The 110,069-nt window shown below is 69.3% G+C and carries 105 protein-coding genes, 1 tRNA gene and 2 pseudogenes (1 of these 108 running past the window's edge); 65 read left to right on the top strand and 43 right to left on the bottom strand.

The genetic code is table 11. The annotated features are described in order from the left end of the window. The 7 genes from ACILR4_RS00540 to ACILR4_RS00510 form a co-directional block, all read right to left on the bottom strand. Positions 1-945, bottom strand: the 5' portion of a protein-coding gene (locus tag ACILR4_RS00540; protein WP_395698845.1) for a GGDEF domain-containing protein. 87 nt of this gene lie to the left of the window's left edge; 945 of the gene's 1,032 nt are visible here — the first part of the coding sequence; its start codon is at positions 943-945; its stop codon lies beyond the left edge, outside the window. Positions 946-976: 31 nt separating this feature from the next. Next, entirely contained in the window at positions 977-7,546 is a 6,570-nt protein-coding gene (locus ACILR4_RS00535) for an Hpt domain-containing protein (protein WP_395698844.1), read from the bottom strand. 46 nt (positions 7,547-7,592) lie between these two features. After that, positions 7,593-9,935, bottom strand: coding sequence for a methyl-accepting chemotaxis protein (locus ACILR4_RS00530; RefSeq protein ID WP_395698843.1), 2,343 nt, complete (start codon positions 9,933-9,935; stop codon positions 7,593-7,595). A 63-nt stretch (positions 9,936-9,998) separates the two neighbouring features. Further along, complete coding sequence (locus ACILR4_RS00525) at positions 9,999-10,526, bottom strand: chemotaxis protein CheW (protein ID WP_395698842.1); 528 nt, start codon at positions 10,524-10,526, stop codon at positions 9,999-10,001. A 28-nt stretch (positions 10,527-10,554) separates the two neighbouring features. After that, positions 10,555-10,920, bottom strand: a complete 366-nt coding sequence (locus tag ACILR4_RS00520; protein WP_395698841.1) for a PleD family two-component system response regulator — start codon at positions 10,918-10,920, stop codon at positions 10,555-10,557. Between the two features lie 39 nt (positions 10,921-10,959). Then, complete coding sequence (locus ACILR4_RS00515) at positions 10,960-11,382, bottom strand: PleD family two-component system response regulator (protein ID WP_395698947.1); 423 nt, start codon at positions 11,380-11,382, stop codon at positions 10,960-10,962. A gap of 45 nt (positions 11,383-11,427) precedes the next feature. Further along, on the bottom strand, positions 11,428-11,580 hold the full coding sequence (locus tag ACILR4_RS00510) for a rubredoxin (RefSeq protein ID WP_395698946.1): 153 nt from the start codon (positions 11,578-11,580) through the stop codon (positions 11,428-11,430). 181 nt (positions 11,581-11,761) lie between these two features. On the opposite strand from ACILR4_RS00510, the gene ACILR4_RS00505 reads away from it, so the two are divergent. From ACILR4_RS00505 to ACILR4_RS00425, 17 genes are all read left to right on the top strand, one after another. Next, the gene (locus ACILR4_RS00505) at positions 11,762-12,730 is read left to right on the top strand and encodes a hydroxymethylpyrimidine/phosphomethylpyrimidine kinase (RefSeq protein ID WP_395698840.1); all 969 of its coding nucleotides are present in this window, start codon (positions 11,762-11,764) and stop codon (positions 12,728-12,730) included. Between the two features lie 17 nt (positions 12,731-12,747). Beyond that, entirely contained in the window at positions 12,748-14,031 is a 1,284-nt protein-coding gene (gene hemL / locus ACILR4_RS00500; protein ID WP_395698839.1) for a glutamate-1-semialdehyde 2,1-aminomutase, read from the top strand. A gap of 16 nt (positions 14,032-14,047) precedes the next feature. Then, entirely contained in the window at positions 14,048-14,881 is an 834-nt protein-coding gene (locus ACILR4_RS00495; protein WP_395698838.1) for a D-hexose-6-phosphate mutarotase, read from the top strand. A 58-nt stretch (positions 14,882-14,939) separates the two neighbouring features. Then, positions 14,940-16,289, top strand: coding sequence for a UDP-N-acetylmuramate:L-alanyl-gamma-D-glutamyl-meso-diaminopimelate ligase (mpl, locus tag ACILR4_RS00490; protein ID WP_395698837.1), 1,350 nt, complete (start codon positions 14,940-14,942; stop codon positions 16,287-16,289). A gap of 7 nt (positions 16,290-16,296) precedes the next feature. Further along, complete coding sequence (locus ACILR4_RS00485; protein WP_395698836.1) at positions 16,297-16,932, top strand: YqiA/YcfP family alpha/beta fold hydrolase; 636 nt, start codon at positions 16,297-16,299, stop codon at positions 16,930-16,932. Beyond that, entirely contained in the window at positions 16,929-18,989 is a 2,061-nt protein-coding gene (locus ACILR4_RS00480) for a ribonuclease catalytic domain-containing protein (protein WP_395698835.1), read from the top strand. Before ACILR4_RS00485 ends, ACILR4_RS00480 begins: the two co-directional genes overlap by 4 nt. Positions 18,990-18,995: 6 nt before the next feature. Further along, positions 18,996-19,862: an energy transducer TonB gene (locus ACILR4_RS00475; protein ID WP_395698834.1), complete on the top strand. Its 867-nt coding sequence runs from the start codon at positions 18,996-18,998 to the stop codon at positions 19,860-19,862. Further along, entirely contained in the window at positions 19,859-20,755 is an 897-nt protein-coding gene (gene aroE / locus ACILR4_RS00470; RefSeq protein ID WP_395698833.1) for a shikimate dehydrogenase, read from the top strand. The genes ACILR4_RS00475 and aroE overlap by 4 nt, the downstream gene beginning before the upstream one ends. Then, complete coding sequence (mtgA, locus tag ACILR4_RS00465; protein WP_395698832.1) at positions 20,752-21,504, top strand: monofunctional biosynthetic peptidoglycan transglycosylase; 753 nt, start codon at positions 20,752-20,754, stop codon at positions 21,502-21,504. The genes aroE and mtgA overlap by 4 nt, the downstream gene beginning before the upstream one ends. A gap of 32 nt (positions 21,505-21,536) precedes the next feature. Continuing rightward, positions 21,537-22,142 carry a hypothetical protein gene (locus ACILR4_RS00460; RefSeq protein WP_395698831.1) on the top strand — a complete coding sequence of 202 codons (606 nt, stop codon included), beginning with the start codon at positions 21,537-21,539 and terminating at the stop codon, positions 22,140-22,142. Positions 22,143-22,144: 2 nt separating this feature from the next. Then, on the top strand, positions 22,145-22,672 hold the full coding sequence (locus tag ACILR4_RS00455; protein WP_395698830.1) for a TlpA family protein disulfide reductase: 528 nt from the start codon (positions 22,145-22,147) through the stop codon (positions 22,670-22,672). Positions 22,673-22,894: 222 nt separating this feature from the next. Continuing rightward, on the top strand, positions 22,895-23,353 hold the full coding sequence (accB, locus tag ACILR4_RS00450; RefSeq protein WP_395698829.1) for an acetyl-CoA carboxylase biotin carboxyl carrier protein: 459 nt from the start codon (positions 22,895-22,897) through the stop codon (positions 23,351-23,353). 15 nt (positions 23,354-23,368) lie between these two features. Continuing rightward, a complete protein-coding gene (gene accC / locus ACILR4_RS00445; RefSeq protein WP_395698828.1) occupies positions 23,369-24,718 on the top strand; it encodes an acetyl-CoA carboxylase biotin carboxylase subunit in 1,350 nt (449 codons plus the stop codon). 16 nt (positions 24,719-24,734) lie between these two features. Beyond that, positions 24,735-25,655, top strand: coding sequence for a 50S ribosomal protein L11 methyltransferase (gene prmA, locus ACILR4_RS00440; RefSeq protein WP_395698945.1), 921 nt, complete (start codon positions 24,735-24,737; stop codon positions 25,653-25,655). 7 nt (positions 25,656-25,662) lie between these two features. Further along, positions 25,663-26,598 (top strand): zinc-ribbon and DUF3426 domain-containing protein, encoded by a 936-nt coding sequence (locus ACILR4_RS00435; protein ID WP_395698827.1) that lies wholly within the window; start codon positions 25,663-25,665, stop codon positions 26,596-26,598. A 56-nt stretch (positions 26,599-26,654) separates the two neighbouring features. Then, on the top strand, positions 26,655-27,569 hold the full coding sequence (locus ACILR4_RS00430) for a carbohydrate kinase family protein (RefSeq protein ID WP_395698826.1): 915 nt from the start codon (positions 26,655-26,657) through the stop codon (positions 27,567-27,569). Between the two features lie 188 nt (positions 27,570-27,757). Next, a complete protein-coding gene (locus ACILR4_RS00425; protein ID WP_395698825.1) occupies positions 27,758-28,375 on the top strand; it encodes an OmpW family protein in 618 nt (205 codons plus the stop codon). An 18-nt stretch (positions 28,376-28,393) separates the two neighbouring features. On the opposite strand, the gene ACILR4_RS00420 is transcribed toward ACILR4_RS00425, so the two are convergent. Next, positions 28,394-28,990, bottom strand: a complete 597-nt coding sequence (locus ACILR4_RS00420) for a 5-formyltetrahydrofolate cyclo-ligase (RefSeq protein WP_395698824.1) — start codon at positions 28,988-28,990, stop codon at positions 28,394-28,396. A gap of 41 nt (positions 28,991-29,031) precedes the next feature. On the opposite strand from ACILR4_RS00420, the gene ACILR4_RS00415 reads away from it, so the two are divergent. Next, the gene (locus tag ACILR4_RS00415; RefSeq protein WP_395698823.1) at positions 29,032-29,448 is read left to right on the top strand and encodes a TfoX/Sxy family protein; all 417 of its coding nucleotides are present in this window, start codon (positions 29,032-29,034) and stop codon (positions 29,446-29,448) included. 119 nt (positions 29,449-29,567) lie between these two features. Here the strand turns inward: ACILR4_RS00415 and ACILR4_RS00410 are convergent. Next, a pseudogene (locus ACILR4_RS00410) lies at positions 29,568-29,747 on the bottom strand (DUF2917 domain-containing protein); the annotation flags it as partial. A gap of 90 nt (positions 29,748-29,837) precedes the next feature. Between ACILR4_RS00410 and ACILR4_RS00405 the strand changes: the two are divergent. From ACILR4_RS00405 to ACILR4_RS00390, 4 genes are all read left to right on the top strand, one after another. Beyond that, on the top strand, positions 29,838-30,803 hold the full coding sequence (locus ACILR4_RS00405; RefSeq protein WP_395698822.1) for a LysR family transcriptional regulator: 966 nt from the start codon (positions 29,838-29,840) through the stop codon (positions 30,801-30,803). A 111-nt stretch (positions 30,804-30,914) separates the two neighbouring features. Beyond that, complete coding sequence (locus ACILR4_RS00400; protein ID WP_395698821.1) at positions 30,915-31,598, top strand: glutathione S-transferase family protein; 684 nt, start codon at positions 30,915-30,917, stop codon at positions 31,596-31,598. A gap of 96 nt (positions 31,599-31,694) precedes the next feature. After that, on the top strand, positions 31,695-33,722 hold the full coding sequence (locus tag ACILR4_RS00395; protein WP_395698820.1) for a transglycosylase SLT domain-containing protein: 2,028 nt from the start codon (positions 31,695-31,697) through the stop codon (positions 33,720-33,722). Positions 33,723-33,745: 23 nt separating this feature from the next. After that, positions 33,746-34,978, top strand: a complete 1,233-nt coding sequence (locus tag ACILR4_RS00390; protein ID WP_395698819.1) for a multifunctional CCA addition/repair protein — start codon at positions 33,746-33,748, stop codon at positions 34,976-34,978. A gap of 19 nt (positions 34,979-34,997) precedes the next feature. Here ACILR4_RS00390 and ACILR4_RS00385 read toward each other — a convergent pair whose 3' ends face one another. Both ACILR4_RS00385 and ACILR4_RS00380 read right to left on the bottom strand, forming a co-directional pair. Continuing rightward, the gene (locus ACILR4_RS00385; RefSeq protein WP_395698818.1) at positions 34,998-35,192 is read right to left on the bottom strand and encodes a DUF2905 family protein; all 195 of its coding nucleotides are present in this window, start codon (positions 35,190-35,192) and stop codon (positions 34,998-35,000) included. 13 nt (positions 35,193-35,205) lie between these two features. Further along, positions 35,206-36,309, bottom strand: coding sequence for a class I SAM-dependent methyltransferase (locus ACILR4_RS00380; protein ID WP_395698817.1), 1,104 nt, complete (start codon positions 36,307-36,309; stop codon positions 35,206-35,208). Positions 36,310-36,328: 19 nt separating this feature from the next. Here ACILR4_RS00380 and ACILR4_RS00375 point away from each other — a divergent pair, with 19 nt between their 5' ends. The 4 genes from ACILR4_RS00375 to ACILR4_RS00360 are packed head-to-tail and all read left to right on the top strand — an operon-like array spanning position 36,329 to position 39,090. Continuing rightward, complete coding sequence (locus tag ACILR4_RS00375; RefSeq protein WP_395698816.1) at positions 36,329-37,108, top strand: SDR family oxidoreductase; 780 nt, start codon at positions 36,329-36,331, stop codon at positions 37,106-37,108. Continuing rightward, a complete protein-coding gene (locus tag ACILR4_RS00370) occupies positions 37,108-37,506 on the top strand; it encodes a dihydroneopterin aldolase (protein ID WP_395698815.1) in 399 nt (132 codons plus the stop codon). Before ACILR4_RS00375 ends, ACILR4_RS00370 begins: the two co-directional genes overlap by 1 nt. After that, on the top strand, positions 37,503-38,459 hold the full coding sequence (gene ttcA, locus ACILR4_RS00365) for a tRNA 2-thiocytidine(32) synthetase TtcA (RefSeq protein WP_395698814.1): 957 nt from the start codon (positions 37,503-37,505) through the stop codon (positions 38,457-38,459). Before ACILR4_RS00370 ends, ttcA begins: the two co-directional genes overlap by 4 nt. Positions 38,460-38,469: 10 nt before the next feature. Beyond that, a complete protein-coding gene (locus ACILR4_RS00360; protein WP_395698813.1) occupies positions 38,470-39,090 on the top strand; it encodes a DUF4136 domain-containing protein in 621 nt (206 codons plus the stop codon). Here the strand turns inward: ACILR4_RS00360 and ACILR4_RS00355 are convergent. After that, positions 39,065-39,979, bottom strand: a complete 915-nt coding sequence (locus ACILR4_RS00355) for a DUF6279 family lipoprotein (RefSeq protein ID WP_395698812.1) — start codon at positions 39,977-39,979, stop codon at positions 39,065-39,067. The genes ACILR4_RS00360 and ACILR4_RS00355 overlap by 26 nt on opposite strands. On the opposite strand from ACILR4_RS00355, the gene glmU reads away from it, so the two are divergent. Beyond that, complete coding sequence (glmU, locus tag ACILR4_RS00350) at positions 39,978-41,369, top strand: bifunctional UDP-N-acetylglucosamine diphosphorylase/glucosamine-1-phosphate N-acetyltransferase GlmU (RefSeq protein ID WP_395698811.1); 1,392 nt, start codon at positions 39,978-39,980, stop codon at positions 41,367-41,369. The genes ACILR4_RS00355 and glmU overlap by 2 nt on opposite strands. A 6-nt stretch (positions 41,370-41,375) precedes the next feature. Here glmU and ACILR4_RS00345 read toward each other — a convergent pair whose 3' ends face one another. The 4 genes from ACILR4_RS00345 to tsaB are packed head-to-tail and all read right to left on the bottom strand — an operon-like array spanning position 41,376 to position 43,977. Beyond that, the gene (locus ACILR4_RS00345; RefSeq protein WP_395698810.1) at positions 41,376-41,975 is read right to left on the bottom strand and encodes a DNA-3-methyladenine glycosylase I; all 600 of its coding nucleotides are present in this window, start codon (positions 41,973-41,975) and stop codon (positions 41,376-41,378) included. A 4-nt stretch (positions 41,976-41,979) separates the two neighbouring features. Continuing rightward, on the bottom strand, positions 41,980-42,768 hold the full coding sequence (locus tag ACILR4_RS00340) for a uracil-DNA glycosylase (RefSeq protein ID WP_395698809.1): 789 nt from the start codon (positions 42,766-42,768) through the stop codon (positions 41,980-41,982). After that, entirely contained in the window at positions 42,755-43,258 is a 504-nt protein-coding gene (rimI, locus tag ACILR4_RS00335; protein ID WP_395698808.1) for a ribosomal protein S18-alanine N-acetyltransferase, read from the bottom strand. The genes ACILR4_RS00340 and rimI overlap by 14 nt, the downstream gene beginning before the upstream one ends. After that, a complete protein-coding gene (gene tsaB / locus ACILR4_RS00330; protein ID WP_395698807.1) occupies positions 43,255-43,977 on the bottom strand; it encodes a tRNA (adenosine(37)-N6)-threonylcarbamoyltransferase complex dimerization subunit type 1 TsaB in 723 nt (240 codons plus the stop codon). Before tsaB ends, rimI begins: the two co-directional genes overlap by 4 nt. 37 nt (positions 43,978-44,014) lie before the next feature. Between tsaB and dacB the strand changes: the two genes are divergently transcribed. Continuing rightward, positions 44,015-45,451 carry a D-alanyl-D-alanine carboxypeptidase/D-alanyl-D-alanine-endopeptidase gene (gene dacB / locus ACILR4_RS00325; RefSeq protein WP_395698806.1) on the top strand — a complete coding sequence of 479 codons (1,437 nt, stop codon included), beginning with the start codon at positions 44,015-44,017 and terminating at the stop codon, positions 45,449-45,451. Here dacB and ACILR4_RS00320 read toward each other — a convergent pair. The 6 genes from ACILR4_RS00320 to purE all read right to left on the bottom strand — a co-directional run bounded on the left by ACILR4_RS00320 (position 45,439) and on the right by purE (position 51,104). Then, complete coding sequence (locus ACILR4_RS00320) at positions 45,439-46,077, bottom strand: OmpW family protein (protein ID WP_395698805.1); 639 nt, start codon at positions 46,075-46,077, stop codon at positions 45,439-45,441. The genes dacB and ACILR4_RS00320 overlap by 13 nt on opposite strands. 28 nt (positions 46,078-46,105) lie before the next feature. Continuing rightward, positions 46,106-47,293, bottom strand: coding sequence for an SGNH/GDSL hydrolase family protein (locus ACILR4_RS00315; protein WP_395698804.1), 1,188 nt, complete (start codon positions 47,291-47,293; stop codon positions 46,106-46,108). A gap of 173 nt (positions 47,294-47,466) precedes the next feature. Continuing rightward, entirely contained in the window at positions 47,467-48,459 is a 993-nt protein-coding gene (locus ACILR4_RS00310; protein ID WP_395698803.1) for an SGNH/GDSL hydrolase family protein, read from the bottom strand. A 13-nt stretch (positions 48,460-48,472) separates the two neighbouring features. Further along, positions 48,473-49,453 carry an L-threonylcarbamoyladenylate synthase gene (locus ACILR4_RS00305; protein WP_395698802.1) on the bottom strand — a complete coding sequence of 327 codons (981 nt, stop codon included), beginning with the start codon at positions 49,451-49,453 and terminating at the stop codon, positions 48,473-48,475. 23 nt (positions 49,454-49,476) lie between these two features. Further along, entirely contained in the window at positions 49,477-50,643 is a 1,167-nt protein-coding gene (locus ACILR4_RS00300; RefSeq protein WP_395698801.1) for a 5-(carboxyamino)imidazole ribonucleotide synthase, read from the bottom strand. Next, on the bottom strand, positions 50,640-51,104 hold the full coding sequence (purE, locus tag ACILR4_RS00295) for a 5-(carboxyamino)imidazole ribonucleotide mutase (protein ID WP_395698944.1): 465 nt from the start codon (positions 51,102-51,104) through the stop codon (positions 50,640-50,642). Before purE ends, ACILR4_RS00300 begins: the two co-directional genes overlap by 4 nt. A 169-nt stretch (positions 51,105-51,273) precedes the next feature. On the opposite strand from purE, the gene ACILR4_RS00290 reads away from it, so the two are divergent. From ACILR4_RS00290 to ACILR4_RS00270, 5 genes are all read left to right on the top strand, one after another. Then, complete coding sequence (locus tag ACILR4_RS00290) at positions 51,274-52,215, top strand: tetratricopeptide repeat protein (protein WP_395698800.1); 942 nt, start codon at positions 51,274-51,276, stop codon at positions 52,213-52,215. Positions 52,216-52,323: 108 nt separating this feature from the next. Further along, entirely contained in the window at positions 52,324-52,656 is a 333-nt protein-coding gene (yajC, locus tag ACILR4_RS00285; protein ID WP_395698799.1) for a preprotein translocase subunit YajC, read from the top strand. Positions 52,657-52,740: 84 nt separating this feature from the next. Beyond that, positions 52,741-54,636 carry a protein translocase subunit SecD gene (gene secD, locus ACILR4_RS00280; protein WP_395698798.1) on the top strand — a complete coding sequence of 632 codons (1,896 nt, stop codon included), beginning with the start codon at positions 52,741-52,743 and terminating at the stop codon, positions 54,634-54,636. Positions 54,637-54,660: 24 nt separating this feature from the next. Then, complete coding sequence (secF, locus tag ACILR4_RS00275) at positions 54,661-55,707, top strand: protein translocase subunit SecF (protein ID WP_395698797.1); 1,047 nt, start codon at positions 54,661-54,663, stop codon at positions 55,705-55,707. A 41-nt stretch (positions 55,708-55,748) separates the two neighbouring features. After that, complete coding sequence (locus tag ACILR4_RS00270; protein WP_395698796.1) at positions 55,749-58,097, top strand: DUF1631 family protein; 2,349 nt, start codon at positions 55,749-55,751, stop codon at positions 58,095-58,097. Between the two features lie 13 nt (positions 58,098-58,110). Here ACILR4_RS00270 and ACILR4_RS00265 read toward each other — a convergent pair whose 3' ends face one another. From ACILR4_RS00265 to ACILR4_RS00255, 3 genes are all read right to left on the bottom strand, one after another. Next, positions 58,111-58,563, bottom strand: coding sequence for a DUF494 family protein (locus ACILR4_RS00265; RefSeq protein WP_395698795.1), 453 nt, complete (start codon positions 58,561-58,563; stop codon positions 58,111-58,113). Between the two features lie 109 nt (positions 58,564-58,672). Next, positions 58,673-59,800, bottom strand: a complete 1,128-nt coding sequence (gene dprA, locus ACILR4_RS00260; protein WP_395698794.1) for a DNA-processing protein DprA — start codon at positions 59,798-59,800, stop codon at positions 58,673-58,675. Between the two features lie 43 nt (positions 59,801-59,843). Continuing rightward, the gene (locus ACILR4_RS00255; protein WP_395698943.1) at positions 59,844-61,028 is read right to left on the bottom strand and encodes a LysM peptidoglycan-binding domain-containing protein; all 1,185 of its coding nucleotides are present in this window, start codon (positions 61,026-61,028) and stop codon (positions 59,844-59,846) included. Between the two features lie 283 nt (positions 61,029-61,311). Here ACILR4_RS00255 and def point away from each other — a divergent pair, with 283 nt between their 5' ends. The 9 genes from def (at position 61,312) to pyk (ending at position 69,190) form a co-directional block, all read left to right on the top strand. Then, positions 61,312-61,833 (top strand): peptide deformylase, encoded by a 522-nt coding sequence (gene def / locus ACILR4_RS00250; RefSeq protein ID WP_395698793.1) that lies wholly within the window; start codon positions 61,312-61,314, stop codon positions 61,831-61,833. A gap of 23 nt (positions 61,834-61,856) precedes the next feature. Continuing rightward, complete coding sequence (fmt, locus tag ACILR4_RS00245; protein ID WP_395698792.1) at positions 61,857-62,798, top strand: methionyl-tRNA formyltransferase; 942 nt, start codon at positions 61,857-61,859, stop codon at positions 62,796-62,798. Positions 62,799-62,856: 58 nt separating this feature from the next. Then, positions 62,857-63,705 carry a zinc metalloprotease HtpX gene (gene htpX, locus ACILR4_RS00240; RefSeq protein WP_395698791.1) on the top strand — a complete coding sequence of 283 codons (849 nt, stop codon included), beginning with the start codon at positions 62,857-62,859 and terminating at the stop codon, positions 63,703-63,705. An 80-nt stretch (positions 63,706-63,785) separates the two neighbouring features. After that, complete coding sequence (locus ACILR4_RS00235) at positions 63,786-64,223, top strand: hypothetical protein (RefSeq protein WP_395698790.1); 438 nt, start codon at positions 63,786-63,788, stop codon at positions 64,221-64,223. A 125-nt stretch (positions 64,224-64,348) separates the two neighbouring features. Beyond that, positions 64,349-65,110 (top strand): head GIN domain-containing protein, encoded by a 762-nt coding sequence (locus tag ACILR4_RS00230; RefSeq protein WP_395698789.1) that lies wholly within the window; start codon positions 64,349-64,351, stop codon positions 65,108-65,110. A 229-nt stretch (positions 65,111-65,339) separates the two neighbouring features. Further along, on the top strand, positions 65,340-66,032 hold the full coding sequence (locus ACILR4_RS00225) for an AzlC family ABC transporter permease (protein WP_395698942.1): 693 nt from the start codon (positions 65,340-65,342) through the stop codon (positions 66,030-66,032). Then, positions 66,029-66,358, top strand: a complete 330-nt coding sequence (locus ACILR4_RS00220; RefSeq protein ID WP_395698788.1) for an AzlD domain-containing protein — start codon at positions 66,029-66,031, stop codon at positions 66,356-66,358. The genes ACILR4_RS00225 and ACILR4_RS00220 overlap by 4 nt, the downstream gene beginning before the upstream one ends. A 19-nt stretch (positions 66,359-66,377) precedes the next feature. Continuing rightward, positions 66,378-67,574 (top strand): phosphoglycerate kinase, encoded by a 1,197-nt coding sequence (locus ACILR4_RS00215; protein WP_395698787.1) that lies wholly within the window; start codon positions 66,378-66,380, stop codon positions 67,572-67,574. A 185-nt stretch (positions 67,575-67,759) separates the two neighbouring features. Continuing rightward, the gene (gene pyk / locus ACILR4_RS00210; RefSeq protein WP_395698786.1) at positions 67,760-69,190 is read left to right on the top strand and encodes a pyruvate kinase; all 1,431 of its coding nucleotides are present in this window, start codon (positions 67,760-67,762) and stop codon (positions 69,188-69,190) included. An 18-nt stretch (positions 69,191-69,208) separates the two neighbouring features. On the opposite strand, the gene ACILR4_RS00205 is transcribed toward pyk, so the two are convergent. Then, positions 69,209-70,249 carry an STAS-like domain-containing protein gene (locus tag ACILR4_RS00205; RefSeq protein WP_395698785.1) on the bottom strand — a complete coding sequence of 347 codons (1,041 nt, stop codon included), beginning with the start codon at positions 70,247-70,249 and terminating at the stop codon, positions 69,209-69,211. 240 nt (positions 70,250-70,489) lie between these two features. On the opposite strand from ACILR4_RS00205, the gene fba reads away from it, so the two are divergent. The 3 genes from fba (at position 70,490) to ACILR4_RS00190 (ending at position 73,686) form a co-directional block, all read left to right on the top strand. After that, entirely contained in the window at positions 70,490-71,554 is a 1,065-nt protein-coding gene (gene fba / locus ACILR4_RS00200; protein ID WP_395698784.1) for a class II fructose-bisphosphate aldolase, read from the top strand. 100 nt (positions 71,555-71,654) lie between these two features. Next, positions 71,655-72,563 carry a phosphoribosylaminoimidazolesuccinocarboxamide synthase gene (locus tag ACILR4_RS00195; protein WP_395698941.1) on the top strand — a complete coding sequence of 303 codons (909 nt, stop codon included), beginning with the start codon at positions 71,655-71,657 and terminating at the stop codon, positions 72,561-72,563. 13 nt (positions 72,564-72,576) lie between these two features. Continuing rightward, positions 72,577-73,686: a hypothetical protein gene (locus ACILR4_RS00190; protein WP_395698783.1), complete on the top strand. Its 1,110-nt coding sequence runs from the start codon at positions 72,577-72,579 to the stop codon at positions 73,684-73,686. A gap of 49 nt (positions 73,687-73,735) precedes the next feature. Here ACILR4_RS00190 and ACILR4_RS00185 read toward each other — a convergent pair whose 3' ends face one another. The 8 genes from ACILR4_RS00185 to ACILR4_RS00150 form a co-directional block, all read right to left on the bottom strand. Continuing rightward, a complete protein-coding gene (locus tag ACILR4_RS00185; protein ID WP_395698940.1) occupies positions 73,736-74,167 on the bottom strand; it encodes a histone in 432 nt (143 codons plus the stop codon). A 219-nt stretch (positions 74,168-74,386) separates the two neighbouring features. Continuing rightward, positions 74,387-75,601: a ribonucleotide-diphosphate reductase subunit beta gene (locus ACILR4_RS00180; protein ID WP_395698782.1), complete on the bottom strand. Its 1,215-nt coding sequence runs from the start codon at positions 75,599-75,601 to the stop codon at positions 74,387-74,389. Positions 75,602-75,751: 150 nt separating this feature from the next. Then, positions 75,752-78,652: a ribonucleoside-diphosphate reductase subunit alpha gene (locus ACILR4_RS00175; protein ID WP_395698939.1), complete on the bottom strand. Its 2,901-nt coding sequence runs from the start codon at positions 78,650-78,652 to the stop codon at positions 75,752-75,754. Between the two features lie 273 nt (positions 78,653-78,925). Next, on the bottom strand, positions 78,926-79,498 hold the full coding sequence (gene ampD / locus ACILR4_RS00170) for a 1,6-anhydro-N-acetylmuramyl-L-alanine amidase AmpD (RefSeq protein WP_395698781.1): 573 nt from the start codon (positions 79,496-79,498) through the stop codon (positions 78,926-78,928). Beyond that, entirely contained in the window at positions 79,485-81,059 is a 1,575-nt protein-coding gene (locus tag ACILR4_RS00165) for a sigma-54-dependent transcriptional regulator (RefSeq protein WP_395698780.1), read from the bottom strand. The genes ampD and ACILR4_RS00165 overlap by 14 nt, the downstream gene beginning before the upstream one ends. A gap of 21 nt (positions 81,060-81,080) precedes the next feature. After that, positions 81,081-82,982: a sensor histidine kinase gene (locus ACILR4_RS00160; RefSeq protein ID WP_395698779.1), complete on the bottom strand. Its 1,902-nt coding sequence runs from the start codon at positions 82,980-82,982 to the stop codon at positions 81,081-81,083. Further along, complete coding sequence (locus tag ACILR4_RS00155) at positions 82,979-83,209, bottom strand: PP0621 family protein (protein WP_395698778.1); 231 nt, start codon at positions 83,207-83,209, stop codon at positions 82,979-82,981. The genes ACILR4_RS00160 and ACILR4_RS00155 overlap by 4 nt, the downstream gene beginning before the upstream one ends. Positions 83,210-83,223: 14 nt before the next feature. After that, entirely contained in the window at positions 83,224-84,042 is an 819-nt protein-coding gene (locus tag ACILR4_RS00150) for an inner membrane protein YpjD (protein WP_395698777.1), read from the bottom strand. Positions 84,043-84,104: 62 nt separating this feature from the next. Between ACILR4_RS00150 and ffh the strand changes: the two genes are divergently transcribed. Both ffh and ACILR4_RS00140 read left to right on the top strand, forming a co-directional pair. Then, positions 84,105-85,475 (top strand): signal recognition particle protein, encoded by a 1,371-nt coding sequence (ffh, locus tag ACILR4_RS00145; protein WP_395698776.1) that lies wholly within the window; start codon positions 84,105-84,107, stop codon positions 85,473-85,475. A 114-nt stretch (positions 85,476-85,589) separates the two neighbouring features. Further along, positions 85,590-86,279: a DUF2726 domain-containing protein gene (locus tag ACILR4_RS00140; RefSeq protein ID WP_395698775.1), complete on the top strand. Its 690-nt coding sequence runs from the start codon at positions 85,590-85,592 to the stop codon at positions 86,277-86,279. Between the two features lie 27 nt (positions 86,280-86,306). Here ACILR4_RS00140 and ftsY read toward each other — a convergent pair whose 3' ends face one another. Continuing rightward, positions 86,307-87,434 (bottom strand): signal recognition particle-docking protein FtsY, encoded by a 1,128-nt coding sequence (gene ftsY / locus ACILR4_RS00135; protein ID WP_395698774.1) that lies wholly within the window; start codon positions 87,432-87,434, stop codon positions 86,307-86,309. Positions 87,435-87,502: 68 nt separating this feature from the next. Here ftsY and ACILR4_RS00130 point away from each other — a divergent pair. From ACILR4_RS00130 to miaB, 3 genes are all read left to right on the top strand, one after another. Continuing rightward, positions 87,503-87,579, top strand: a tRNA-Met gene (locus ACILR4_RS00130). Between the two features lie 56 nt (positions 87,580-87,635). Then, entirely contained in the window at positions 87,636-88,034 is a 399-nt protein-coding gene (locus ACILR4_RS00125; protein WP_395698773.1) for a hypothetical protein, read from the top strand. A gap of 16 nt (positions 88,035-88,050) precedes the next feature. Then, on the top strand, positions 88,051-89,400 hold the full coding sequence (miaB, locus tag ACILR4_RS00120; protein ID WP_395698772.1) for a tRNA (N6-isopentenyl adenosine(37)-C2)-methylthiotransferase MiaB: 1,350 nt from the start codon (positions 88,051-88,053) through the stop codon (positions 89,398-89,400). 10 nt (positions 89,401-89,410) lie between these two features. Here the strand turns inward: miaB and ACILR4_RS00115 are convergent, their stop codons facing one another. Next, a complete protein-coding gene (locus ACILR4_RS00115) occupies positions 89,411-89,680 on the bottom strand; it encodes a hypothetical protein (RefSeq protein WP_395698771.1) in 270 nt (89 codons plus the stop codon). A 119-nt stretch (positions 89,681-89,799) separates the two neighbouring features. On the opposite strand from ACILR4_RS00115, the gene hemA reads away from it, so the two are divergent. From hemA to ACILR4_RS00085, 6 genes are all read left to right on the top strand, one after another. After that, positions 89,800-91,101, top strand: coding sequence for a glutamyl-tRNA reductase (gene hemA, locus ACILR4_RS00110; RefSeq protein ID WP_395698770.1), 1,302 nt, complete (start codon positions 89,800-89,802; stop codon positions 91,099-91,101). Between the two features lie 81 nt (positions 91,102-91,182). Next, positions 91,183-92,265 (top strand): peptide chain release factor 1, encoded by a 1,083-nt coding sequence (gene prfA, locus ACILR4_RS00105; protein ID WP_395698769.1) that lies wholly within the window; start codon positions 91,183-91,185, stop codon positions 92,263-92,265. A gap of 2 nt (positions 92,266-92,267) precedes the next feature. Continuing rightward, complete coding sequence (prmC, locus tag ACILR4_RS00100; protein ID WP_395698938.1) at positions 92,268-93,092, top strand: peptide chain release factor N(5)-glutamine methyltransferase; 825 nt, start codon at positions 92,268-92,270, stop codon at positions 93,090-93,092. A gap of 108 nt (positions 93,093-93,200) precedes the next feature. After that, positions 93,201-93,707 (top strand): hypothetical protein, encoded by a 507-nt coding sequence (locus ACILR4_RS00095; protein WP_395698768.1) that lies wholly within the window; start codon positions 93,201-93,203, stop codon positions 93,705-93,707. A 98-nt stretch (positions 93,708-93,805) separates the two neighbouring features. After that, positions 93,806-94,117: a Grx4 family monothiol glutaredoxin gene (gene grxD / locus ACILR4_RS00090; RefSeq protein WP_395698767.1), complete on the top strand. Its 312-nt coding sequence runs from the start codon at positions 93,806-93,808 to the stop codon at positions 94,115-94,117. Positions 94,118-94,127: 10 nt separating this feature from the next. Beyond that, the gene (locus ACILR4_RS00085; RefSeq protein WP_395698766.1) at positions 94,128-94,694 is read left to right on the top strand and encodes a UbiX family flavin prenyltransferase; all 567 of its coding nucleotides are present in this window, start codon (positions 94,128-94,130) and stop codon (positions 94,692-94,694) included. On the opposite strand, the gene ACILR4_RS00080 is transcribed toward ACILR4_RS00085, so the two are convergent. Both ACILR4_RS00080 and ACILR4_RS00075 read right to left on the bottom strand, forming a co-directional pair. Beyond that, a complete protein-coding gene (locus ACILR4_RS00080; protein ID WP_395698765.1) occupies positions 94,686-95,303 on the bottom strand; it encodes a lytic transglycosylase domain-containing protein in 618 nt (205 codons plus the stop codon). The genes ACILR4_RS00085 and ACILR4_RS00080 overlap by 9 nt on opposite strands. Next, positions 95,300-97,042, bottom strand: coding sequence for a proline--tRNA ligase (locus ACILR4_RS00075; protein ID WP_395698764.1), 1,743 nt, complete (start codon positions 97,040-97,042; stop codon positions 95,300-95,302). Before ACILR4_RS00075 ends, ACILR4_RS00080 begins: the two co-directional genes overlap by 4 nt. Before the next feature lie 124 nt (positions 97,043-97,166). Here ACILR4_RS00075 and ACILR4_RS00070 point away from each other — a divergent pair, with 124 nt between their 5' ends. Continuing rightward, complete coding sequence (locus ACILR4_RS00070) at positions 97,167-97,823, top strand: RNA pyrophosphohydrolase (protein ID WP_395698763.1); 657 nt, start codon at positions 97,167-97,169, stop codon at positions 97,821-97,823. Positions 97,824-97,830: 7 nt separating this feature from the next. On the opposite strand, the gene ACILR4_RS00065 is transcribed toward ACILR4_RS00070, so the two are convergent. Then, positions 97,831-99,258 carry a wax ester/triacylglycerol synthase family O-acyltransferase gene (locus ACILR4_RS00065; RefSeq protein WP_395698762.1) on the bottom strand — a complete coding sequence of 476 codons (1,428 nt, stop codon included), beginning with the start codon at positions 99,256-99,258 and terminating at the stop codon, positions 97,831-97,833. Positions 99,259-99,355: 97 nt separating this feature from the next. Here ACILR4_RS00065 and ACILR4_RS00060 point away from each other — a divergent pair, with 97 nt between their 5' ends. Further along, positions 99,356-99,610: an acyl-CoA-binding protein gene (locus ACILR4_RS00060; RefSeq protein ID WP_395698761.1), complete on the top strand. Its 255-nt coding sequence runs from the start codon at positions 99,356-99,358 to the stop codon at positions 99,608-99,610. A 9-nt stretch (positions 99,611-99,619) separates the two neighbouring features. On the opposite strand, the gene ACILR4_RS00055 is transcribed toward ACILR4_RS00060, so the two are convergent. The 3 genes from ACILR4_RS00055 to ACILR4_RS00045 are packed head-to-tail and all read right to left on the bottom strand — an operon-like array spanning position 99,620 to position 103,082. Beyond that, positions 99,620-99,949: a polyhydroxyalkanoic acid system family protein gene (locus ACILR4_RS00055; RefSeq protein ID WP_395698760.1), complete on the bottom strand. Its 330-nt coding sequence runs from the start codon at positions 99,947-99,949 to the stop codon at positions 99,620-99,622. Between the two features lie 35 nt (positions 99,950-99,984). Continuing rightward, on the bottom strand, positions 99,985-101,046 hold the full coding sequence (locus tag ACILR4_RS00050; RefSeq protein ID WP_395698759.1) for an aminopeptidase: 1,062 nt from the start codon (positions 101,044-101,046) through the stop codon (positions 99,985-99,987). Beyond that, positions 101,043-103,082, bottom strand: a complete 2,040-nt coding sequence (locus tag ACILR4_RS00045; RefSeq protein WP_395698758.1) for a molybdopterin-dependent oxidoreductase — start codon at positions 103,080-103,082, stop codon at positions 101,043-101,045. The genes ACILR4_RS00050 and ACILR4_RS00045 overlap by 4 nt, the downstream gene beginning before the upstream one ends. 100 nt (positions 103,083-103,182) lie before the next feature. Between ACILR4_RS00045 and ACILR4_RS00040 the strand changes: the two genes are divergently transcribed. The 3 genes from ACILR4_RS00040 to ACILR4_RS00030 are packed head-to-tail and all read left to right on the top strand — an operon-like array spanning position 103,183 to position 106,664. After that, positions 103,183-104,322, top strand: coding sequence for an ABC transporter substrate-binding protein (locus tag ACILR4_RS00040; protein WP_395698757.1), 1,140 nt, complete (start codon positions 103,183-103,185; stop codon positions 104,320-104,322). Positions 104,323-104,382: 60 nt separating this feature from the next. After that, a complete protein-coding gene (locus tag ACILR4_RS00035; protein WP_395698756.1) occupies positions 104,383-105,576 on the top strand; it encodes a M20 aminoacylase family protein in 1,194 nt (397 codons plus the stop codon). Beyond that, on the top strand, positions 105,573-106,664 hold the full coding sequence (locus ACILR4_RS00030; RefSeq protein ID WP_395698755.1) for a M14 family metallopeptidase: 1,092 nt from the start codon (positions 105,573-105,575) through the stop codon (positions 106,662-106,664). Before ACILR4_RS00035 ends, ACILR4_RS00030 begins: the two co-directional genes overlap by 4 nt. Before the next feature lie 12 nt (positions 106,665-106,676). On the opposite strand, the gene ACILR4_RS00025 is transcribed toward ACILR4_RS00030, so the two are convergent. After that, the gene (locus ACILR4_RS00025; RefSeq protein ID WP_395698754.1) at positions 106,677-107,060 is read right to left on the bottom strand and encodes a hypothetical protein; all 384 of its coding nucleotides are present in this window, start codon (positions 107,058-107,060) and stop codon (positions 106,677-106,679) included. A 280-nt stretch (positions 107,061-107,340) separates the two neighbouring features. Here ACILR4_RS00025 and ACILR4_RS00020 point away from each other — a divergent pair, with 280 nt between their 5' ends. From ACILR4_RS00020 to ACILR4_RS00005, 4 genes and pseudogenes are all read left to right on the top strand, one after another. Next, positions 107,341-107,898: an isochorismatase family protein gene (locus ACILR4_RS00020; protein WP_395698753.1), complete on the top strand. Its 558-nt coding sequence runs from the start codon at positions 107,341-107,343 to the stop codon at positions 107,896-107,898. Beyond that, positions 107,895-108,545: a DJ-1/PfpI family protein gene (locus tag ACILR4_RS00015; protein ID WP_395698752.1), complete on the top strand. Its 651-nt coding sequence runs from the start codon at positions 107,895-107,897 to the stop codon at positions 108,543-108,545. The genes ACILR4_RS00020 and ACILR4_RS00015 overlap by 4 nt, the downstream gene beginning before the upstream one ends. Next, the gene (locus ACILR4_RS00010; RefSeq protein WP_395698751.1) at positions 108,512-109,546 is read left to right on the top strand and encodes a GlxA family transcriptional regulator; all 1,035 of its coding nucleotides are present in this window, start codon (positions 108,512-108,514) and stop codon (positions 109,544-109,546) included. The genes ACILR4_RS00015 and ACILR4_RS00010 overlap by 34 nt, the downstream gene beginning before the upstream one ends. Positions 109,547-109,776: 230 nt before the next feature. Further along, positions 109,777-110,069: pseudogene (locus ACILR4_RS00005) on the top strand (dihydropyrimidine dehydrogenase); the annotation flags it as partial.

The raw sequence follows: 110,069 nt of genomic DNA, 5'->3' as shown, positions 1-110,069 counted from the left end.
CCCATGGGTCTTGGCCCAGTACACCGCCTTGTCGGCCCGCTCGAAGGCCGAGCTGGGGGTGTCGCCCGGCTTCAGCTCGGTGAATCCGACCGACACCGTGATGCGCCCGACCTGCGGGAACGAGTAGGCCGCGACACTGGTGCGCAGGCGCTCGAACGCCCGGCCGGCATCGGCATCGCTGTTGCAGCGCATCAGCACGACGAATTCCTCGCCGCCAAAGCGGTAGAGCCGGTCGTGGTAGCGGAAGCAGGAGCGCATCAAGCGACTCAGCAACAGCAGCACCTCGTCACCGATCAGGTGGCCATAGGTGTCGTTCACCGACTTGAAGTGATCGATGTCCAGCACGCCGATGTAGTGGGCCTGTTGCGCAGCGTTCTTCTGCCGCCGCTCGCCGCTGCTGGCCGCGCTGGCCTCGGTGGTCTGGCTGGAGAGCTTGTAGAAGGCCTCGTCGAAGGTCTTGCGGTTCAGCAGGCCGGTCAGCGTGTCGCGCTCGCTGTAGTCCAGCAGGCTCTGGAAGTTGCGGTAGATGCGCAGGATGCTGGCCACCAGCCGCTGCTGCTCGGCATCCAGGGCGCCGCCGCTTTCGACCTCGACCACGCCGGCCACGTCGCGGTCGGTGAAGAGCGGAAAGACGGTGACGTGCGGTGAGCCGGCCACGCTGACCGGCTCGTGCGTCTCGATGGCGCAGACGCGTGCCGGGTAGTCGTGCAGGCCGGGCAAGGAATCGAACTCGACCCACAGCGGATCGGCCGAGGCCGCCGCCTCGGCGCCTTCGAGCCGGGCGCGGGTCAGCCAGCGGCGGTCGTTGTCCTCGCCGACGCAGCGGTGGATCGCCACGCGCAGCGGTTGCAGCAGGTCGCGCAGCGCGCCAGCCAGCGTGGTGTCGAGCACATCCCGGTCACGGAAACCCGTCAGTTCTGCGAGATGGTCGACAACCTTGGACATGAGATTCGGCGCTCACCGGGGGCGGCACCGGCTACGCAGGCGCCACCTTGCCGGCGTAGTTTGCCACCAGGGCTACCAGCTCTTCTTCGGCAAAAGGCTTGCCGAGGTAATGGTTCACACCCAGTTCGGCAGCGTAATCGCGGTGCTTTTGCGCGATCCGCGAGGTGATCATGATCACCGGAAGCTTGGCCAGACGCTCGTCCACACGCATGTTGCGCACCAGGTCGAAGCCATCCATGCGCGGCATCTCGATGTCCGTCAGCACCACCGCCGGCAATTCGTCGGCCAGCTTCTCGAGGCCTTCGAGACCATCCTTGGCCACCACGACGCGATAGCCTTCGCGCGTGAGCAGTCGCTGCGTGACGCGGCGCACGGTGAGCGAATCGTCGACCACCAGCACCAGCGGTGCCTGCTCGGGCTTCTGCTCTTCGACCACGCGCTGCGCCGCACGGCGCGCTGCTTCCAGCGCGGCCACCGTGGCAGCCCGGGCCGACGCACCGTACAAGGTGGCCAGCGCCACCGGGTTGTAGATGAGCGCCGGCTGGCCCGAAGGCAGCAGCGTCATGCCCGTCAGGCCCGGCAGGCGCGAGAGCTGCGGCCCCAGGTTCTTCACCACCACTTCCTGGTTGCCGACCACCTCGTCCACGTGCAGCACGAGGCGCTGCGCCGCGCTGCGGATGACGACCAGGGGCACGGTGCGGCCCGCCGCCTGCCCGAAGGGCGTGCCCTGCAGCAAGGCGCCGAGCCAGAAGAACGGCAGTTCCTGCCCGCCCACGCTGTAGCTGCCGTGCTGATAGGCGTAGTCCAGCTCGGCTGGCTTGGCCCGGCGCACGATCTCGACCAGCGTCGAGGGCACGGCCACCGTCAGGTCCGCGCAACGCAGCATCACCACCTGCGTCACCGCGGTGGTCAGCGGCAGCACGAGCTTGAAGCTCGTGCCTTGGCCGGCGGCAGTGGCCGTCTCGATGCGGCCGCCCATCGCGTTGACGTCGGCACGCACCACGTCCATGCCGACCCCGCGACCGGCCAGGCCGGTGACCTGCTCGGCGGTGGAGAAGCCGGGGTGGAAGATCAGCGCCGCCAGCTCGGCGTCGCTGGGCTGCGCATCCGAGGCCAGCAGGCCGGTGGCGATGCCCTTGTCGCGGATGCGCTGGAGGTTCAGGCCACCGCCGTCGTCACGGAAGTCGACGCCAACTTCATTGCCTTCCTGCGTCACCGAAATCGTGATCGAACCGGTGGCTTCCTTGCCCGCCGACTGCCGATCGGCCGGCGCCTCGATGCCGTGCACCACGCTGTTGCGCAGCAGGTGTTCGAACGAGCCCGTCATCCGGTCCAGCACGCCGCGGTCGATTTCGATCGAACCGCCAATGATGTCCAGCCGCACCTGCTTGCCGGTTTCCTTGGCGGCCTGGCGGACCACGCGGTACAGCCGCTCGGACAGGCCTTCGAACTCCACCATGCGGGTGCGCAGCAGGTCGTCCTGCAGGTCGCGCGTGAGCCGCGCCTGCGTGGCGAGTTCGTCTTCCGCCGACTGCAGCGTGCGCTGCAGGCCCCGCTGCACCGTGGCCACGTCGTTCACCGACTCGGCCATCATCCGCGTGAGTTCCTGGAAGCGCGTGAAGCGGTCCATCTCCAGCGGATCGAACTCCTGCGAGGCCGCGCGAGCCGCTTCCATCCGCGTGGCAATCTGCGATTCGGCCTGCAGCTCGATGTCGCGCAGCTGCGAACGCAGCCGCTCGAGGTTGTCGTTCAGGTCACCCAGCGCGCCCTTGATCTGGCCGACGTCGGATTCGATGCGCGAGCGCGTGATGCTCACCTCGCCGGCGTGGTTCACCAGGCGATCAAGCAGCGGCGCACGCACCCGCACCGCGGCCGCGTGGGCAGCGGCACCGCGCCGGGCATCGGTGTCCTCGACCGCGGCGCTGCCGCGTTCGAAGCGCGCCCAGTCGATGTGCCTGATCGGCGCCGATGACTGCACCGATGACTGCGCGGCCGCCTGCTCGGCCAGGGTCGGCGCGAGCGCTGGCGCGATCGCGGGCAGTTCCAGCGGCATCAAGGGCGCGGGCGCCGTTTCAGCCTCGGCCTTGTCATCGATCACCGTCTCGACGACCGCCCCGGACAGTGGCATGGGCTCCGACGGCGCCTCGTCGAGGCCGCCATGGATCGAGGTCGGCGGCACGATGCCGCCGCCGCGGCGCAGCGCCTCGAAGTGCGCCTCGATTGCGTCGGCCCGGGCAACCAGGGGCTCGATGTCATCGGGCTCGGGATGGCTCTGCGTGGCCAGCAGATGCTCGATGGCGGTTTCCAGCCGGTGGGCCATCTCGCCCAGGTGCATCGCGCCGGCCAGGCGCGCGCCGCCCTTCAGCGTGTGCAGCGTGCGCATGCAGGCCGAGGCAGCGCCCGCCTCGCCCGGGCGCCGCGCCCAGTCGCGCAGGCGCGCCTGCAGCTGCGGGATCAGCTCTTCGCCCTCTTCCTCGAAGATCGGGAACAGTTCCTGGTCGATGGCGTCGACGGCGTCGATGTCCTCGTCGGTGTCCAGTGCGTCGCTGCGCACGGGCGCGACGCGTGCCGCAGCCTCCGGCAAGGCCGTGAAGGGCATCAGCGCCGGCTGCCCGAAGTCACCCAGGACGGTGGACAGGGCGGTGTCACCGGCATCGGCCGGCGGCGTGAGGACCTCGTCGTCGGCCAGCAGCGCCTCGTGCGGCGCATGCTCGAGGTCATGCACCCGCTGCAGCAACGCAGGCTCGGGGGCGCGCAGGAATCCGGCGGCGAACTGGTGCAGCAGGCGCCGGATCTCGTCCGCCGCCTGGTTGAAGATCACGGCCTCGTCGCCGCGGCCATGGCCACGCTCGTTCGAGCGCATCAACGCATGCTCGAGCGACCGCGCCAGCTGCGACAGGTCCGCATAGCCGACGGTGGCCGAGCTGCCGGCCATCGAATGCGCCAGCGCCACCGCACTGTCGCCCACCGCGCGGTGCTGCTCGTGGGCCCACTCGGCCAGTTCGGTGCTCAGGCGGCGCGACAGTTCGTCGGCCTCGTTCAGGTAGATGTTGAACAGCGGAATGCTGATCCGCAGGTCGCCGATGACCTTGACCTGCTCGGCCTCGTCCACCGTCCCGATGGCCTCGACGATGGCAGCCGTCTGGGCCGTGTGCGCAGCGTGCTCGGCCTGCTGCTCGGCGGTGGGTTGGGCCACTGCCGGCGCTGCCGGCGCGACCGTCTGGTCCAGGTTGGACAGGTCCAGGACCTCGGCCTCGGCCGCTTGATCGGACAGATCGATGGCCGGCGGTTCGACCGCGGGCGCCGCGACCGGGACTTCCGGCTCCACGCCGGCCAGCACCCCATCCCACTCGGCAACTTCGGCGACTTCGGCAACCTCGGCGACTTCGACCGTCTCGGCGGCCGGGAGAAGGTCCACGGCCGGCGCCGGCGCAGGCTCGGTCGCGGGCGACATGTCGCCACGCGCGAGTTCCTCGATCGGCGTGATCTCGGCAACGGGCTCGGAGGACTGGTCGACGGGCAGCTCGGCAGGCGGCAACTCGAGCGTCACCGGCACCTCGAGCTGGTCCGCCGCTGCCGCGGGGATCAGCGTCGCTTCCTCCAGCTGCGGCGACGTGACCGGCGCTTCGGCAGCGCCGGGCAGCGGCTCCAGCTCCAGATCCAGGGTGAATGACTCGGTGACCTCGTCGATCGGCGCCGGCTGCCCCGCGGCCGCAGGCGCGAGCTCCAGGGTCTCGGGCAGGGTCAGCTCGAAGTCCACCGGCTCGGGCTCGACCGCCGCGGCGGGCATGTCGGCCTGCAGCACGGGCAGCGGCTGGGTCAGGTCCAGGTCGCTCGCCAGCGGCAGGTCTGGCACCAGCGTCTCGAGTGCTGGCAGCGCCGGTGCGCCCTCCTCGGCCGGTGCGGCTGCCTCGGTCGGCTCGACCACCTCGGCCGTTGCGATCGGCTCGAACGCCTCGACGGCCTCGGCGATCACGGGCCCGACCGTGGCGGGCAGTTCGGTCACCGACGGCAATGCCTCGATCAGGGGCAGTTCGGGAATGGACGGCAGCTCCGGGATCTGCGGCAGCTCCGGCGCCGTCGGCACCTCGACCGGTGCCTCCGCGGCCGACAGCGCCAGGCGCTTGCCCTCCAGGCGCAGCGAATCGGCGGCGCGCGACACCGGGCCATGGCGGAAATTGCCGGCACGGCGTTGCTCGATGGCCTCGACCCATTGCTCGAAGTGGTCCAGCACCTCGGCGGTGAAGCCGCGCAGGTCCGCATCGGCCTGGCCACCCTCGGCCAGGCGTGCGTTGTAGAGCTGCTCGCAGGCCCAGCCTGCTTCGCCGAACTCGTTGAGCCCGACCATGCGCGAGCTGCCCTTGAGCGTGTGGAACGCCCGGCGCACGGTCGTCATCGCTGCCGGGTCGTCGTGACGCTCCTCCAGCTCGGCCAGCGCGGCACGGGCGTTGCCCACCACCTCGCGCGCTTCCTCGAGGAAGATCTCGCGCATCTCCTCGTCTTCCTCGAGGCCGGTTTCTCCGGGCGCGGCAGGCGGCGTGGGCGGCGGCACCGGGCGCGGTGGCTCGGGTGGTGGCGCCAGCACGTCCAGTTGCGAGGCGGTGAAATCGCTCAGCGAGGCATCGAGCTGGCGGCGCGCCTGGTCCAGGCCCTGCTCATCGGCGGCGTGGGCCAGCGCGCTGTGCGCGCGACTGGCGGCCTCGGCCAAGGCCGGTTGATCGGCCGCGCGAGCCTGCTGCGACAGGCGCTCGAGATCGCGTGTCAGCTGCTCGGCGTCGGCCCCCGGCTGCGCGGCGGCCTGCATCAGCGACTGCGCCTGCTCCACCAGCATCGGTGCGTCGTCGGCCACGGTGTCGAGATCGGCGAACGCGCTGCTGCGCTCGGCCCGCTCCATCACGGCACTGAGGTTGCCAGTGGCCGGGTCGTAGCGGAAGAGAGACTTGGCCAGCTGCGGCTGCACGCCAACCATGTCGATCAGGAAGCTCAGCGCCCCGAGGTTGTCGGCCAGCCGGTCGAAGGTGCCCAGCTCGGCGGCACGCGCCGGATCGACTTCCGTGTTGGCGAGCTCGTCGACATCGTCGCGCATGCGCAGCACGGCCTGTGAGGCCTGCTCCATGCCCAGCACCGAGAGCACGCCACGCATGGCCTGCAACTGTGCCGGCACCGGGATCAGCAGCTCGCGCTGCGCAGGATTGCGGAAGTACTGGTCGATCTGCTTCTCGATCTCGGACAGCGAGGCGCGCAGTTCCTGCACCACGCTGCCCATCGTCTGGCGATCGGACACGCGGCGGTACAGCTCCTCCATCCAGCGCTCGAGCGGACCCGGGTCGCGACCCGCGCGCACGTCCTCGACGCGCTGGGCCAGGCGCTGCACGCGGGAGGCCATGTCGGGCAGGTCGAAGTCGCCGTCTTCCAGCGAGGCATCGACATACAACAGCGCGGTGGCGACTTCCATCGCCAGCTCGGGCGACGGCTCCTGGCTGGCCGCGACCACCTGCGACGAGGCGCCCTGCAGCGCCTTGGACAGCGTGGCCCCTTCGGTGAAGAGTCGCTGCAGCGAATCGCCCACCAGTGCGAAGGGCTCGGCCAAGCCCGGCAGGCGGGCGAGTTCACCGGCGGCGACGGCTGACCAGCATTCCTTGGCGGCGGCCACGCGCTTGCGGGCCTGCACGATCCAGGCGGGATCGAAGCGGCCCAGGCGCGTGACCTGGTAGTCGACCGGCGCCTCGTGCTCGAGCGCGAAGACCTTTCGCACGGTGTCCAGGCGCGGGCCGGCCGGTCGGGCTTCGCTCACGGCGGCCTGGGCGCAGAAGAACAGCAGGTCCTGCGCCAGGCGGTCGGAGGCCTCGGCCTGCGGGCCGGCGCGCAGCTGCGCCAGCAGGCGCGAGCCGACACGCTTGGTGTAGAGGTCCGCCGGCAGCAGTCCGCCGGCCTGTGCCTCGAAGAATGCGGCCGCCAGTTTCCACAGCGTGGACAGCTCCCCGGGCGCCGTGGCGCCGAGCCCGGCGAACAGCCCGCTCATGCGCGCGGCCGCAGCGGGCGCCGGTCCGCGCATCAGCCACAGCAGTTCGGCCTCGACCTTGGTCAGGGTGTCGGCATCGGCATCCTGGCGCTCGGCGCTCAGATCGGCCGGCACGCTCTGCCATTGCCATTCGCGGCTCCACAGGTCCGCCGGATGCACGCGGGCGGCGCCAGCCAGCTCCTGCAGTGCCTTGTACTGCGGAAACATCGCCAGCGGCGACACCGCCTTGCCGGCCAGCCTGCGCTGCAGAAAATCCAACAGCGCAAACGAACCCTGCTCGATGGTGCGCACCGCGGCAGCGTTCAGCAGTTTGGGACGCGAGGCCAACCGGGCCAGCGCGGCTTCAGCCGCACGCAGCGGGTTGGCCGCGACGCCCAGTCCCACGAGCTCGAGCGCGCCGACGCTCTGGTGGATCTGCGTGCGGGCGCCGCGCAGCACGGCGGGATCGATGGCTTCGACGTCCGAGGCCCCCGCGGCTTCCGCCTCCTTCAGGTAGCGGTACAGCGCCTTGTGCGCGTTGTCGAGCGAACGACGCAGTTCGTCGTACACCCAGGCCAGGGTGCTGAGGTCGTCGTGCATGCCGGGTGCGGACGTGGAGGCCATGATCGAGCCGTCGCGTGCGGGGTCAGGCGATCTTGAACCGCGCGACCGACTGCTTCAACTCTTCGGCGGAGCGCGACAGCTCACGCACCATTTGCGCGGTAGAGCGCGTGCCCTCGCCGGTCTGCTCGGTCACCGCGAAGATGTGCTGGATGTTGCTGGCCACCACGTTGGCCGATTCGGCCTCGGCGGACGCCTGCTGCGAGATCTGTTCGATCAGCTCGGCGAGCTGCCGCGTCACACGATCGATATCACCCAGCGCGGAACCGGCCGCGTCGGACAGCCGCGCACCGTCGACCACGCCCTGGGTCGAGCGCGCCATGGCGGCCACCGCGTCCTGCGTGTCGGTCTGAATGGTCTTCACCAGCGCCGAGATCTGGCGCGTCGCGTCGGCCGAGCGTTCGGCCAGCCGCTGCACTTCCTCGGCCACCACCGAGAAGCCGCGGCCGGCTTCACCGGCCGACGCGGCCTGGATGGCGGCGTTCAGTGCCAGCACGTTGGTCTGCTCGGTAATGTCCGAGATCAGCTCGGTGATTTCGCCGATCTCCTGGGACGACTCGCCCAGCCGCTTGATCCGCTTCGAGGTTTCCTGGATCTGGTCGCGGATCGAGTTCATGCCGCCGATCGAGTTCTGCACCGCGGTCAGGCCGGTTTCGGCCGCTTCCAGCGAGCGGCGCGCCACGTGGGCCGACTGCTGCGCCTGCGCGGACACGTCGTTGATTCGGGCCGCCATCTGCAGCACCGATTCGCCGGTTTCACGGATCTCCCGCAGCTGTTCGTCGGACGCGGCCAGCAGCTCGGTGGACGTGCTTTCCACCTGCTGCGTGGTTTCGGTCACGCGACCCACCGTGCCCTGCACCTGCGACACCAGCGTGCGCAGCTCTTCCACCGTGTAGTTCACCGAGTCGGCGATCGCGCCGGTGATGTCCTCGGTCACGGTGGCTTGCTGCGTCAGGTCGCCCTCGGCCACCGCCTGCAGCTCGTTCATCAACCGCAGAATGGCTGCCTGGTTCGCGTCGTTGACGCGCTTGGCTTCCTGCTCCTGGCGTTCGGCCTCCTGGCGCTGCGCCTCGGCCAGCATCGCGCGCTGGGCCTGGTCCTGCACATACAGGCGCAGGAAGCCCCAGCCACCCACGGCCAGCAACAGCACCGCCACCAGCATGGCCAGCAGGTGCAGCGCACTGAAGCCGCCCTCACGCGTCAGGCGTTCCTGCACTGCCTCGAGGCCCTTGCGCAGCGGCTCGCTGTCCTGCACCACCGCCACCTGCGCCTCACGCGCGGTCACCAGACCCTGCAGGTTGCCGAGAATGGCGCTGGCCTGCGTGCGACTTTCTTCGTACTGCTTGATCAGCAGCTGCAGGCGCTCCTTGGTCTGCGGATCCTTGGTGCCGGGCAGGCGCAGCTCAGGATTGCCGTTGGTCAGGCCCTCGGCGATTTCGCGGAACGAGTTCAAGTCCTTGCCGAGCAGGAACACGGCCTCGGGGCTCACGCCTTCCATCGTCAGGAACTCGTTGGCGCTCTTGCCGATCCGCTGCGTCAGCATCACCAGCTGGCCCACCGCAGAAAGCTCGGCGGGCGAGGCGTTCTGCTGCAGCTTCAGCGACGAAATGGTTTCGGCGGTTTCGAGCAGGTCAGACGACTGGCGGTTGATCGCGCGCAGTGCTTCACCGAGCAGCGTCAGGGTCTTCTGCTGATCGAGCACATGCTTGGCGCTCTTCTCGGCGCGGTCCACCAGCGGCAGCAGGGGCGCGACGCTGTCCTGCACCGCCGCCGGCACTGCGGGCAGGTCGGCATCGCCGTTCTTCAGCGCCCGCACGTTCCTGGCCAGAACCGCCGACGATTCCTTCACTTCGGCGAAGGCCTGCGCGCTACCGAACAGTGCCTGCGACACCGCCTTGGCGAGCCGCTGCGACTGCATCAGCGCCTGACCGGTGGCACCCACCTGGCTGGCATTGCGATTGGCGGCTGTCAGCGCGAAACCCACCGCGGCGAGCAGGATCACGGCGCCGCCGATGATCAGGCCGAACAGGATGCGCTGCTGCTCGGGCAGCGAACGCTGGCCGATGAACGGCAAGGCCGCTGCCGTGGCCGCGCCGCCCGTCATCGCCGCCAATCCGCCGGGCTGCAGCCGGGATTCGACGAAGTCGGGCGCCAACTCCGAGGGCGCGGCCTCGGAGATGATCGACGAGTCGCCCCCGACCGTCGGCAGCGCATTCATGTCCAGCGTGACATGGCCCTGCGGCGCGTGGGTGTCCGGCTGCGGCTCCTCGCCTTCGGCATTGGCCTGCAGCTCGTCGAAGCCGCCCACGGCTTCGGGCTGCTCGCCCTTGCTCCATCCCTTGCCCTTGAGTTTGTCCAGCAAGCCCATGACGTTTCCTCTTCGTTCTAGCGACTCGCCGAAACAGGTTCGGCGCTCAGGCGCAGGCTGCGCTCAGCCGGCGATGCCCAGAAATTGCTGTTGCCCGGCCAGTTCGGCGAGCCCGATCTCTTGCCACATGCGGCCGGCGGCGTCGGACCAGCGCGTCGCCGCGAAGGTCGGCCGGTCACTGCCGTCACTGTCCTCTCGGCGCATGTCGGCGGCGTGGCGCAAGCCTTCGAGCTTGTCCACCAGCAACGCACAGTTCATGCCGAGCGCGCCATTCAGGGCCACCAGGCGCGACTGCTCGCGCGCCTGGCCCTCCGGCGGGCGCGCACGCAGACCCAGAAAGCCGGCCAGGTCGACCACGGCGTACAGGCCCCCGCGCAGGTTGGCCACGCCCACCATCCAGGGCTGGGTATGGGGAACCGGCATCACGTTGCCGATTTCGAAGATCTCGCCGGCCTGCTTCAGTGGAAACAAGACCCCCTGGCCTGCGCAATCCACCGCGAGCCAGGACATGCCCGGCTGCTCGGTGCGCACGGCCTGCATGCGCTCGGCAAGCCGGCTCTGGAGTTCTCGCAGGGCTTCCTTTTTGGCCATGGCGGGTGCGGCGGGCTGTTCGGGAAGCTCAGTCGAACTGCTTGATCTTCGCGATCAGCTCGTCAGGCACCACCGGCTTGACGACGTAATCCTTGGCGCCCTGGCGCATGCCCCAGACGCGATCCGTTTCCTGGTTCTTGCTGGTGCACATGATCACCGGCACGCCGGCAAAGCGCGGGTCGCGGGTGATCGTGCGGGTGAGCTGGAAGCCGTTCTGGCCGGGCATCACCACGTCCATCAGGATGAGGTCGGGCTTGTCCTCCGCCAGGCGGCGCATGGCTTCCTCGCCGCTTTCGGCGGTACGCACGCTGTAGCCGCGCTTGGTCAGCAGTTCGGACAGGAAATGCAGCTCGGTCTTCGAATCGTCGACCAGCAGGATCTTGTGGACGGGCATCGTGTCACTCCCCCCGCGTCAGCACCGCAACGCGGGCCATCATGATTGTGGATGAAGCGTCGGCGCCGCAGCGGCACGGCCGAACTGCTGCACGGCGCGCAGCAACTGCTCCTTCGTGAACGGCTTGGTGAGGTACTCCTCCGAGCCCACCATGCGGCCGCGCGCTTTGTCGAACAGACCGTCCTTGGACGACAGCATGATCACCGGCACATGCGCGAAGCGCGGGTTGCGCTTGATGATCGCGCAGGTCTGGTAGCCGTCGAGCCGGGGCATCAGGATGTCGCAGAAGATCAGCTGAGGATCGTGGTCATTCACCTTGGCCAGCGCGTCGAAGCCGTCCTCGGCCAGCACCACCTCGTGGCCGCCCTGGCGCAGGAAGATCTCCGCGCTGCGGCGGATCGTGTTGCTGTCGTCGATCACGAGCACCCGGGTTCCCGCGGGTGCGACGTCCGGCACTGGGATTTCCACCTCGGCGACTCCTGGTGATGGGGCGTCACACGACGCGACTCAGATCTGCACCATCTCGAAATCCTCCTTGCGCGCACCACATTCCGGACAGGTCCAGTTCATCGGAACATTGGCCCAGGCGGTGCCGGGAGGAATACCGTGATCGGGATCGCCGGCTGCTTCGTCGTATATCCAGCCGCAGATAAGGCACATCCAGGTGCGCGATTCGGTCACGATGCGAGGTCGGTTCACTACAATGAAGCAACCATTGTAGTCACGCGCGTTCGCCAAAAGACAAGGGCCCGTAGGCACATGCGCAACATTCTTCAATTCATTCTCGAGGTCGGCGTGAAGCCTGCACGCTGATCCCCGGGGATACACCGACACCCGTTTCATGAACCCAGACGCTCCCACCGGCGACCCCCAAGCCGAAGCCCAGGACCTGCCCGCGCCGGCCTGCGTGATGAGCTTCAATGCCGCCGATGCCTCGGGCGCCGGCGGGCTGGCAGGCGACGTGGCCACGCTGGCGGCGATGGGCGCGCACGCGCTGCCGATCACCACCAGCATCCTGCTGCGCGATTCGGCCGAGATCTTCGACCAGCATGCCATCGACCCCGACGTGGTGGCCGAGCAGGCCCGCACGGTGCTCGAAGACATCAGTGTCAGCGGCTGGAAGGTCGGCTTCCTCGGCAGTGCCGAAGCCATCAGCGCCGTGGCCGAGATCCTGTCCGACTACCCCGACGTGCCGCTGGTGTCCTACCTGCCCAACCTGGGCTGGCTGGAGGACGACGTGGCGCAGCCTTACCTCGAGGCCTTCCGCGAACTGATCCTGCCGGCCACCGAGGTGCTGGTGGGCAACCACAAGACCCTGACCGACTTCCTGCTGCCCGACTGGGACAGCGAGCGCCCGGCCTCGGCGCGCGAACTGGCGGTGGCCGCCGGCGAACGCGGCACGCGCTACGTGCTGGTCACCGGCATCATGCTGGCGGCCAAAGGCAGCGACCAGTTCATCGACAACGTGCTGGCTTCGCCCCAGGGCGCCCTGACCGGCGAGAAGTTCGAGATGTTCGAGGCTTCCTTCGTCGGTGCCGGCGACACGCTCTCCGCCGCGATGGCCGCGCTGCTGGCCTCGGGCAGCGAGCTGCAGGCCGCCGTCGGCGAGGCGCTGGCCTTCATGGACCAGAGCCTGGACGCCGGCTTCCGCCCCGGCATGGGCAGCGTGGTGCCCGATCGCTTCTTCTGGGCCATGCCGCCGGCTGAAGAAGGTGCCGAGGGCCTGCCCGGCGCGGAAGCCGAGGCATCGCAGCCCGAAGCAGAGCCTGCCGAGGCCAAGGGCAAGACCGCGCCGCGCCGCATCCATTGACCTTTCCTTTCTGTCGCATGCCCAGCAACCAGCAACTCTTCGAACGCGCCCAGCGCGTGATCCCCGGCGGCGTCAATTCGCCGGTGCGGGCCTTCCGCGCCGTCGGCGGCACGCCGCGCTTCATCACCCGCGCGCAGGGCGCCTATTTCTGGGACAGCGAAGGCCAGCGCTACATCGACTACATCGGCTCGTGGGGCCCGATGATCCTGGGCCATGGCCACCCGGCGGTGCTGGAAGCGGTGCAGCGCGCGGCGGCCGACGGCTTCAGCTTCGGCGCGCCGACCGAGCGCGAGATCGAACTGGCCGAGGCCATCATCGCGCAGGTGCCTAGCGTCGAACAGGTGCGGCTGGTCAGCTCGGGCACCGAAGCGGCGATGAGCGCGATCCGCCTCGCCCGCGGCGCCACCGGCCGGCCCAAGCTGATCAAGTTCGAAGGCTGCTACCACGGCCATGCCGACGCGTTGCTGGTCAAGGCCGGCTCGGGCCTGGCCACCTTCGGCCACCCCACCAGCGCCGGCGTGCCGCCGGAGGTGGTGCAGCACACGGTGGTGCTCGAGTACAACAACCTGGCACAGCTGGAAGCCGCATTCGCCGAGCATGGCCGCGAGCTGGCCTGCGTGATGATCGAGCCGATCGCCGGCAACATGAACTTCGTCCGCACCGACGTGGGCTTCATGCGCCGGCTGCGCGAGCTGTGCACCGCCCACGGCGCGCTGCTGGTGTTCGACGAGGTGATGACCGGCTTCCGCGTCGCGCTCGGCGGCGCGCAGAGCGTCTATGCCCGCGCGATCCCCGGCTTCAAGCCCGACATCAGCGTCTTCGGCAAGGTGATCGGCGGCGGCATGCCGCTGGCGGCCTTCGGCTCGACGCGCGACATCATGCAGCAGCTGGCGCCGCTGGGTCCGGTCTACCAGGCGGGCACCCTGTCCGGCAATCCGGTGGCCACCGCCTGCGGGCTGGCCACGCTGCGCGAGATCACCCAGCCCGGCTTCTACGACGCGCTGGCCGCGCGCACGCGCAGCCTGGTCGAGGGCCTGGTGGGCGCTGCCCGCGACGCCGGCGTGCCGATGGTCGGCGACAGCGAAGGCGGCATGTTCGGTTTCTTTTTCGCCGACCGCCTGCCGCAGCACTACGGCGCGGTGATGGCCACCGACAAGGAGCGCTTCAACCGCTTCTTCCACGGCCTGCTCGAACGTGGCGTGTACCTGGCGCCGGCGCTGTACGAGGCCGGCTTCGTGAGCGCGGCGCACACGGCGGACGACGTTGCGGCCACCGTGGCCGCCGCGCGCGCCGCGCTGTGAACTGCGGGGCAGCCTGATGATCGAGGCAGTCCAGGTCCTCGGCCAGCCTGCGATGCGGCTGCGCGCGCCGGATGGTGCCGAAGCCACCGTGCTGCTGCACGGTGGACACATCGTCTCCTGGGTTCCGGCTGGCGACGTCGAGCGCCTGTACCTGTCGCCGCGCGCGATGGCCGGCGAGGGCCAGGCGGTGCGCGGCGGCATCCCGGTGATCTTTCCGCAGTTCGAGAAGCGCGGCCCGCTGCCGCGCCACGGCTTCGCCCGCACCCGGGCGTGGCAATGGGTCGAAGGCATCGAACGCGGCGGCCACGTGATCGGCGTGCTGCAGCTCACCGATGACGAGGCCACGCGCGCGATCTGGCCGCATCGCTTCGAAGCCGAACTGAGTTTCAGCCTCTCCGGCCTGCGGCTGGATGTCGAACTGGCGGTGCAGAACACCGGCGACGCGCCGCTCACCTTCACCGCCGCGCTGCACACCTACCTGCGCTGCGACGACCTGCGGCGCGCCCGCCTGTCGGGCCTGTACGGCACCCGCTACCTCGACAGCCTGAGCGGCGAACGGCACGAGCAGCAGATCGACCCGCAAGGCTTCGTCGGCGAGATCGACCGCATCTACTTCGACGTGGCCCAGCCGGTGGCGCTGGCCACCGCGATGGGCCGCATGACGATCGAGGCGGAGGGCCTGCCTGACATCGTGGTCTGGAACCCGGGACCGGACAAGGCCGCCGCGATGGCCGACCTGCCGCCCGAGGACTGGCTGGAGATGCTGTGCATCGAGGCCGCGTGCATCGGCCGGCCGATCACCCTGCAGCCCGGCGAGGACTGGGCCGGCCGCCAGGGCTTCGAGGCCTGAGCCCCGGGTCCGGCCACCGCCCGGCCGGCACGCGGTCGGGCTCCTAGAATTCCGGCCCATGCACATTCACATTCTCGGCATCTGCGGCACCTTCATGGGTGGCCTGGCGGCCATCGCGCGCGAGGCCGGGCACCGCGTCACCGGCTGCGACGCCAATGTCTATCCGCCGATGAGCGAGCAGCTGCGCGCGCTGGGCATCGACCTGATCGAAGGCTTCGGCGCGGACCAGCTGAAGCTGGCGCCGGACCTGTTCGTCGTCGGCAACGTGGTCACCCGCGGCAACCCGCTGATGGAGGCGGTGCTCGATGCCGGCGCGCGCTACACCAGCGGCCCGCAATGGCTGGCCGACCATGTGCTGCCGGGCCGCCATGTGCTGGCGGTGGCGGGCACGCATGGCAAGACCACCACCACCTCGATGCTGGCCTGGATGCTCGAGCAGGCCGGGTTGCAGCCGGGCTTCCTGGTCGGCGGTGTGCCGCAGAACTTCGGCATCTCGGCGCGCCTGGGGTCCGGCAGACATTTCGTGATCGAGGCCGACGAGTACGACACCGCCTTCTTCGACAAGCGCAGCAAGTTCGTGCACTACCGCCCGCGCACCGCGGTGCTGAACAACCTGGAGTTCGACCACGCCGACATCTTCCCGGACCTGGCCGCGATCGAGACCCAGTTCCACCACCTGGTGCGCACCGTGCCGGCCAGCGGCCGCCTGGTGGTGAACATCCGCGACGAAGCGCTGGCCCGCGTGCTGGCCCGCGGCTGCTGGAGCGAGGTGCAACGCTTCGGCGCCCGCAAGGAAGAGCCCGGTGCGCTGCGCGCCCGCGGCGAGCCGCATGCCTTCGACGTCCTGCGCGGCAGCCTGAAGATCGGCCGCGTCGATTGGCCGTTATGGGGCGAGCACAACCAGCTCAACGCGCTGGCCGCCATCGGCGCGGCCGAGCACGTGGGCATCGCGCCCGAGGCCGCGGCCGCTGCGCTCGGCAGCTTCCAGGGCGTGCGCCGGCGCATGGAGCTGCGCGGCGAGGCACGCGGCATCAAGGTCTACGACGATTTCGCGCACCACCCGACCGCGATCCGCCAGACCGTCGGCGGCCTGCGCCGCAAGGTCGGGCTGCAGCGCATCCTGGCGGTGTTCGAGCCGCGCAGCAACACGATGAAGCTGGGCGCGATGAAGGCCCAGCTGCCCTGGGCGCTGGAAGAGGCCGACCTGAGCTTCTGCCTGCAGGGTCCGTACGGCTGGGACGCCGCCGAAGCGCTGGCGCCGATGGGTGCGCAGGCGGTGGTGGCCGACAGCGTCGACAAGCTGGTGGCCGCCGTCGTCAAGGCCGCGCAGCCCGGCGACCATGTGCTGGTGATGAGCAACGGCGGCTTCGGCGGCATCCACGGCAAGCTGCTGCAGGCGCTGGCCTGACGCGCCGATGACGCGGCCGCCCGTCACGCACCTGCTCTACCTGCACGGCTTCCGGTCGTCGCCGCAATCGTTCAAGGCGCAGCGGCTGCAGGCCTGGCTGCAGGCGCACCGGCCCGCGGTGGTCTGGTGCTGTCCGCAGCTGCCGACCGCGCCGGCCGCGGCCTGGGCCTTGATGCAGGCCCTCACCGCTGATTGGCCGACGCAGACCATGGCCGTGCTCGGCAGCTCGCTCGGCGGCTTCTACGCCACCGCGCTGGCCGAGGCGCGGGGCTGCCGCGCGCTGGTGATGAACCCGGCCGTCGAGGCAGCGCGCGACCTGGCCGGCTACGTCGGAGAAGTCACGCAGTACCACCGGCCCGAGGAACGCTTCGAGTTCCGCTGCGAGGATGTCGAGGCGCTGCGCCAGCTGCGGGTGCCGGCCATCAGCCGGCCCGAGCGCTACGCCGCGATCATTGCCAAGGGCGACGAACTGCTCGACTGGCGCGAGATGAGCGCCCGCTATGCCGGCGCCAGCATCCGCCTGCTCGAAGGCAGCGACCACGCCCTGTCCGACTTCGACGACCACCTGCCCTGGTTGCTGCAATGGCTGGGGCTGGACGCCAGCGCGGGCAGCCCCGCCGCGATGGGACAATCCGGCGGGTGAGCTACGCCCTGATCGATGACGCCGGAAAATTCCTCGCCGGCCGCGTGATGTCCGATGCCGAAGCCTCGATGCAGATCGAGCTCGATTCGGGCAAGCGCGTGAAAGTGAAATCCGCCAACGTGCTGCTGCGCTTCGACAAGCCGACGCCGGCCGAGCTGATGCTGCGCGCCCAGACCTTGAGCGCCGAGATCGATCTCGACCTGGCCTGGGAATTCGCGCCCGAGGGCGAGTTCGGCTTCGCCGAGCTGGCCCGCGACTACTTCGACGCCAAGGCCGGGCCCGAGCACCAGGCCGCCGCGTTGCTGCGACTGTTCGATGCGCCGCACTATTTCCGGCGCGCCGGCAAGGGCCGCTTCAAGAAGGCGCCGGAAGAAATCGTCAAGGCCGCGCTGCTGGCGATCGAGCGCAAGCAGCAGCAGGCCGCGCAGATCGATGCCTGGGCCGCCGAACTGGTGGCCGGCCAGTGCCCGCCCGCGGTGAAGGAACACCTCTACCGCATCCTGTTCAAGCCGGACAAGAACGGGCCGGAGTACAAGGCCGTGGTCGAAGCGGCCAAGCGTGCGCAGAAGGCGCCGCTCGACCTGCTGAAGGATGCCGGTGCGATCCACTCGGCCTACCAGTTCCACTGGCGCCGCTTCCTGTTCGAGCAGTTCCCCAAGGGCACCGGCTTCCCGGCGCTGGCCGCCCCGCAGATCAGGGACGAATTGCCACTCGCGCCGGTGCAGGCCTTCTCGATCGACGATTCGCTGACCACCGAGATCGACGACGCGCTGTCGGTCAACGGGCTGGGCAGCGGCACGGTGGTGTTCGGCGTGCACATCGCGGCGCCGGGGCTGGCCATCCTGCCCGATTCGCCGGTCGACAGGGTCGCGCGCGAGCGGCTGTCCACCGTCTACATGCCCGGCTGGAAGCTGACGATGCTGCCCGACGAGGTGGTGCAGGCCTACACGCTGATCGAGGGCCGCGACTGCCCGGCCGTCAGCCTGTACGTCAGCTTTGACGAGGCCACGCTGGAGATCCGCAGCACCGAGACGCGCCTGGAGCGCGTGCCGATCGCCGCCAACCTGCGCCACGACCAGCTCGACGAGGTGGTGACCGAGGCCGCGCTCACCGGCGAGGCGGTGGCCGAGTACCCGTTCGCGCCCGAACTGGCCTTCACCTTCCGGCTGGCGCGGCACCTGAAGGCGCAGCGCGAGGTGGTGCGCGGCAAGCCGGAAAACTTCAACCGGCCGGACTACAACTTCCGCCTCGACGGCAGCACGGCCGAGCCCGATGGCAGCGAGACGGTGCGCATCACCGAGAGGCGCCGCGGCGCGCCGCTGGACCTGATCGTCTCCGAGGCGATGATCCTGGCCAACAGCCATTGGGGCGGCCAGCTTGCCGAGCTGGGCGTGCCCGGCATCTACCGCAGCCAGGCCAGCCTGGCGCCGGGGATCAAGGTGCGCATGGGCGTGAAGCCCGCGCCCCATGCCGGCATGGGCGTGGCGCAGTACACCTGGGCGACCTCGCCGCTGCGGCGCTACGTCGACCTGGTGAACCAGTGGCAGATCATTGCGGCCGCGCGCCATGGCCGCACCGCAGCACTGGCGGCGCCGTTCAAGCCGAAGGACGCGACACTGTTCTCGGTGATCTCTTCGTTCGACGCGGCCTACACCGCCTACAACGATTTCCAGCACGCCATCGAGCGCTTCTGGGCGCTGCGCTGGCTCGAACAGAACGGCACCACCGAGCTCACCGCGGCGGTGCTGAAGGACGGCCTGGTGCGCGCCGACACCCTGCCGCTGGTGTTCAAGGCCCTGGGTTGCGACAGCCTGCCGCGCGGCACCCATGTGCGCGTGCGCCTGACCGGCTGCGACCTGCTGACCTTGGAGCTGCATGCCACCCTGGCCGCGCGGCTCGACGATGAAGCAGCCGCCGCCGCGGAAGAGGAAGGCGAGGACGAGGCCGAGACCGCCGCCCCGCTGGCGCTGGCGATCGACCTGGCGGATGCCGAAGCGGGCGCCCAGAACGGCGCCGAAGGCGCACCGGCCGGCGACGCCGCAGGCTCTGCGGCCTGAAGCCCCATGTGGCGTCGGCTCACCCGGCTGAGCACGCTGCAGGCTGCGCTGCTGTTCTCGGTCGCGGTGCATGCCGTGCTGCTGGGGCTTCGCTTCATCGATCCCGAGGGCTTCAAGCGCGTCTTCGGCGAGACGCCGCTGGAAGTGACGCTGGTCAATGCGCGCTCGGACGAGGCGCCCGGCAAGGCCCAGGCCATCGCGCAGGCCGCGCTGGCCGGTGGTGGTGACACCAGCGAGGGCCGCGCCACCTCGCCGCTGCCAGCCACCGCACAGGCCGAGGTCGGCGACGCCAGCGACGATGCGCGGCGCCGCGTCGATACGCTGATGGACCAGCAGCAGCAGTTGCTGGCCCAGGTGCGCCGCGAAGTCGCGCTGCTGCCGCCGCCCGACCCCAAGCGCGACAACGGCAACCCGCGCGAACGCGACCAGGAAGAGCGCCGCCGCCAGTTGCTGAAGCTGCTGGCCGAGATCGAGAAGCGCATCAACGAAGAGAACGCGCGGCCCAAGAAGCGCTACATCAGCCCGGCCACGCGCGAAGAAGTCTATGCGCTGTACTACGACCTGCTGCGCCGCAAGATCGAGGAACGCGGCACGCGGGACTTCCCCGAGTACCGGGGCCGCAAGCTCTACGGCGAGCTGACGATGAACGTGACAGTCGATGCGCGTGGCCGCGTCGTCGACGCCGAGGTCGTGCGCGGCTCGGGCAACCGGCAACTGGACAAGCGCGCCGTCGCCATCGTGCGGGCCGCCGCGCCCTATGGCCCGTTCAGCAGCGCGATGCGGCAGCAGGCCGATCAGATCGTCATCACCTCCCGCTTCCGCTTCACGCGCGAAGACGGGCTTGAAACCACCTTGAGCACCGCGCCACGATGAGCGCCCCGACCTTGACCCCCCAGCCCGAAACGCTGCCTGAGCGCTACGCCGTGCTCGGCAATCCGGTGGCACACAGCCAGTCGCCGTTCATCCACGCCGAGTTCGCTCGCCAGACCGGCGAGCACATCACCTACGGCCGCGTCGAATGCCCGCTGGACGGCTTCGAGGCGGCGGTGCGCGCTTTCATTGCCAGCGCCGATCCGGCTCGGGGCCTGGGCCGTGTGGGTGGCTGCAACATCACGGTACCGTTCAAGTTCCAGGCGATCCCGCTGGCCCGGCGCGTCAGCGACCGGGCAGCACGGGCGCAGGCCGCCAACGTGCTGCGCTTCGATGCCGATGGCTGGTTCGCCGACAACACCGACGGCATCGGCCTGGTGCGCGACGTGCAAGGCGGCGCGGCCACGTCCCTGGCGGGCCAGCGCGTGCTGCTGATCGGTGCCGGCGGTGCGGCCGCCGGCGTGCTGGGGCCCTTGATCGAGGCCCGGCCGCGGCTGATCACCGTGGCCAACCGCACGCCGGCGCGTGGGGCCGATCTGGTGCAACGACACCTGGCGCTGGCGGCCGAGCGCGGCGTCGCGCTGCAGGCCACCGGTCTCGCCGATTGCGGCGACGGCTATGGCGTGGTGCTCAACAGCAGCGCCAGCAGCCTGGCCGGCGCGCCGGTGCCGGTCGCCCCGGACGTGCTGGCGCCGGGCGCACTGGCGCTGGACATGATGTACGGGCCGGCGGCACGGCCGTTCCTGGCCTGGGCCGAGGCGCACGGCGCGCGCGGCCGCGACGGCCTGGGCATGCTGGTCGAGCAGGCGGCCGAGGCCTTCTTCGTCTGGCGCGGCGTGCGGCCGGATGCGGCGGCCGCGCTGGCCGCGCTGCGCTCCCGGCTGGCTGCCGCATGAAGCCCGGCCTGCTGCGCCGCGTGCTGTGGCGGCCGCTGGCGCTCCTGCTGCTGTGCGGGCTGGCCCTGCAACTGTATTTCGTGCTGCGGATCGCACTGATGATCGTGGTCGACCCGCAGTCCACCACCTTCCAGCGCAGCGAAGCCTGGCGCCTGCTGCATGAGCAGGGCCGGATCCGCTGGGCCCAGCAGTGGGTGGACGACGAGCACCTGTCCGGGAACCTCAAGCGCGCGGTGATCGCCAGTGAGGACGCCGGCTTCACCGAGCACGGCGGCATCGAGTGGGACGCGATCGAGAAGGCCTGGGACAAGAACCAGCGCAACATGGCCCGTGCCGACCGCCGCGCGGCGACGAATCCCAAGGCCAGCACCCGGCCGCCCAAGCTGGTCGGTGGTTCCACCATCAGCCAGCAGCTGGCGAAGAACCTGTTCCTGTCCGGCGAGCGCACGCTGCCCCGCAAGGCTCAGGAACTGCTGCTGACGTTGGCGCTCGAGGCCCTGCTGTCGAAGCAGCGCATCCTCACGATCTACCTCAACAGCGTCGAGTGGGGCGAAGGCCTGTTCGGCGCGCAGGGCGCGGCGCGCCACTACTTCCGCGTCGATGCCCAGCGGCTCGATGCGTACAGTGCGGCGCGCCTGGCGGTGATGCTGCCCGCACCCAAGCGATTCGAGAAGAATCCCGGCTCACCCTACGTGACAGGCCGCGCCGGCGTGATCGTCGGCCGCATGGCCGCAGTTGACCTGCCGTGACGGCTATTGCGGCCCTTCCTACAATCCGTCCCATGAATCCGTCGCTCGCCGCCGACATTGCCGCCGCGGCCGCCCGCCTGGTGGTGGAGGATGGCATGGAGTACGGCCCGGCCAAGCGCAAGGCTGCGCGGGCATTGGGGCGGCACGGCCTGCGTCCCACCGAGTTGCCGAGCAACGAGACCGTCGAGGACGAGGTGCGCGACTACCTCCAGCTGTTCTGCGCCGATACCCAGCCGCAGGAGCTGGCGGCGCTGCGTGCACTGGCGCTGCAGTGGATGGAGCGACTCGCCGAATTCCGCCCGCACCTGGGCGGCGCCGTCTGGCGCGGCACGGCCACCCGGCTCTCGGCGATCCACCTCGACCTGTTCTGTGACGATCCGAAATCGCTGGAGATCGAATTGATCAATCGCGGCATCGACTACGACAGCGCCGCCCGCCCCGACGGCCGCGGCGGCGAAGTGCCGGTGCTGAGCCTGGGCGCGCGCTGTGCCGCGTTGGGCGAAACGGTCACGCTGTTCCTCACGGTGCAGGACCACGACGACCTGCGTGGCGCCCTCAAGCCCGACGCGCAGGGCCGCAGCTGGCGCGGCGACACGGCCGCGCTGCGCCGGCTGCTGCCGACGGAAACGGTGGCCTGACGATGGCACTGCAACGACGCCACCTGCTGGCGGCCACCCTCGGCGGCGGTGCCGCGATCGCCGGTGCTGCGCTGGCCTGGCGCCAGCACCGCGCGTCGGCCAGCGCCGACAGTTCGCCCGCCGAGATGTGGACGATGAAGTTCGAGCGTCCCGAAGGCGGCGAACTGACCATGGCCAGCCTGCGCGGCAAGGCCTTGCTCATCAACTTCTGGGCCACCTGGTGCGCGCCGTGCATCAAGGAAATGCCCGAGATCGACCGCTTCCACCAGAGCTTTCGCCAGCAGCAGGGCCAGGTGCTGGGCCTGGCGATCGACAGCCCGGCGCCGGTGCGCGAATTCCTCGGCCGCGTGAAGGTGGGCTTTCCGGTGGCGCTGGCCGGACTGGACGGCACCGACCTGGTCCACCTGCTCGGCAACCTGCAGGGCTCGCTGCCCTTCAGCGTGATGATCGATGCCGAAGGCCGCATCGCGCGGCGCAAGATGGGTGAGACCAGCTTCAGCGAGCTGCAGGACTGGTCAAAGGGCCTCTGAGGGTGTCGATGGAGCGAACTCCGCGCAAATCAACCCAATCCTCTCGCAAGTTCCTGGCAACGGATCACAAATCATCCAGATCCTGAAAGTGCACGCACCCGGGTTCACCGCAAGCCCGTGCGTTGCCCCCTGTGCCACAATCGCCGGCCTTTGAACGCCGATACCCGCAATTGCGGGGCAAACCGGCGCATACCGACGATATTTGAAGCAAGGACGTGTGGCATGGACCTGCGCAAGCTCAAGACCCTGATCGACCTCGTCTCGGAATCGAACATTTCCGAACTGGAAATCACCGAGGCCGATGGCAAGGTGCGGATCGTCAAGGCCGACCCCCGGCCGCTGGTGGCGAGTGCGGCGCCAGTGGTGATGCAGGCGGCGCCGGCCATGCCCGCCGGCATGGCCGCACCCGCGGCCCCCGCCGCGCCCGCAGCGGCACCGGCCGAAACCGGTCACATCGTGAAGTCGCCGATGGTCGGCACCTTCTACCGCGCGTCCTCGCCTGGCGCCAAGCCGATGGCCGAAGTCGGCCAGCAGGTCAAGGAAGGCGAGTCGATCTGCATCATCGAGGCGATGAAGATCATGAACGAGATCGAGGCCGACAAGTCCGGCACGATCACCAAGGTGCTGGTCGAGAACGGCCAGGCCGTCGAATTCGGCCAGCCGCTGTTCGTCATCGAATAACCGGCCGCGCATCGCATGTTCAAGAAGATCCTCATCGCCAATCGGGGTGAAATCGCGCTGCGCATCCAGCGCGCCTGCCGCGAGATGGGCATCAAGTCGGTCGTCGTGTATTCCGAAGCCGACCGCGAGGCCAAGTACGTGAAGCTCGCGGACGAAGCGGTCTGCATCGGCCCGGCACCCTCGGCCCAGAGCTACCTCAACATGCCGGCGATCATCTCGACCGCCGAGGTCACCGATGCCGAGGCCATCCACCCCGGCTACGGCTTCCTGTCCGAGAACGCGAACTTTGCCGAGCGCGTCGAGAAGAGCGGCTTCACCTTCATCGGCCCGACGCCCGAATCGATCCGCATCATGGGCGACAAGGTGTCGGCCAAGCAGGCGATGATCAAGTCAGGCGTCCCCTGCGTGCCCGGCTCCGAAGGTGCGCTGCCGGACGACCCCAAGGTCATCATCCAGACCGCCCGCACGATCGGCTACCCGGTCATCATCAAGGCCGCCGGCGGTGGTGGCGGCCGCGGCATGCGGGTGGTGCACACCGAGGCGGCCTTGCTGCACGCGGTGCAGACCACGCGGTCCGAGGCCGGCGCCGCCTTCGGCAACCCGGCCGTGTACATGGAGAAGTTCCTCGAGAACCCCCGCCATGTCGAGATCCAGATCCTGGCCGACCAGCACAAGAACGCCGTCTGGCTGGGTGAGCGCGACTGCTCGATGCAGCGCCGCCACCAGAAGATCATCGAGGAAGCCCCCGCGCCCGGCATCCCGCGCCGCACGATCGAGCGCATCGGCGACCGCTGCGCCGCCGCCTGCAGGAAGATCGGCTACCGCGGTGCCGGCACCTTCGAGTTCCTGTACGAGAACGGCGAGTTCTATTTCATCGAGATGAACACGCGGGTGCAGGTCGAGCACCCCGTCACCGAGTGGGTCACCGGCATCGACATCGTGCAGATGCAGATCCGCGTCGCCGCCGGCGAGAAGCTGCCCTTCACCCAGCGCAACATCGAACTGCGCGGCCACGCGATCGAATGCCGCGTCAACGCCGAGGACCCGTACAAGTTCACGCCCTCGCCGGGCCGCATCTCGATGTGGCACATGCCCGGCGGCCCGGGTGTGCGCGTGGATTCGCATGCCTATGCCAACTACATGGTGCCGCCGAACTACGACTCGATGATCGGCAAGATCATCGTCCATGGCGACACCCGCGAACAGGCGCTGGCGCGCATGCGCACCGCGCTGTCCGAATGCGTGGTCGAAGGCATCCAGACCAACATCCCGCTGCACCGCGAGCTGATGGCCGATGCCAAGTTCATCGAGGGCGGCACCTCGATCCACTACCTCGAGGGCTGGCTGGGCCAACACAAGCGATGAGGGCTTGCTGATGGCCATGCATGAACTGGTGCTGCGCGTCCCCGAGGCGTTGGTCGAGGCCGTGTCCGAGGTCCTGTCCGACGAACTGGAAGCCCTGTCGGTCTCGGTCGAGGACGCCGATGCCGGCACGGCAGACGAGCAGGCCCTGTTCGGAGAACCTGGCATGCCGGCGCCGCGCGCGGGCTGGCAGCACTCGACGGTCACCGCGCTGTTCGAGACCGACGCCGCCGCTACCGAAGCGGCCACATTGCTGCTGGCGCAGGACTGGGCCGAAGGGCTCGCCGTCGCCGCGCTGCGCGAGGTGGCCGAGCAGGACTGGGTGCGCCTGACCCAGTCGCAGTTCGCGCCGGTCGAGATCACGCCCGAGTTCTGGATCGTGCCGAGCTGGCACGAGGCGCCGGCCGGCGCCCGGCGCGTGATCCGCCTCGACCCCGGCCTGGCGTTCGGCACCGGCACCCACCCGACCACGCGCATGTGCCTGCGCTGGATTGCCGGGCATGCCAGGCCCTGGCCGCGCGTGCTGGACTACGGCTGCGGCTCCGGCATCCTGGCCATCGGCGCCGCGCTGCATGGCGCGCAGGCGATCGATGCGGTGGACATCGACGAAGCCGCCGTCACATCGACCCAGGCCAACGCGGCCGCCAATGGCGTGACGCTGAAGGCCGCCCTGCCGGAAGCCGCGCGGGGCGAGTACCCGCTGGTGCTGGCCAACATCCTGGCCACGCCGCTGAAGCTGCTGGCGCCGCTGCTGGCCGGCCATGTGGCAGCCGGTGGCGACCTGGTGCTGGCGGGCATCCTCGAACGCCAGGCCGAGGAGCTGAAGGCGGCCTATGCACCGTGGCTAGCACTCGAAGTGAGCGACAGCGAGGACGGCTGGATCCTGATGACCGCCCGCCGCAGCGCCGCAGCACAAAGCCCTGCCGCCGGCATGGCATGATTTCGGCATGAGCCTCGCGACCCGCTGCACCGAATGCGGCACGGTGTTCCGTGTCGTGCAGGATCAGTTGAAGGTCTCGGAAGGCTGGGTGCGCTGCGGTCGCTGCTCGGCGGTGTTCAACGCGCTCGAGAACCTGTGCGACATCGATGCCGTCGTCAGCAGCCCGGGTGCGCTCGAGGGGCCGGCGGTCCCCGCCGCGTCGTCGCCGGACCCTGACAACTTCGAGCCCGCTTTCGTGGACCCCGGCGTGCCGGAGCACGAGCCGGTGTTCGAGGCGCCGGCGATCGCCGCGACCGAAGCCGAGCCGGAGCCCGCCGCAGCCGGTGCCTCGACCATGCCCTTCGACGAGGGGCCCGCCGCGATCGTCGACTTCGGCGCCGGCGTGCCGGCCGAGGCGGCAGCCCCCGCGGCCGCCGACAGCGCACCAGCCCCCGCGCCCCAGTTCGTCCGTGCGGCGGAGCGAGATGCCTTCTGGCGCCGCCCGGCCCTGCGCGCCACCCTGGTCGGGATCACCGCGCTGCTCGGCGCCCTGCTGGCAGCGCAGCTGGCCATGGCCAATCGCGATCTGCTCGCCGCCCACCTGCCTGCCACCCGGCCCGCGCTGAGCGCCCTCTGCCAGCCCCTGGGCTGCCGCATCCAGGCGCTGCGTCGGATCGACCGCCTGTCGGTCGACTCCAGCGGCCTGGCGCGCGTCGAAGGTGCTGCCCTGTACAAGTTGTCCGTGGTGCTGCACAACCGCGCCGAGACGCCGCTGCAGTCGCCAGCCCTCGACCTGAGCCTGACCGACGCCGCGGGCAAGTTGATCGCGCGCCGCGTGCTGCAGGGCACCGACCTGGGCCTGCCGCCGGTCATGGAGGCCGGCCAGGAGTTGCCGCTGCAGGCGCTGCTGTCCACCGGCGACAAGCGCGTCACCGGCTACACGGTCGAGCTGTTCTACCCCTGAGCCCAACCGTTCCCTCAACCCCTCATCCGGCCAGCCCTGCAGGCCCCCCGCCCACCATGTCCGTCCTGATCTGCGGCTCGCTCGCCTTCGACACCATCACCAACTTCCCCGGCCGCTTTGCCCAGCAGATCCTGCCGGACAAGGTGCACATCCTGAACGTCTCGTTCCTGGTGCCGACCCTCAGGCGCGAGTACGGCGGCTGCGCCGGCAACATCGCGTACACGCTGCACCTGCTGGGCGGTCGGCCGCTGGTGAAGGGCGCGATCGGCAATGATGGCGGCGACTACCTGCAGCGCCTGCAGGGCTTCGGCATGGACACCTCCTGCGTGCTGCAGGCCAGCGAGACCTACACCGCGCAGTGCATCATCATCACCGACCAGGACAACAACCAGATCACGGCGTTCCACCCTGGCGCGATGCAGCTGGCGCACAGCACCCGCATCCCGACCGACCGCAGCGACATCACGCTGGCCATCGTCGCGCCGGATGGCCGCGAGGCGATGCAATCACACATCGAACAGCTCGCCGCGCTGAAGATCCCCTTCGTGTTCGACCCGGGCCAGAACCTGCCGCTGTTCGACGGCGCCGAGCTGCGCCACTTCACGCAAGTGGCCAGCTGGGTGGCCGTGAACGACTACGAAGGCCACATGCTGTGCGAGCGCATGGGCACCACGCTGGAAGCCCTGTCGCGCCAGCCCAACCTGAAGGGCGTGGTGGTCACGCTGGGTGCCGAAGGGTGCGAGCTGTGGCAAGGCGGCGAGCGCACCCATGTGCCGGGCGTGCCCGCCGCCGAGGTGCTGGATCCCACCGGCTGCGGCGATGCCTTCCGCGCCGCGCTGCTGCACGGCTTGTCGCAGGGGTGGACGCTGGAGCGCTGTGCCCGGCTGGGCAACCACATCGGCGCGCTGAAGATCGCGCAGCGCGGCGGCCAGAACCACGCCGTGCCGGCAGCGCTGCTCGCCGCGGCGTGACCTGGCGGCCGCAGCGTCGCGTTGTTGCGCCGCAGCATCAGTCCGGTCTGCCGCAGATCAAAACCCTGTCGATCACAGGGCGTGTCCGGGCGCGTCTTGCGCTGCGCCAAGAGACTCCGGGTTATCCCTCGCTTCAATGAAGGCACGGCCAACGAAGGCCGCCTTCATCGACTCGACAGGAGAACCCCATGCACACCCTTCGCCGCCTTGCCGTTCTTGCCGCCGCTGCTGCGGCACTGCCCCTGGCCGCCCAGGCCCAGGACAGCGGCAACTGGCTGGTGCGCGCCCGCGCGCTGTACCTTGATTCCGCCGACAAGGACAGCACCGGCTTCGGCCTCAGCATCAACAACAAGACCTTCCCCGAGCTGGACATCAGCTACTTCCTGTCGCCGAACCTCGCGGCCGAGCTGGTCCTGACCTACCCGCAGAAGCAGACGGTGCATTCCACCGCGGTCGGCGCCGACATCGGCACCTTCAAGCACCTGCCGCCGACGCTGACCCTGCAGTACCACGTCACCGGGCTCGGCAATGTGCGGCCCTACGTGGGCGCGGGCATCAACTTCACGAACCTCTCGTCGGTGAAGTTCGATTCGAACGTGGCCGCGCTGGGCTTGGGCCTGAAGCACAACAGCGTCGGCTTCGCGCTGCAGGTCGGCCTGGACATGCCCGTCGGCGGCGGCTGGCTGGTCAACGCCGACGTCAAGAAGGTGCAGATCGGCACCACCGTGTATTCGCACGGCAACTCGGTCGGCAAGTTCAAGGTCGATCCGGTGCTGGTGTCGCTGGGCGTCGGCAAGCGCTTCTGAAGCCCCGCGCGCCCGTGTTCAGTCGGGCCGCTGCCAGGCCACGCCGTCCTCGGTGAGCATCGCATCGAGCGGCACATCGTGCGGCTCGCCCTCGAGCCAGGGGATGAAGCCGTGGGCGTAGCCCACGCCCACGGTGTAGGGCCGCGGTGTCAGCGCGGCCAGCGTGCGGTCGTAGAAGCCGCCGCCGTAGCCCAGGCGCACGCCCTTGGGGCCGAAGCCGACACAGGGCACCAGCAGCAGGCTCGGCTCGAAGGCCTCGGTGTCCTTGGGCTTGGGGATGCCATAGGCGTCCTCCTCCATCGGACAGCCCGGGTACCAGACGTGGAAGCGCAGCTGCCTGGTCTCGCGGTTGATCACCGGCAGGCCGATGCGGCGCTCGTCCTCCGCCTCGCTCCAGCGGAACAGCGCCGGCAGCGCGTCGAACTCGCCCTTGATCGGCCAGTAGGCGCCGATCGCCAGATCCGGCCGCGTCACCAGCCACACGCGCAGCACCTCCTGCAGGTGCACCGAGCGCTGGTGGCGGTCGTGCATCGCCTGCCGTTCGGCCTGCAGCTGCTTGCGCAGCACGGCCTTGTCGCGGGAGGGTTCCAGGCTGAAGGGCAGGGGCGTACTCATGGGCCGCGATTGTGGCGCGCCGGCTGCCTACACTGCGGACCATGGCGAGCACCCATCCCGAATTCCTGGCGCATTGCGTGGACCTGCTCGAGGCACTGGGCACCGTGCGGCCCCGACGCATGTTCGGCGGCCACGGGCTCTATGTCGACGAGCTCTTCGTGGCGCTGATCATCCGCGACACGCTGTACCTGAAGGCCGACGACGAGACGCGCGGCCGCTTCGAGGCGGCCGGCTGCCAGCCCTTCGACTATGCGCGGCGCGATGGCCAGCGCACCGTGCTGGCTTACTGGACCGCGCCGCAGGAGGCGATGGAATCGCCCGCCCTGATGCTGCCTTGGGCGCGGCTGGCCATGGCCTCGGCACTGCGCGCGGCCAACGGCAAGCGGCCGAAGGCGGCGCGCAGGGCCGCTGCCAGGCCGCGCCAGCCCGCCGCGGCACGCGGCAAGGCGGGCGCTTGAGCGGGCGCCGCCACCGGCGCGCCGAGCAGCCAGCCCAGCTGCGCGCTGACGCTGGCCTGCCACGGCTCGACCACCAAGCCATCGCCGGCCTGCAGCCAGATCTGGTCGCCACGCGCCAGCACGTGGTCGTCGCCGTCGCCATCGCGCGTCAGCCAGACGCGGCCCCGCTGGATCGCCAGCCAGCCCGACTGGCGCGCCTGCAGGCGCAGGGCGCCGCCGAGGTGCAGCTGCCGCGGCTGGCGGTCCAGCACCTGCCAGGCGGACGACTGGGCGAGGCTGGATTGATGCAGGGACGTCATGTCATGCTCCTTGGTAGTTACCCGTAATGATCGGCATGATGACCTCCGAGGTCCAATGCAATCCAAGGCCTCGATTAATGCGCATCTGATATGAATATCCATCGCCAGCGTCCGCTCTCCCTCGATGGCCTGCGCGCCTTCGAGGCGGTGGCGCGGCGGCTTTCCTTCAGTGCCGCGGCTGAGGAGCTGTACCTGACGCAGTCGGCCGTCAGCCGGCAGATCAAGGCCCTGGAGGAGGAACTCGGCGCGACGCTGTTCAACCGCGGCACGCGGCGCGTCGAGCTGACGGCCGCCGGCGTGGCGCTGCTGCAGTCCGTGGCGCCGGCGCTGGAGCGCATCGACCGCACCGTGCGCCAGCTGCGCATTGCGCGCGGCCGGCAGCATGTGAATGTCTCGACCTTCGCATCGTTCGCGACGCTGTGGCTGATGCCCCGGCTGGCGCGTTTCCAGCAGCAGCACCCCGACATCGACATCCGCCTGTCGGCCACCGACAAGCTGATCGAGATGGACGACCCCGAGGTTGACCTGCTGCTGCGCTACGACTTCCGCCACAACGTGCCGGCCCATGCCGAGCCGATGTTCGGCGAACTGCTGTCGCCGATGACCAGCCCGTGGCTGGTGGCACAGGCGCAGAGCGGCGCCGCGCCGCCACTGCGCCAGGCGGCCGACCTCAGCGGACACGCGCTGCTGGAGGAAGACGACCATCGGCCCAGCGCGTTCTCGCTCAGCTGGCGGCGCTGGCTGCAGGTGCAGGGCCTGCCGCAGCTGGAGCCGCGACGCTGGATCTACCTCAACTACACGCACCAGCAGGTGCAGGGGGCGCTGGCAGGCCAGGGCATCGCGCTGGCCCGCATCCCGATGGTTCATGAACTGCTGGCCCGCGGCGAGCTGGTCGAGCCCTTCGGCCGTGAAGGCCGCCTGGCCGGCGATGCGGCCTACTGGCTGATCCTGCTGCCGCAGGCCCGGTTGCGCCCGGCGCTGCAGGCCTTTGCCGACTGGGTGCGCGCCGAAGCCGCGATCACCCGCGCCGCGATGGCGGCGGACCACAGTGCCTGAGCACGTGCAATGACGGCAGCGCATCGCTTTGATGCGCAACACTCACCCCACCGTCAAGGCGCTGCCTCTAGCATCGCGGCTCCCCGACATCCTCTCCACCGGAACCCCGCCATGCAGCTGTATATCGGCAACAAGAACTACTCGTCCTGGTCGATGCGCCCCTGGGTGCTGTTGCGACAGTTCGAGATCCCTTTCGACGAGGTGATGCTGCGCTTCGACGGCTTTGAAGCCGAATCTCGCTTCAAGCAGCAGATCACGCGCCTGTCACCCACCGGACGTGTGCCCTTGCTGCTGGACGAGGGCCTGGCGGTGTGGGACACGCTGGCGATTGCCGAGTACCTGGCCGAGAAGTACGCCGACCGACCGCTCTGGCCGCGTCCCGTGGCGCAGCGGGCGCGGGCCCGCAGCCTGTGCGCCGAGATGCATGCCGGCTTCGGTGACCTGCGCAAGCACTGCCCGATGAACATTGAAGCCTCCTTGCCCGAGGTCGGCGCCCGGCTCATCGCCGAGCAGCCCGCCGTGCGCGCGGACCTCGCGCGCATCGTCGCGATGTGGCTCGAGGCGCTGGCGAATTCGGGCGGGCCCTTCCTCTTTGGGGAGTTCTCGGTGGCAGACGCCTACTACGCGCCCGTGGTGATGCGCCTGCGCACCTACGCCCTGCCGGTGCCCGAGGCAGTGCGCGCCTACATGGACCGTGTCGTCGCCAGTGCCGGCGTCGCGGCCTGGGTGCACGAGGCCCTGGCCGAGCAGGAATTCCTTGCCTTCGAGGAGCCGTACCGCAGCGCGCGCGACTGACCTTGCGCTTCGCGGGCGCGCCCGCATCGGTCATCGCAATCGCCGGCCCTGCGTTAGAGTTTGTTTGCGGACACTTCGCTCCGCAAGATGCTCCCGATGCCCGGTCCCCTCCCCTCGCGCCCGTCCTGGTGGCGCCCCCTGCTGTGCGGCCTGTGGGCCCTGTCGCTCGCCGTACCGCTGCTCGCCCAGCCGCTGACGGGTGACAACCTCGTCGTCGAGGCCCGCGAAGCCGCGCGCAAGCGCGACCGCAATCGCCTGGCGGCGGCACGCGCCGCGGTGCAGGCCGCGCAGCATCCGCTGGCGCCCTGGGTCGAGTACTGGGACCTGAGCAGCCGCCTCAACGAGGCCAAGGTCGAGGAGGTGGAGGCCTTCTACAGCCGCTGGGCCGGCAGCTATGTCGAAGACCGGCTGCGCAACGACTGGCTGCTGGAACTCGGCCGCCGCCGCGACTGGGTCAACCTGGCGCGCGACTACCCGCGCTTCCGCATGAACGACGACCGCGAGGTCAGCTGCTGGTGGCTGCTGACCGAGCACCTCGCCGGGCGCGACGTGCGCGAAGCGGCGCGCCAGGCCTGGTTCGCGCAGCGCGACCTGGACGATGGCTGCAACATGCTGGCCACCGCGATGGTCGACAGCAAGCGCTTCGGCGCCGAGGACGTCTGGCGCAAGGCTCGACTGGCGGTCGAGGCCAATCGCCTGGCATCGGCCAAGGCCGCACTGGGCCTGCTCGGCAACACGCTCGAACGCACGGCCGGCGAGGCGCTGGACAACCCGTTGCGCTTCCTGAAACGCGAGAGTGCCAGCGCCCCCACGCAACGGCAGGAACTGCGCCTGCTGGCAGTGATGCGGCTTGCGGCCGGCGACCTCGACCAGGCCGCCACCCTGCTGGAAGAACGCCGCCATCTGCTGTCGCCCGTCCAGGCCGCCTGGGCCTGGGCCTACATCGGGCGGCAGGCGGCCATCAAGCTGTCCACCGACGCGCCCGGCCTCTACCGGCGGGCGCTCGACCTGGCCGGGCGCGACAACCATCCGGCCTGGAGCGACGAGACCTTGCTGTGGGGTGCGCGTACCGCGCTGCGGGCCGTGCCGCCGCGCGAGCGCTGGCCGTTGCTGCTGCGCCTGGTGGCCCTGATGAGCCCGGCGCAGCAGGCCGATGCCACCTGGGTGTACTGGAAGGCCCGGGCGCTGCAGGCCACCGCCCGCGAGGGCACCGAGGGCGACGCCCAGCGCGCCGAGGCCCGCCGCCTGCTGGAGGGGCTGGCCGGTGGCCTGCACTTCTATGCCCAGTTGGCCAGCGAAGACCTGGGCCTGCCGCCGACCCTGCCGCCAACCCCCCTGCCGACCACCCCCGCCGAACGCGACGCCGCCCGCGCGACCCCCGGGCTGGCCCGCGCGCTGAAACTGGCTGAACTGGGCCTGCGCGACGAAGCCCGGCGCGAGTGGAACTTCACGCTGCGCGGCATGGGCGACCGCGAGCTGCTGGCCGCCGCGCGCTGGGCCTGCGACACCGGCGACTGGCAGCTGTGCATCAACACCAGCGACCGCACGCGCAGCGAGGTCGATGTCGCCACCCGCTACCCGATGCCCTTCGCCAACGAAATCCAGGGTGCCGCGACGGCTGCGGGGCTGGAGCCGGCCTTCGTCTTCGGTCTGATCCGCCAGGAGACCCGCTTCATGGCCACCCTGCAGTCCAGCGCCGGCGCGCGCGGGCTGATGCAGCTGATGCCGGCCACCGCGCGCTGGGTGGCGAAGAAGGTCGGGCTGGACTTCAACCCGGCGCGTGCCGACCAGATCTACGACCCGGCGACGAACCTGAAGCTCGGCACCAGCTACCTGAGGATGGTGCTGGACGACCTCTCCGGCTCGCAGGCCATGGCCGCCGCGGCCTACAACGCCGGCCCCGGCCGGCCCCGCCGCTGGCGCGAAGGGCCGGTGCTCGAACCGGCCATCTGGGCCGAGAACATCCCGTTCAACGAAACGCGGGACTACGTGAAGAAGGTGCTCAGCAACGCCAGCATCTATGCCGCGCTGCTGAGCCGCCAGCCGCCGGTGCTGAAGGCCCGGCTCGGCTCGCCGATCGGCCCGCGCGACGCCAGCGCACCGGTCAACGGCGAGCTGCCCTAGTCCACGAAAAGAGCGGCCACCGCATGAAGCGCTACATCGTCGGCGGTGCGGTGCGCGACCGGCTGCTGGGGCGACCGGTGAACGACCGCGACTGGGTCGTCGTCGGCAGCACACCCGAGGCGATGCTGGCCGCCGGCTACACCCCGGTGGGCCGCGACTTCCCGGTCTTCCTGCACCCGCAGACGCACGAGGAACATGCGCTGGCCCGCACCGAGCGCAAGTCCGGTCGCGGCTACCACGGCTTCGTGTTCCAGGCCGCGCCGGACGTGACGATCGAGCAGGACCTGGCGCGCCGCGACCTGACGATCAACGCCATCGCCGAAGACCCCGACACCGGCGCCTTGATCGACCCCTTCCACGGCCAGGCCGACCTGCAGCGGCGCGTGCTGCGGCATGTGTCCGATGCCTTCGTCGAAGATCCGGTGCGGCTGCTGCGCATCGCCCGCTTTGCCGCGCGCTTCGCCGACTTTGCCGTCGCGCCGGAGACCATGGCCCTGATGCGGCGCATCGTCGCGGCCGGCGAGGTGGATGCGCTGGTGCCCGAGCGGGTGTGGCAGGAACTCTCGCGCGGGCTGATGGAAGCGCGGCCCGACCGCATGCTGACGGTGCTGCGCGACAGCGGTGCCCTGGCGCGGCTGCTGCCCGAGGTCGACCGCCTGTGGGGCGTGCCGCAGCCGGCCGCGCACCACCCTGAGATCGACACCGGCCTGCACCTGCTGATGGTGCTGCAGGCCTGTGCGCGGCTGCAGGCGCCGCTGACGGTGCGCTATGCCTGCCTGTGCCACGACCTCGGCAAGGGCACGACGCCACCCCAGGAATGGCCGCGCCACATCGCCCACGAGGCGCGCAGCGTCAAGCTGGCGAACGCGGTCAGTGACCGCTGGCGCGTGCCGGCCGATTGCCGCGAGCTGGCCGAGCTGGCCGCGCGCGAGCACGGCAACATCCACCGCAGCGGCGCGCTCGACGCCGCCGCGCTGGTGCGCCTGTTCGAGCGCTGCGATGCCTGGCGCCGCCCGCAGCGCTTTGGCGAGCTGCTGCAGGCCTGCGAGTGCGACGCGCGCGGCCGGCTCGGCCTGGAAGAGCGGCCCTACCTGCCGCGGCCACGCCTGCAGCAGGCGCTGGAGGCCGCGCTGGCGGCCGACGTGGCCGCTGCCGCGGCGGCGGCGGTCGCCGCCGGCCACCGCGGCCCGGCCATCGGCAAGGCGGTGCAACAGGCGCGCGAGCAGGCGCTGCGCGACCTGGGCCTGGCCACGTAATTCAGGCGCTGGCGCCGGCTCAGACCAGGTGCCCGATCAGCAGGCCCAGCAGGCTGAGCAGCAGGCTGGAGGCGATCGGCAGGTACCAGACGCGGCCGCGCCAGCGCAGCTCGAAGTCGCCCGGCAGGCGACCCAGGCCGATGCGCTGCAGCCAGCCGCGCAGGCCACTGAAGACCAGCGAGGCGAGCAGAAAGACGATCAGCCAGCGCAGCATGGGGCGGCTGGCCTCACAGGCGGTGCATGCGGTCGCCCTGCACGAAGCCCAGCGGCTCGAAGCCCTGGCCCGGCGCGGCAAAGCCGATCACCTTGAAGAGCTCGCCCATCTCGTGTTCGGTGACGAGCTTCTGCGCCATCGCCCGCCCGCGCACGTCGGCCGCTTCCAGCATCGCCAACAGCCCGCAGTTGAAGAGGAAATGCGCCTGGGTGGTGTAGCCGATCACCTCCAGCCCAGCCGCCTGCCCGGCGAGGGCGATGCCGGTGAAGTTGACGTGCGCGGTGATGTCCTTGAGCCCGACGTCCTGCAGCGGCTCGCTGTCGGCCCGGTGGGCACGGTGGCACATCAGCGTGCCGCCGCGGCGTTGCGGGTGGTAGTACTCGGCCTCCGGGAAGCCGTAGTCGATGAAGAACGCGGCACCGCGGCGCAGGCGCTGCGCCAGCGTGGTGACGAAGGCCTCGGCCTGGGCGTGGATCTCGGTCACCGTGCCGGGCGCGAAGCCCGCGTCCACCGGGGGCTTCAGCGCGGTCGGCGCGTCGCGCCAGCCCAGCCCGTCGCCTGCGGCCACCACGCCGCGCTCCAGCCACTGCGCGCCATCCCAGTGCAGCAGTTGCACCGGCATGGCATCGAGCACCTCGTTGCCCAGCACCACCGCCTCGATCGTCTCGGGCCATCGGTCGAGCCAGCACACGCGCTCGCCGAAGCGTGCCAGCCGCTGCTGCTGGCGCGCACGCAGCACGCCGGAGAGGTCGACGATCTCATAGCGGTGCAGCGTGTCGCCCAGCGCCTCGAGCACTTGCTCGGCCAGCGCTCCGGAACCGGCGCCGAACTCCATCACCGTCGTGGTGCCGGTGACCTGCAGCGCCTGCCGCAGCTGCGCTGCGAGTGCGCGGCCGAACAGCGGCGAGAGCTCGGGCGCCGTGACGAAATCGCTGCCCGACTGCGGCATCGCGCCGAATTTCGGCGCCGTGTTCGCGTAGTAGCCCAGGCCCGGCTGGTACAGCGCCAGCGCCATGAAGCGGTCGAAGGGCAGCCACCCACCCGCCTCGGCGATGGCCTGGCGCAGCAAGGCCATCAGGCGGGTCGATACACTGTCGGGTTCGCTCGACGCATCCATCCCGGCATTGTAGGAAGCCATGTCCACGCCCCCTTCCCGCCCCCTCGTGCTGGTCACCGGCGCGGCCCGGCGCATCGGCCGCGAGATTGCGCTGGACCTGGCCGCCCATGGCTGGGACCTGGCGCTGCACTGCCGCCACTCGCGCGCCGACGCCGAGGCCACCGCCGAGGCCGTGCGCGGCTGCGGTGCACGGGCCGAGGTCTTCGAAGCCGACCTCGCCGACCCCGCCGCCTGCGAAGCGCTGCTGCCCGCGGTGCTGCTGCGCTGCGGCCGGCTCGATGCGGTGGTGAACAACGCCTCGCTGTTCGAGTACGACGACGTCGCCAGCTTCACCGTGGGCCAGATGGAGCGCCACTGGCGCGCCAACACCGCGCCGGCCATCGTGCTGGCGCGGGCGCTGCACGAGCACCTGGCCGAGCGCGGCGCGCGCGGCTGCGTGGTCAACCTGCTCGACCAGAAGCTCGCGAACCCGAACCCCGACTACCTGTCGTACACGCTGTCCAAGGCCGCGCTGCAGGCCGCCACCGTGATGCTGGCGCAAGCCTTGGCGCCGGTGCTGCGCGTCTGCGCCATCTCGCCGGGTGTCACCTTGCTGTCGGGCAGCATGTCGGCCGACGAGTTCGCGCGCTCGCACCGCATGACGCCGCTGGAGCGCTCGTCGACCCCTGCGGACATCGCGCACGCGGTCCGCTACCTGCTCGAATCGCCGGCCGTCACCGGCAGCACCTTGCTGGTCGACGGCGGCCAGCACCTGCTGCCTCAGCCGCGCGACGTGCAATTCCTTGCGAAGGACCGCTGATGCACAGCCTGCTCACCAACCCCACCTTGATGGACTGCCGCCGCCTCTTCCTGCGCAACTACGAGGTGTGGATCAACATCGGCGTGCACGACTTCGAGAAGAAGGGCGAACAGCGCGTGCTGATCAACGTCGATCTTTACGTGCCCTTGGCCCTGTCAACGCCGCAGCGCGATCAGTTGCACGAGGTCCTCGACTACGATTTCATCCGCCGTTCGATCGCGGCACGGGTGTCGCAAGGTCACATCCACCTGCAGGAAACACTGGCCGACGATGTGCTCAAGCTGATGCTTGCCCACCCCCAGGTGCGCGCGGCGCGCGTCTCGACGGAGAAGCCGGACGTGTACCCCGATTGCGAGGCCGTGGGTTGTGAGGTGTTTGGCCTGAAGGAGCCCCAATGAACACGGTGGTGGACGCCGGCCTGGCCGAGCCGGGCAACAGCGAGGACAAGGCCGCCCGCAAGCAGGCCTTCGAGTTGAACAAGCTCAGCAAGCGACTGCATCGCCAGGTGGGCCAGGCCATCACCGACTTCAACATGATCGGCGAGGGCGACAAGGTGATGGTGTGCCTCTCGGGCGGCAAGGACAGCCACGGCCTGCTCGACATCCTGCTGAGCCTGCGCGAGCGCGCGCCGGTGCGCTTCGACGTCATCGCGGTCAACCTCGACCAGAAGCAGCCCGGGTTTCCCGAGCATGTGCTGCCCGAGTACCTGAAGGGCCGCGGGATCCCGTTCCACATCGAGGAGCAGGACACCTACTCGATCGTCAAGCGCCTGGTGCCCGAGGGCAAGACGCTGTGCTCGCTGTGTTCGCGCCTGCGCCGCGGCATCCTGTACCGCGTGGCCAGCGAACTGGGCGCGACCAAGATCGCGCTCGGCCACCACCGCGACGACATCGTCGTGACGCTGCTGATGAACATGTTCTTCGGCGGCAAGATGAAGGGCATGCCGGCCAAGCTGGTCAGCGACGACGGCCGCCACACGGTGATCCGGCCGCTGGCCTACGTGGCCGAAGCCGACCTCGCGCGCTGGGCCGAGCACCGGCAGTTCCCGATCATCCCGTGCACGCTGTGCGGCAGCCAGGATAACCTGCAACGTGTGCAGATCAAGCAGATGATCCACGCCTGGGAGAAGCAGTACCCGGGCCGCATCGACAACATGTTCCGCGCGATGGGTCAGATCGTGCCCTCGCACATGATGGACCGGAACCTGTTCCCGTTCACGACGATCACACCGACCGGCGTGGCCGACCCCGCCGGCGACAAGGCCTTCGACGACGATGACGAGTGCGGCACGCCCCCGGCGGGTGAAGCGGTGCTGCGCTTCCAGTCCGACCTGGCGACCCTTTCGACATGAGGAGCCACTCATGATCCAGCGACGTTCGCTCAACACCCTGCTGGCCCTGGCCGGGCTGGGCACGCTGGCCGGCCTGGCCGGCTGCGCGGCGATGAACCAGCTCACGGCCGACGTGTCCACCTACGGCGACTGGCCCGCGGGCCGCAAGCCGGCCAGCTATGCCTTCGAGCGCCTGCCCTCGCAGCAGGCGCGCGCCGAGGACCAGCAGAAGCTCGAGGACGCCGCCCGCCCCGCGCTGCAGAAGGCCGGCTTCACGCCGGCGGCGACGGGCGCCGAGCCGGATGTGCTGGTGCAGGTCGGCGCCCGTGTCTCGCGCGCCGACCGTTCGCCCTGGGATGACCCGCTGTGGTGGTCGGGCGGCTTCGGCTACTGGCACCGCGGGCCCTGGCGCGGCCCGTACTGGGGCGCCTCGGCCCGATTCGACTACTCGCCGCGCTATGACCGCGAGGTGGCGCTGCTGGTGCGCGATCGCGCCAGCGGCAAGCCGCTGTACGAGGCGCGCGCCAGCAGCGAAGGTCTGCAAAGCAGCGCCGAGCCCTTCCTGCGCCCGCTGTTCGATGCGGCGATGGTCGACTTCCCGGCTACCGGCGTGAATCCGCGCCGTGTCACGGTGCCACTGCCGGCCTCGTGACGGCTGCGGCGGGCGTGGCGGCCAGCGCCCGCGCGTCTTCGGTCCAGCCCTTGAGCTTGTTGAGCGCATGCTGGCGCTGCGCGGGCCGCGTGCTGTTGTGGAACTGCGCGGTCAGGGCGCAGTTGGCGTCGAACAGGCGTTGCCGGTACTGCCGGTAATCAGCCCTCGGCGACTGGGTGGCCTGGGCCGAGAAGGCCCGCAAGGCCGCTTCGAACGAAGCCGTGTCGGCCTTGGCCGCGATCAGCTGGCGCAGCGTGCGAAGGATGTCGCGCTGCCGTGCGCGCCGCTCGTCGGCCCAGCGTTGCGGGTCGAACGGTGAGCTGGCCAAGCCGGCGGCCAGCAGCGCACGCTGGTCGTCTTCGACCGAACCGTAGATCGACTCGGCCCGATCGACGGTGCGCTTGAGCGCCGCCTCGGCCCGATCGGACGCATCGGGCTGCAGGTAGTCGCGCGCCATCTCGTAGTTGTCGCGCTCGAAGCGTTTCTCGAGGTGGTCGATCTGCGCCAGGCTGAAGCCGCGCACGATCTCGGCCATCGCCGGCACCGCGTGCTCGTAGGCCAGCTCGAGCCGGCGCTGCAACTCGTCGGCCATGCTGCACACCTGGGCCGGCGTCACGCGGTCCTGCGCCATTGCCTGCAGGCGCACCAGCAGCTGGGCATAGTCAGGCAACTGCGTGGCACGGTGCCAGGCCATGTAGTCCTCGAGCGCAGCCTTCACGCGGGGCGTCTGTTCGCCGCTGAAGTCCACGTAGCCGTCCAGCCACCAGTAGGCCAGCAACGGAGCCTGCCCATACGTGAAACGTACCGCGCTGCAGCCCGACAGCAGGACCAAGGGCAGCAGCAGCGTCGCGATAATCCGGCGTCCCATCCGCATAGAAGTCCACTTCATGGCACTCGACATCGTGATCATGGCTGCCGGCAAGGGTACCCGGATGAAATCCCGGCTGCCGAAGGTGTTGCATCGCCTCGCGGGCAAGCCCTTGCTGCAACATGTGATGGACATGACCGGCGACCTGGGACGTGCCCGCACCATCGTGATCACCGGCCATGGCGCGGAGCAGGTGGAGCAGGCCATCGCCGGCAGTGGCGCCATCGCCGTGCGACAGGAGCCGCAGCTGGGCACCGGCCATGCGGTGCAGCAGGCCGTGCCGCAGCTCACCGGTACGCCGGACGACCGCGCCGGCATCACGCTGATCCTGAACGGCGACGTGCCGCTGATCGAGGCCACCACGGCGCGGGCATTGGTCGAGGCCTGTGCCGGGCGCCAGCTGGCGCTGCTGACGATCGAGCTCGAAGACCCCAGCGGCTACGGTCGCATCCTGCGCTCGGGCGATGCGCACGGCGGCCGCGTGCTCGGCATCGTCGAGCACAAGGACGCGAGCCCGGCGCAGCGCCAGATCCGCGAGATCTACACCGGCATGATGGCCGCGCCCACCGCGCTGCTCAAGCGCTGGGTGATGGCGCTGACCAACCAGAACGCGCAGGGCGAGTACTACCTGACCGACATCGTCGCGATGGCGGTCGAGCAAGGCGTCCCGGTGGTGGCCACGCATGCGCGCAGCGAGACCGAGGTGCTGGGCGTCAACAGCCCGGCGCAGCTGGCCGAGCTGGAGCGCCGCCTGCAGCGACGCCAGGCCGAGGCGCTGATGGAGGCCGGCGTGCGCCTGGCCGACCCCGACCGCTTCGACCTGCGCGGCGAACTGCTGCCGGGCCAGGATGTCGAGATCGACGTCGGCTGCATCTTCGAAGGCCAGGTCGTCGTCGGTGACAACGTGCGCATCGGCGCGCACTGCGTGATCCGCGATGCCGAGATCGCCGCCGGCGCGGTGATCCACCCGTTCACCCACATCGAAGGCGCGAAGGTCGGCACCGGCGCGCTGATCGGACCCTATGCGCGCCTGCGGCCCGGTGCCGAGCTGGGCGACGAGGTGCACATCGGCAACTTCGTCGAGGTGAAGAATTCGACGCTGGCCAGGGGCGCGAAGGCCAACCATCTCGCCTACCTTGGCGACAGCACGGTGGGCGAGCGCGTGAACTACGGCGCCGGCAGCATCACCGCCAACTACGACGGCGCCAACAAGCACCGCACGGTCATCGGCAACGACGTGCACGTGGGCTCCAACTGCGTGCTGATCGCGCCGGTGACGATCGGCGAAGGCGGCACCATCGGCGGCGGCAGCACGATCAGCCGCGACACGCCGGCCCATCAGTTGACGGTGGCGCGCGCGCGGCAGGTCAGCCTGGCGGGCTGGCAGCGGCCGAAGAAGGCGCCGAAGTAGACCTGCTCAGGCCGGTGGCCGGAAGGCTCGCCGCGCCTGCGCCACCTGCGCCCGCACCACGCAATCGTCCGCGTGGTCGTTGACCAGGCCCATCGCCTGCATGAACGCATAGACCGTGGTCGGCCCGACGAAGGCCCAGCCACGCTGCTTCAATGCCTTGGACAGGGCCTGCGACTCGGCACTGGTCGAGGCCGACGAGGGCCCGGTTGCCGTCGCCTCATAACGCCAGAAAAACGCGGCCAGCGAACCCGCCTCCTCCTTCAGCACCAGGGCCCGCTGCGCGTTGTTGATCGTCGCCTCGATCTTGCCGCGATGCCGCACGATGCCGGCGTCGCCAAGCAGGCGCTCGACATCGCGCTGGGTGAAGCGGGCGACGCGCGTGAAGTCGAACTCGGCGAAGGCGGCACGGAAGTTCTCGCGCTTGGCCAGGATCGTGCGCCAGCTCAGGCCGGACTGGAAGCCTTCGAGGCACAGCTTCTCGAACAGGCGACGGTCGTCGGACACCGGAAAGCCCCACTCGCCGTCGTGGTAGCCCAGGAACTCCGGCGCCGTCGCGCACCAGCGGCAGCGTGGCAGGCCATCGGGGCCGGGGATCGTCGTGCTCATCCAGCTAACCCTGATGTTGCGCGGCCATCTGTTCCGCCGTTTGCGCGGCCAGGCACAGGTCGGCCCAGGCGCGCGCCTTGTCCACCGGGTTGCGCAACAGGTAGGCCGGGTGGTAAGTGACGATCAGGGGTCGGCCGCGCCACTGGTGCACGCGGCCGCGCAGGCGGCCCACCGGCTCGGTGCTGTCCAGCAGCGACTGGATCGCGAAGCGCCCCATCGCCAGGATCACGCGCGGCTGGACCAGCTCGACCTGGCGCTCGAGGAAGGGCTGGCACTTCAGCAGTTCGTCGGGCTCGGGATTGCGATTGCGCGGCGGCCGACACTTCAGCGTGTTGGCGATGAACACCTGGCGCGCCGGCTCGGCCGGCTCGCGGGTGAGGCCCAGTGCCAGCAGCATGCGGTCGAGCAGCCGGCCGGCGGCGCCGACGAAAGGTTCGCCCTGGAGGTCCTCCTGCTCGCCCGGCGCCTCGCCGACGATCATCCAGTGCGCCGACTCATGACCGACGCCGAACACCGTCTGCTTGCGGCTTTCGCATAAGCCGCAGGCGCGGCACGCGGCCACGGCCGCGCGCAGCTCCGGCCAGCCGAGGCCGGCGACCGGACTGGCGCGTGGGGCCTCCGGCGCCGGGGCCTGTGCCGGGGCCGGGGCCGGGCCCGGCGCGGGCAGCGGCGGTGACCCTGCGGGCGGCGGGACCCGAGCGATCACCGGCTCGGGCGCGGCGGCCTCGCCTGGCGCCCAGACCCGCAGCCCCATCTCGCGCAGCATGCCCTGCTGGCGTTCAGTCCAGCGCATGCGGCGGCGCTCCTTGTGCGTCCAGCGCCAGGCTCATCACCACCGCGTCCTCGCGTCGACCCTGCGGACCCGGGTAGTAGGCCTTGCGCACGCTGACATGCGTGAAGCCGAACGCTTCGTACAACTGGCGCGCGGCCAGGTTGCCCTGGCGCACCTCCAGCCACAGCTTGCGGTCGCCGCGCTGGCGAGCCTGCTCGGCCAGGCGTGCCAGCATTGCCCGCGCGTGGCCCTGGCGCAGGTGCCCCGGCGCGACGGTGATGTTCAGCAGGTGCATCTCTTCGAATCCGGCCATGGCGACGCAGTAGCCCAGGCACTGGCCCTGCGCATCGAGCCGCACCTCGGCCAGGTAGCCGGCGGCCAGCGAATCGATGAAGTTGCCACGGCTCCACGGAAAGCTGTAGCTCCCGACCTCGATCGCCAGCACCTCGTCGAGGTCCTGCACCGTCATCGGGCGTTGCCAAGGCAGGCCCGGCTGCAGCAGCGCGTTCATGCCGCGGCGGCTTTCTGCGCTGCGCGCTCGGCCGTCGTCAACGCCACCTTGTCGCGCAGGTACAGCGGCAGCGCCTGCGCGGGGTCGAGTTGCGCGCGCTGTGACCAGGCCTCGCGCGCCAGGCGGGCCAGCGCGGCGGCGCGGTCGTGTTCCCGCGCGAAGGCCTGCGCGCTGCCGAATGGCAGGCGCGCGCCGAAGGCCGAGATCGCCGAGCCCGCCACGCGAACCGGCGGCTGCAACCGCCAGCGCTCGGCCAATGCCGGCAAGGTGTACAGGGCCGGTGCCACCTGCCGTTGCCAGACGGCCGCTCGACGCCCATACGCGGCGGCGTAAACCTCGTCCATGCGCGCATCCATCGCCACCCAGTGCAGCAGCGCCGCATCGTCGGCCAGCGGCTGCTGCGCCTGGGCATCGTCGGCCACGAGCAGCAGGCTGTCGATCGCCAGCACCGGCCGGTCGATGCCGAAGGCCAGGCCCTGCGCCACGGCGCAGGCGGTGCGCAGGCCGGTGAAGGCGCCGGGCCCCTGGCCAAAGGCAATGGCGTCGAGCTGCCGCATCTCGACATCGGCATCGGCCAGCAGGGACAGCACCGCCGGGATCAACTGGGCCGAGGCCGCCGCGCCGCCCGGCATCAACCGTGTCTGCACGCCGCCGGGCACGATCAGCGCCAGGGCCATCGTCTCGGTCGCGGTATCGAGGGCGAGCAGGGTCGGTTCCATCGCGGGCGGGCCAGTGTAGCCGTGCCATCATGCCGCGATGAGCCTGCTGCCGCGCCCTGCCTTCATCGCCTCGTCGCTTCTCGTGCTGGCCGCGGCGGCGCGCGCGGCGGGTGCCCCGCTGCCGGCCGACGTGCGCAGCGCGCTCGGCCATGCGCAGGTGCCGGTCGAAGCGGCGGGCATCGTCGTGCAGGAAGTCGGTGCCACGGCGCCGATGTTGAGCTGGCAGCCGCAGCGGCCACTGAACCCGGCCTCGTTGTTCAAGCTGGCCACCACCTACGCGGCACTGGACCTGCTGGGGCCGGCCTACAGCTGGCACACGCCGGTGTGGCTGAGGGGCAGCGTGCACGATGGCGTGCTCGAGGGCGACCTGGTGATCAAGGGCCAGGGCGACCCGAAGCTAGTGCCCGAGCGCCTGTGGCTCCTGCTGCACCGCGTGCAGCAGATGGGCGTGCGCGAGATCCGCGGCGACATCGTGCTCGACCGCAGCGCCTTCCAGGTGCCGGACAGCTCGCCGGCCGAGTTCGACGGCGAGCCGCTGCGGCCCTACAACGTGAAGCCCGATGCGCTGCTGCTGGCCTACAAGGCCATCGTCTACACCTTCACGCCCGACCCGGCGCGCGGCGTCGCGCGCGTCAGCGCCGAGCCGGTGCTGCAGGGTCTGCAGATCGACGCGCAGGTGCCGCTGCAGCCCGGCCCCTGCGACGACTGGCGCGGTGCGCTCAAGGCCAGCCCCGCGGACCCCGATCGCATGCGCTTCGCCGGCGGCTACCCCACGACCTGCGGCGAACGCAGCTGGCCGCTGGCCTATGCCGACCCGGCCACCTACAACGCGCGGCTGCTGCAGGCCCTGTGGCGCGACCTAGGCGGCAAAATGAGCGGCAGCGTGAAGGACGGGGCGGCGCCGGCCGCGCCGCCGAGTTTCGAGGCCAGCTCGCCTTCGCTGGCCGAGCTGATCCGCGACATCAACAAGTTCAGCAACAACCCGATGGCGCAGCAGCTGTTCCTGACGCTCGGGTTGACGCAGCGCGGCAGCGGCACGCCGGCCGCTGCGCGGCAGGTGCTGCAGGAGTGGCTGCAGCAGCAACTGGGCCCTCAGGCCGAGGGCCTGGTGGTCGACAACGGTTCAGGCCTTTCGCGCGAGACCCGCATCAGCGCCGCTGCGCTGGCGCAATTGCTGCAATCGGCCTGGCGCAGCCCGGTGATGCCCGAACTGCTGGCCTCGCTGCCGGTGGCGGGGCTGGACGGCACCGCGCGCCGCGCCAAGGGCGGCGCCGGCCGCGCGCACCTGAAGACCGGCTCGCTGAAGGACGTGGTCGGCATCGCCGGCGTGGTGCTGGGCCCCAACGGCCGGCGCCGCGTGGTGGTGATGCTGGTCAACCACCCGCGCGCAGAGGCGGCCCGGCCCGCGCTCGATGCGCTGGTGCAGTGGGCCGGCAGTGCCAGTGCCGGCGCCGAGGGGCCTCAGAACCGGTAGGACACGCCGGCGGAATACACCAGCGGCCGGAAGTCGATCGTCGTCTGCAGCACGGTGCTGCCGGCGGCCACCAGATCGCTCTTCACCTTCAGCGCCGCGATGCTCGCGAAGAAGCCCCACTGCTTGTTGAAGGAGTAGTCGATGCCGGCCTGCACTGCCAGGCCGGTCGAGTCGCTCATCTGCACGTCGGTGGCCAGCGACGACTTGATGCCGACGAACTTGGTGTAGTTGACGCCGATACCGACGTAGGGCCTCAGCGCATCGCCCGGCTGGCCGAAGTGGTAGTTCAGCAGCAGGGTCGGCGCGACATTCTTGGCCTCCAGCACCTCGCCCAGGAAGGCCACGCTGCCACTGGCGCGCGACTTGATCTTCGGCGGCACGCCCACCACGAGCTCGAGGCCGAGGTTCGGCGTGAACAGGCGCTCGTAGGTGAAGATCACGGTCGTCGCGTCGCCGACCTCTGCGTCCGCACCGGCGGGCACGCCGATGCCGCGGATGCCGGTGGTTCGCGCATGCGTGTCGTAGCGGGTCACGCCGAACTTCGCGACGTTCTCTTGGGCCTGCGCCAGCGTGCAGCCACCGGCCAGTGCGAGCAGTGCCGCCAGACCCGGAAGGTTCTTCATCATCGTTGTCTCCTCGTTGCCTGGGGCCTGATCACAGCCAGCCGAAGCTCTGCAGCCTGGCATAGAACGCATCGCTCAGCGCCTTGTGGCCGCCGGTGGTGGGATGCACGCTGTCGGCGAACGCCCAGGTGATGGCATCCGCGCCGGCCCGCATGCCGTTGTAGGGCACGCCGGGCGTGGCGTTGCAGAACAGCGACGAGCCGCTGGTCTCCTGGCCGCCGGTGATCAGCTTGATCTTGTCGGCATCGCAGGCCGGCGTGGTGTTGTTGACGATGCCGAACTTCGCGGGGTTCTGGTAGACGTCCTTGAGGATCGCGAAGGTGTCGATGACCTGCACCGGCTGGTTGGCCAGGCCGTCGCGCAGCCAGAGGTTGAAGATCAGCGAAAGGTCAGTCAGCACGGGCCGGGCCGATGCCGGCACGGAATTGCCGAAAGGCGTGTCGGCGATGTCGTTGAGCCCCATCACCGCCACATACTTGCCGCCCTTGGCGAGGATCTGCTCCCGGATGTAGCGCGCCAGGTCCTGTGCGGCCTTCTTCATCTCGGCCTGGGCGGCGGTCTGCGCATTGAACAGCTGCAGTTGCGCCTGGTCGGCCGTGATCTTGCCGGTGGCCGCATCGGTCTGGATCTTGGTGGCGGCGGCCGCGAAGGCACCGAACTGCAGCAGCGCATCGTTGCTGCCGCTCCACAGCAGGATCAGGTCGCTGTCCTTGAAGCTGCCGAAGCGTGCCAGGTGGTTGGCGATCTGCGTCACCGCCGGCACCGTCAAGGCCCCGCCGCTGTGGCCGATGCCGTTCGGATCGGTCACCCGGGCACCGCCCTGGCCATAGCCGGTGCAGGTCGCCGCGAGCGCGGCGTTCACCGCCGCCGCGGGGCACTTGACCGATTGCCCGGCGAAGCCCATCTCGGCCGGCGTGACGGTGAGGCCCATCTTCGCGGCCAGGTTCTCGACCCAGATCGTGCCCACCGAACCATTGTTGGTGGTGAACTTGCCGCCCAGATACGGGGCCTGGCCATTGCCGGCCAGCGACGTGATCGGCGCATAGGTCCCCAGGTCGCTCAGGCTGTCGCCGAAGGTCACCAGCGCCTTGAAACTGCCTTTGGTCGTCGGGGCGCCGGCGGTCGGGCTTTCGCCCGGCACGTTGGGATCGCCACCACCGCAAGCGGCCAGGAACGCTGCCGTCAGCAGCGACAGGCCCAATGCCCGCATCGTCTTCATGCTGTCCCCTCTGGCGGGCGAGCGGCCCGCGACTGTCGTCAATAAACGAACGATCGTTCGCTTTTCCGCAGAGGACTATACGGGCCGTGTCTTCGGAGCCTGGCTCGGGCTTTCCCGCAAAGGGAGCGGCCGTACGGAAGAGTGGGGACTCTAATCGGTGACGGGTCGGCGGATCAGAACGGGTTGTTCAGCGCCCGCGACAAGGCCTGCGAGCCGATGCGCGACTGCAGCGAAGGCGTCAGATGCCGGTCGTCAGCCCACATGTAGCTGTCCACGGAGGCGCCCGAGACGATGTCGGCCGTGGCCGAGGTGCAATTGGGCAGCGCCACCAGGCACACCGCGTCGGTGACGTTGGAGTAGCCGAACGACCCCGGGAAGCGGGCGATCGACTGCGTCGTATCGTCGGCCAGCACCAGGCCGTAGTTGCGGCCGTCGTACTTGGTCTGGTCGATGGTCGTGCGCAGCGTCGCATTGAAGTCGTAGCTCAGGCTCGACAGTTGCGCGGCGTAGCCCGGCGAGTTCTTGTTCACCGTGATCGCATAGGGGCTCAGGCCCATGTCGGGGATCGTGGACACCAGCGCCTTCGCGCCGGCCCCGAGGATGGCATTGATGCGCTCGGCCAGGTGGGCCCCGCGACGCTTGGCCTCGGCCGAGGCATCCGCCGCGCTCATGCCGCCGTTGCGGACGCGATCGGCCAGCTCGATGACGTCGTTGGCGCCGATCATCACCGTCACCAGGTCGTTGGACTTGAAGCCGTCGCCTGCCGACAGCTGCTCGGCAATCTGCTGCGCCATGCCCAGCGTGGGGTCGTCGACCTTGGCGCCGACCTTGGCGCGCATGAAGGCCTTGGGTGTCGCGGCCGCCTTGTTGCATTCGGCGAACACGAAGCCGTAATGATCGGACACCACCTGCACCCAGTTCTGCAGCAGCGTGCAATCACGCGCGCTGTTGGTGTCCAGGCCATTGACGCTGTACTTGCGGCCGTTGTTGGCGCCGTCGTTGACGATGACGCTGGTCTCGTCGCCGAAGGCAATCACGCGTCCCGGCTTGAACGGATCCACCTGCGAGGTGCCGCCGCCACAGGCCGCGACGAGCCCGGCCACCACCAGCGCCAGGGCCGCACCGCAAAGGGCGCCGTGTCGGCGCAGTCGATTCGAGACCATCATCACTTTCGTACTCTCAAGCTGCGGCGGCGCGTCGCAAGCGGTCGCGCACGCCTTCCCATTCGGCGGTATCGGGCGGCTGCTCGATCCAGATTTCGCGCACGCCGGCGGCATCCAGTTCACGCAGCACGGCGAACAGTTCGTGCGCGACGGCGGCCGCCTGCTCGGGTTGCCGGCGCCACTGCACCCCGGCAGGACCTGCCGGGCAGGAGCGGGAATATACCGCCACGGTGTTGGCGGACATGTCCGGCGCGTGAAGCGCCGCGGCCAGCGGTGCCGGCTCGAACAGCCGCACGCGCGCACGCGGCGCGTAGTGCGATGCCATGTCGCCCGAACTGCGCGGGGCGGCAGCATCGCGTTCCAGCAGCGGCTCGCCCAGCGCGGCCTCGATCTGCGCTCGCGTCAGCACGCCCGGGCGCAACAGGACCGGCCGGCCCCTCGAGCAATCGACGATCGTCGATTCGATGCCCAGCGGGCAGGCGCCACCATCCAGCACCAGCAGCTCGTCGCCAAATTCGGCGGCGACATGCGCGGCCCGCGTCGGACTCACCCGGCCAAAGCGGTTAGCGCTCGGCGCCGCAACGCCGGCCACCCCGAGCGCCGCGGCCGCGCGCAGCAGCGCGCGCGCCACCGGGTGGGCAGGGCAGCGCAGTCCGATGGTCGGCAGGCCGCCCGAGGCCGCTTCGGCAACCCCGACGCGACGCGGCACGATCAGCGTGACCGGGCCAGGCCAGAAGGCCGCGGCCAGGCGATCGGCGGCGGGCGGCCATTGCGCCGCAAAGGCCTGCGCATCGGCGACATCCTGGACATGGACGATCAGCGGGTGGTCCACCGGCCGACCCTTGGCGGCGAAGATGCCGGCCACGGCGTCGTCGACGTCAGCCCGCGCACCGAGGCCATAGACGGTCTCGGTCGGCAACGCGACCAGGCCGCCAGCCGCCAGCCGCTGCGCCGCCTGGCGCAGCGCCACCGGGTCGTCACCCGCCAGGATCGGCATGCCGGCAGTTCCTCGGCAGCCCGTCAGAACGGCGCGATGCCGAGCACCGCGGCGGCCTGCAACGCGACGCTGCGCGCCTGCGCCGCGTCGGCCGCGGTGATCGTCAGGTGGCCCATCTTGCGGCCACGCCGGGCCTCGGCCTTGCCATACAGGTGCAGGTGCACGCCGGGCAACGCGAGCAGGCGGTCCCAGGGCGGTGTGCGCGGCGTCTCGTCGCCGTCGGCGAACCACAGGTCGCCCAGCAGGTTGAGCATCACCGCGGGTGAATGCAGCCGCGGCTGTGGCAACGGCAGGCCGGCCAGCGCGCGCACCTGCAGTTCGAACTGGCTCAGGTCGCAGGCATCGATCGAATAGTGGCCGGAGTTGTGCGGACGCGGCGCCATCTCGTTGGCCACCAGGCGGCCATCGGCCAGCACGAAGAACTCGACGCACAACACGCCGACGTAGCCCATGGCAGCAGCGACGTCGCCGGCCGCCGCGCGCGCCTGCGCCTGCAGCGCGGCATCGGCCTGCGGTGCCGGCACCTCCGTGACGGCGAGGATGCCCTCGCGGTGCAGGTTCTGCTGCACCGGCAGGGTGACCACCGTGCCGTCGGCGCCGCGCGCGACGATCACGCTCAGCTCCAACGCCAGCGGCAGCATCTGCTCCAGCACGCAGGGCACGCCGCCCAGTTCGTGCCAGGCGGCCGCCAGCGCCTGTGCATCGGCCACCCGGCGCTGGCCCTTGCCGTCGTAGCCCATGCGCGCCGTCTTCAGGATACCCGGCAGCAACGAGGCCGGCACCGTGGTCAGTTGCCCGGCCGAGTCGATCACCGCATGCGGCGCACAGGGCACCCCGCAGCGGACGAACTGCGCCTTCTCGGCCGCGCGATCCTGGCAGATTGCCACGGCATCGGCCGCCGGCGCCACCGGGCGAAGCACCGCCAGACGGCGCAAGGCCTCTGCCGGCACGTTCTCGAACTCGGTGGTGATGGCGTCGCAGCGGGCCGCCAGTTCGGCCAGCCCGGCCGCGTCCAGGTAGCCGGCACGTACCTGGTGCTGCGCCACCTGGCCGGCCGGCGAAGACGCATCGGGATCCAGCACCGCGGCGCCATAGCCCAGCGACTGCGCGGCGTGCACGAACATGCGACCCAGTTGGCCGCCGCCCATCACGCCCAGCGTCGCGCCGGGCAGCAACACGTCTCGGCTCATTTGAGGTCCGCGCTCATCGCGCGCGCGGCCTCGGTCTGGCGCGCACGGAAGGCTTCCAGCTTCGCTCGCAGCGCCGCGTCGCCGGTGGCCAGCATCGCGACCGCGAACAGCGCGGCGTTGGCGGCGCCTGCCGTGCCGATCGCGAAGGTCGCCACCGGGATGCCCTTGGGCATTTGAACGATCGAGTGCAGGGAGTCCACGCCGCTCAGATGGCGACTGGCCACCGGCACCCCGAGCACCGGCACCGTGGTCTTGGCTGCCAGCATGCCCGGCAGGTGGGCTGCGCCCCCGGCGCCGGCAATGATGGCCTTCAACCCGCGGCCGGCCGCCGCCTCGGCATAGGCGAACATGTCGTCCGGCATGCGATGGGCCGAGACCACGCGGCACTCATGCGGCACGCCAAACTCGGCGAGAATCTGCGCCGCCTGCTGCAAGGTTTCCCAGTCGCTGGACGACCCCATCAGGACGCCGACCAGCACGCCGCCCGCGGGCTCGGGCTGTGCAACGCCGGGCTGCGATTCGACCTGGGACTTGGCACTGCTTTGCAAGACGCGCTCCGCCAACGGTGGGCAAAGCCTTGGATTGTAGGCGGCCGCCCTCACATGCCTCCCCTCACGCTCACTTCCGACCATGAACGACATCACTCTGCAGAACTTCGAGGCCGAGCTGATCCAGGCATCGATGCAGCAGCCGGTGCTGCTGGACATCTGGGCGCCCTGGTGCGGCCCCTGCCGCACGCTCGGGCCCATCCTCGAAAAGGTCGAGAAGGCCTACGGCGGCCGCTTCAAGCTGGCCAAGCTCAACAGTGACGACCAGCCCGAGATCGCCGGCCAGCTGAGCCAGGCGTTCGGTGTGCGCTCGATCCCGTTCTGCGTGCTGTTCGACAAGGGGCAGCCGGTCGACGGCTTCGTCGGCGCGCTGCCCGAAGCCCAGGTGCGCGAATTCCTCGATCGCCATGTGCCCAGTGCCGAAGCGCTCGAAGCCGAGGCCGAGACCGAACAGGCCGAGGCCCTGGAAGCCAGCGGCGACAGCGCTGCCGCGCTGGCCAGGTTGCAGCAGGCCGTCGCGATCGATCCGGGGAACGACGTGGCGCGATTCGACTACGTCAAGCTGCTGCTCGAAGGCGGCCGGGTCGCCGAGGCCCGGCAGGCCTTCCAGCCGGTGGCCAGCAAGGCCTTGCATGACGCGCGCCTGGCCGCGCTAAGCCACTGGCTGGCGGCATGCGAGAAGGCGCCGACCGCGCGTTCGCCCGAGGCCCTGGCGGCAGCCATCGAGGCCAACCGCCGCGACTTCGATGCACGCTTCGAACTGGCGCAGACCCTGTTCGCCGCCAGCCGCTTCACGGATGCGATGGAGGCGCTGCTCGAGATCGTGATGCGCGACAAGGAGTGGAATGGCCAGCTCGCACGCAAGACCTATGTCGCGATCCTCGAACTGATGAGCAAGCCCGCTCCCAAAGTGACGGCCGAGCAGGCCAAGGGCACGCTGGAGGTGACGGGCAAGCAGCAGTCCACCGCCGGCGACCCCGTGATCGACCAGTACCGCCGCAAGCTCAGCATGGCGCTTTTCTGAGCCCGGGCCGCCGGGCGCCCCGGCCCCGGGGGCCGGCCCGGCAGCGCGACATAGAATCCGCCGTTTCGCCTGCGCCGGGCGCAGGCCTGCCCTGAAGGAAGACCGACCGTGTTCATCTCCAACGCCTACGCCCAGGCCGCCCCGGCCGGCGGCGCCGAATCCATGCTTGGCTCGATGGGCCAGATGCTGCCGCTGGTGCTGATGTTCGTGGTGCTGTACTTCATCATGATCCGGCCCCAGATGAAGCGGCAGAAGGAACACAAGGCCATGCTCGAGGCGCTGGCCAAGGGCGACGAGGTCGTCACCTCGGGCGGCATGATCGGCCGCGTCTCCAAGCTTGGCGAAACCTTCGTGCATGTCGAGGTCGCCAATGGCGTCGAGCTGCAGGTGCAGCGCAGCGCCGTGGTGCAGGTGCTGCCCAAGGGCACTTACGGCAAGTAAGCCGCGCGGCCCGCGCGCGGCGCCGCCGCCGGCAGCGCCCGCCTCTACCCGCCCGCCTCCGTCGGCCGGGCCAAGGAAGCCCCGATGAACCGCTACCCCTGGTGGAAATACCTGATCCTCGGCCTCGCGCTGGTGATCGGGCTGCTGTACACGTTGCCCAACTTCTTCGGCGAAGCGCCGGCCGTGCAGATCTCGAGCGCCAAGGCCACGCTGAAGCTCGATGCCGCGCTGGTGCCGCGTGTCGAAGGCGTGCTGGCGCAGGCCGGACTGAAGCCCGACTTCGTGCAGCTGGACGGCAACTCGATCAAGGCGCGCTTCCGCGACACCGACACGCAGACCAAGGCACGGGACGCGCTGCAGGCGGCGCTGAACCCCGATCCCAAAGAGCCTTCGTGGATCGTCGCGCTGAACCTGCTGTCGCGCTCGCCGACCTGGCTGACAAAGCTGCATGCGCTGCCGATGTTCCTGGGCCTGGACCTGCGCGGCGGCGTGCACTTCCTGATGCAGGTGGACATGAAGGGCGCGCTGACCAAGAAGGCCGATGCCCATGCCGGCGACGTGCGCACGCTGCTGCGCGACAAGAACATTCGCCACGGCGGGGTCACGCGCGAAGGCAACGACGTGCAGATCCGCTTCCGCGACCGCGCGATGCTGCAGCAGGCGCAGGCGCTGCTGGCCGACCAGCTGTCCGACCTGCAATGGGTCGAAAGCGCCGACGGCAGCGACTTCAAGCTCACCGGCACGCTCAAGCCCGAAGCCGCACGCCGGGTGCAGGACGCCGCGCTGAAGCAGAACATCACCACGCTGCACAACCGCGTCAACGAGCTGGGCACCAACGAGCCGGTGATCCAGCAGCAGGGCTCGGATCGCATCGTGGTGCAGTTGCCTGGCGTGCAGGACACCGCCCGCGCCAAGGACATCATCGGCCGCACCGCCACACTCGAAGTGCGCATGGTGAACACCTCGACCGAGGCGCTCGACGCGCTGCGCGGCGCCGGCCCGGTGCCGTTCGGCAGCGAGCGCTACCTCGACCGCGACGGCACGCCGCTGATCGTCTACCGCCAGGTCGTGCTGACTGGTGAGAACCTCACCGACGCGCAACCCGGCTTCGACAGCCAGAACAGCAACGAACCCGCGGTGCACCTGACGCTCGACGCCAAGGGCGCGCGCATCTTCCGCGACGTGACGCGCGAGAACGTCGGCAAGCGCATGGCGATCCTGCTGTTCGAGAAAAACAAGGGCGAGATCGTCACCGCGCCCGTGATCCGTGGCGAGATCGGCGGCGGCCGGGTGCAGATCACCGGCCGCATGACGACGGTCGAGGCGAACGACACCGCGCTGCTGCTGCGCGCCGGCTCGCTGGCCGCGCCGATGGAAATCATCGAGGAACGCACCATCGGCCCGACGCTGGGCGCCGAGAACATCGAGAAGGGCTTCCACAGCGTGGCCTACGGCTTCGCCGCGATCGCCGTGTTCATGTGCGGCTACTACCTGCTGTTCGGGCTGTTCTCGACGCTGGCGCTGGGCTTCAACCTGCTGCTGCTGGTGTCGATGCTGTCGATGCTGCAGGCCACGCTCACCTTGCCGGGTATTGCCGCCATCGCGCTGACGCTGGGCATGGCCATCGATGCCAACGTGCTGATCAATGAACGCGTGCGCGAAGAGTTGCGCAACGGGTCGTCGCCGCAGGCGGCGATCGCGGCCGGCTACGAGCGCGCGTTCGCGACCATTCTCGACTCGAACATCACCACGCTGATCGCCGGCCTCGCGTTGCTGGCCTTCGGCTCGGGCTTTGTACGCGGGTTCGCGGTGGTGCACTGCCTGGGCATCCTGACCTCGATGTTCTCGGCCGTGATGTTCTCGCGCGGCCTGGTGAACCTCTGGTATGGCCGCCAGAAGAAGCTGAAGTCGGTGTCGATCGGCCAGGTCTGGAAGCCGGCGACGACGCCGGGCAGCGACCAGCCGGTCGCCAAGGCCTGATCGGCACCGCCGGGGAGCACACACATGGAGTTCTTTCGCATCCGCCGCGACATCCCGTTCATGCGGCATGCGCTGGTGTTCAACGTCATCTCGTTCCTCACCTTCGCCGCGGCGGTCTTTTTCCTCGCCACGCGCGGCCTGCACTTCTCGATCGAATTCACCGGCGGCACGGTGCTGGAGGTCGAATACACCCAGCATGCGGCCGACCTGGAGAAGACGCGCGCCGCCATCGAGGCGCTGAAGCTCGGCGAAGTGCAGGTGCAGACATTCGGCACCTCGAAGGATGTGCTGGTGCGCCTGCCGGTGCGTGGCGATGCCAAGCCGGCCGACCAGGCGGCCCTGGGCACAAGCGCGTTTGCAGCCCTCTGCACGGCAGAGGCCGGCACGGTGGCCACTAAGGCCTACACCACGCCGCAGGGCGAACAGGTCAGCCGACCCTCGTGCGCGCGGCCCGACGGGGTGGAGCCGATCCGCCTGTCGCGCACCGAATTCGTCGGTCCCGCGGTCGGTTCCGAACTCGCGGCAGACGGTGCCAAGGCGCTGGCCTTCGTCGTGGTCGGCATCATGCTGTACCTGGCCTTCCGCTTCGAGTGGAAGTTCTCGGTCGCGGCGATCATCGCGAACCTGCACGACGTGATCATCATCCTCGGCTTCTTCGCCTTCTTCCAGTGGGAGTTCTCGCTGGCGGTGCTGGCGGCCGTGCTGGCGATCCTGGGCTATTCGGTCAACGAGTCGGTGGTGATCTTCGACCGGATCCGCGAAGCCTTCCGCAAGTACCGCAAGCTGACCACGCCGCAGGTCATCGACCACGCGATCACCAGCACCATCAGCCGCACGATCATCACCCACGGGTCCACCCAGATGATGGTGCTGTCGATGCTGATCTTCGGCGGCCCCACGCTGCACTACTTCGCGGTGGCGCTGACCATCGGCATCCTGTTCGGCATCTACTCGTCGGTGTTCGTCGCCGCGGCCATCGCGATGTGGCTGGGTGTCAAGCGCGAGGACCTGGTCAAATTCACGACCAAGGACCACGATCCGAACGACCCCAACGCCGGGGCGGTGGTATAGAGTAGGCAATCCCTCACGACCAGACTTCCTGCCCTTCGCCCATGGCGACCAACGCCAACGCCGCCCAACTCGCCAGCGAGGCGCGGCGGCTGTACACCGACGAGTTGGTCAAGGGTCTGCCGGGGCTGGTACGGCACGTCATCGACGGCGCTCGCCATTCGCTCGACAAGCCGGCCGAATACCAGACCGCGCAGCGCCGGCGCGACCTCATGCAGGGCCTCCAGAAGCAGGCCCGCCATTGGCTGGCCGGCATGAACGAGGGCCTGCGCCACGTGCTGGTGCATGGTGGATCAGCGGTCCAGCCGGGCGACTTGCCGCGCCCCGGTAGCGCCCCGGGTACCGGGTCTGGCACCAAGGGCCTGTCGCTGGTGGACGACGACACGATCGACCGCGAGATCCTGACCTCGCGCCTGGCGCTGGCCATCATGGATCGCGCGTCGTGGGAGTTCAGCGACCTGCGCTCGCGCATCGCGATGCTCGAACAGCGGCAGGAGCTCGAGACGCACGACATGCTGCGAGCGCATGTGCTGGCTCGCGTCGCCCATGATGCCTGGCGCAGTGGCGGGCTCACGCCCGACGATTGGCGCGAGGCCCAGCCATGGCTGCATGACGAATTCGCCGCGCTGGTCGAGGAGGCCTACCACGAGACCAATCGCTGGTTGATCGAGCAGCGCGTGCTGCCCGAGGTCGACCTGCGCCCGTTCATCCGCCGCGCACGCGACGGGGCGGCCACGCCCGGCAGCGGTCCGTCACGGCCGGCGACCATGCCCTCCACGGGACGCCCGGCGGGCCTGGCCGCGCAGTTGTCCGGCCAGGGCAGCGCCTTCGGCGGCCATCCGGAAGCGGCCCGCGGGCATGTCGGCGAAGAAACGCGCATGATGACCCGCGCTGCGCCGCTGGCGCGCGGCAGCGACCATGCACAGGCCGTGCTGGGCCGGCTGAACCGGCTGGTCGGCCGGCAGCTGCCAGGCTTCTCCGACACCACGCGGGGTCCGGCGGCGGTCACGCCGCGGCTGTCGCGGGCCATCGAACTGGCGCAGAACAGCCTGAAGCAACGCCTGGTGTCGGTGCCGCCAAGCGCCTCTCCGGCGCTGACGACGCCGATGCTGATCGACGAGTTGCAGCAGCGCAAACAACTGCTGAAGCACGCGGCCAACACGCCGGCCGAACGGGCGACGATCGAGATCGTGGCGATGATGTTCCAGAGCATCCTCACCGAGGACCGCATCCCGGCGGCAGTGCGGGTGTGGTTCGCGCGCCTGCAAATGCCGGTGCTGCGGGTGGCCGTCAGCGAGCCGGATTTTTTCGCGACCATCGACCATCCGGCGCGCCGGCTGATCGACCGCATGGGCGCCTGCGTGATGGGATTCGACAACGCGGCCCAGGCCATTGGCGACACGCTCGAGAAGGAGATCAAGCGCGTTGTGCAGGTGGTCGAGGCCTACCCGGACACGGGCCGGCGGGTGTTCCAGACCGTGCTGACCGAGTTCGAGAAGTTCCTCGAGAACTACTTCCGCACCGAGAACGAGGCCACGCGCAAGGGCGTGTCGCTGGCGCAGCAGGTTGAGCAGCGCGAAACGCTCGCGATCCAGTACACCATCGAACTGCGCCGCATGCTCAACGAGGTGCCGGTCCAGGAGGGCGTGCGCCAGTTCCTGTTCCAGGTCTGGGCCGACGTGCTGGCCACCACGGCCGTGCGTTACGGCGCGCAGGCCGAGGAAACCCGGGACATGAAGCGCGCCGCAGCCGACCTGATCTGGTCGGCCAGTGCCAAGGTCACCCGGGAAGAGCGGGCCGAAGTCATCCGGCGCCTGCCGCTGCTGCTGAAGCGTCTGCGCGATGGCATGGCCAATGCCCACATGAGCCAGGAGCGGCAGGAGGAACACATCCAGTCGCTGAACAACTCGCTCGCAGCGGCCTTCACGGCCAAGGCCGCGGTCATTCCGACCGAGCGCCTGACCGAGCTGATGGAGCGGCTGGAGACCTTGGAAGAGCTGCTCCCGGATGCGGCCGATCTGGAGATCGACGAGTCGATGGTGCTCGACCTCTCGGGCCACGAGAGTTCGGAGCTCGAGGTGGTTGCCGAAGGCGGTTCCATGCCGACGCCGGCGATGCTGTCCTGGGCGCGCGAGCTGCTGGTCGGCAGCTGGTACATGCTGGACTACCGCGGTCACAACGAAGCCGTGCAACTGGTCTGGCACGGGCTGCGGCGGCAACTCTCGCTGTTCGTCTCTGCGGGTGGACGCTGCATCCTGTTCCAGCAGCAGCGCCTGGCGGCATTCCTGCAGGCCGGCTTGCTGCTGCCAGCCCAGGACGAGGCCCTCACGGTCAAGGCCACGCGAAGCGCGCTTGCCAAACTCGACGCTGACCCCTCGCGCCTGATGGGCTGACAGACCGCCAGGGTCAGTGGATCAGTCGCTCTTCCGGGGCAACGAACAATTCGTCGAGGATCAGCGCATCGGGCTCTTCGCCCAGGCTCCAGAAGACCATCAGCACAATGACCTTCAGATCCTCCAGCGCCAGGGGGCAGTCGCCAACCGCGCTGGCACGATCGAGCACCATCTCGCGCATTGCCGGCGGCAGAACACCGGCCGATTCGAGGAAGCTGACGAAGCCGATCGAGTCTTCACCCAGGCGTTCGATCTCGGCCGGGCTGTAGACCCGCATGCTGGTTTCCGCCTGGGCACCGGTGTAGGCCTGCGCCGTTTCGGCCAGGCCGTCGAGCCAGCTCAGCGCTTCCTGGATCTCGTCGCTCTCGAAGCCCACTGCCGACAGCTTGCGTGTCAGCTGGTCATGGTCCGGGCAGGCGTCCGGGCGCCAGTAGTTCTCGTACAGGTAGACCAGGACTTCGAACATGAAAACACTATACCCCAGGGGCTCCTGGCCATACGTCGAATCTGCATGCCGTCGCCAGGCCCTTGGGCCGGCCCGATGCCCGGCGGCGGTGGGCGTCCCGGCCGGTGGCTCAGGCGGACCCGAGGCGCTGGAAAAGTCCGCCCGGCAGGCGGGCGACGCGGCCTTCGAGTTCGAGCTCCAGCAGACGCACGTTGAGCTCCTGGGCCGGCCATCCGCAGCGGGCGATCAAGGCATCGAGGGATGCGGGATCGTGCCCCAAGGCCCGCAGCACCACATCCTCGACCTCGGGTTCTGCATCGACCTCGGCGGGCATCCGCGCAACGCGCGGCGCCTCTGCAGGCAGCTTCAGCTCCTCGAGAATGTCCTCCACCGACTCCACCAGCTTCGCGCCGTCGCGCAGCAGCGCATGGCAGCCGCGCGCCTGCGGCGAGTGGATGGAACCCGGCACGGCAAACACTTCACGGCCGGCCTCTGCCGCCTGGCGTGCGGTGATCAGCGAGCCCGAGCGCAACGCCGCCTCGACGACCAAGGTGCCCCGGGCGAGCCCCGCGATGATGCGGTTGCGCTGCGGGAAGTGCTCGGGGATGGGTGGACTGCACAGCGGGAACTCGCTGAGCATCAGACCGCCCTCGCTCACGATGCGGCCGGCCAGCGACCGGTGCGACCGCGGATAGACCTCATCGAGTCCGGTGCCGACCACGGCGATCGTGCGGCCGGGACCGGCCAGGCCCCCGAGGTGCGCGGCACCATCGATGCCGGAGGCCAATCCGGACACGATCGTCCATCCCTCGCGACTCAAGGCTTGGCCAAAGTGGCGCGCGTTGTCCAGGCCTTGAGGTGTCGGACGCCGGCTGCCGACAATCGCCAACGCAGAGCGACCCAGCAGTTCGGCATCACCGTCCAGGTACAGCAGCAAGGGAGGATCGGCCGTCTGCAGCAGCGGCGCCGGGTAGTCCGCATCCGCCAGCGTCATCACGCGGCGCCGCGGGCTGCCGGCCAGCCACGCACGTGTCAGTGCCGGCCGGTCATGCGTCGGCGCCGTCTCAGGCTGCCGCAGCACGTCGAATTGGCGGGTCGTGAGCAGGCGCTGCAGCACCTGGTCGCCTGCCGCTGCCACGGCCGATGCAGAGCCCAGCGCCGCCAGCAGTCGACGCATCGCGCTGCGGCCGAGGCCCGGCTGGTGCACCAGCCAGAGCCATGCGTCCAGGTCGTCGGGTGACGACGCCGACGGTGTCATCGGCGGCTGAGCACCAGCAAGCCCCGATCGAGCACCCGCGGGCTCAAGGCTGCGTGAATCGGTCGCCGCGGCTGACCGGGTCGATGGCCGACACGATCAACGCATACGACACGCGATCGAACACGCGGAACACGAACAGCAGTCCCATGCGCTCATCGGGCAGCTTGATCACCGTATTGCGACCATCGGTCTTGTCGGCGGTGAGCGCGCCGTCGCGCAGGAGGGCCAGCACGTGGCCGCGCTCGACGCCATCACGCGCACCCCGGTTCAGCGCGACGATCTGGTTCTGACCGGCCGTCAGTGCCTCGCCATAGATCGACACGATCTGGCCGCTCAGCGGTGTGGTCGGCGCATGGGGTGCATAGGCGCTGAAGTCGCGCTGCGGCACAGGCGCGAGCCGATCGCCGACGCCCGCCTCCTGGCGCACGCTGGTCAGGCGGAAGGTGGCAGGCACCTCGACGCCATTCTTGCCGTCCGCGGTGGTGCGCATCTCGCCTGCGCGCGTGAACTCGGCCGTTCCGACAAAGCCGGCCTCGTAACCCAGCACCTGGTTGGTGGCAGGGTCGACCAACGGCCTCGGCTCGCGGAACAAGCGGAAATCGCGCGCTCCTTGCAGGTCGCCGCGCACGTAAGCGGTCTCGCCGCGCGACACCATCACGCGGCCTTCCTGCGTGGCGACGATCCGGGGCGCATCGGCCAGCGCATTGGCGTCCAGCACCACGGCCTCGTTCAGGAAGGGCCCGATCAGGTGCAACGGGATCGACGCGATCGCCCCGTTGTCCAGCAGTTCAGCGCGAACGCGCGGCGACAGCTTGACGGTATTGCTGGGCAGCGTGCCCGTCTCCGCTGCCTGGGCCACCTTCAGCGTCGCCCGTCCATCGACCTTGACGAGCACCAGCACCTGGCCGGGATAGATCAGGTGCGGGTTGCGGATCTGGTCGAGGTTCATGCCCCACAGCTCGGGCCAGCGCCATGGGCTCTTCAGGAACAGCTTGGAGATGTCCCACAAGGTGTCGCCGCGCTGCACCGTGTGCGAATCGGGCGCATCGGGCGCGAGCTCCGACAGCGGCACGCCCGCCTGGGCCACTTGCTGGGCCGTGGCACGCTGCCCGGGAGTGATCGTGAGATCGACCGCCAGCACGGCCCCCTGCGACCCCAGCAATCCCGCCGCCACCAACGCCACCCAGCCGCTGCGATGGACGGAAAGGCGCGTCGGGCGTGAACTCATGTCGTCGGTCTCCAGCAAGCGTGATGCCACAATCTCGGGTTCGCCGTGCGGGGCGCCTTCAGGGCCCGCCGACGTCAAGACCGTGCCGACAAACCGCGCATGCGCCGTTCGTGCCGGCCAGCAATGCTCATGCTATATCGTAGATTCTGCCGATAAACCCTTGATATCGCAACGAAAAACAGTTTCGATCGCCGACTGATACGGCTCCGGTCATACTGTGGGCGTTGCGCCCGATCCACACCTGTTGCCGCATGTGTCACACGCGCGGCAAGCTTTCCAGTCCATGGCCCTGCTCCCGATCCTGCGCTATCCCGATCCTCGCCTGCACACCGTCGCCAAGCCGGTGGCGCAGGTCGACGAGCGCATCCGCCGTCTGGTCGACGACATGCTGGCGACGATGTACGACGCAGAGGGTGTCGGACTTGCCGCGACGCAGGTGGACGTGCACGAACGCGTGATCGTGATGGACACCTCGGAAGCACGCGATGAACCACGCGTGCTGATCAATCCGGAGATCGTTGCGCGCAGTGCCGAGCTCCGCTTCGCCGACGAGGGCTGCCTCTCGGTGCCGACGATCTACGACCGTGTCGAGCGCCATGCGCGGGTCACCGTGCGCGCGCTGGGCCGTGATGGTCTGCCCTACGAATTCGAGGCCGAGGGGCTGAGCGCTGTCTGTGTGCAGCATGAAATGGATCACCTGCTCGGCAAGGTGTTCGTCGAGTACCTCAGCCCGCTCAAGCGCGAGCGCATCAAGACCAAGATGCTGAAGAAGACGCGGGACGAGCAGACCCGCGGCCGGCGCTGAAGACACGCCCGCGTCACGCCCTGATGCGCATCGCCTTTGCCGGAACCCCCGAGTTCGCCGCGGTCGCGCTGGCACGACTCATCGGGGCCTGCCACGACGTCGCGCTGGTGCTGACGCAGCCCGACCGCCCTGCCGGCCGCGGCATGAAACTGCAGGCCTCGCCGGTCAAGCAGCTGGCTCTGCAGCATGGCCTGCCGCTGGCCCAGCCGCGCAGCCTGCGCCTGGACGGCAAGTACCCCGACGATGCGCGGACAGCCCAGCAGGCGCTCGAAGCCGCCCAGCCGGAATGCATGGTGGTCGCCGCCTATGGGCTGATCCTGCCGGCGTGGACCCTGGCACTGCCCCGGCGTGGCTGCCTGAACATTCACGCGTCGCTGCTGCCGCGCTGGCGCGGCGCCGCCCCCATCCATCGCGCCATCGAAGCCGGTGACGCGGACACCGGCATCACCATCATGCAGATGGACAGCGGCCTGGACACCGGCGACATGCTGCTGTGTCAGACCGAGCCGATCCTGCCCGACGACACCACCGCCAGCCTGCACGACCGCCTGGCCGCCCTGGGCGGCGAACTGATCGTGCAGGCGCTGGCCGCGCCGGCGCTGCCGGCAGTGCCGCAGCCGACCGAAGGCATCACCTACGCCCACAAGATCGAAAAGGCCGAGGCGGCGATCAACTGGGCACTGCCGGCCGTGGTGATCGAGCGCCGTGTCCGCGCATTCGATCCCTTCCCCGGCGCCAGCTTCCTGTGCGAAGGCGAGCCGATCAAGCTCTGGCACGCACGTGTCGAACCCGGTCGCGGCGGCTCGCCAGGCCGGGTGCTGCAGGCCGATGCGGATGGCCTGGTCGTGGCCTGTGGCGAGCAGGCGCTGCGCCTGCTGCAGCTGCAGCGCGCCGGCGGTCGGCGTCTGGTAGCCGGCGCGCTGTTGCAGGCCCGGCCGATCGCCGTCGGACAGCAGCTGGCTTGAACTTCGTCAGCCCGGCGGCATCTGACGCCGGGACTGAGTTGGAAAGGACGCATCCGCCATGTTCAACATGATGAAGACCGCCATCCTGATGGCTGCCATCACGGCGCTGTTCATGCTGATCGGCCGCATGCTGGGCGGCCAGGCCGGCATGATGCTGGCGCTGTTGGTGGCCCTCGGCATGAACTTCTTCAGCTACTGGTTCAGCGACAAGATCGTGCTGAAGATGTACAACGCGCAAGAGGTCGACGACAGCACGGCACCGCAGTTCGTCGCGATGGTGCGCGAGCTGTCCCAGCGTGCCGGCCTGCCGATGCCGCGCGTCTACCTGATCGAGGAAGACGCGCCCAACGCGTTCGCAACAGGTCGCAATCCGCAGAACGCGGCGGTGGCGGCCACCACCGGAATCATCCGCGCGCTGAGCCCGCGCGAGTTGCGCGGGGTGATGGCCCATGAGCTGGCGCATGTGCAGCACCGCGACATCCTGATCTCGACGATCAGCGCCACGATGGCCGGCGCCATCGGCATGCTGGCCAATTTCGGCATGCTGTTCAGCGGCCGCGATGAGGAGGGGCGTCCGACCAACCCGATCGTCGGTGTGCTGGTGGCGCTGCTGGCACCGCTGGCCGCCAGCCTGATCCAGATGGCGATCAGCCGCGCGCGTGAATTCGAGGCCGACCGCGGCGGTGCCGAGATCTCCGGCGACCCGCAGGCACTGGCCAGTGCGTTGCAGAAGATCCACCGCTATGCGCAGGGCATCCCGATGGAAGCGGCCGAGCGTCATCCCGAGACAGCGCAGATGATGATCATGAACCCGCTCTCGGGCGGTGGCCTGCGCGGCCTGTTCTCGACCCACCCGGCGACCGAGGAGCGTGTCGAGCGCCTGCTGCAGATGGCGGTGGCGCGCTGAGCCTCGGCGGCCAGGACAAGCGGGCAAAGCCGGCGCAAATCTCGCTCAAGCATGGCAGCGCAGCGGCCGATAAGACCGTCATGCGTTCTCGTCTCGTCGCCGTGCTGATGTTGCCCCTGAGCCTGCTGGCCGCCGGATGCGACCAGCTGGGCATCGAGTCGGCCAGCACCATCGCGGCGCGGCGCGAAGCCGACGGCAAGGCCGTCGGCGGCGCCTGCCGCCATGCCGGCCGGGCGATCGAGGACTGCTATGTACTCAATCGCAAGGCCGATCGCGCAGCCATCTATGCGGGCTGGCGCGAAATGAACGAGTACATGCGAGAGAACAAGATGGAGCCGGTGGTGCCCCAGCTCGAGGGCGAGCGCCAGATGGCCGCGAAGAGCCCCGAGGCCAGCGAGACCCCGGCCCCCGAGGGCAAGGCGCGGCATGACAAGGGCGACGATCCGCCCGCCGCCGACAAGTCCGCCGACAAACCGGCCGAGCCCGGCGCACCCAGACACCGTCGCCCGCCACCCTGAGCGCGCGCCGACGTTTCGTCGCCACGCATCGCAGCCTGTCCCCCCCCACCGGCGCTTGGTCGCCGCGCACTGCCATGGTCGCAGGGCGCGCGGCATCATCGCGCCCACTTCAGCGGGAGAACCAGATGGAACGCCTCTTTCGTGTGCTCGATACCGTGCTCGGCCTGAGCTTTGCGGCCGCGTTGCTGTTCGGCTTGCTGACGGTGCTGCCCGGATCCGCCCGGGCCGCCGACTGGGTCGTGGCCGCCGGTCCGGTGAGCAGCGAGACGCGCCAGGTGGGCGAGTTCTCGGGCATCGCCGTGTCCGGCGGGATCAACCTGAAGGTGCGCCAGGGCGACAAGGAGGCGGTGCAGGTGCGGGCCGAGGCCAACCTGCTGCCCTACCTGGAAACCGTGATCGAGGGCGGCAACCGGACACTGATGGTGCGCTGGAAGAAGGGCAGCAGCCTGCGCATCAAGGGCACGCCGATGGTCGACATCACCGTCGTCAAGCTGGAGTCGATCGCGAGCAGCGGGTCCAGCGACATTGCGGTGGACACGCTGAAGGCGCCTCAGCTCTCCGTCTCGATCGCCGGCGCCGGCGACGTCGGCCTGAACACGCTGACCGGTGACGAGCTGAGCGTGAAGATCGCCGGCTCCGGCGACTTCAAGGCCAGTGGCCAGGTCGGCAAGCTCAAGATCAGTGTCTCTGGCAGCGGCGACGTGCAGACCGAAGCGCTGAAGGCAGACGAGGTGAGCGTCAGCATCGCTGGCTCGGGCGACGCCGCGGTGCATGCGGCCAAGACGCTGTCGGTGTCGATTGCGGGTTCTGGCGACGTGTCCTACAGCGGCGATCCGCAGGTCAGGAGCAGCATCGTCGGCAGCGGCACGGTGGCGCGCCGTCGCTGATCCCGGCTGGCCGCGCCGACAGCCGGCGGCGGCCCTGCACAGTCGGCCTGCAAGCCCGCAGGCCACGGAGGCATGGCGCCATACGACAATTCGGCGCATGTCTGACGAGCAATCGGCTGCCGGTACGCGGCAGCCCACCTCGATCACCGCCGCACCGGCGCTGGTCGACGCGGCCCACCCGGTCGCCCCCCTCTGGCAACACCCTGAATTCCAACGCGGCGCCCGCGACATGGTGGGCATTGCACTGGGCATCGGCGCCTGGGGCCTGGTCACCGGCGTCGCGATGGTCAAGAGCGGCATCGGGCTCGGCCTGGCGCTGATGATGTCGCTGATGGTCTTCGCCGGCTCGGCGCAGCTGGCCGCGCTGCCGCTGATCGCCGGCGGCGCGCCGATCTGGGTGGTGTGGGCCACCGCGTTGTGCGTGAACCTGCGCTTCGTGATCTTCAGTGCCCAATGGCGGCCCTACTTCGCGCACCTGCCGCGCGGACGCCGTGCGCTGCTGGCCTACTTCACGGCCGACCTCAACTACGTGCTGTTCATGCGGCGCTTCCCCGAACCCAGGCCATCGCCCGACCAGCAGCCCTACTTCTGGGGCGGCGTGGTGGTGAATGCCGGCTCCTGGCACCTGATGTCGATAACCGGCATTCTCCTCGGCCACCGCATTCCACCCGAGTGGGGCCTGGCCTTTGCCGGCACCGTCGCACTGCTGGGCATGACCTACTCGATGCTGAGCGACCGCGCCACCTGGCTGCCCGCCGTGCTGGCCGGCGCCGCTGCCGTGGCGGCCTATGCGCTGCCCTTGAAGCTGAACATGCTGGTGGCCATCGCCGCCGCGGTGGCAATGGGCATGGTGATCGACCACAGCCGGCCGCTGCGCGAGCGCCTGGCCGGCACGCGCAACGGATCGCGGGTGACCTCGTGAGCACCTGGGAAGCGGTCCTCACGATCCTCGGCTTGGCAGTGATCACCGTCGTGACGCGCGGCTTCTTCATCCTGCCGAACCGCGATCTGCCGATCCCTTCGTGGCTGCGCGAAGGCCTGCGCTACGCCCCGGTGGGCGCGCTGGCCGCGGTGGTGACGCCCGAGATCGTGATGAGCCAGGGCCAGCTGATCCACACCTGGCAGGACGCGCGGCTGTTCGGCGCCGCGGCGGCGACCGCCTGGTTCCTGTGGCGGCGCGACATGCTCGGCACGATCCTGGCGGGCACCGCCGTGATGCTGGTGTTCCGGCTGGGCCTGGGTTGGTGATCTGCGAAACTCGCGGGTCATGAAGATCCTCCGCCTCGAAGACCTGGTGGCCCAGGGCCAAGTGACCGGCAAGCGCGTGTTCATCCGCGCCGACCTCAACGTGCCGCAGGACGATGCCGGCCGCATCACCGAAGACACCCGCATCCGGGCTTCGGTGCCCTGCATCCAGATGGCGCTGAAGGCCGGCGCCGCGGTGATGGTCACCAGCCACCTGGGCCGCCCGACCGAAGGCGAGTTCAAGCCCGAGGATTCGCTGGCGCCGGTGGCGCAGCGCCTGGGCGAACTGCTGGGTCGCGAAGTGCCGCTGAAGTCGAACTGGGTCGACGGTGTCGACGTGCAGCCCGGCCAGGTGATGCTGCTGGAGAACTGCCGCCTGAACAAGGGTGAAAAGAAGAACAACGAAGAACTCGCGAAGAAGATGGCCGCGCTGTGCGACATCTTCGTGCACGACGCCTTCGGCACCGCGCACCGCGCCGAGGCCAGCACCTACGGCATCGCGCAGTTCGCGCCGGTCGCCTGTGCCGGCCCGCTGCTGGCCGCCGAGATCGATGCCATCTCGAAGGCGCTGGCGAATCCGAAGCGCCCGCTGGTGGCCATCGTCGCGGGCAGCAAGGTCAGCACCAAGCTGACCATCCTGCAAAGCCTGGCCGACAAGGTCGATGGCCTGATCGTCGGCGGCGGCATCGCCAACACCTTCCTGCTGGCCGCCGGGCTGCCCATCGGCAAGAGCCTGGCCGAAGCCGAGCTGGTCGACCAGGCCAAGGCCGTGATGGCCGCGATGAAGGCGCGCGGCGCCGAGGTGCCGGTTCCCACCGACGTGGTGACCGCCAAGGCCTTCGCGGCCGATGCGCCGGCCACCGTGAAGGCCGTGGCCGACGTGGCCGCCGACGACCTGATCCTTGACATCGGCCCGCAGACGGCGCAGGTGCTGGCCAGCAAGCTCAAGGCCGCCGGCACCATCGTCTGGAACGGCCCAGTCGGCGTGTTCGAGTTCGACGCCTTCTCGCATGGCACCGAGACGCTGGCCCGCGCGATCGCCGCGAGCGACGCCTTCAGCATCGCCGGCGGCGGCGACACGCTGGCCGCGATTGCGAAGTACGGCATCGAGCGCGACGTGGGCTACATCTCCACCGGCGGCGGCGCCTTCCTGGAGGTGCTGGAGGGCAAGACGCTGCCGGCCTTCGAGATCCTCGCGCGCCGCGCCGCGCAGGCCTGATCGTCCGGGGTCACGCCGAGTGGCCCGCGCCGCGGAAGCGGCGTAATCTCGTCAGCCCGGATCCGGTGTCGCTGCACCGCGTGGCGCCTGCCCCACGGCTGAAACCGGGAGGTAACGCCGCCCGCAGGAGCGACCCTGATAATCCGCAGCCTCGCACTCCCATCACCCCAACGCCCGGACCGCCCATGACACGCGCCACCAAGATCGTTGCCACTCTCGGTCCCGCTTCCAGTGAACCCGAGGTGCTGGAGCGCCTGCTGCGCGCCGGGGTCGACGTGGTGCGGCTGAACTTCAGCCACGGCAAGGCCGAGGACCACATCGCGCGGGCCCGCATGGTGCGCGAATGTGCGGAGCGTGTCGGCAAGCCGGTGGCGCTGATGGCCGACCTGCAGGGCCCGAAGATCCGCGTGGGCAAGTTCGAGAACGGCAAGACGCTGCTGGTGCCGGGCGCGCGCTTCGTGCTCGATGCCGCGCGCACCGAGCCGGGCAACGACGAGGTCGTCGGCCTCGACTACAAGGAACTGCCGCGCGACGTGAAGCCCGGCGACAAGCTGCTGCTGAACGACGGCGTGCTGCTCCTGGAGGTGGAGTCGGTGCATGGCGACCAGGTCGTCACCATCGTGCGGCTGGGCGGTGAACTGTCGAACAACAAGGGCATCAACAAGCAGGGTGGCGGCCTCACCGCGCCGGCGCTGACCGGCAAGGACATGGAAGACATCCGCACCGCGATGGCCTTCCAGGCCGACTTCCTGGCGGTGAGCTTTCCGAAGAGCGCGACCGACATGGAAATGGCGCGCCAGCTCGCCAACGTGGCCGGCGAACCCTATCGCCACAAGCCGGCGCTGATTGCGAAGATCGAGCGCTGCGAAGCGATTCCCGTGCTCGAGGAGATCCTGCGCGCCAGCGACGGCATCATGGTCGCGCGCGGGGACCTGGCGGTGGAAGTGGGCAATGCCGCGGTGCCGGCGCTGCAGAAGAAGATGATCCGCATGGCGCGCGAGATGGACAAGATCACCATCACCGCGACGCAGATGATGGAGAGCATGATCGTCAACCCGGTGCCCACGCGCGCCGAGGTGAGCGATGTGGCCAATGCCGTGCTCGACGGCACCGATGCGGTGATGACCTCGGCCGAAACCGCCACCGGCAAGTACCCGGTGGAGACGGTCGAGGCGATGGCGCTGATCGCGCTGGAAGCCGAACGCGCCGAAGACGTCAAGCTCGATGCCGACTTCACCAACAAGCAGTTCGGCCGCATCGACCAGAGCATCGCGATGGGTGCGCTGTTCACCGCCTACCACCTGGGCTGCAAGGCGATCATCGCGCTCACGGAAAGCGGCTCCACCGCGCTGTGGATGAGCCGGCACAACATCCACGTGCCGATCTTCGGCCTCACCTCCAAGGCCACCTCCGAGCGCCGCATGGCGCTGTACCGCAATGTGGCGCCGGTGCTGATGCCCGCGCACACCGACCGCGACCATGCGCTGGCCGATGCCGAGCGCGTGCTGGTTCAGCGCGGCGTGCTGCGCCCGGGCGACACCTATGCCATCACCTGCGGCGAACCGATGGGCTACCCCGGCGGCACCAACATGCTGAAGGTCTGCAGGGTGAACTGAGCACCCTGCCCGCCTGCTTCAGGCCGCGATCGGCTGCACCGTTTCACGCACGCTGCCGACCATCGCGGCAACGCGTGGCGCCATGTTCACCGGCACCAGTTCCAGTTCAGGATGCTGGCGGCCGAAGACGCGGAACAGCTCGTCGGTGAAGCCGTGGCCCACGTCGGCCAGACCGTCGAAATCGAGCTCGACGCGGCGGAACTGCGCCAGCCGCGACACCACGCGCCGCGCCTGCGCACGCGACTCCAGGCCGTTCTGCTCCTGCGTGATCAGCTTCAGCGGCACCACGGTGCGGTCGAAGCCGTAGCCGGCGCCATCCAGGCTGTAGCGGCGCAGCACGTCGTCGAGCGTGCGCTCGGTGTCGACGCAGATCGCCACATAGATCGAGGTGCCGCGGCGGCAGGCCGGGCGGCTGCGCTGCCACCATTGGTCGCGCTGCCACTCGCGCTGCTGGTAGGCCGCGTCGTTGGCATGCAGGTCGAAGATGTCGGCCAGCTTCGCGCTGAAGAACAGGCCGCGGCCGGTGTGTGAATCGGGTTGGCTGGTGAGCTTGCCCTTGGACAGTTCAAGCATCGCCACCGTCGGGTCGGTGATGTTGAAGCGCTCGGCCACCGCGTCGAAGACGCCGCGGCCATCGTCGGACACCAGGATCTGCAGCTGGGTCGGCGTCTGGCGCATCGACACCGTCACGCTGGTGCCGCCGCTGTGGTCGATGGCATTGTTCAGCAGCTCGGTGAACACATGCTGGGCCATACGGCCGACGTTGGCCTTCAGCTCGAAGCGACCGGCAAAATCCTGGGCCCAGGGCAAGTCTTCCTGCAGGCCGGCCAGCGTGTAGCGCCGCACCACCTGGCGCAGCGAGCCCGGGCGATAGACCGCCTTGCGCGACACGCCATCGCGCAACAGCCATTGCGCCTCGACCAGCTTGTTGAGCTGATTGCGGGCACTGGTGCGGCTGATCTGCAGGCGCTCGGCGATGTACTGCGGCAGGTCCTGCGGATGCGAGAGCACCGCCTCGGTGATCCAGGGCGTGATGTCGCTGAGCGTGATGCGGGCCATGTGCGCTGTCCTTTCGGCGGCCGGAAGGGCCGTCCCCAAACTGGCTGCCAGTGTCGGCCGCTCGAAACGTAACTTCAGCGTGAAAAGCAGGGCAATCCAGGGCCAATTCCAGCCCGAAGGGCCACCGTACAATTTCGGCCCGGTTACCGGGCGGTTTCATGCCCGCGGACAATGCCGCCGCACACGCTCATCCGCTATCGTCTGCCCAGCACTTGCCTTCCCACTCACGCAGGATCTGCCATGCCACTCGTCTCGATGCGCCAGCTGTTGGACCACGCCGCTGAAAACAGCTACGGCATTCCGGCCTTCAACGTCAACAACCTGGAGCAGGTGCAGGCCGTGATGTCGGCCGCCGCCGAGATCGACGCGCCGGTCATCCTGCAAGCCAGCGCCGGTGCCCGCAAGTACGCTGGCGAGGCCTTCATCAAGCACCTGATCCAGGCCGCGATCGAGAGCTTCCCGAACGTGCCGCTGGTGATGCACCAGGACCACGGCCAGAGCCCCGACGTCTGCAAGGGCGCCATCGACCTCGGCTTCAGCTCGGTGATGATGGACGGCTCGCTGCAGGCCGATGGCAAGACCATCGCCAGCTACGAGTACAACGTCGACGTTACCCGCACGGTGGTGGACATGGCACACAAGCTGGGCGTCACGGTCGAAGGCGAACTCGGCTGCCTGGGCTCTTTGGAGACGATGAAGGGCGACAAGGAAGACGGCCACGGCACCGACGCGACGATGACGCGCGAACAGCTGCTGACCGACCCCGAGCAGGCGGCGGACTTCGTCAAGAAGACGCAGCTCGATGCCCTGGCCATCGCCATCGGCACCAGCCACGGCGCCTACAAGTTCACCCGCAAGCCCACCGGCGACATCCTGGCGATCGACCGCATCAAGGAGATAAACCGCCGCATCCCCAACACCCACCTGGTGATGCACGGCAGCTCCAGCGTTCCGCAGGACCTGCTGGCCGAGATCCGCAAGTACGGCGGCGACATGAAGGAGACCTACGGCGTGCCGGTCGAGGAGATCCAGGAGGCCATCAAGTACGGCGTGCGCAAGATCAACATCGACACCGACATCCGCCTGGCGATGACGGCCGCGATCCGCAAGTTCTTCGCCGAAAACCCGAGCAAGTTCGATCCGCGCGAATACCTCAAGCCCGCACGCGAGGCGGCCAAGCTCATCTGCAAGCAGCGCTACCAGCAGTTCGGCTGCAGCGGCCAGGGCAGCAAGATCAAGGCGCTGCCGCTGGTCAGCGTCGCGCAGCGCTATGCCAGCGGCGACCTGGCGCAGATCGTCAACTGACGCGGCGCTCGCGCCCCATCTCCCCAGCCCGCCGCCGGCGGGCTTTTTCATGCCCGGCGGCACAATACATGCGCCGTTTTCCTTGATCCGCAGGCCCACCATGACCACCCCCTCGAAGCCCACCGTTCTCGAATCCCGCCTGCATTCGCTGCCGTTGATGGCGCGCGGCAAGGTACGCGACAACTACGCTGTCGGCACAGACCGCATCCTGATGATCGCGTCCGACCGCATCTCGGCCTTCGACGTGGTGATGGGCCAGCCGATCCCCGGCAAGGGCGAACTGCTGACGCGCATGGCGCTGTTCTGGTTCGACAAGCTCGGCCACATCGTGCCGAACCACCTGACCGGCGAAGCGCCCGAGAGCGTGGTCGCGCCGGACGAGGTGGATCAGGTCAGGGGTCGGTCGATGCTGGTCAAGCGCCTGCGGCCGCTGCCGGTGGAGGCCGTCGTGCGCGGCTACCTGGCCGGATCGGGTTGGAAGGAGTACCAGGAGAACGGCCAGGTCTGCGGTGTGCCCCTGCCGCCCGGGCTGAAGAACGCCAGCCGCCTGCCGGAGCCCATCTTCACGCCGGCCACCAAGGCCGAGATGGGCGAGCATGACGAGAACATCAGCTTCGAGCGCCTGTGCCAGCTCATCGGCGCGCAGCGCGCCGACGAAGTCCGGCGCACTGCCATTCGCCTGTACAGCGAGGCCGCCGCCTACGCACTGACGCGCGGCATCATCATTGCCGATACGAAATTCGAGTTCGGCCTCGACGAACAGGACCGCCTGGTCCTGATGGATGAAGTCCTGACGCCCGACTCGTCGCGCTTCTGGCCGCTGGACACCTACCAGGAAGGCATCAATCCCCCCAGCTTCGACAAGCAGTTCCTGCGCGACTGGCTGGAGTCGGTGACGGTGAACGGCCAGCCATGGAACAAGCAGGCGCCGGCCCCCGAACTGCCCTTGGGGATTGCCACCGCAACATCCGAGCGCTATCAATCGGCACTGTCAATGTTGACGGCATAGCTCAGCGCGGCCGATGCACCCCCCAAAGCTGCTTACCGATCTCGACCAGCGAATTCGCAATCCAGCAGATCCAGTGGCATGGGGGCGCGACATGTGCCGCCGGGCCGCGTACTTTGCACGCATGGGGCGGGCGAAGGCCGCGACCAAGGACATCGACGAAGTCAAGGCCCGATTCGGCCACCAACTCGACACGGAGGTGGCCTGCTGGCTGCTGCTGGCCGAAGGAGCCCTTCACTTCTTTCAGGAGCGACCGTCTGAGGCCTACGACAGGTTCCGAACGGCCTACGGCATGGCCGTGGCCTTCGATCTGAGCTTGGCCAGGCCGACCTGCGCGGCGTGGATGGCTCACATCGAAATCAACGAGAACAGATTCGAATCGATGATTCGCTTCCTGGGGGAGGCTCTGTGCACTGCCGATGCCGAAGATCACCACACACTCGGTCGGGCATCGCTGGTACTTGCCACTGCCTATCATTTTTCGGGCTCCTTCGAGAAGGCGCAGCCGTGGTACGAATGCACCAGGAGACACGCCACTACGGAAGGGGATCGTTCGATGCTCAGCGCGATGTTTCACAACATCGCGGCCTTTCGGGTTTCCAACCTCCGGCTTTCAGACGCGTTTGGCGAAGAGATCTCAGAGGCCGTGACAGCCCGTGCGTCACTCGAGGCAAGTTCGGCGCTAACGTACGACCTGACGGTCCGGTCCGATTCGTATGAGCTTCTAGTCCCAACAATTCGAGGACAGCTACTCACTGTGGAAAAGCGCTTCTACGAAGCGATCGTAGTCTTTGCATCCATAGACGAAACGCTTCTCCCCTCTCGATTGCGACCTCTGGTCTCGATTGATCGCGCTTGGTGCTCCTTAAGCCTAGGTCTTGAGCAGGAAGGGCGCGAGCTTGCGTTGGCTGCGGTTCAATCCATCGGTAGCGACCTTGACGCTGACGACTTGGCGTTCGTCCTCGCACGGGTAAGCGCCATGGAAGCAATCCTAAAAATGAGCTTGATTCCGTTCTCTCGAGATCGCTCATTGGAGTTGCTAGCTGCGCACCGTCACGTCCAGCGCGAGCTAGAGATGCAGTTGGATCAGTTCACGAGCAAGCTCCATCTCGGGCGGCCAAAGTGAAAAACCCGGCCAAGGCCGGGTTTGCATTCGCTAGAAGCGAGCGCGGAACTTAGGGCTTGTTCCCCGTGGGGAAAGGCCAGGCAGCCGCAGGGCTCAGAGCGGTCTTGGCAGCCGGTGCAGCAGGCGCAGGGGCAGCGGGAGCGGCCGGAGCCTTCTTCGCTGCGGCCTTCTTCGCGGGAGCCTTCTTCGCAGCGGCCTTCTTCGCCGGTGCAGCCTTCTTCGCAGCGGCCTTCTTCGCCGGTGCAGCCTTCTTCGCAGCGGCCTTCTTCGCCGGCGCAGCCTTCTTCGCCGGTGCGGCCTTCTTCGCAGCGGCCTTCTTCGCCGGCGCAGCCTTCTTCGCCGGTGCGGCCTTCTTCGCCGGAGCAGCCTTCTTCGCCGGTGCAGCCTTCTTTGCGGCGGCCTTCTTTGCCGGCGCTGCCTTCTTGGTAGCAGGCTTCTTCGCCGCAGCCTTCTTGGCCGGGGCCTTCTTCGCAGTTGCCATAACGATCTCCTTGATCAAGTTGCAAAACACGCCCGGACCGTGCTTTGGCCGGGCAATTCATCGAGACGTTCGGTGGCCGACTCGAGTCGGCTTCACCCCACGCCCCGATGAACGGGGAAGCGCCTGTGCCCGCCGCTTCTGGTTGGCGGCGGTGTCACGAGCGCGGATCTTGATCTCTCGATGGAATCGAACGCCTGGCACCCTGCGGGAGCCGGACGATCAATCCCAACTCAGCGCGCCACCGGATTGGTACTCGATGACACGGGTCTCGAAGAAATTCCTTTCCTTCTTCAAGTCAATCATTTCGCTCATCCAGGGGAACGGGTTCTCCTCGTTCGGGAAGAGCGCTTCCAGGCCGATCTGCGTGGCACGACGGTTGGCGATGTAGCGCAGGTAACCCTTGAACATGGACGCATTGAGGCCCAGCACGCCGCGCGGCATGGTGTCCTCGGCGTAGCGGTATTCCAGCTCGACGGCCTTGAGGAACAGGGCCTTGATCTCGGCCTTGAACTGCGGCGTCCACAGCTGCGGGTTCTCGAGCTTGATCTGGTTGATCAGGTCGATGCCGAAGTTGCAGTGCATCGACTCGTCGCGCAGGATGTACTGGTACTGCTCGGCCGCGCCAGTCATCTTGTTCTGCCGGCCCAGCGCCAGGATCTGCGTGAAGCCGACGTAGAAGAACAGCCCTTCCATCAGGCACGCAAACACGATGATCGAGCGCAGCAGCGTCTGGTCGGCCTCGAGCGTGCCCGTCTTGAAGTTGGGATCCATGATCGCGTCGATGAACGGGATCAGGAATTCGTCCTTCTCGCGGATGGATGAGACCTCGTGGTAGGCGTTGAAGATCTCGCCTTCGTCCAGGCCCAGCGACTCGACGATGTACTGATAGGCGTGTGTGTGGATCGCTTCTTCGAAGGCCTGGCGCAGCAGAAACTGGCGGCACTCCGGCGCAGTGATGTGGCGGTAGGTGCCCAGCGTGATGTTGTTGGCCGCCAGCGAATCGGCGGTGACGAAGAAGCCGAGGTTGCGCTTGATGATGCGGCGTTCGTCTTCGCTCAGGCCGTTGGGGTCCTTCCAGGTCGCGATGTCACGCGACATGTTGACCTCCTGCGGCATCCAATGGTTCGCGCAGGTGGCGAGGTACTTTTCCCAGGCCCACTTGTACTTGAACGGCACCAGCTGGTTGACGTCTGTCTGGCCGTTGATGATGCGCTTCTCGGCGACATTGACACGGCGCGTGGGCCTGACCGGCGCTGCAGGCATCGCGGACGACTGCTGCTGCATTGGCACGCTAGCAATCGAAGAGGGCGTCATGGTCGCTGCACTTTGCAGCGACGGTTGGGGTGCCAAGCGCGCTTCACTCGGGGCTTGCGGCGCAGGGCTCTTCGTGGATGTCGTCGATGGGAGTCGAACGTCGTCTTCCCAGACCAGCATGTGTGTGCTTCCTATGACGTTGAATTATCGGAGTGTTGTGTTCAAACACCAAGCACTTCTTGACTTTTGCGCGACCCCGTTGTTGCCGATGTGCATCGCATCGTGATGCGCAGCCCTCGCGCATCACGATCGATCGCACAGCGCGTCAGTTCACTGACACGCCTCGCAGTCCGGGTTGTCGATCGAACAGAACTTGATGTCGCTCGCGGGTGCCTCGTCGCCCGCGGCCGCCGCGATCGGCGCTGTGCCGGCGCCGCTGCTCACGGCATTGAGTGCGCCCGCGGTGACGGTGGACTTCTCGGCGTGCGTCGCGCTCATCGTGCGCAGGTAGTAGGTGGTCTTCAGACCGCGCAGCCACGCGAGCTTGTAGATCTCGTCGAGCTTCTTGCCCGAGGCACCGGCCATGTAGATGTTGAGTGACTGCGCCTGGTCGATCCACTTCTGGCGGCGAGCGCCGGCTTCCACCAGCCATTGCGCATCGACCTCGAACGCGGTGGCGTAGAGCTGCTTCAGTTCCTCGGGCACGCGGTCGATGCGACGCAACGAGCCGTCGAAGTGTTTGAGGTCCATCACCATCACGTCGTCCCACAGGCCGAGCTTCTTCAGGTCGCGCACCAGGTACTCGTTGACGACGGTGAACTCGCCCGAGAGGTTGCTCTTGACCGAAAGGTTGCCGAAGCAGGGCTCGATCGAGGCATCGACCCCGATGATGTTGGAGATGGTCGCCGTCGGCGCGATCGCCACGCAGTTGGAGTTGCGCATGCCGTGCAGCGCGACGCGCTGGCGCAGCGCCTCCCAGTCCATCGTCGACGAGCGATCGACCTCGACATAGCCGCCGCGCGCCTGCGCCAGCAGGTCCAGCGTGTCGGGCGGCAGGATGCCCTTGTCCCACAGCGAGCCGCGGTAGCTGGAGTAGCGGCCGCGCTCTTCGGCGAGTTCGGTCGAGGCCCAGTAGGCGTGGTAGCACACCGCCTCCATCGAGCGGTCGGCGAACTCCACCGCAGCCTGCGAGGCGTACGGAATGCGCAGCTGGTACAGCGCATCCTGGAAGCCCATGATGCCCAGGCCCACCGGACGATGGCGCAGATTGGAGTCGCGCGCCTTCTTCACCGCGTAGTAGTTGATGTCGATGACGTTGTCGAGCATGCGCATGGCGGTGCTCACCGTCTTCTTCAGCTTGGCGTGATCGATCTGGCCATTCACCAGATGCTGGGCCAGGTTCACCGAACCCAGGTTGCACACCGCGATCTCGGTGTCGCTGGTGTTCAGCGTGATCTCGGTGCACAGGTTCGACGAGTGCACGACGCCGATGTGCTGCTGCGGCGAGCGCACGTTGCAGGCGTCCTTGAAGGTGATCCAGGGGTGGCCGGTCTCGAACAGCATCGAGAGCATCTTGCGCCACAGGTCCCGGGCCGGCATGCGCTTGTAGAGCTTGATCTCGCCGCGGTCGACCTTGTCCTCGTAGGCGGTGTAGGCCCGCTCGAAATCGGCGCCGAACTTGTCGTGCAGGTCGGGGCAGGTGGAAGGCGAGAACAGCGTCCAGTGGCCACCTTCGACGACACGACGCATGAACAGATCCGGAATCCAGTTCGCGGTGTTCATGTCGTGCGTGCGGCGGCGATCGTCACCGGTGTTCTTGCGCAGCTCGAGGAACTCTTCGATGTCCAGGTGCCAGGACTCGAGGTAGGCGCACACCGCACCCTTGCGCTTGCCGCCCTGGTTGACCGCGACAGCCGTGTCGTTGACCACTTTCAGGAACGGCACCACGCCCTGGCTCTTGCCATTGGTGCCCTTGATGTACGAGCCCAGCGCCCGCACGCGCGTCCAGTCGTTGCCCAGGCCGCCGGCAAACTTGCTGAGCAGCGCGTTCTCCTTCAGCGCCTCGTAGATGCCGTCCAGGTCGTCGGCCACCGTCGTCAGGTAGCAGCTCGACAATTGCGACCGCAGCGAACCGGAATTGAAAAGGGTCGGCGTCGAGGACATGAAGTCGAAGCTCGACAGCACGTCGTAGAACTCGATCGCGCGCGCTTCCCGGTCGATCTCGTTGAGCGCCAGACCCATCGCCACGCGCATGAAGAAGGCCTGCGGCATCTCGATGCGCACTTCGTCGATGTGCAGGAAGTAGCGGTCGTACAACGTCTGCAGGCCGAGGTAGTCGAACTGCAGGTCGCGCTCGGCCTTCAGCGCGGCGCCCAGCCGGGCCAGGTCGAACTGCTGCAGCTTGGTGTCCAGCAGCTCGGCCTGCACGCCCTTCTTGATGAACTGCGGGAAGTATTCGGCATAGCGCTGGGCCATCTCGGCCTGCGTCACTTCCTCGCCGAGGATTTCCTTGCGGATGGTGTGCAGCAGCAGCCGCGCGGTGGCGCGCGTGTAGGCCGGATTCTTCTCGATCAGGGTGCGGGCGGACATGATGGCCGCCTTGTGCACTTCATCGATCGGCACGCCGTCGTAGAGGTTGCGGCGCGTCTCCGCCAGGATCGGCGCGGCGCTGACATCGTCGCCCAGGCCGGCGCAGGTGGACTCGATCAGCGCCTGCAGCCGGTCGAAGTCCAGCGGCACGCGCTGACCGCGGTCGGTCACATGCAGCACGGGCTCCTGCGGCTTGGCTTGCTGCTGCTGGCGCGCGCGCTCCTGCGTGCGGCGCTCGCGGTACAGCACGTAGGCGCGCGCCACTTCATGGTGGCTGCCGCGCATCAGGCCGAGCTCGACCTGGTCCTGAACGTCTTCGATGTGGAAGGTGCCGCCGCCCGGACGCGAACGCAGCAGCGCGCGCACGACCGATTCGGTCAGCGCATCCACCGTCTCGCGCACGCTGGCCGAAGCTGCGCCCTGCGTGCCATGCACCGCGAGGAAGGCCTTCATCAGCGCGACGGCGATCTTGTTCGGCTCAAAAGCCACCACCGAGCCATTGCGCCGAATGATCTGATAGCCCGCATAGGCCGTGGCCGGTGAACCGGCCACACTGGGGCCGGCCACGAAGGGCGGCGGCGCGACCGAGGCGCTGGTGCTGCTGGTGGTGGATGCGTGCATGGATTCCCCTCTTCTCTGGATGGCACAGGCGCCCGCGCGCGGGCAACGACGACGACGATGTCAGCCCCGCGGGACTGCGTGATGGTGTTTTGGGAGGACTTGGAACCCTGGCTGCCCGCAAGGGGCGGCAGAAACCGATGGTCGGCGCAGCAAGCTCATGGGTTTGGCGTCCGGGCGTGCAGCATAGCACGGAGGGCACTATAGATAGTGGTCCGCGCTGCTTCAAGCACTATCCGTAGCGTGCTTACCCCCTCTTGACGGCAGGCGCCGTCCGGGGTCTCGAATTGGGTGCCGCTAGCCTGCGAACATCGCGCGCGGCCAGCGCAGCAGGCGCCTCAGCAGTGGCCACTCGAAGCCCGCGCCGGGATCGCGCTTGCGCCCCGGTGCCACATGCTCGTGGCCTGCCACCTGCGAGATCGGGTGCCGGCGCTTCAGCGCTCGCATCAGCCGCGCGAGCGCGCGGTACTGCGCGGCCTCGAACCGCCCGCCCTCCAGGCCTTCGAGCTCGATGCCAATGGAGAAGTCGTTGCAGTTGTCGCGCCCTCGCCACTGCGACACGCCGGCATGCCAGGCGCGCCGCTCGGTGCTGACGTACTGCACCAGGGCGCCATCGCGACGGATCACGAAGTGCGCAGAGACCTGCAGCCCGCGCAAGCCGGCGTAATACGGGTGGGCGAGCGGATCGAGCCGGTTCGTGAACAGCTGCTCGATCGCCTCGCCACCGAATTCGCCGGGGGGCAGGCTGATCGAATGCAGCACGATCAGATCAACGACCACGCCCTCGGGTCGCGGCCCGTGGTTGGGCGATTCGCAGCGTCGCGCAGCCGACCACCAGCCTTGATGCCAGGCCGCTTCAGTCGACCCCATGCTCGGGCCCGCTGATGCCCAGCCGCGCCATTCGGTAGCGCATCTGTCGCAGGGACAGGCCGAGACTCGCGCCTGCGGCCGTACGGTTGAAGCGATGACGTTCGAGCACGCGCACGAGGATGTCGCGCTCGACCTGGTCCAGGTAGGCCACCAGGTCGGTCGGCAGCGGCGGCGCGCTCTGCGCCGGTGCCACTGTCGGCGCGGGAGGCGATGCATCGACCGGGGCCTCCGGCGCCCCCCACTCGCTGTCCGCGCCGCCTTCGTCGGGCAGCCCCAGGTCGTCGGCCTCGATCACGTCGCCGCTGGCCATCGTCACCGCGCGATGCAGCAGGTTTTCCAGCTCGCGCACGTTGCCCGGGAAGGCATAGGCCGCGAGCCGCTTCGCCGCTTCGGCAGACAGGCTGGGCGGCGCGCTGACGCCGGCATCCCGCGCGATGCGCTCGAGCACCGCCTCGCAGATGGCGCCGAGATCGTCCACGCGCTCGCGCAAGGGCGGCATCCGCAACTGGATCACGTTGAGACGGTAGTACAGGTCCTGGCGGAAGCGGCCTTCGTGCACCTCGGTGGCCAGGTCCTTGTGCGTGGCGCTGACGATGCGCACATTGACCGGCATCTCGCTCACGGCGCCGATCGGCCGTACCGAGCGCTCCTGGATCGCGCGCAGCAGCTTGCTCTGCATCGTCAGCGGCAGGTCGCCGATCTCGTCGAGGAACAGCGTGCCGCCGCTGGCGGCCTGGAAGAAGCCCTCGCGATCCTCCGTCGCACCGGTGAAGGCGCCCTTGCGATAGCCGAAGAACTCGGCTTCGAGCAGCTGCTCGGGAATCGCGCCGCAGTTCACCGCAATGAAGGCCTGCGCCGGCCGTCCGCTGACGCCGTGGATCGCGCGCGCGACCAGCTCCTTGCCGGTGCCGGACTCGCCCTGCACCATCACCGGCGCCATGCCGCGCGCCACGCGTTCGATCATCGCCCGCACCTGCTGCATGGCCGCGGAGTCGCCGGCCAGGCGCTGCAGCGCCGGGTGGCCCGACACGGCACGCGGCGCCTCGGGCGCTGCCGTGGCAGCCGACGGGGCGGGTGGCGCCACGCGCGCGCCTGCAGCGGGCGCCGCCGGTGCGGCGATCGGTGCTGTGCCGGAGGCAGCGGCCGTCGACGGCAGGCTCGCGGGGCGCACCGTCGGTGCGCCGGGCGCCCGTCCCAGGGCCGAGGCCACGACGCCGCGGAACTGCCGCAGGTCCACCGGCTTGGTCAGGTAGTCGAAGGCGCCGGCCTTCAAGGCTTCGACCGCGTTCTCGGCCGAGCCATAGGCGGTGATCACGATGGTCTTCTCGCTGCGGCTGGCGGCCTCGATGCGCCGCAGCAGGTCGAGGCCGCTGCCATCGGGCAGGCGCATGTCGGTGATCACGGCGCTGTAGCCGCGTTCCTGCAGGCGCTGCCAGGCCTCCTCGACCGAGCCCGCGGTCTCGACGTCGTAGCCCTCGCGCAGCAGGGTCAGCTCGTACAGCGTGCGCAGATCCGGTTCGTCATCAACGACCAGCAGGCTGGCGGTGGCGGTCTGGCTCATGGTCGTTCTGTGGCTGGCAGGTCAGGCCGCGGCCGGCGCGCCGCGCATCATCACCCGGAACACGTTGCGATGGCGCTCGCCCGGGGCCCCCGGTCGGTATTCGATGCTGGCGCGATGCCTCTCGCACAGTTCGCGACAAATGTACAGGCCCAGCCCGGTGCCGCGGCTGCGCGTCGAGAAGAAAGGTTCGAACAGATGGCGCTCGACGTCGGGCGCGATCGCGTCGCCATCGCTGGCCACCGTCAGCACCGCGCCGCTGCCCTGGGACGCGGGCACCAGTCGCACCTGCACCGCACCGGCCGTCTCGCTGCCATGGCGACGCGCGTTGTCGAGCAGGTTCACCAGCACGCGCCGGAGGTGCTCGGTGTCGAACAGCACCGGCAGCACAGCGTCCGGTCGCTGCAGGTCCAGCCGCTGCGCCGCCACGTCAGCCGCGAGCCCCGAGGTCCGGAGCCACTCGGCGCAGATGCGCGCCACCTCGGCACTGGCATCGATCACCTGCTGCTGCAGCGGACCGCCGGGCGCCACCGCCATCACGTCGTCGACGATGCGCTTCAGGCGCTCGACGTTGTCCTCGACGATGCGCGCGAGCTTCTGCTGCGTCGGCGGCAGCTGGTCCTCCAGCAGCAGCGCATTCGCCTGGGCAATGGCCGCCAGCGGGTTGCGGATCTCGTGCGCAATGCCGGCCGAGACGCGGCCCATCGCCGCCAGCTTCTCCTGCCGCACCCGAGCCTGCACGCTGCGCACGTCTTCGAGGAAGAGCACGCAGATCTCCTCGGGCGGCGTGCTCTCGGCATCGATGCCACCGCGGCGTGTGAAGCGCGCGCGGACCTGCACCGTGCGCGCGGCACCGGCCGGCTGCGGCAGCTTGAGTTCGCGCTGCCCCTCGGGCCAGTGGCCCAGGCCATAGGCCTGTTCCACCGCGGCCAGCAGGCCCTCCCAGGCGGGCTCGTCGTGCAGGTCGAAGGAGGTCGGGCCATCGTCGGGGCCGCGGCCCAGCATCTGGCGCGCGGACGGATTGGCCGCGCGCACGCGGCAACGGCGGTCCACCACCAGCACGCCATCGGCCATCTCGTCGAGCACCAGCCGGTTCAGCCGCGCCTGCTGCCGCGCCAGTTCGAGGCTGCCACGCGCGGCCCGCTCCTCGCGCGCCAGCCGCTGCGCCAGTTCACCCGACAGCAGCGTGATCACGAACGCGCCCATGCCGGCCAGCCCCGCCTGCGAGAGCAAGGCCACCGTGAAGCTGCCGGCCTGCGCCGAGCGCCACACCCCCACCAGCAGCACCAGCGCGACGAACGCCGCCGTGGCCAGCGCGGCCAGCCGCTTGGTCATCACGCCAGCCATCAGCACCGGCAGTGCCAGCAGCGCCGCGTAGTTCAACTGCGCACGCGGGTCGGCCAGGTGCAGCAGCGAGAACACGAGCAGATCGACACCGATCGTCATCACCCACTGGCGCCGCACCAGACGACGGCTCGGCGCGCTCGGCCTGTCGCGGCGCTCGCCCAGCAGCCACAGCGAAATGGCCTGGCTGGCATAGCCCAGGCAGGCCAGCAGCGTCAGCACCGACAGCGGCGCGCCCATCAGGCGCATGACCCAGGGCGTGAGCACCAGCGCGGTACCGAGCACGGCGCGCGCCAGCACGTAGGCACGGAACACGCGCTGCAGCGCCGTGCCTTCGCCCGACACGATGCGGCGCGCCTCGCGGGCGAGGAAGCGACTCTCCGAACCGCCCTCCGCATCCGCGTCGGCGGACCCGCCCTGGGCGGCGCGCTCGGGCAGCAAGGTGGTCTGCCCGGCATCGGCAAGGGCACCAAACCAGGAGTCCTCGGCGGGCTCGCGCCGCCCACGTCGCCGATCGCCGGCACGCCGGTCGCCGCGTCTGCGATCGGCCTGGCGCCGTTCCAGCGGCGGGCCAGCGCTCATGCTTTCGGGCCGAGCAACCGATGCGCGTCGCAGCAATAGACGTGGCGGCCTTCGAGCACCGCATCGGCGGCCGGCAGGTGCAGGCCGCAGTGGGCGCACTCGACCATGGCCTGCGGCGGCGCGGCACGCGGTGCCGTCGGCGGCTTGGGCCCGGCGCCGCTCGCGCGCTTGAGCACCAGCCACAGGCCGAAGACCACGACGAACAGCACCAGCAGAAACTTCGCCATTCACGCCATCCCGTTCAGCCGGCGCTGCGGCCGAGCACCACTTCGAACACGAAGCGCGAGCCTGCATAGCCCAGCAGCAGCAGCACCGTGCCGGCGTAGAGCCAGCGCGTCGCCCGCTTGCCGCGCCAGCCGCGCAACATCCGGCCGGCCAGCAGCGCGGCAAACACCGCCCACCCCAGCAGCGAGAACACGGTCTTGTGGTCCCAGCGCCAATGGGTCGTGGTGACCAGGCCCAGCACGAGCGCCAGCGTGAGCACCACGAAGCCGGCCTCGACGAAGCGGAAGGTCAGCCGCTCCAGCCGCAGCAAGGGCATGCCCAGCGGCGCTGGGGCCGGCAGCGCACGCAGGCGCATCTGGCGCTCGGCCGCGTCGAGCATCGCGGCATGCAGCACGGCCGCACCGAACAGGCCGTAGGACGCGACGCCGAGCATCCAGTGCAGCGGCGCCCATGGCGATTCGAGCGGACGCACCTCGCCCGGGAAAGCCCATGCCAGCAGCACCACCACCGCGCCGGCCACCGCCAGCACGCGCCTGACCGCGGGCAGCGGCACGAAGCGGCTCTCGATGGCATGCACCGCGATCATCAACCACACCGCCAGCGACAGCACCGGCCCGAAGCCCAGGCGCGCCCCCGGCTCCACGCGACCGGAGCCGCCGATGTCCAACGCCAGCAGCACGGCATGCAGCAAGCCCGCCAACAGCAGTGCCGGCGTCGCCCAGCGTGCGCGCGCGTCGCCGGACAACGCGGCCATTGCATAGGCCAACGCGGCCACCAGCGCCAGCACCAGCGGCGCGGTGCCCAAAGTGCTGCTGGACCCCGACGATAGAATCATCTGGACAGTGTACTTTCGCAGCCTCCGGGGTTGATGGCAGCTCCGCACCCGCTGCCATGCCGATGGCCTCCACGCTTTCAGATCGCCTGTCGCGCCTCGTCAAGACGATGCGCGGCCAGGCCCGCATCACCGAATCCAATGTGCAGGACATGCTGCGCGAAGTGCGCATGGCCCTGCTCGAGGCGGACGTCGCGCTGCCCGTGGTGCGCGACTTCATCGCGCGGGTCAAGGAGAAGGCACTCGGCCAGGAAGTCGTCGGCTCGCTGAACCCCGGCCAGGCCCTGGTGGGCATCGTGCACAAGGAACTCGCGGCGACGATGGGGGAAGGCGTCGCCGACCTGAACCTGGCGACCCAGCCACCCGCGATCATCCTGATGGCGGGCCTGCAGGGCGCGGGCAAGACCACCACGACGGCCAAGCTCGCCAAGCACCTGATCGAGCGGCGCAAGAAGAAGGTGCTGACGGTGTCGGCCGACGTCTACCGCCCGGCCGCGATCGAGCAGTTGAAGACCGTCACCCGGCAGGCCGGCGCCGAGTGGTTCCCGTCCTCGGGCGATCAGAAGCCGCACGACATCGCACTGGCCGCGCTGGACCATGCCAGGCGCCACTACTTCGACGTGCTGCTGGTCGACACCGCCGGGCGCCTGGCGATCGACGAAGCGCTGATGGCCGAGATCCGCGACCTGCATGCCACGCTGCAACCGGTGGAGACCCTGTTCGTCGTCGACGCCATGCAGGGCCAGGATGCGGTGAACACCGCGAAGGCCTTCAAGGAGGCCCTGCCGCTCACCGGCATCGTCCTCACCAAACTCGACGGTGATTCGCGCGGTGGCGCGGCGCTGTCGGTGCGGCAGATCACCGGCGCACCGATCAAGTTCGCCGGCGTCTCCGAGAAGATCGACGGCCTCGAGGTCTTCGATGCCGACCGGCATGCCGGTCGCGTGCTGGGCATGGGCGACATCGTCGCGCTGGTCGAGCAGGTCACGCAGAACGTCGACATTGCCGAGGCGCAGAAGCTGGCCGAGAAGGTCAAGTCCGGCGACGCCTTTGACCTCGACGACTTCCTCGGCCAGATCGGGCAGATGAAGAAGGTGGGTGGCCTGTCGGGCTTGATGGACAAGCTGCCCAGCCAGCTCACGGCCAAGGCCGGCAACGTCGACATGGACAAGGCCGAACGCGATGTGCGCCGGATGGAGGGCATCCTGCGCGCGATGACGGCCAAGGAACGGCGCCAGCCCAGCCTGCTGATGGACGGCAAGAGCAAGGCCAGCCGCAAGCGCCGCATTGCCGCCGGGGCCGGCGTGCAGATCCAGGAAGTCAACCGCCTGCTGAACCAGTTCGAGCAGATGCAGGGGATGATGAAGAAGATGAAGGGCGGCGGCCTGATGAAGATGATGAAGCGCATGGGCGGCATGAAGGGACTGATGCGCTGAGCCCCGCCGTCGCCCACCGCGGTGACGCATTCCGACACATTTGTCGCAGCCACCTCACCAGGCGGTGAGCAGTCCGCACTTCAGTTGACGGTGTCGGCGGCCGATCATCGAACCATGATGCCCGTCGATGCTTCCGCCGCCCTGGCACTGGCCACCGCGCTGGTGCTGATCCTGTCACTGTTCGCCGCGCGCCGCCGCCGGCCACCGCCGGCACGCGCGCAACGCCGCGACAACCCGGACACGACGCAGGCCCTCACGCCCACGCCGGTCAGGGTGCTGACCGTGGCCGAACGTCAGGCCCACACGCTGCTGCGCCAGGCCGTGCCCGGCTATCTGGTGCTGGCCCAGGTGCCGCTGAGCCGTTTCCTCAGCGTGCCGACGCGGCAATCCGACTGGCTGCAGCGTGTCAGCGGCCTGTCGGCCGACCTGCTGCTGTGCGACAGCGGCTCGCGCGTGCTGGCGGTCGTCGACGTGCGGCCGATGCGCCTGAGCGAGAACAGCCGTCGCCGCCACGAACGCATGACCTCGTTGCTGCGCAAGGCCGGCGTCAAGGTGCTCTCGTGGCAGGAGGAGTCGCTGCCCGATCTGGCGATGGTGCGCAACCAGCTGCTGCCCATCCTGACCGCTGCCGCCAGGCCGACCGCCGCACGCCAGGCCGAGGCCTCGCCGTCGCGGCCCATGCCGCTGATCCCGGTGGCCGAGATCCTGGCCGAGGGCGATGCCGAACATGAGGACGCGGCGATGGAGCCCGTGCCCTCGGCGATGTTCGACGACTTCGAGCCGGTGCCGGTGATTGCACGCTGAGCGCAGCAGCGCAGGGCTGCGCGCGCGTCAGGCCAGCAATGCCTGCGCGAACTCGCGCGCCTTGAAGGTTTCCAGGTCTTCCAGCTTTTCGCCGACGCCAATGAAGTAGACCGGCACCGGACGCTCGCGCGCGATGGCCGCCAGCACGCCGCCCTTTGCGGTGCCGTCGAGCTTGGTGACGATCAGGCCGGTGAGTTGCAGCGCATCGTCGAAGGCGCGCACCTGCATCAACGCGTTCTGGCCCGTGTTGCCGTCCACCACCAGCAGCACCTCGTGCGGCGCGCCGGCATCGGCCTTGGCGATCACGCGGCGGATCTTCTTCAACTCTTCCATCAGGTGGATCTGCGTCGGCAGGCGGCCCGCGGTGTCGGCGATGACGACATCGCGGCCCCGGGCCTTGCCGGCACTCACCGCATCGAAGCTGACGGCGGCCGGGTCCGCGCCCTCCTGGCTGACGATCTCGACCCGGTTGCGATCGGCCCACACACCCAGCTGTTCGCGCGCCGCGGCGCGGAAGGTGTCGGCCGCGGCCAGCAGCACGCTCTGGTCGGCTTCGGCCAGGTGGCGCGTCAGCTTGCCGATGCTGGTGGTCTTGCCGGCGCCGTTGACGCCCACCACCATCATCACCGTCGGCTGGTGCTCGCCGACCACCAGGGCCTTCTCCAGCGGCGTCAGCAGTTCGGTCAGGGCGTCGGCGAGCAATGCCTTCACCTGCTGCGGGTCGGTGGCCTTGTGCTCCTTCACGCGGCGCTTCAGGTCCTGCAGCAGGAATTCCGTGGCCTTCACCCCGGTGTCGGCCATCAGCAGCGCGGCTTCCAGTTCCTCGTACAGGGCGTCGTCGATGCGCGTGCCGGTGAAGACCTGCGTGATGCTGGCGCCGGTCTTGCGCAGGCCGCTGCGCAGGCGGTCGAGCCAGCCCTGTCGCACCGGCGCCGCCGCCGGTGCGACAGTGGCCGCGGCGGGAACCGGCACGGGAACGGGCGCGGGCAGCTCGGTGAGCACCGGCGTCGCGGCCGGCGGCGCAGCCTGCGGCGGCGGCGCCACCACGGGCTCGGGCGCCGACGCCGGCGCTGGCGGCTCGATCGCGGGCGCCGCGGGCGGCATGCTGTACACGGGTTCGGGGGGTGGCGCCTTTTTCTTGAAGAAGCTGAACATGGTGTGAACTGGGTGACGGCCGCCGATGTCGGGGGTCCTGCAACAACCCGCTATACTCGCGGGCTCAAGGCGCTTTAGCTCAGTCGGTTAGAGCGACGGAATCATAATCCGCAGGTCCGGGGTTCGAGTCCCTGAAGCGCCACCAGATCCCCGGCCCGAGCCTTCCACGCTCGGGCCGTTTTGTTTTCCCACAGCCCCTGGATGAACACCATGCTCCGCTGTGCTTCCAGCGCTCTGCTCGGCGCCTTGGCGATCATGCTCGCCCCGGCCGCCCAGGCCCAGCTCGCCCGCCCCTTCCCGTCGAACGCACTGCGCGGCGAACTCGTCGTCACGCAGCCGCCGGAAGTGCTGCTCAACGGCCAGCCGGCCCGGCTGTCGCCCGGCTCGCGCATCCGCGCACAGAACAACATGCTGCAGCTGTCCGGCGGCCTCGTCGGCCAGAAGCTGGTGGTGAACTACACGCTCGACCCGCTCGGCCTGGTGCACAACGTGTGGATCCTCACTGACGACGAGAAGGCGCGACAGCCCTGGCCCACCACGGCGGAACAGGCGCAGCAATGGCGCTTTGACGCCGGTGCGCAGACCTGGACCAAGCCCTGAACGCGCGGGGCAGGCCATGACGAAGAAGGTCTACATCCGCAGCTTCGGCTGCCAGATGAACGAGTACGACGCCGACAAGATGGCCGACGTGATGCGTGCGGCCGAGGGCTACGAACCCACGACGGATCCCGAAGCCGCCGACCTGATCCTGTTCAACACCTGCTCGGTGCGCGAAAAGGCGCAGGAGAAGGTCTTCTCCGACCTTGGCCGCGTCAAGCACCTGAAGGCCAAGGGCGTGCTGATCGGCGTCGGCGGCTGCGTCGCCAGCCAGGAGGGCGCGGCCATCATCGAGCGCGCGCCCTATGTCGACCTGGTGTTCGGCCCGCAGACCCTGCACCGCCTGCCCCAGCTGATCGCGCAGCGTCAGCGGCAGGGCCTGCCGCAGGTCGACATCAGCTTCCCGGAGATCGAGAAGTTCGACAATCTGCCGCCGGCCAAGGTGGAGGGCGCCTCGGCCTTCGTCTCGATCATGGAGGGCTGTTCGAAGTACTGCTCGTACTGCGTGGTGCCCTACACCCGCGGCGACGAAGTGAGCCGCCCGTTCGAGGACGTGCTGGCCGAGATCGCCGGCCTGGCCGCGCAGGGCGTCAAGGAAGTGACGCTGCTCGGCCAGAACGTCAACGCCTACCGCGGCGCCATGGGCAGCAGCGGCGAGATCGCCGACTTCGCGCTGCTGCTCGAGTACGTGCACGAGCTGCCCGGCATCGAGCGCATCCGCTACACCACCAGCCACCCGAACGAGTTCACGCAGCGGCTGATCGATGTCTACGCGCGGCTGCCCAAGCTGGTGAACCACCTGCACCTGCCGGTGCAGCATGGTTCGGACCGCATCCTGATGGCGATGAAGCGCGGCTACACCACGCTGCAGTACAAGAGCACGATCCGCAGGCTCCGGCAGATCCGACCCGACATCAGCCTGTCGACCGACTTCATCGTCGGCTTCCCCGGCGAGACCGACGACGACCATCAAAAGACGCTGCAGCTGGTGCGCGACATCGGCTACGACGCCTGCTTCAGCTTCATCTTCAGCCCGCGCCCCGGCACACCGGCCGCCAATTTGCACGACGACACGCCGCATGCGGTGAAGCTCGAGCGGCTGCAGCAACTGCAGGCCCTGCTCGAGGAAAACGTGCAGCGCATCAGTGCGGCGCGCGTTGGCACCGTGCAACGCATCCTCGTCGAAGGCCCGAGCCGCCGGAACGCGGCCGAGCTGATGGGCCGCACCGAATGCAACCGCATCGTCAACTTCGATGGCGGGCCGCAATCGTCCCGCCTGGTGGGTCAGATGATCGACGTGCGCATCACGGCCGCACTGCCGCACTCCCTGCGTGCCGAAGTTCTGCTGCGGGAACCCCTGCCAGCCTGAGCCTCCCGGCTCAGCGCACGCCCTGCCACCACAGCACCGCCGCGGCCGCCAGCACCATCACGCCGTAGGTGGCCATGCGGCCGTCGTGGCCCAGCAGCACGAGCCCGCCGACGATGACGACGGAGCCCGCCAAGCTGACCCACGCGGCCAGACGGCGCCAGGGCACGGCCCGCAAGTCCTGGCGCCACAGCAGCTTGGCCAACGCGGAACTGATCAGCCCCAGGCCCACCGCCGGCGCGATCAGGTTCAACACATGCCAGACGGCGTCGAGGGCACCCATCGAATCGGCGGAGACGGAAGCGTGGCGGAACCCGACGAATCGATCGGGCTTGAGCTTCATCAAGCGCGCGCCATCATCCGGTGGTCACTGAAAAAAGAGCGAAATTCTATAATCGCGCCATGTCGGTGTTCACCCTCGGCCTGAACCACACGACCGCGCCGGTGGACCTGCGGGGCCGTTTTGCGTTCGCGCCCGAGCAGCTGTCGCCCGCGCTGAAGGGTTTTCGCGAGCGCCTGCTCCGGGCCTTGCCGGAGGCGGCGTTGCTGTCCACCTGCAACCGCACCGAGCTCTACGTGGCCGCCGCCCCCGGCACGGCGCGCGAGCTGGTTCACCCGGCCATCGACTGGCTGGCCGCACAAGGCGGTGTCAGCGGCGAGCAGCTGCGCTCGCACACCTACGTGCTCGAACAGCGTGACGCGGCGCGGCACGCCTTCCGGGTCGCCTCGGGCCTGGATTCGATGGTGCTGGGCGAGCCGCAGATCCTGGGCCAGATGAAGCAGGCGGTGCGCGAAGCGGACGCTGCCGGCACGCTGGGCACCACGCTGCACCAGCTGTTCCAGCGATCTTTCTCGGTGGCCAAGGACGTACGCAGCTCCACCGAGATCGGTGCGCATTCCATCAGCATGGCCGCCGCCGCAGTCCGGCTGGCCTCGCAGCTGTTCGAAGACCTGGCGCAGATCCAGGTGCTGTTCGTCGGTGCCGGCGAGATGATCGAATTGGTGGCCACGCATTTCTCGGCGCGCGCGCCGAAGACCATGGCGATCGCGAATCGCACGCTCGAACGCGGCGAGAAGCTGGCCGGCCGCTTCGGCGCACAGGCGCTGCGCCTGGCCGACCTGCCGCAGCGCCTGCATGAGTTCGACGCCGTCATCTCCTGCACCGCCAGCACGCTGCCGATCATCGGCCTGGGCGCGGTGAAAAGCGCGCTGAAGGCACGGCGCCGCCGGCCGATGTTCATGGTCGACCTGGCCGTGCCGCGCGACATCGAGCCCGAGGTCGCCTCGTTGTCGGACGTCTACCTCTACACCGTCGACGACCTGTCGGCCCTGGTGCAATCGGCCGGCGAGAAGCGCCAGGCCGCGGTGGCCCAGGCCGAGGCCATCATCGACGCCGGCGTGCAGAGCTTCAGCCACTGGCTGGACCAGCGCGCCAGCGTGCCGCTGATCCAGGCGCTCAATGCCCAGGCCGACCAGTGGCGCGGCGCCGAGATCCACCGCGCGCGCAAGCTGCTGGCCAAGGGCGCGGACATCGACAGCGTGCTCGAAGCCCTGTCGCGCGGGCTGACGCAGAAGCTGCTGCACGGCGCGCTCGCCGAGCTTCACGGCAGCGCCGACGGCGAGCAGCGCGCCCAGACCGCCGAGACCATCTCGCGGCTCTTCCTGCGCCAGGCGCCGCGCAACCCGGGCAACAACCACCGCTAGCGGCGTGCCGGCCGGCGCGCGGTGGCCCTCGGCCGCATGCGCCCGGCCGCCCGCGCCGCGACCTTCCCACTCCCCGTGCCGATGAAAGACGCCCTGCGCCACCAACTGCAACGCCTCGAGATGCGCCTGGCCGAGCTCGATGCCCATCTCGCCGACCCCGCACTGGCCACGGACATTCAGCGTTATCGCAGCGTCGCCCGCGAACAGGCCGAGGCTGCCGCGGTGGTGCAGCGCTTCCGCGCCCACGAACAACGCGAAGCCGATCTCGCCGCCGCGCGCGAACTGCTGGCCGACCCTGAAATGGCCGAGATGGCGCAGGAGGAAATCGCCGGTGCGCAGGCCGACATCGAACGCCTGCACGCCGAGCTGCAGACCGCGCTGCTGCCCCGCGACCCCGACGACGGCCGCTCGGCCTTCCTCGAGATCCGCGCCGGCACCGGGGGCGAAGAGTCGGCGCTGTTCGCCGCCGACCTGGCGCGCATGTACCTGCGCTTCTGCGAACGCCAGGGCTGGCGCACCGAGGTGATGAGCGAGAGCGCGTCGGACCTCGGCGGCTACAAGGAGCTGGTGCTACGCGTCGAGGGCGCCGGTGCCTATGGCGAGCTGAAGTTCGAATCCGGCGGCCATCGCGTGCAGCGTGTGCCCGAGACCGAGTCGCAAGGCCGCATCCACACCAGCGCCTGCACCGTCGCCGTGATGCCCGAGCCCGACGAGCAGGCCGAGGTGACGCTGAACCCCAGCGAGCTGCGCATCGACACCTTCCGCGCCAGCGGCGCCGGCGGCCAGCACATCAACAAGACCGACTCGGCGATCCGCATCACCCACCTGCCCACCGGCATCGTGGCCGAATGTCAGGACGACCGCTCGCAGCACCGCAACAAGGCCAAGGCGATGGCGGTGCTGCTGGCCCGCTTTCGCGACAAGGAGCGCGGCGAACGCGAGGCCAAGGAAGCCGCCACGCGCAAGAGCCTGGTGGGCACCGGCGATCGCTCGGACCGCATCCGCACCTACAACTTTCCGCAGGGCCGGCTGACCGACCACCGCATCAACCTGACGCTGTACAAGCTCGGCGCCATCATGGACGGCGAACTCGGCGACGTGATCACCGCGCTGAAGGCGGCGCAGGTGCAGGCCCAGCTGGCCGCGCTGGAAGGCGTGCAGTGACCTTGACGATCGCCGGCGCGCTGGCGCTGGCCGCGCGCCTGGGCGCCGAACGCGGCGACGCGCAGCAGTTGCTGGCGCACCGGCTGCAGCGCCCGCGCAGCTGGCTGCTGGCCCATGACGACCAGGCCTTGCCGATCGACCTGGCCCCGCGCTTCGAAGCCGAGTGCCGGCAGCTGGCGGACGATGTCCCGCTGGCCTACCTGCTCGGCGAGCAGCCCTTCCACGGCCTGATGCTGCAGGTCTCGCCGGCCGTGCTGGTGCCGCGGCCGGACACCGAAACACTGGTGGCCTGGGCGCTCGACTGCCTGGGCCAGGCCGCGCTGCCAACGCCCGAAGTGCTCGACCTCGGCACCGGCAGCGGCGCGATCGCGCTGGCGGTGGCCAACGCGTGGCGTGCCGCCCGCGTCACCGCCACCGACGTCAGCGAAGCCGCGCTGGCGGTGGCCCGCAGCAATGGCGCGCGGCTCGGACTCGCGATCGACACCGCCGCCGGCAGCTGGTGGCAGGCCGTGCCCGGCCGGCAGTTTGACCTGGTGCTCTCGAACCCGCCCTACATCGCCGGCGACGACCCCCACCTGCCCGCCCTGCGCCACGAGCCGCACCTGGCCCTGACGCCCGGCGGCGATGGCCTTGACGCGATCCGCGCGATCGTGGCCGGTGCGCCGCAGGCCCTGCGGCCCGGCGGCTGGTTGCTGCTCGAGCACGGCTGGGACCAGGCCGATGCCGTGCGTGCATTGCTGCGCGGCGCGGGCTTCGCCGAGGTGCAGTCGCGGCAGGACCTGGCCGGCCGCATGCGCTGCAGCGGCGGAAGGCGGCAACAGGGGTAGGCGAACCCACGAAATACGCTGAATCCTGAGCGCTGTTGGTGATCCAGACACCGGCCGGCGAGCGTAGGATGATCAGCACTGTCCACCGCCGTTACCGAGGAGATGACCATGCGTTTGACCCTTGTGCTGGCATTGGCCACCGTGGCCGCACCGGCCTTCGGCGGTGGCAATGGCCTGGTGGCGGCTCCGGATGCATTCGGCCCGCGCTGGCAGGCGCGCATCGAGGTCGATGCTCTGCCCAGCTTCGGCCTGGGCGGCGTGCCACTGGGCCCGATGAACATCCTGCAGACAACCCGGCTGCTCGGCGACTACCGGCTCGATGCGCTGCAGTTCGGCAAGGCCGGCGGCCTGCGGCTGACCGGCGGCCTGCTGCTGAACCAGCGCCTGCCGGGCGGCGACCCGCGCGGAAACTGGCCGTACCTTGGCATCGGCTACACCGGTGGCGGGCTGCGCGGCGACTGGGGTTTCAGTGCCGACATCGGCCTGGCGGCGCAGAACCCGGGGGCGGCCACGCGGCTGGGCAAGGTCTTCAATGGCGGCGTCGACCTCAACGACGCCTTGCGCGAGTTGCGCCTGCAGCCGATGATCCGCTTCGGCATGCACTACACCTTCTGATTCGCCGCCTGCCCGCACGGGCTTGACCGCGCGCAGCGGCCCGTACGGCCGCTTTGCCGTATAAAGCTGCCCTGGTCTTCAATCGCCATCTTCCCACCATGAGTGACGTTCAAAAGCGCATCGACGACATCGTCAAGGGCGGCAAAGTCGTGCTGTTCATGAAGGGCACGAGCCAGTTCCCGATGTGCGGCTTCTCCGGCCGCGCGATCCAGGTGCTCAAGGCCTGCGGCGTGAGCGAGCTCACCACCGTCAACGTGCTCGAGGATGAGGCCATCCGCCAGGGCATCAAGGAATACGCCAACTGGCCGACGATTCCGCAGCTGTACGTCAACGGCGAGTTTGTCGGCGGCTCGGACATCATGATGGAGATGTACCAGTCGGGCGAATTGCAGCAGATGCTCGCGGCCTGACACGGCCATCGTGACCGCGCGGCTCGTCGTCGGCATCACCGGTGCCACCGGTGCCGTCTATGGCGTGCGCCTGCTGCAGAGGGCACGGGCCCTGGGCCTGGAAACCCATCTCGTGGTCACGCCCGCGGGCGTGCTGAACGCGCACCACGAGCTCGGCCTCGACCGCGCTGCACTTGATGCGCTGGCCGATCGGGCCTACGCCCCCGCGGACGTCGGTGCGTGCGTCGCCAGCGGCAGTTTCGCCACCGCGGCGATGGCCGTCGCGCCCTGCTCGATGAAGACGCTGGCCGCCATCGCCCACGGGCTGTCGGACAACCTGCTGACGCGCGCCGCCGACGTCACGCTGAAGGAGCGCCGTCCGCTGCTGCTGATGGTGCGCGAGACACCACTGAACCTGGCCCACCTGCGCAACATGACCGCTGTCACCGAGATGGGCGGCATCGTGTTTCCGCCGTTGCCGGCGTTCTACCACCGGCCGCAATCGATCGCCGAGCTCGTCGACGACACCGTCGAGCGCGCGCTGCAGCTGCTCGGCGCGCAGCAGGCTCAGCCCAAGGCCTGGGCCGGCCTACGCTAGCCACAGGCGGCGCGCCGCCAGCACCGCATTCGGGTACTCGTCGCGGCCGCGGCTGCCGTTGTAGCGCCCCAGCGCGAGCGAGAGGTTGCCCTTCTCCATCTCCAGGTAGTGCCGCAGGATCACGCAGCCGAAGCGCAGGTTGGTCTGCATGTGGAACAGCTTGGCCGCATCGCCATCGCCGATCAGCTTGACCCAGAACGGCATCACCTGCATGTAGCCGCGCGCGCCGGCCGAGCTGATCGCGTACTTGCGAAAACCGCTCTCGACCTGGATCAGCCCGAGCACCAGCGCCGGCTCGAGCGCCGCGCGCTTGGCCTCGTACCACAGCGTCTCGAGGAACTCGACGCGGGTATGCAGCTCGCTCTTGCGGCGCTTGAGCTTTTCGCTGGTGGCACCCAGCCAGCGCAGGTAGGCCACCCGCGCGTCGCTGCTCGGAAAGCTCGGCCGTGGCGGCGCGTCGCTGGCGATCGCGGCCGACAGGGCCGTGCGCACGGCATCGGCCAGCGGCTCCTCGCGTTGCGCCCCGGCCTGTGCGGCCTGGGGCAGGCCTCCAGCGCCAGCCGCTGCCGCCGCAAGCAGCAGCGAGCGGCGGCGCAGCGGCCAGCTCATGCCGACAGGCGGCCCTTCAGCAAGGCGGCCGCTTCGGTCAGCGCCACCACGCTGGCCTGCGCTTCGCGCCGGCCCTGCAGCTCCACCGTGCCGGCCTTCAGGCCGCGGTCGGAGATCACCACGCGCTGCGGCACGCCCACCAGTTCCCAGTCGGCGAACATCGCGCCGGGCCGCTCGCCGCGGTCGTCGAGCATCACGTCGATACCCAGGCCTAGCAGCCGGTCGTGCAGATGGTCGGCAGCCGCCTTGACCTCGGCGCTGCGGTCATAGCCGATCGGGCAGATCACCGCCTCGAAAGGCGCGATCGAGGCCGGCCAGATGATGCCGCGCTCGTCGTGGTTCTGCTCGATCGCCGCGCCCAGGATGCGGGTGACGCCGATGCCGTAGCAGCCCATCTCCATCAGCTGCGGCTTGCCGGTCTCGTCCAGGTAGGTGGCGTTCATCGCCTTCGAATACTTGGTGCCGAGGTAGAACACATGGCCGACCTCGATGCCGCGCTGGATGGCCAGCACGCCCTTGCCGTCCGGCGAGGGGTCGCCGGCCAGCACGTTGCGGATGTCGGCCACCAGGTCGGGCTCGGGCAGGTCGCGGCCCCAGTTGACGCCGGTGATGTGGAAGTCGGCCTCGTTGGCGCCGCAGATGAAGTCGGCCATGGCCGCCACCGTGCGGTCGGCCACCACTTTCACCGGCTTCTTCGTTCCGATGGGGCCCAGGTAGCCCGGCTTGCAGCCAAAGTGGTCCTCGATCTCGGCCACGGTCGCGAAGCGCCAGCCGTTCTTCAGGCCCTCGACCTTGCCGGCCTTCACTTCGTTGAGCTCGTGGTCGCCACGCACCAGCAGCAGCCACACGCTGGACTTGACGATGTCGCCGGCCTCGTTCTTCTCGTCGGTGGCCAGCACCAGCGACTTCACCGTGCGCTGCAGCGGCAGGCCCAGCAGCGCCGCCACATCGGCGCAGGTGCTCTTGCCGGGCGTCGGCGTCTTGACCATCGCTTCGGCGGGTGCGGGCCGCGCGCCGGGCGACAGGCCTTCGGCCAGCTCGACGTTCGCCGCGTAGTCGCTGGTCGGGCAGTAGACGATGGCGTCCTCGCCGGTGTCGGCGATCACCTGGAACTCGTGCGAACGGTCGCCGCCGATCGCGCCGGTGTCGGCCGCCACCGCGCGGTACTGCAGGCCGAAGCGATCGAAGATGCGCTTGTAGGCCGCGAACATGATGTCGTAGCTCTTCGCGGCGCTGGCCTGGTCGCGGTCGAAGGAATAGGCGTCCTTCATCGTGAACTCGCGGCCTCGCATGATGCCGAAGCGGGGCCGACGCTCGTCGCGGAACTTGGTCTGGATGTGGTAGAAGTTTTTCGGCAGCTGGCGGTAGCTGCGCAGCTCCTGGCGCGCGATGTCGGTCACCACCTCTTCGCTGGTGGGCTGGATCACGAAGTCGCGCTCATGCCGGTCCTTCACGCGCAGCAGCTCCGGCCCGTAGGCCTGGAAGCGGCCGCTCTCCTGCCACAGCTCGGCCGGCTGCACCACCGGCATCAGCAGCTCCACCGCGCCGGCGCGGTTCATCTCCTCGCGGATGATGGCCTCGATCTTGCGAATCACGCGCAGACCCATCGGCATGTAGTTGTAGATGCCGGCGCCCAGGCGCTTGATCATGCCGGCACGCATCATCAGCTGATGGCTGATCACTTCCGCATCCGCGGGAGCTTCCTTCAAGGTGGCGATGAAGAACTGGGAGGCTTTCATGGATTGAGAGTGCTCGAGGGCACTGCGTTGCACGGGGCGCGGGTGCATGCGGGTAAGCGAGGGTTCGCCTCGCGCACGCTGCCGGTGCAATAATTATTTCAGTTCAGAAATTTTGGGGTCGATTATGCTCGACCGTGAAGGCTTCAGGCCCAACGTCGGCATCATCCTGCTCAACTCGCGCAACCAGGTTTTCTGGGGCAAACGGCTGCGAACCCACTCGTGGCAGTTCCCGCAGGGTGGCATCAAGTACGGCGAGTCGCCAGAGCAGGCGATGTTCCGCGAGTTGCACGAGGAAGTGGGGCTGCGTCCCGAGCACGTGAGGATCCTCGCGCGCACCCGCGACTGGCTGCGCTATGAAGTGCCCGAGCACTTCATCCGCAAGGACGCCCGCGGCCACTACAAGGGGCAGAAGCAGATCTGGTACCTGTTGCGCCTGGTCGGCCGCGACTGCGACCTCGACCTGCGCGCGACCGACCATCCGGAGTTCGACGCCTGGCGCTGGAACGACTACTGGGTGCCGCTGGAACTGGTGATCGAGTTCAAGCGCGACGTGTACCAGATGGCGCTGAGCGAACTCGCGCGCTTCCTGCCGCGCGTGAACCACTACAACCGCTACCTGCGCGGCGGCATGCGCACGCGCTCGCACGACTTACCGCCGGACGACGAGCACCTCGGGCCGCGCAACGGCCACGGTGGCGAACATGACGGCGAGCACAACGGCAACCTGCAGCCGACGCTGGCGCCCCAGCCTGAAACCCCTGGCGGGGACGAGACCCTCTGAGGGCTCTTCAGGCCGCCCACGGCAGCATCATCGTCAGCCACAGCAGCTTCTCGAACTCGGGCTCGAAGCGGTCGATGATCTGCTGCGGCTCGGGGCACAGCGCGTGGTCGGTGATCAGCCCGAACTGCACGCCGCCGCCATAGCTGAGGATGCTGACGCCCATGCCGATGTTGCCTGAGGCCGGCACCCAGAACATCGTCTGCCGCAGCGTGGATCCGGCGAACTTCAGCGGCTTGGCCGGGCCGGGCACGTTGGTCATCACCGCGGTGGCCTTCTTCGCGAACAGGTTCAGGACCAGGTCCTGAACCGACTTGACGAACAGGCCCGTCATCGACAGCACCGCGAAGGCCAGCAGCGGCTGATAACTTCCTTTCAGCTCGGCCATGCGCGCACGCACCGCGAACACCCGCTCGACCGGATTGCTGATGCCGATGGGCAGCACCAGCGGCACCAGGCCGAAGCGGTTGCCCAGCTGCCAGGCCTTCTCCAACGGCCGCAGGTTCACCGGCACCATCGCGCGGATCTCCTTGCCGGTGGGATCCTCGCCGCGGTCGGTGAGGTACTGGCCGATGGCGCCGGCCACGCAGGACAGCAGCACGTCGTTGATCGAGCAGCCCAGCGCCTTGCCGATGGTCTTGACGCGCTCCAGCGGCATCGGCTCGTTCCAGGCGACGACCTTGCGCCCGTCGGGCTGGCCCTTGAGCTGCGTCGGCGAGTCGTCGGACATCAGCGCGATGGCCGCGGCATCGTTGATGACCTGGTAGCCCGAGCGCGCCATGTCGAGCGAACTGAGCAGCGGCTGCTGCGGGTTCGACAGCATGTCCAGCGACTTGCTCATGCCCACCGGCCCCAGGCCGATGGCCTTGACGGTGAGGTCGGTCAGCGGCTTGAGCACCGCGTCGGACAGCCAGTCGCCTTCATGCTCTTCGTCGCGCTCGCGGCGACGGCGCTGCGGCGGATCGGCGCCGCCATCGGTGATCGACAGCATCACCGAGATCAGCGCGATGCCGTCGGCGATGCAGTGGTGCACGCGGGCGATCAATGCGCTGCCGCCCTCGTAGTCCTCGATCAGGTGGAACTGCCACAGCGGATGCGCCGGCGCCAGCGGCGTGGTGGCGAGTTCGCCGCAGCGGCGCTGCAGGGCATGGCGCTCGCTTTCGCCGGGCTCGCGGTGCAGCGTCTCGGCCACCACGTGATGCGTGATGTCGAAGTCCTCGTCCTCGACCCAGCTCGCGCCCATCGTGTCGAGCACCGCCTTGTGCTTGAAGCGCTCGTACTTCAGCAGTTTGTCGCTCACCCGCTCGCGCAGCGCCTCGAGCGTGATCGCGGGTGTCAGCAGCCAGACGCCGACGATCATCATCAGGTTGACGTCGTTGTCCATGCGCAGCCAGGCGGTATCGACACGCGACATGCGGCTGGCGGCAGGGGTGGTCATGGGGCTCGTCTCCTCGGCTGGCTTCTCTAGGTTGGCGGGCACGATGCTGGGTAACATCGCGCCCGTCAAGACCGATTTTCACGCAGAGGATCCCACCATGGCCGATCTCAAAGCCACGTTCGAGCAAGCCGTTGCCGACAGCAAGAACCTGCCGGAGAAACCCGACAACATGACCTTGCTGAAGATCTACTCGCTGTACAAGCAGGCCACCGCGGGCGACGTGGAAGGCAAGCGCCCCGGCTTCACCGACATGGTCGGCCGCGCCAAGTGGGATGCCTGGAACGAACTGAAGGGCAAGAGCGCCGACGAAGCGATGCAGGACTACATCGACCTCGTCGAATCCCTGAAGTAAGCGGCCGCGCTACTTCTTCTTTTTCGCCGCGGCCTTGCCCGCGGCGGCCGCCTTGCCCAGCAGGCCGTCGAGGTTCTTCTCGATCTCGGCCTCGATGGTCTTGGCGAACGCGCCCAGCAGGAAGCCAAGCTTGGCGTCGAGCTCGAAATGGTCGGGGGCGACGATCAGCGTGCCCTTGACGCCGCTGCGGGTGAACTCCACGGTATCGCTGGTCTCGCCTTCGAGCACGGTGCAGGCCATGTCGAACTTCGCTTCCACCTCCTCGGCCCATTGCCAGGCCACCTCGCGCGCCTTGGCCAAGCCGAGTTGGTGCTCGCGATGGATGTGGATGTCGGGCATGGGTGCGTTCCTCGTGTCGTCGATCGGCCAGCCGCTCAAGGGCGAGCCTGCAGTGTGGCGCGCCGCTCGGCCTTGGGCAAGGCGGCCAAGCGCCTGGCCTCGGCGTAGAAGCGCGTGAAATCGCGGCCCTGGCGTTCGAACAGGCGCTCGAAGTCGGGCACCAGTTCGTCGTAGGCGGCCTGCACGCCGAAGGTGGCGTTGTTGGCCTTCGCGGCCCAGGCGTCGTAGCCGGCGTACCCCTGCCAGGGCCCGGCCTTCAGGCGCGCCAGCTCGTCGCGCATCGCCGCCAGGATCTCGGCCTTGCCGCGGCGCTTGTCGGCTTCATCCGCCGCGCTGGCGTACAGCGCCTGCAGCCTGGCGCGGGTGCGCAGGCTCAGCGCGCGGAAGTCGCGGCGGCGTTGCTCGAAGGCGGCATCCTCGGCATCGCTGGCGCCTCGGTGCTCGCGCCATCGGGCGCCGCCGATGCGCTCGACCGCGGTGGCGAAGGATTCATTGAAGGTGGTGTCGTCCGCGGCATAGGCCACCTGGTGCGCGAGCTCGTGGAAGATCAGCCGCGCCAGTTCGCCCTCGCTCCAGCGGATGAAGGTGTTGAGCAGTGGATCGCCACCGAGCCAGTTGGTCCAGCCCAGCGTCGAATAGGCCGGCACGCCATAGACATTGACGTCCAGGCCCTCGGCCTTCAGCGTGCCGGCCAGCGTGTCGGCCTCGGCCCGGTCGAAATAGCCGCGGTAGCCCACGCAACCCATCAACGGGTAGCACCAGGTCTTCAGCGTCAGTGCCAGCTCGGGTGCGGCCACCACGTTCCACACCACCGCGTCGCGGCCCAGGTCGGCATAGCGGCGGTAGCTGCGGTTGTCGGGCAGCTTCAGTTCGCGCACCGCGAAGTCGCGCATCTGCTGCGACAGCTGCAGCCGCTCGCGCAGCGCGGCAGGCGTGCTGCCATCGGCCAGCCAGTCGTCGACCGGCCGGGCGCGCCGCATCACCTCGAGGTGACCGCCAACCGACTGGGCGTAGTAGCCCAACGTCGAGCAGCCCACCAGGCTGCCTGCTGCCGCAGCCAGCGCCAGCACCAGGGCGCCGGCGCGCCACCGCTTCATGCCGCCTGCACCTCGACCAGGCAGTCGTAGAAGGTCGGGCCGCCGCCGATGTCGGTGAGACGCTGGCTGGTCAGCTCGTTGACGTTGGTGCCCTGCGCGCCGAGCTTGCGCCACCACACGCCCAGCCCGTTGACGACGCCAGGCCGGGCGCGCCCGCTCAGCGCGGCACGGCAGCGGTAGCGGCCGCGGTCGTTGAACACGTCGACCATCGCGCCGTCGGCGATGCCGCGCGCGGCGGCGTCATCGGGATGCAGCTCGACCAGCGGCTCGCCCTCGATGCTGCGCAGGCTCTTGACGTTGACGAAGGTGGAGTTCAGGAAATGCCGCGCCGGCGGCGAGATCATCGCCAGCGGATAGCGCCGCGCCAGCGCCGGCGCCGACTGCACGGACTCGTACGGCGCCACGTAGTCCGGCACGCCGTAGCCCGGCGCGTCGATGCGCACCTTGCCATCCGCGGTGGGGAAGCCGCCGTCGGCAAACGGCTGCTCGGCAATCGGCAGCTTGACCCAGCCCTGTGCGCGCAGCGCCGCCATGTCCAGGCCGACGAAGGCCTGCTCGGCCAGCTGCTCGTCGCTGTCGCGGAAGCAGGGCTCGTGGAAGCCCATGCGCTGCGCCAGCGCGCGGAAGATCGCGGTGTTGGGCCGCGCCTGGCCCAGTGGCTCGACGGCCGGCTGGTTCATCAGGGCATAGGTGTGGCCATACGCGGTGTGCACATCCAGGTGCTCGAGCTGCGTGGTGGCGGGCAGCACGTAGTCGGCATGGTCGGCGGTGTCGGTGAGGAAGTGCTCGAGCACCACGGTGAACAGGTCTTCGCGTGCGAAGCCCTGCACCACCTTGCGCGATTCAGGCGCCACCGCCACCGGGTTGCTGTTGTAGACGATCAGCGCCTCGATGCGCGGGCCGAATGCGGGCGACGCCTCGCGCAGCAGGTCGTCGCCGATCGTGCTCATGTTCAGCGTGCGCGGCCGGCGTTCGCCGAGCAGGTCGGGCCGCTCGAGCTGCGGATTGCGGAAGGCCTTGAACCAGCCCGAGGCCGACAGCAGCAGCCCGCCGCCGCGCTGCTTCCACGCCCCGGTCAGGCAGGGCAGCAAGGCGATCAGCCGCGTGGCGCTGCCGCCGCCGTGCACCCGCTGCATGCCGTAGTTCAGGCGGATCGCCGCCGGCGCGGTGGTGGCGTAGTCGCGCGCCAGCTGGCGCACGACATCGGCCTCGATGCCGCACACCTGCGCAGCGCGCTCGGGCGGCCACTGCAGCGCGCGCTCGCGCAGCGCCGCGAAGCCGTCGACATGGCGTGCGATGTAGTCCTCGTCGAGCCAGCCCTGGGTGATCAGCTCGTGCATCAGGCCCAGCGCCAGCGCACCGTCCGTGCCCGGCAGCAGCGCGATGTGCTGGTGGCACTTGTCGGCCGTCTCGGTGCGCCGCGGGTCGATGCAGATCAGCTTCGCGCCCTGGCGCTTGGCCGCCTGCGCAAAGGTCCAGAAGTGCAGGTTCGAGGCGATCGAGTTGCTGCCCCAGATCAGGATCAGCCGGCTGTCGGCGTAGTGCTCCAGGTGCATGCCGACCTTGCCGCCGTAGGTGGCGACCAGCGCATCGCCGCCCGCGGCCGCGCAGATGGTGCGGTCGAGCAGCGAGGCGCCGAGCCGGTGGAAGAAGCGGCCGGCCATCGCCTCGCCCTGCAGCAGGCCCATGGTGCCGGCATAGCTGTAGGGCACGATGGCCTGCGGATCACGCGCGGCCACCGCCTTCAGCTGCGCGGCGATGTCGTCCAGCGCCTCGTCCCAGCTCACCGGCACGAACTGGCCGCTGCCCTTCGGGCCGCTGCGCTTCAGCGGCGTGAGCACGCGTTCCTCGTGGTAGGTGCGCTCGGGGTAGCGCGAGACCTTGGTGCACAGCGCGCCGTGGGTCGGCGGATGCTCGGGGTCGCCCTGCACGCGCACGACGCGGCCTTGCTCGACCGTGATCTTCAGTGCGCAGGTGTCGGGGCAGTCGTGCGGGCAGGCGCCGCGCACGGTGCGGGATACGGCCAGGGTGCTCATCGGCGAACTATTGCACAGGCTCCCCGGGCATCTGCTATGTCCGGGCTTGCCAATGCCGATATGGGCTGATCAGCCGTGCACCGTGACCGCTTTCGACACCATGAGACCTTTCCCCTCCCGCCGCCAAGCCCTGCAGCAGCTGGCCGGCCTGTCCACCGGCCTGGCGCTGCCGGCCTTCGCGCAGAGCGACCGGCGCATCGTGCTCGGCCAGTCCTGCGCCACCACCGGCGCGGCAGCGCAGCTGGGCATCCAGATGAACCACGGCGCGCGGCTGTACTTCGACGCCCTCAACGCGCAGGGCGGCGTCAATGGCCAGGCCATCGAGCTGCGCCTGCTGGACGACGGCTACGAGCCCGAGCGCTGCAAGGCCAACACCGAGCAGCTGATCCGCGACGAGGTGTTCGCGCTGTTCGGCTATGTCGGCACACCCACCTCGCTGGCCGCGCTGCCGCTGGTCAACCAGCACAAGGTGCCGTTCTTCGGCCCTTTCACCGGCGCGCAGGCGCTGCGCGAGCCGTTCAGCCGCTCGGTGTTCCATGTGCGGGCCTCGTACTTCGACGAGACCGCGCTGATCGTGCGCCAGCTCACCGCGCTGGGGCTGAAGAAGATCGCGGTGTTCCGCCAGAACGACAGCTACGGCCAGGCCGGGCTGGACGGCGTGCAGCGCGCGCTGGCAGCGCAGAACCTGCAGCCGCAGGCCATTGGCACGGTCGAGCGCAACTCGGTGGACGTCGCCGCCGCGGTGCAGGCCATCGTGCCCAAGGCGCCGGATGCGGTGGTGCAGATCAGCGCCTACAAGAGCTGCGCGGCCTTCATCCGCGCGGCGCGCAAGGCCGGCTACGCGGGCAATTTCTACAACGTGTCCTTCGTCGGCACGCAGGCGCTGGCCGACGAACTGGGCAAGGACGGGCGCGGCGTCGTCATCAGCCAGGTGATGCCCTACCCGTTCTCGACCACCACGGCGATCTCGCGCGAGTACCTCGACGCCGTGAAGCGCAGCGGCGGCAAGACCAAGCCCAACTACTCGAGCATGGAAGGCTATGTCGCGGCCAAGGTGTTCACCGAAGGCCTGAAGCGTGCCGGCCGCAACCCCAGCCGCGAAGCGCTGGTCGCGGCGCTCGAAGGACTGGGCCGCCATGACCTCGGCGGCTTCAGCGTCAACTTCAGCGGGCGCGACCATGTCGGCAGCCAGTTCGCCGAGCTGACGATGCTGACCGAGGATGGCAACGTCAAGCGCTAGGGATAGACAGCGGGGCGTAAACTGGGTCGCACCCTCCATGCTGCGATCCTGCCCCCCGCCATGCGACTGATCGAATCCATCCTTGCCGACGCGGCGTCCATCACTGCGCTGCGACGTGACATCCACGCCCACCCCGAGCTGTGCTTCGAGGAAAAGCGCACCTCGGACGTGATCGCCCAGGCCCTCACCGACTGGGGCATTCCGGTGCACCGCGGGCTGGGCACCACCGGCGTGGTCGGCATCATCAAGAACGGCACGAGTGATCGCGCGGTGGGCCTGCGCGCCGACATCGACGCGCTGCCGATGACCGAGCGCAACACCTTCGCGCATGCCAGCCAGCACCCCGGCAAGATGCATGCATGCGGCCACGACGGCCACACCGCGATGCTGCTGGCCGCGGCCAAGCACCTGGCCAGGCACCGCAACTTCGACGGCACCGTGTACCTGATCTTCCAGCCGGCCGAGGAAGGCGGCGGCGGCGCGCGCGAGATGATCAAGGACGGGCTGTTCAACCTGTTCCCGATGGAAGCGGTGTTCGGCGCGCACAACTGGCCGGGCCTGAAGGTCGGCCAGTTCACGCTGAAGAGCGGGCCCTGCTACGCGTCCAGCAACGAGTTCAAGATCACGCTGCGCGGCAAGGGCGCGCATGGCGCGATGCCGCATCTGGGCATCGACCCGGTGCCCGCGGCCTGCCAGATGGTGCAGGCCTTCCAGACCATCATCACCCGCAACAAGCGGCCGATCGACACCGGCGTGATCTCGGTGACGATGATCCACACCGGCGAAGCCACCAACGTGATCCCCGAGAGCTGCGTGCTCGAGGGCACCGTGCGCACCTTCACCACCGAGGTGCTGGACCTGATCGAGCGCCGCATGCAGCAGATCGCCGAGGCCACCGCGCAGGCCTTCGAATGCGAGTGCGAGTTCAAGTTCAAGCGCAACTACCCGCCGACCATCAACCACGTCGCCGAGACCGAATTCGCCCGCAAGGTGCTCAGCGAAGTGGTGGGCGCCGAGAACGTGATCGAGTTCGAGCCAACGATGGGCGCCGAAGACTTCAGCTACTACCTGCTGGAAAAGCCCGGCTGCTACTTCATGATCGGCAACGGCGACGGCGCGCACCGCATCGGCGGCCACGGCCTCGGGCCCTGCATGCTGCACAACCCGAGCTACGACTTCAACGACGACCTGATCCCGCTCGGCGCCACCGCGTGGGTGCGCATTGCCGAAGCCTGGCTGGGGGCGACGCGATGAGCGGGAGCGACGTCGAAGCCCTGTTCTCGCAAAGCTACGCCGAGGCACGGGCCAAGTTCATCGCGGCAGCCGAAGGCGCGCGGCTCGATGTCGAGAGCCACGTGCACCCGATGCTGGGCCGCGACGGCGAGCAGCTCGCGATGGACATCGTGCGCGACGGCCCGGCCGATGCGAAGGGCGTGCTGATCCTCAGCAGCGCCTGCCACGGCGTCGAAGGCTACTGCGGCTCGGGCGTGCAGATCGCGCTGCTGCGCGATGCCGAATTCCGGGCCCAGGCACAGGCCGCCGGCGTGGCGGTGCTGCACATCCATGGGCTGAACCCCTACGGCTTCTCGTGGTGGCGGCGCACGACGCACGAGAACGTCGACCTGAACCGCAACTTCCACGACTTCTCGGCACCGCTGCCGCACAACACCGGCTACGACGAGATCGCGCACCTGCTGGTGCCACCGACCTGGCCGCCGAGCGAAGAGATCCAGCAGGCAGTGGCCCGCTACATCGCCGAACGCGGCCTGCCGGCCTGGCAGGCGGCCATTTCCAGCGGCCAGTATGCGCACCCGGAAGGGCTGTTCTACGGCGGCCACAACCCCACCTGGAGCCAGCAGACCCTGCGCCATGTGCTGCAGGACCAGGGCCGCCATTGCGCGCGCCTGGGCTGGATCGACTTCCACACCGGCCTCGGACCCAGCGGCCTGGGCGAGCGCATCTTCGCCTGCCGCGACGATGCGCAGGCGCTGGCGCGGGCCAAGGCCTGGTGGGGACCGAACATCACCTCGATCTACGACGGCAGTTCCACCTCCGCCCGGCTGGTCGGCATGATGTGGATGGCCGCCTACGAGGAATGCCCGCAGGCCGAGTACACCGGCATCGCGCTCGAATACGGCACGGTGCCGATCACCGAGGTGCTGGACGCGCTGCGTGCAGACCAGTGGCTGGAGAACCATCCCGAGATCGGCGCGCCGCAGGCCGCTGCGATCAAGCGCCGCATGCGCGATGCGTTCTACACCGACACGCCGCAGTGGAAGCGGCAGGTCCTCGAGCAGGGGCTCGAGGCGGCGCGGCAGGCCGTCAGCGGCCTGCGCGCGTAGGACGCATCGCCCTCAGGCGACGAGGTTCAGGTTGGTGCCGACGCTGCCACCGGCAGCCGTCGTCGCGGCGTCGCCGCCCTGCGTCTCGGCCGCCGGCGCCGGCTGTGTCGTGACGCCGCGCGCGGCCTTCACCGCGTCGACCAGGATGGTCTTGGCGCCGGCGATGTCGCCCTTGGCGAGGGCCTTGCCGAGTTCGGCGAACGCGCTGTCCTTGGGCCAGGTCGCGCCCTCGGGCGCGTCCTTGACGATGTTCTTGTAGGCCTGCTTGGCGCCGTCGAGGTCGCCGGTGCGGATGGCCTTGGTCAGGTCGTGCGCGTTGCGGGCCTGGCCGTTCTCGATCAGCGGGCCGGGCACGCGGATGGGGCCGTTGACGGACTGGAGGCTGGAGAGGCTCATCATGAACTCCTGATGGTGAGGCTCGGCCTGGCGTCCGCTTGGGCGGGCTGGCCGACGGGTTGGGATGGCCGCACTGTGCGCCGGCACCGGACCGGACAAACGTCCGATCAGCGGCCGAATCACCCACCATTTCGCTGCCTAGGAATGGTGCGCCCCGGCGGGCACCGGAGGTGCATCGGCGCCAGATGTCCGAAACTGTCCGCTGCGCTTCCGTTGCAGGCCGTCCGAACGCTGTCAGTGTGCGGCACGATGGCACCACCTTGATGCCTGGAGTTGAACCATGAAGACCGCCCTGTTGCTGATCGACGCCCAACAATCGTTCACCGCCCGCCCGTTCTGGTCGGACGCCGACGTGCCGGCCTACCTGCAGCACACCAACGCGCTGCTTGCCGGCTGTGCCGAGCGCGGCATTCCGATCGTGCAGATCTTCCACACCCAGGGCCCGCGCGAGCCGGCCAATGCCTTCGCCCGCGAAAGCGGTCTGGTGCGCCCGCTCGACGGCATCACGCCCTACGACGCCGCGGCCTCGTTCGAGAAGCACCGCCACAGCGCGCTGGTGGGCACCGGGCTGGACGTGTGGCTGCTGCAGCAAGGCGTGCAGCGCCTGATCATCGCCGGCATCCGCACCGAGCAATGCTGTGAGACCACCGCCCGCCATGCCAGCGACCTGGGCTGGACGGTGGACTTCGTGCCCGACGCGATGCTGACCTTCGCGATGAGCACGCCAAGCGGCGAGACCCTGAGCGCCGCGGCCATCCGCGAACGGACCGAGACGGTGCTGACCGGCCGCTTCGTCACGCTGTGCACGGTGCCGCAGGCACTGGAGCGCGCCGCATGAGCACGGCCCCCGGACGCACGCTGCAGGTCGGCTTGCTGATGTTCCCCGAGGTCGAGGTGCTCGACTTCGCCGGGCCCTACGAGGTGTTCACCACCGCCGCGCGCATGGCGCTGCGGGCGGCCCCGGAAGCACCACCCCCCTTCGCGGTGAGCACCATCGCGCGCCGGGCCGGCCCCTGCCGCGCGCGTGCCGGCCTGCAGGCACAGGTCGACCATGACTTCGCGCAGCATCCGCCGCTGGATGTGCTGATCGTGCCCGGCGGCGTGGTGACGGCCGAGCTGCAGCAGCCCGAGACACTGGCCTGGCTGGCGCGCACCGCACCGGGCTGCAGCCTCGTCGCCTCGGTCTGCACCGGCGCCTTCCTGCTCGCCGCCGCCGGCCTGCTGCCGGCCGGCAGCCGCGTCATCACGCACTGGGAAGACATCGACGACCTGCGCCAAGCACACCCGGCACTGAACGTGCAAGACGCGGCCCTGGGCCTGCGCTGGGTCGACCTCGGGCGTATCGTCACCTCGGCCGGCATCAGCGCCGGCATCGACATGAGCCTGCACCTGGTCGAGCGTCTGGCCGGCCGCGCGCTGGCCGAGCGCACCGCCCGGCAGATGGACTTCGCATGGACCGAGAACCTGCCACCGCCACCGCACTGACCCCGCGCGACGACCAGCCGGTCGACGTGCTCTACGTCGTGCTGCCGGACACGCTGCTGCTGGACCTGGCGGGCCCGGCCGAGGCCTTCCGCCTGGCCAACCAGGCGCTGCAGCGCCGCGGCCGCGCACCGCTGTTCCGGCAGCGTTACTGCGGACCCTTGCCGGCGGTCTCCTCGTCGGTGGGCCTCACGCTGGCCGAGCTGGAACCGCTGCCCGCCCGCCTGAGCGCACCGACCTGGACCGTGCTGCTGGGCCGCCCGGGCGACACGGCCCAGGTGCTGCGCCGCCAGCGTGCCTGGCTGCAGACGCGCGACTGGCTGGCGCGGACGCTGTGGCCGCAGGTCAGCGCCGCGGGGGCGCCGCACCGCCTGCTCACCGTCTGCGTCGGCGCGCTGCTGGCCGCCGATGCCGGCCTGATCGGCGAGCGCCGCTGCACCACGCACCATGAGCTGCTGGACGAACTGGCGCAGCTCGCGCCGAAGGCGCAGGTGCTGGCCAACCGGCTGTTCGTCGAGGATGGCCCGCTGCTGTCCAGCGCCGGCATCACCGCCGGCATCGACCTGGCATTGCACTGCATCGCGCAGCTGGGCGGCGATGCGCTGGCCGCCAGCGTCGCGCAGGTGATGGTGGTGCAGGGCCGGCGCCACACGCAGGACCCGCAGCGCTCGCCGCTGCTGGCCTTCCGCGACCACCTGCACCCGGCCGTGCACCGCGTGCAGGAAGCGGTGTGCGAACGGCCCGGCGACCCCTGGCCGGCCGAGGCGCTGTCGGCCATCGCCCACGTCACGCCACGGCAGTTGACGCGCCTGTTCCACGAACACACCGGCCTCACGCCGCGCGCCTACGTCGAGCATGTGCGGGTGGCGCTGGCGCAGCAGGCCTTACGCCGCGGCGCCTCCGGCCAGCAGGCCGCCGACCTGGCCGGCTTCAGCTCCGATCGCCAATGGCGCCGCGCCAAAGCCAGGCATGCGGTTGGTCAGGCGCACCACGATGCAGCCTAAGGCACCGTCCCCCAAGCCGCCGCCGCGGATCCGGCTCCGCCGGTCCGCCAGCGGCCGCCCCCTCGAGGGGGAAGTGGCCGCAGGCCACTCCGGGGGTGGGCCCATCCACGGGGGTTTGTACGGTCCTTGGATGGCATGGGGCTTGCGTAAGATGCTGGCAGAAACTTGACCAAATGGTCAGCTTCTGGTGAATCCGGGCCACCGCCAGCCCGGCGTTGCGGGAGCGGTCCGTGGGCCCAGCCAGCACCTCCGAAGTTGCATCCGATATCCGACCCGGCCGGCTCAGCGCGGCCCAGTACGCCGATAACTTTGCCGATGCCGCACCGCGGCTCACGCGCACGCAGGCGCTGGTCGAGGCCGAACGCTGCCTGTACTGCCACGACGCGCCCTGCGCCACCGCCTGCCCCACCGGCATCGACGTGCCCAGCTTCATCCGCCGCATCGCCGAAGACAACCTGCGCGGCGCGGCCAAGGCCATCCTCAGCGCCAACCCGCTGGGCGGCACCTGCGCCCGCGTCTGCCC

The sequence above is a fragment of the Aquabacterium sp. genome, assembly GCF_044226965.1.
Classification (GTDB): Bacteria; Pseudomonadota; Gammaproteobacteria; order Burkholderiales; family Burkholderiaceae_C; genus Pseudaquabacterium.
This window is presented reverse-complemented; position numbering and strand designations above follow the sequence as displayed.

Bases quoted from the DNA above. Each gene is read 5' to 3' on its own strand.
- ACILR4_RS00420 (WP_395698824.1), bottom strand. From the start codon at position 28,990: ATGAGTACGCCCCTGCCCTTCAGCCTGGAACCCTCCCGCGACAAGGCC.
- ACILR4_RS00525 (WP_395698842.1), bottom strand. From the start codon at position 10,526: ATGGCCAAAAAGGAAGCCCTGCGAGAACTCCAGAGCCGGCTTGCCGAG.
- ACILR4_RS00125 (WP_395698773.1), top strand. From the start codon at position 87,636: ATGAACACCATGCTCCGCTGTGCTTCCAGCGCTCTGCTCGGCGCCTTG.
- ACILR4_RS00360 (WP_395698813.1), top strand. From the start codon at position 38,470: ATGATCCAGCGACGTTCGCTCAACACCCTGCTGGCCCTGGCCGGGCTG.
- ACILR4_RS00055 (WP_395698760.1), bottom strand. From the start codon at position 99,949: ATGCCCGACATCCACATCCATCGCGAGCACCAACTCGGCTTGGCCAAG.
- ACILR4_RS00340 (WP_395698809.1), bottom strand. From the start codon at position 42,768: ATGCGCTGGACTGAACGCCAGCAGGGCATGCTGCGCGAGATGGGGCTG.
- ACILR4_RS00485 (WP_395698836.1), top strand. From the start codon at position 16,297: ATGACGCGGCCGCCCGTCACGCACCTGCTCTACCTGCACGGCTTCCGG.
- prmA (WP_395698945.1), top strand. From the start codon at position 24,735: ATGCATGAACTGGTGCTGCGCGTCCCCGAGGCGTTGGTCGAGGCCGTG.
- ACILR4_RS00535 (WP_395698844.1), bottom strand. From the start codon at position 7,546: ATGCACGACGACCTCAGCACCCTGGCCTGGGTGTACGACGAACTGCGT.
- ACILR4_RS00235 (WP_395698790.1), top strand. From the start codon at position 63,786: ATGCGTTCTCGTCTCGTCGCCGTGCTGATGTTGCCCCTGAGCCTGCTG.
- ACILR4_RS00355 (WP_395698812.1), bottom strand. From the start codon at position 39,979: ATGAAGTGGACTTCTATGCGGATGGGACGCCGGATTATCGCGACGCTG.
- ACILR4_RS00020 (WP_395698753.1), top strand. From the start codon at position 107,341: ATGAAGACCGCCCTGTTGCTGATCGACGCCCAACAATCGTTCACCGCC.
- ACILR4_RS00080 (WP_395698765.1), bottom strand. From the start codon at position 95,303: ATGAGCTGGCCGCTGCGCCGCCGCTCGCTGCTGCTTGCGGCGGCAGCG.
- ACILR4_RS00025 (WP_395698754.1), bottom strand. From the start codon at position 107,060: ATGAGCCTCTCCAGCCTCCAGTCCGTCAACGGCCCCATCCGCGTGCCC.
- hemL (WP_395698839.1), top strand. From the start codon at position 12,748: ATGCCCAGCAACCAGCAACTCTTCGAACGCGCCCAGCGCGTGATCCCC.
- ACILR4_RS00510 (WP_395698946.1), bottom strand. From the start codon at position 11,580: ATGTGCCTTATCTGCGGCTGGATATACGACGAAGCAGCCGGCGATCCC.
- ffh (WP_395698776.1), top strand. From the start codon at position 84,105: ATGGCCTCCACGCTTTCAGATCGCCTGTCGCGCCTCGTCAAGACGATG.
- secF (WP_395698797.1), top strand. From the start codon at position 54,661: ATGGAGTTCTTTCGCATCCGCCGCGACATCCCGTTCATGCGGCATGCG.
- rimI (WP_395698808.1), bottom strand. From the start codon at position 43,258: ATGAACGCGCTGCTGCAGCCGGGCCTGCCTTGGCAACGCCCGATGACG.
- ACILR4_RS00215 (WP_395698787.1), top strand. From the start codon at position 66,378: ATGAAGATCCTCCGCCTCGAAGACCTGGTGGCCCAGGGCCAAGTGACC.
- ampD (WP_395698781.1), bottom strand. From the start codon at position 79,498: ATGGGGTCGACTGAAGCGGCCTGGCATCAAGGCTGGTGGTCGGCTGCG.
- ACILR4_RS00310 (WP_395698803.1), bottom strand. From the start codon at position 48,459: ATGATGGTCTCGAATCGACTGCGCCGACACGGCGCCCTTTGCGGTGCG.
- fmt (WP_395698792.1), top strand. From the start codon at position 61,857: ATGCGCATCGCCTTTGCCGGAACCCCCGAGTTCGCCGCGGTCGCGCTG.
- ACILR4_RS00380 (WP_395698817.1), bottom strand. From the start codon at position 36,309: ATGGATGCGTCGAGCGAACCCGACAGTGTATCGACCCGCCTGATGGCC.
- ACILR4_RS00270 (WP_395698796.1), top strand. From the start codon at position 55,749: ATGGCGACCAACGCCAACGCCGCCCAACTCGCCAGCGAGGCGCGGCGG.
- accB (WP_395698829.1), top strand. From the start codon at position 22,895: ATGGACCTGCGCAAGCTCAAGACCCTGATCGACCTCGTCTCGGAATCG.
- dprA (WP_395698794.1), bottom strand. From the start codon at position 59,800: ATGACACCGTCGGCGTCGTCACCCGACGACCTGGACGCATGGCTCTGG.
- ACILR4_RS00190 (WP_395698783.1), top strand. From the start codon at position 72,577: ATGCACCCCCCAAAGCTGCTTACCGATCTCGACCAGCGAATTCGCAAT.
- ACILR4_RS00040 (WP_395698757.1), top strand. From the start codon at position 103,183: ATGAGACCTTTCCCCTCCCGCCGCCAAGCCCTGCAGCAGCTGGCCGGC.
- secD (WP_395698798.1), top strand. From the start codon at position 52,741: ATGAACCGCTACCCCTGGTGGAAATACCTGATCCTCGGCCTCGCGCTG.
- ftsY (WP_395698774.1), bottom strand. From the start codon at position 87,434: ATGTTCAGCTTCTTCAAGAAAAAGGCGCCACCCCCCGAACCCGTGTAC.
- ACILR4_RS00520 (WP_395698841.1), bottom strand. From the start codon at position 10,920: ATGCCCGTCCACAAGATCCTGCTGGTCGACGATTCGAAGACCGAGCTG.
- ACILR4_RS00035 (WP_395698756.1), top strand. From the start codon at position 104,383: ATGCGACTGATCGAATCCATCCTTGCCGACGCGGCGTCCATCACTGCG.
- ACILR4_RS00375 (WP_395698816.1), top strand. From the start codon at position 36,329: ATGTCCACGCCCCCTTCCCGCCCCCTCGTGCTGGTCACCGGCGCGGCC.
- ACILR4_RS00160 (WP_395698779.1), bottom strand. From the start codon at position 82,982: ATGAGCGCTGGCCCGCCGCTGGAACGGCGCCAGGCCGATCGCAGACGC.
- mtgA (WP_395698832.1), top strand. From the start codon at position 20,752: ATGAAGCCCGGCCTGCTGCGCCGCGTGCTGTGGCGGCCGCTGGCGCTC.
- ACILR4_RS00150 (WP_395698777.1), bottom strand. From the start codon at position 84,042: ATGATTCTATCGTCGGGGTCCAGCAGCACTTTGGGCACCGCGCCGCTG.
- ACILR4_RS00460 (WP_395698831.1), top strand. From the start codon at position 21,537: ATGAATCCGTCGCTCGCCGCCGACATTGCCGCCGCGGCCGCCCGCCTG.
- glmU (WP_395698811.1), top strand. From the start codon at position 39,978: ATGGCACTCGACATCGTGATCATGGCTGCCGGCAAGGGTACCCGGATG.
- ACILR4_RS00290 (WP_395698800.1), top strand. From the start codon at position 51,274: ATGAACGACATCACTCTGCAGAACTTCGAGGCCGAGCTGATCCAGGCA.
- ACILR4_RS00385 (WP_395698818.1), bottom strand. From the start codon at position 35,192: ATGCTGCGCTGGCTGATCGTCTTTCTGCTCGCCTCGCTGGTCTTCAGT.
- ACILR4_RS00425 (WP_395698825.1), top strand. From the start codon at position 27,758: ATGCACACCCTTCGCCGCCTTGCCGTTCTTGCCGCCGCTGCTGCGGCA.
- ACILR4_RS00030 (WP_395698755.1), top strand. From the start codon at position 105,573: ATGAGCGGGAGCGACGTCGAAGCCCTGTTCTCGCAAAGCTACGCCGAG.
- ACILR4_RS00415 (WP_395698823.1), top strand. From the start codon at position 29,032: ATGGCGAGCACCCATCCCGAATTCCTGGCGCATTGCGTGGACCTGCTC.
- htpX (WP_395698791.1), top strand. From the start codon at position 62,857: ATGTTCAACATGATGAAGACCGCCATCCTGATGGCTGCCATCACGGCG.
- ACILR4_RS00140 (WP_395698775.1), top strand. From the start codon at position 85,590: ATGATGCCCGTCGATGCTTCCGCCGCCCTGGCACTGGCCACCGCGCTG.
- ACILR4_RS00390 (WP_395698819.1), top strand. From the start codon at position 33,746: ATGAAGCGCTACATCGTCGGCGGTGCGGTGCGCGACCGGCTGCTGGGG.
- ACILR4_RS00305 (WP_395698802.1), bottom strand. From the start codon at position 49,453: ATGCCGATCCTGGCGGGTGACGACCCGGTGGCGCTGCGCCAGGCGGCG.
- ACILR4_RS00075 (WP_395698764.1), bottom strand. From the start codon at position 97,042: ATGAAAGCCTCCCAGTTCTTCATCGCCACCTTGAAGGAAGCTCCCGCG.
- ACILR4_RS00015 (WP_395698752.1), top strand. From the start codon at position 107,895: ATGAGCACGGCCCCCGGACGCACGCTGCAGGTCGGCTTGCTGATGTTC.
- ACILR4_RS00475 (WP_395698834.1), top strand. From the start codon at position 18,996: ATGTGGCGTCGGCTCACCCGGCTGAGCACGCTGCAGGCTGCGCTGCTG.
- ACILR4_RS00115 (WP_395698771.1), bottom strand. From the start codon at position 89,680: ATGGGTGCCCTCGACGCCGTCTGGCATGTGTTGAACCTGATCGCGCCG.
- def (WP_395698793.1), top strand. From the start codon at position 61,312: ATGGCCCTGCTCCCGATCCTGCGCTATCCCGATCCTCGCCTGCACACC.
- ACILR4_RS00010 (WP_395698751.1), top strand. From the start codon at position 108,512: ATGGACCGAGAACCTGCCACCGCCACCGCACTGACCCCGCGCGACGAC.
- ACILR4_RS00315 (WP_395698804.1), bottom strand. From the start codon at position 47,293: ATGAAGACGATGCGGGCATTGGGCCTGTCGCTGCTGACGGCAGCGTTC.
- ACILR4_RS00070 (WP_395698763.1), top strand. From the start codon at position 97,167: ATGCTCGACCGTGAAGGCTTCAGGCCCAACGTCGGCATCATCCTGCTC.
- ACILR4_RS00370 (WP_395698815.1), top strand. From the start codon at position 37,108: ATGCACAGCCTGCTCACCAACCCCACCTTGATGGACTGCCGCCGCCTC.
- ACILR4_RS00265 (WP_395698795.1), bottom strand. From the start codon at position 58,563: ATGTTCGAAGTCCTGGTCTACCTGTACGAGAACTACTGGCGCCCGGAC.
- ACILR4_RS00050 (WP_395698759.1), bottom strand. From the start codon at position 101,046: ATGAAGCGGTGGCGCGCCGGCGCCCTGGTGCTGGCGCTGGCTGCGGCA.
- ACILR4_RS00195 (WP_395698941.1), top strand. From the start codon at position 71,655: ATGACCACCCCCTCGAAGCCCACCGTTCTCGAATCCCGCCTGCATTCG.
- ACILR4_RS00230 (WP_395698789.1), top strand. From the start codon at position 64,349: ATGGAACGCCTCTTTCGTGTGCTCGATACCGTGCTCGGCCTGAGCTTT.
- ACILR4_RS00205 (WP_395698785.1), bottom strand. From the start codon at position 70,249: ATGGCCCGCATCACGCTCAGCGACATCACGCCCTGGATCACCGAGGCG.
- ACILR4_RS00155 (WP_395698778.1), bottom strand. From the start codon at position 83,209: ATGGCGAAGTTTCTGCTGGTGCTGTTCGTCGTGGTCTTCGGCCTGTGG.
- ACILR4_RS00345 (WP_395698810.1), bottom strand. From the start codon at position 41,975: ATGAGCACGACGATCCCCGGCCCCGATGGCCTGCCACGCTGCCGCTGG.
- tsaB (WP_395698807.1), bottom strand. From the start codon at position 43,977: ATGGAACCGACCCTGCTCGCCCTCGATACCGCGACCGAGACGATGGCC.
- ttcA (WP_395698814.1), top strand. From the start codon at position 37,503: ATGAACACGGTGGTGGACGCCGGCCTGGCCGAGCCGGGCAACAGCGAG.
- ACILR4_RS00165 (WP_395698780.1), bottom strand. From the start codon at position 81,059: ATGAGCCAGACCGCCACCGCCAGCCTGCTGGTCGTTGATGACGAACCG.
- fba (WP_395698784.1), top strand. From the start codon at position 70,490: ATGCCACTCGTCTCGATGCGCCAGCTGTTGGACCACGCCGCTGAAAAC.
- miaB (WP_395698772.1), top strand. From the start codon at position 88,051: ATGACGAAGAAGGTCTACATCCGCAGCTTCGGCTGCCAGATGAACGAG.
- hemA (WP_395698770.1), top strand. From the start codon at position 89,800: ATGTCGGTGTTCACCCTCGGCCTGAACCACACGACCGCGCCGGTGGAC.
- ACILR4_RS00095 (WP_395698768.1), top strand. From the start codon at position 93,201: ATGCGTTTGACCCTTGTGCTGGCATTGGCCACCGTGGCCGCACCGGCC.
- ACILR4_RS00060 (WP_395698761.1), top strand. From the start codon at position 99,356: ATGGCCGATCTCAAAGCCACGTTCGAGCAAGCCGTTGCCGACAGCAAG.
- ACILR4_RS00255 (WP_395698943.1), bottom strand. From the start codon at position 61,028: ATGAGTTCACGCCCGACGCGCCTTTCCGTCCATCGCAGCGGCTGGGTG.
- dacB (WP_395698806.1), top strand. From the start codon at position 44,015: ATGAGCCTGCTGCCGCGCCCTGCCTTCATCGCCTCGTCGCTTCTCGTG.
- ACILR4_RS00405 (WP_395698822.1), top strand. From the start codon at position 29,838: ATGAATATCCATCGCCAGCGTCCGCTCTCCCTCGATGGCCTGCGCGCC.
- ACILR4_RS00495 (WP_395698838.1), top strand. From the start codon at position 14,048: ATGATCGAGGCAGTCCAGGTCCTCGGCCAGCCTGCGATGCGGCTGCGC.
- prfA (WP_395698769.1), top strand. From the start codon at position 91,183: ATGAAAGACGCCCTGCGCCACCAACTGCAACGCCTCGAGATGCGCCTG.
- pyk (WP_395698786.1), top strand. From the start codon at position 67,760: ATGACACGCGCCACCAAGATCGTTGCCACTCTCGGTCCCGCTTCCAGT.
- ACILR4_RS00300 (WP_395698801.1), bottom strand. From the start codon at position 50,643: ATGAGCCGAGACGTGTTGCTGCCCGGCGCGACGCTGGGCGTGATGGGC.
- ACILR4_RS00180 (WP_395698782.1), bottom strand. From the start codon at position 75,601: ATGCTGGTCTGGGAAGACGACGTTCGACTCCCATCGACGACATCCACG.
- ACILR4_RS00505 (WP_395698840.1), top strand. From the start codon at position 11,762: ATGAACCCAGACGCTCCCACCGGCGACCCCCAAGCCGAAGCCCAGGAC.
- ACILR4_RS00455 (WP_395698830.1), top strand. From the start codon at position 22,145: ATGGCACTGCAACGACGCCACCTGCTGGCGGCCACCCTCGGCGGCGGT.
- ACILR4_RS00185 (WP_395698940.1), bottom strand. From the start codon at position 74,167: ATGGCAACTGCGAAGAAGGCCCCGGCCAAGAAGGCTGCGGCGAAGAAG.
- aroE (WP_395698833.1), top strand. From the start codon at position 19,859: ATGAGCGCCCCGACCTTGACCCCCCAGCCCGAAACGCTGCCTGAGCGC.
- ACILR4_RS00400 (WP_395698821.1), top strand. From the start codon at position 30,915: ATGCAGCTGTATATCGGCAACAAGAACTACTCGTCCTGGTCGATGCGC.
- ACILR4_RS00045 (WP_395698758.1), bottom strand. From the start codon at position 103,082: ATGAGCACCCTGGCCGTATCCCGCACCGTGCGCGGCGCCTGCCCGCAC.
- accC (WP_395698828.1), top strand. From the start codon at position 23,369: ATGTTCAAGAAGATCCTCATCGCCAATCGGGGTGAAATCGCGCTGCGC.
- ACILR4_RS00395 (WP_395698820.1), top strand. From the start codon at position 31,695: ATGCCCGGTCCCCTCCCCTCGCGCCCGTCCTGGTGGCGCCCCCTGCTG.
- mpl (WP_395698837.1), top strand. From the start codon at position 14,940: ATGCACATTCACATTCTCGGCATCTGCGGCACCTTCATGGGTGGCCTG.
- ACILR4_RS00320 (WP_395698805.1), bottom strand. From the start codon at position 46,077: ATGATGAAGAACCTTCCGGGTCTGGCGGCACTGCTCGCACTGGCCGGT.
- ACILR4_RS00530 (WP_395698843.1), bottom strand. From the start codon at position 9,935: ATGGGCTTGCTGGACAAACTCAAGGGCAAGGGATGGAGCAAGGGCGAG.
- grxD (WP_395698767.1), top strand. From the start codon at position 93,806: ATGAGTGACGTTCAAAAGCGCATCGACGACATCGTCAAGGGCGGCAAA.
- ACILR4_RS00435 (WP_395698827.1), top strand. From the start codon at position 25,663: ATGAGCCTCGCGACCCGCTGCACCGAATGCGGCACGGTGTTCCGTGTC.
- ACILR4_RS00225 (WP_395698942.1), top strand. From the start codon at position 65,340: ATGGTGGGCATTGCACTGGGCATCGGCGCCTGGGGCCTGGTCACCGGC.
- ACILR4_RS00065 (WP_395698762.1), bottom strand. From the start codon at position 99,258: ATGACCACCCCTGCCGCCAGCCGCATGTCGCGTGTCGATACCGCCTGG.
- ACILR4_RS00430 (WP_395698826.1), top strand. From the start codon at position 26,655: ATGTCCGTCCTGATCTGCGGCTCGCTCGCCTTCGACACCATCACCAAC.
- purE (WP_395698944.1), bottom strand. From the start codon at position 51,104: ATGGGGTCGTCCAGCGACTGGGAAACCTTGCAGCAGGCGGCGCAGATT.